The organism is Marinobacter sp. ATCH36 (assembly GCF_023555055.1).
In the GTDB taxonomy this organism is placed as follows: Bacteria; Pseudomonadota; Gammaproteobacteria; order Pseudomonadales; family Oleiphilaceae; genus Marinobacter.
Map to the genome: position 1 here is coordinate 115,343 of NZ_JAMJPL010000007.1, position 98,889 is coordinate 214,231.

Consider the following 98,889-nt stretch of genomic DNA (forward strand, 5'->3'; position numbering starts at 1 on the left):
TAGCCCTTCCGGTGCCCGCGGACCACCGAGTTTGGTGACCGACTCCGGCCCACCGGCGAGGATAATGCCCTTGGGATTGAAATTCTTCAGTTCCTGATCGGTAATATCAAAGGCCTTGACCTCACAATAGACACCGATTTCCCGAACGCGGCGTGCGATGAGCTGGGTGTACTGGGAGCCAAAATCGAGAATCAGAATGCGGTGGTCGTGGATATTGTGGGCCATGAAATCCTCGGATCAGAAAGAAAAAGCGCGGCTCATATCCTGAGCCGCGCCTGGAACGACAATAATCAGCCGATGCGGTAGTTGGGAGCTTCCTTGGTAATGGTCACGTCGTGGACGTGGCTCTCGCGCATTCCGGCGTTGGTAATGCGAACAAATTCTGGTTTGGTACGCATTTCTTCCATGGTGGCACTGCCGGTGTAACCCATGGAAGCCCGCAGCCCGCCCATCAACTGGTGGACAATATTACGCATCGGCCCCTTGCAGGCCACACGGCCTTCGATACCTTCTGGAACCAGTTTTTCAGTGCCCTTGCTGGCATCCTGGAAATAACGGTCACTGGAACCCTTGCCCATTGCGCCAATAGAGCCCATGCCCCGGTACGCCTTGTAGCTACGCCCCTGGAACAACTCAACCTCGCCCGGTGCCTCGTCAGTGCCTGCCAGCAGGCTGCCTATCATGACGCTGTGGGCACCGGCGGCGATGGCCTTGGAGATGTCGCCGGAGAAGCGGATGCCACCGTCAGCGATCACGGGAATCCCGCAATCTTTCATTGCTGCCGCCACATTGGATACCGCGGTAATCTGCGGCACGCCGATGCCGGCGACAATGCGGGTGGTACAGATGGAGCCGGGGCCAATACCCACCTTAACGGCATCTGCGCCGGCGTCCACCAGATCAATCGCCGCAGCCGAAGTGGCAATATTACCGCCGATTACCTGAACCTCAGGGAAGGTTTGCTTGATCCAGCGAACCCGGTCAAGCACACCCTTGGAATGACCGTGGGCGGTGTCGACCACAATGACATCAACGCCGGCTTCTACCAGTGCGGTCACGCGGGCTTCTGTATCCGCTCCGGTGCCTACCGCGGCACCCACTCTGAGGCGGCCCTGATCATCCTTGCACGCCAGCGGATAATCCTTGGCTTTCTGGATATCTTTTACCGTGATCAGACCACGTAACTGGAACTCGTCGTTGACCACCAACACTTTCTCGATGCGATGACGATGAAGCAACTCTTTGACGTCTTCGAGATCTGCCCCTTCCTTAACAGTCACCAGCTTTTCCTTGCCAGTCATGATTTCGGATACCGGGGTATCAAGGCGGCTTTCAAACCGGATATCGCGGCCGGTAACGATGCCAACCAGATCACGACCATCCACCACTGGCAGGCCAGAAATATTGTTGGCCATAGTGATATCGACCAGTTCGCGAACCGTGGTGTCCGGGGTAACGGTAATCGGATCTTTCACCACGCCACTTTCGAACTTCTTCACTTTACGGACCGCGGCTGCCTGCTGCTCAACCGACATGCTCTTGTGCATGATACCGATGCCACCTTCCTGTGCCATCGAGATGGCCAGCTCCGCTTCAGTCACGGTATCCATGGCCGAGGACAGCAGCGGAATATTCAGGGTGATACTTTTGGTCAGTTGCGTCTGCAGGCTGACCTGGTGAGGAAGGACCTCTGAGCGTCCGGGAACGAGCAGTACATCGTCAAATGTGAGGGCTTCTTCGGCAATTCGCAGCATTGGGATCCGCCTTTTGAACGTGCTAGATTGGAGGATCGCGATGCCACATCCTGAAGGGCATGGCAAAGCAAAATCCTTAATCGACCTATTATAAATGGGCCTTGGTTGACAGTAAACCGGCGTTGTTTAACCGCTGGCTTGCATCTTTTTGAATTTTCGTTATTTTTACCCCCATTTTCGGCTTATGCGTATACATCAACATGGAGCACCTCCTTTGGACAGCGGTTTTCAGGATTCCCGGCCCCGGGCACTGAGTGTCAGCGAGCTGAATCACCAGGCCCGCCACTTGCTTGAGGCCAGCTTCATGCAGGTCTGGGTGGAAGGCGAATTATCCGGGCTGTCCCGGCCTTCATCCGGCCACTGGTATTTTTCCCTCAAAGACCGCAAGTGTCAGATCCGCTGCGCGATGTTCCGGGGCTTCAATCAGCGTGTAAAAGAAGCCCCGAAAGAAGGCGAACAGGTTCGCATCCGCGGCAAAGTCACCCTCTATGAGAACCGCGGTGACTTTCAGATTATTGTCGAGCACATCGAACCGGCGGGCCTGGGGGTGCTGCAACAGGCTTTTGAAGAGCTGAAGCAGAAACTTCAGCTGGAAGGACTGTTTGACGCGGCTCGCAAAAAGCCACTACCCACGACGCCCCGGCATATAGGAGTAGTTACGTCGCCTACCGGCGCCGCGATTCACGATATTCTCACGGTGCTAGCGCGACGATGCCCGGCGATACCGATTACCCTTTACCCCTCGGCGGTTCAGGGCAAAGCCGCTACTGCTGACATCGTTCGAGCCATAGACCGGGCAGTTCGCCACGGCGTTGCCGATGTTCTGATTATAGGGCGCGGAGGAGGTTCTCTTGAGGATCTCTGGTGTTTCAATGAAGAGGCCGTAGCGCGGGCCATCGCGCAATGTCCCCTGCCAACGGTGAGCGCGGTAGGCCACGAAGTGGATGTCACTATTGCTGATTTCGTAGCAGACCTTCGCGCACCGACACCCTCCGCTGCCGCTGAAAAAATCTCACCAGATCAGTACGACTGGCTACGCCAGCTCAGGGAGAGGGAACTGCGACTGGCCGGGGCAGCCAGCCGTGCACTCAAACGTATGGAGACCCGGCTTGAGCATCTGTCTGCGAGGCTTAGGGACCCGCGCCGAGAACTCATGGAAAAAGCCCAGCGCATGGATGAACTGGACCTGCGACTGGGCACAGCCATGGCCCAACGGATTGAACGCAACAGGGTCAAGGCCAGCCATCTTGACCAGCGCCTGGCAATGCAGTCCCCGATCAAACAGCTCAGCGACCGGCAGGTCAGTGTCAGCCAGCTTGCCGAACGACTGTTCCGGATAACGAGAGAAACCATCACACGGCGGCGCGAGCAGTTGGAACATGTCGGCCAGACCCTCCACGTCGTCAGCCCCCTGGCCACACTTGGTCGCGGATATGCGATCGTTCAGCAGGAGAACGGCAGTATTGTTCGCAATGCTCACAGCGTCCAGCCCGGAGAGAAAATCACCGCCCGAGTTGCCAGCGGGCAGCTTGAAGCAAATGTGATTTCAGTCAATTCCGACGACCAATAACCGTCAAAAAGACAGAAACTTAGCCTATGGTCTAGTAGTCCTGCATCGCAAAGCGCTTACAGTTGTGAGACATGCCGTACACAACAACAACGCTACGAGGTGGATGTTATGGACTACCACTCCGAATTCAGGCAATCCATCGACAGGCCTGAGGAATTCTGGCGCGACAAGGCGTCTGCCATTGACTGGATTGAGCCACCCCGGACCATCTGGCGGCCGACTGAAAACGGCCATGGCCAGTGGTTCCCGGACGGAGTCCTGAACACCTCGGATGTCGCTCTTGATGCCAACATCCGCGCTGGCCGTGGCGAACAGAAAGCACTGATCTATGACTCCCCCGTTACCGGCGCCACCGCAACCTACACCTACAATGAACTGACGCGTGCAGTGGCAACCTTTGCCGGCGCGCTTCAGGACCGGGGAGTCGCCAAGGGTGACCGGGTGATCATCTACATGCCCATGGTACCGGAAGCCCTGATTGCCATGCTGGGCTGCGCCCGCATTGGCGCCATTCATTCCGTGGTGTTCGGTGGCTTTGCCTCTCATGAACTGGCGGTTCGCATTAATGATGCCACACCCAAAGCTGTCATTACTGCCTCATGTGGCATCGAAGTCAAAAAGGTTATCGAATACAAACCGTTGGTGGACAGGGCGATCGACCAGGCAGACCACAAGCCGGAATGCTGCATTGTGTTCCAGCGCCCTCAGGTGCGTGCCGAACTTAAAGAAGGAAGGGATTTCGACTGGAGCGAGCTCATGGCCCAGGCCAGCCCCGTCGACCCGGTACCGGTAAAGGCCACTGATCCGCTGTATATCCTCTACACCTCCGGCACTACTGGCAAGCCCAAGGGCGTTGTCCGTGATAACGGCGGCCACGCCGTGGCACTGCGGTACAGTATGAACCTGGTTTACGATGCCCGCCCGGGTGACGTTTACTGGGCGGCGTCGGACGTGGGCTGGGTTGTTGGCCACAGCTACATTGTTTATGCCCCACTCTTTGCCGGGTGCACCACCATCCTTTACGAAGGCAAACCGGTAAAAACACCGGACGCCGGAGCCTTCTGGCGCGTAGTTCGCGACCATGGCGTCAATCTTCTGTTTACAGCACCCACAGCATTCCGCGCCGTTCGCAAGGAAGATCCCGAGGCTGATCAACTGTCGCGTTATGACATCAGCTCCCTGAAACGTATTTTCCTGGCCGGGGAAAGACTGGACCCACCCACTTACGAATGGTTGAAAGAACACACCCGCCTGCCTGTTCTTGACCACTGGTGGCAAACCGAAACCGGCTGGGCAATCTGTTGCAATCCGGTCGGCATCGAAATGATGGAAACAAAACCGGGCTCTGCCACTGTACCTTCACCCGGCTACAACGTTCAGGTAGTGGATATGGAAGGTAGCCAGATCCCAGCCGGTGAGCAGGGCCAGATTGCCGTCAAGCTGCCGCTGCCCCCTGGGTGCATGACGACCGTGTGGGGCGATGATTCCCGCTTCCGCAAGACCTATCTGGATCCAATTGAGGGATTCTACAGCTCCGGTGACGGCGGCTATATCGACGATGAAGGTTACGTGTTCGTTATGGGCCGAACCGACGATGTGATCAATGTGGCCGGGCACCGGCTTTCAACTGGTGAAATGGAAGAAGTTGTTGCCTCGCATCCAGCCATTGCCGAATGCTGTGTTGTCGGTGCTCACGATGAGATGAAAGGGCAGATTCCGATCGGACTGGTGCTCATCAAGGACGGAGCAACCATCGATCACGATGAACTTGAAGACGAGCTGGTTGAAATGGTTCGCGAGAAAATCGGCGCCATTGCCTGCTTTAAAAGGGCCCTGGTTGTAGAGCGGCTACCGAAAACACGGTCAGGCAAGATTCTGCGCCGGGTTATCCGTCAGATTGCCAACGGTGAAGAGTATGCCGTGCCCAGTACTATTGACGATCCTGCGATATTGGAAGAAATCAGCCAGCAACTCAAACGCTGATCCACAACGCCTCATCACAACGGACGAGCTCCAAACCGGAGTTCCGCCACCCGGCGGAGCTCCGGTTTGGAGACAAGCTTATTACAACTTGTTGTTTTTGCGGCTTAAAAAACTTGAATAAAGTGCTAAAAAAAGCGTTGACGCACTCCCAGCTCGGTCTATACTGAAAATGCTGTGAAAATACAGCGGTATTTGGTGAATGCGCTCCAACGTCCTGCCGAAGTGCTCTTCGTTGCCCCTTCCTCAGTACTTTCTGGATTTTTGCAGCATCGGTAATCCCGCGGATGAATCCACAGGGGTACCGAAGGTCCCGTGAGGGCAAAAATCTCGGAAACACAGGAAAGATCAATGTCAGATGATACAAAAACAGGCCACGTAAAGTGGTTTAACGAGTCAAAGGGCTTTGGCTTCATCGCCCAGGACGGTGGCAGTGACGTGTTCGTTCACTACAGTGCAATCAACTCAAGCGGTTTCCGCACCCTGACCGAAGGCCAGCAAGTGCAGTTTACCGTTACACAGGGGCCGAAAGGTCCTCAGGCGGAAAACGTAACCCCGGTCTGAGGGTTATGCGACCCCGCCCTATGCCCCTCACGGGCACAGGGAATATGGAAAAGCCGGCAGCCGCCGGCTTTTTTCTTGGTCAAACACCCGCCTCAGCTGCCTCTGCATTGGCACGCCTGTGCTGGTGATCCTCGCCGACAACCTGGGAAACGGCTGAGAACAATGCCTGAAGTGTGGCCGAGGTGGTATCCTCCGCCAGCGCCGCCGCGCTGCAGTGCCTGCCGTTGACGGTCACACGGATACAAGCCAGTGCGTTGGCGTTGGTACCCTCACCAAGTGCAAATTCATCGTAGGCTTCCACCGCCAGCGACAAGTCATATTCTGCTTCAAGCGCCGCTGACACCGCCTCCACGGCACCAAGGCCATGCCCCTTGAGAGTCACGGGATTTTCCGCGGGACCAATGCTGACAGTAGCAGCAACACCTTCGTCATCGCGGTGCAGGTCGTAAGACCTGAGTTCCCAGGCACGAATCACCCTCAGATAACGGTCCTCGAACAGCCGGTGAATGGTCAGCGAGTCTATCTCGCCACCATTGGTTTCTGCTTCTCGTTGGACCAGCTTGCTGAACTCGATCTGCAGCCAACGTGGAAGACTGATGTTGTAATCACGCTCAAGCACGTAGGCAACACCACCCTTGCCTGATTGGCTATTTATACGAACCACCTCTTCATACCGGCGGCCAAGATCGCTGGGATCAATAGGCAGGTAAGCCACATGCCAGGTATCGCCGTCGTTGCGCTTCGACAGGCATTTGCGGATGGCGTCCTGGTGGCTGCCGGAAAATGCCGTGAATACAAGCTCACCGGCATATGGATGGCGCGGATGGGTGGATATTTCGGTGCAGGCTTCCACGACATCCGTAATCTCGGCCATACCTGACAGGTCTACGGTGGGATCCACGCCCTGGGAATAGAGGTTCATGGCCATCGTCACCAGGTCCATATTACCGGTACGCTCACCATTGCCCATCAGCGTGCCTTCCACCCGGTCAGCCCCGGCCATCACTGCCAATTCCGCTGCGGCTACGCCACAGCCACGGTCATTATGGGTGTGTACGCTGATGCATATATGCTCACGGTAACGGACATGATCGCAGATCCATTCAATCTGGTCGGCAAATACGTTCGGCGTGGCCATTTCGACCGTAGCTGGCAGGTTGATCACTACTGGCTGCCCCTGGTCCGGGCGCCAGACGTCGTTGACGGCGTCGATCACTTCTGCCGCGTAATCCAGCTCGGTGCCGGTAAAACTTTCCGGTGAATACTGGAAGGTCCACTCGGTGTCCGGGTATTTCTCCGCATTGGCTTTGACGATACGGGCACCGTTTACAGCAATGTCTTTGATTCCGGCCCGATCCATACCAAACACCTGCTCACGTTGGACCGTAGAGGTGGAGTTATATACATGAACAATGGCCTTGCGAGCGCCTTTCAGCGCCTCAAAGGTGCGTTCAATCAGTTCCTGCCGTGCCTGGGTCAATACCTGGATGTGCACATCTTCGGGAATCCGGTCTTCTTCAATCAGCTTGCGACAGAAATCGAAATCGGGCTGGCTTGCGGCCGGGAACCCGATCTCGATCTCCTTGAACCCCAGCTTGACCAGTAGCTCGAACATACGCTGCTTCTGTGCCACTGACATCGGCTTAACCAGGGCCTGGTTGCCATCCCGGAGGTCCACGGCACAAAGGCGCGGCGCGGTGGTAATGACCTGGTCGGGCCAGCGGCGATCGGTTTTTGCCACCGGCGTGAATGCAACGTATTTACGATGATCGAATGCCATTGGGGTGATTCCTTGCTGTTTTACTGGAGATTCGTTAACTCTAAATCAGGATAACGCGTCTGCTGGGGAAAATGATTGCTTTTTTCCCGCCGGCGGGAGGACAATAGCTATATAATTTCAACTTAGACAAAAGATATGGCATTTTATGTCAAATACGCCGAAAACCCTTGTCAAGATCGACAATATTGACCGCAAAATCCTGGAACAATTGCAGCAGGATGGCTCCCTGACCAACCAGGAACTGGCCGATAAAGTGGGCCTCTCCCCTTCCCCCTGCCTGCGACGGGTTCGCGCACTGGAAGAGGCCGGGGTCATTGTCCGGCAGGTAACCATACTCGACCACAAGAAACTGGGGCTTTCGTTAACGGCCATCATTCTGATCGGCATGGACCGCCATACCCCCGAGCGCTTCGCCGCCTTCGAGAAACAGGTCGGCGAGTATCCCGAAGTTCAGGAATGCTATCTGATCACAGGCCAGGATGCAGACTATATGCTCAAGGTTGTGGTGCCGGACATGGACCACTATCACCACTTCCTGCTGAACCGGATTACGCGCATTCAGGGGGTCAGCGGCGTGCATTCAAGTTTCGTGTTAAGGCGGGTGATCGACAGTACGGCACTGCCGCTGGGGTATCTTTCCTGACCGGCTAGCTGACCAACTCCGCAAGGTAGGCGCGCGCCATGCTCTTGAGTTCACTGATCATCAAACCAGCCTGATCATCCGGAAGGGTGGTCGCGAGCCTGAGAATAGTGCCGGCGGACCGTGGCAACATCAGGCTTGCCGTCCAGCGCCTGCCGTCCGGTATGTGGGGGCACTCCCGTCTCAGACGGGCATCCAGATCGCTGGCGTGACTGTATAGCTCGCGGATATCCAGTTCCCGCAACTCCGGTATGGATTCAACACCGCTCCAGATGGCTGAGTATGCCGGCTCTGTCCGGTAGAACTCGTAGAACTGATCGATCAGCACGTCCACCGCATCCATCAGGTCCAGAGTTTGAAGCCGGTCCCGCAACGCAGTTTCCATCTTCCTGACGTGCTCCTCGGCAATGGCCTTTACGATGGCAGTCTTGTTGGGAAAGTAACGATAGAGAGAGGCCAGTGACATATTCGACTGCCGGGCAATAGCAGACATGCTGGTAGCGTCGACACCAACCTCGTGAAAGATCGCCGCAGCGTGACTAAGGATGCTGTCAACACGCTCCCGGCTACGGGCCTGAACGGGCCGGCGGCGGGGTGTCACGTCGATACTTGCTTCGGTCATATTCCTTCTTCAGTCTTGGCTATATGGTAAAGCATAGCTGCCAGTGACGTGTGCGACCAGTTGCTGATCATCCCCTTCCCCCGACAGCAGCCTGACTTCGCAGAAGGCAATCCGCCGCCCCATACGCAGAACCGTGGCCTCACCGATCAAATCCGCCTGCGCCGGTTTCATCAGAAAGTTGATCGACAGGTTGCTGGTAACCGCCATTTCCACCTTGCCTATTGCAGCCATCACTGCCGCATACATGGATGCATCCGCCAGGGCCATCTGCACCGGCCCAGAAAGCGTGCCTCCAGGGCGAATCAGCCTTTCCGAAAACACCAGGCGGGTGCGGGCGTAACCCCGATTCCCGGCTTCGTCGACGGTAAAACCGATATCGTCTGCCATCGGTACGCCAGCGCGAATTACTGCTTCGACTTCAGCGGCTGTCAGGGTCATTCACGAGTCTCCGTATGTGTATCTGTACCTTGCGGTAATGGCTCCGTACAATAGCGTTCACCATGTGATAAATAAAGAATCCCATTTCAACTGTTTACGGATAACACAATGCGAGCAAGCCGTTACCTGATTGCCACCCAGAAAGAAACGCCTGCAGATGCCGAAATCATCAGCCACCAGATGATGCTCAGAGCCGGGATGATCCGCAAACTGGCCGCTGGACTTTACTCCTGGCTGCCAATGGGGCTCAGAGTGCTGCGCAAGGTGGAGCGTATCGTGCGGGAAGAAATGGACAAAAGCGGCGCGCAGGAAGTATTGATGCCTGCCGTGCAGCCCGCGGAGTTGTGGCAGGAATCCGGTCGCTGGGAACAATACGGTGGTGAACTGCTGCGAATGAATGACCGCCATGGCCGCGACTTCTGCTTCGGGCCGACTCACGAAGAGGTGATCACCGACCTCATCCGTAACGAGCTCAAGAGCTATAAGGAACTGCCGGCAAACTTTTACCAGATCCAGACCAAGTTCCGGGATGAGCGTCGCCCACGCTTCGGGGTGATGCGTGCCCGGGAATTCATCATGAAGGATGCCTATTCGTTCCATGTGACTGCCGAGTCCCTGAACGAAACCTATCAGGTCATGCACCGCACCTACTGTGCGATCTTCGATCGCCTGGGGCTGGATTATCGCCCGGTGGAGGCAGACTCCGGCGCCATTGGCGGCAGCGCTTCCCATGAGTTTCATGTGCTGGCTTCGTCCGGCGAAGACGCCATCGTATTCAGCACCGAAAGCGACTACGCCGCCAATATTGAAAAGGCTGAAGCCATCGCCCCTGCTGGTGAGCGGCCAGCACCCTCGCAGGACATGACCGAGGTGGCAACGCCGGATAAACGTACCATTGAAGCCGTTGCCGGTTTCCTCAATGTCGACGCCAGCGCTACCATCAAGACCCTGATGGTCAAGGCCGAAGAAGATGAAAACGGCGACAGCAGCCTGGTCGCGTTGATCCTGCGGGGCGACCATACCCTCAATGACATCAAGGCAGAACAGCTTGCAGGCGTAGCCGAGCCGCTGACCATGGCGACAGACGAAGAAATCGAGCAGGCCATCGGGTGCAAGGCCGGCTCCATAGGGCCGGTGAATCTTCCAGTCCCGGTGATTGTTGACCGCAGCGCCGCGCATCTTGCGGACTTTGTCTGCGGCGCCAATAAGGAAGGCTACCATCTGACCGGCGTAAACTGGGAACGGGATGTACCCATTGGGCGGGTGGAAGACCTGCGAAACGTGGTAGAAGGCGACCCCAGCCCGGACGGCAAGGGCACCCTGGAAATCCGTCGCGGTATCGAAGTTGGCCATATCTTTAAACTGGGCAACAAGTACAGCAAGGCCATGAACGCTACTGTGCTGGATGAGAACGGCAAGAGCGCGATTCTGGAAATGGGTTGCTACGGCATTGGTGTTTCCCGGATTGTCGCCTCTTCCATTGAGCAGAACCATGACGACAAGGGCATCGTTTGGCCTGAGGCCATTGCACCGTTTGAAGTGGCGATCGTGACGCTGAATGCCCACAAGTCACCAGCGGTAATGGAAGCCGGTGAAAAGCTCTACGAACAACTTCGTCAGGCCGGATTCGATGTTCTGCTGGACGACCGCAACGAACGGCCGGGTGTGAAATTTGCAGACATGGAACTGATCGGCATACCCCATCGTTTCGTGGTGTCTGAGCGGGGCCTGGCCGCGGGAACTCTGGAATACAAGGGCCGCCGCGACGAGGACAAGCAGGATGTTCCATTGACGGAAGCACTTCCATTCCTGATCAGCGCCTCGCCCCGCAACGGACTCTGAGGCTCTCACTGAAGGGAGTGAGCCGGCGGCCGGCTACGGGCTGCCGACCACTCCCGGCTCCATCTCCAGCGCGATACCAAAGCGGGCCTTGACGTCATCACGAATCCTGTCTGCCAGCGACAGCACATCGTAGCCATTGCCATTGGAATGGTTCACCAATACCAGCGCCTGCCGGTTGTGAACGCCAACCTTGCCATTGCGGTACCCCTTCCAGCCACACTGATCAATCAGCCATGCTGCGGCCACCTTGGCGCTGTCATCGCCAGGATGCCCGGCGATGTCCGGATAGGTTTGCTGCAGGGCCCACCACCTGTCGAGTGGTATGACAGGGTTCTTGAAAAAACTGCCGGCATTGGGAAGCTGGGCCGGGTCAGGTAATTTTCGCCGCCGCACCGCCATCACCCCGTTTGCCACATCGAGTGGCGTTAAACTGCGCGTATCCTGCCCGTCAAAGTATTCGGCAAGGTCGCGGTAATCCAGGGAGAACGGTCGGGAACGCGACAGTCGCAGGCGGACATGGGTAATCACATAGCGGCCGGGCTCCTGCTTGAACACACTGTCACGATAGCTGAAATGGCAGAGGCTGTTGGTGAGGGTGACCTCATTACCGGTGTGGCGATCCAGGGCACTGACTTCCAACAGGGTATCCCGCAATTCCGCACCATAAGCCCCGATGTTCTGGACCGGCGCCGCTCCCACCGTTCCCGGAATCAACGCCAGGTTTTCAATACCTCGGTAACCTGCGGAGGCCGCGTACATAACCACGTCATGCCAGTTTTCACCGGCGCCCAACACCAGCGTTGCTTCGCCCCCTTCAACATGCTCCCAGCACCGGCGCGAAATGGCCATGCGAATCACCAGCCCCGGATAATCACCGGCGAAGACCAGATTGCTGCCGCCGCCTAATATCAATGGCTCTATGGACTTTTCAGCTGCCCAGCTCAGAGCTTCCTGAAGTGCCTCAACGGACGTTACTGACACAAAATACTGCGCCCGGGCCCCAATACCCAGGGTATTCATGTCGCCCAGAAAGACGTTCTCCCGAATACTCATCGGGCTGATCAAGCCGACTGCTCCCGGATATGCCGCAGGAGCCCCTCGCTGGCTTCATTGATCAGGTCCAGTACGTGTTCAAAGCCCTGATCACCGCCGTAGTAGGGGTCGGGGACCTCGTCGTGGCCGGAACTGCCAAACTTCAGGAACAAGGCCGGCTCCGTGCCTCCATTCTGGCGCCAGATATCCCGCACATCCGCCAGATTCTGCCGGTCCATCACCAATACATAGTCAAACTGGTCCAGGTCTTCACCGCGGAACTGACGCGCCCGCAGATGGCTGATATCAATACCTCGCTTGCGTGCGGCAGCGACGGCACGGCTGTCGGGCGCCTTGCCCACATGCCAGTCGCCAGTACCACAGGAGTCAATTGCAATCCGGTCATCGAATCCAGCCTGCTCAATCACTTTGCGGAAAACACCCTCAGCACTGGGGGAGCGACAAATATTGCCGAGACAAACAAAAAGTACCTTCACCGGTGTGGTCATGGGTTAGGTGCCTCCTTTTGCTTTGCTGCCATGGTGTGTCGCAGACGCTCGAGATCCTGCTGCGTATCGACACCTGACGGCGGTACGCGGCAGGCTTCTTCTACATGAATGCGGGCTCCATTGAACAAAGCCCGCAGTTGCTCAAGGGATTCCGTCACTTCCGTTGGCGCCGGCGCCCAGGTGACAAAATCACGCAGAAGGCTCACACGGTAGCCATAGATACCAATGTGACGATAATAGCCAACGCCCTGGGGAAGCTGCTGACGGTCGTCTGTTGCCTGCCATGCATCCCGCGCCCAGGGTATCGGTGCACGACTGAAATAGTGAGCCATGCCGCGATGATCAAACACCACTTTCACCACGTTGGGGTTGAAAACGCTGGCCGCGTCCGAAATCTGTTCACAGAGTGTGGCAATGGCGGCATCGGGATGGGCTTCAAGATTGGCGGCCACCTGGTCAATCAGTTCCGGGGGTATCAGAGGTTCATCGCCCTGAACATTGACCACTCGTTCGTTCGGGGCAAAGTCCATCAACCGGGCCACCTCTTCAAGGCGGTCCGTGCCGCTGGCATGATCGGCAGACGTCATCACCACCTCAGCTCCGAACGCCCGGCAGGCTGTTTCAATGCGCGGGTCATCGGTGGCTATGATTACGCGGCTGGCGTGGCTCTCGCAGGCGCGATCATAGACATGCGCAATCATCGGCTTGCCGGCAATGTCCGCCAGTGGCTTTCCCGGCAGCCGGGTGGATGCATAGCGGGCTGGAATTACAACGGTATAGGACATAAAGGCTTCCTGTCAGCGTTTATCCAGGCGCTCATCGGTAGTCAGGGTACGAGCCTCGGTGGCGAGCATAACCGGTATCCCTTCGCGAATGGGAAAAGCCATCGCATCCTGGTAGCAGACCAGTTCGGTCTTTTCGTCGTTGAGCTTCAGGTCCCCTTTGCATACCGGGCATGCCAGCAGGGCCATCAGTTTCTTATCCATGGTGTGTTCTCACAGTTTCGTTGGAATCCAGTGACTGGCGACAATGTTCGACACTGGCCATAAATGCCTGACGGAAAGACTCCGGAAGCCCGGCTTTTACGGCCAGCACCCAGGTATTGTCCGGTGCAATCTTCTGGCATTTGACGGCATCCTTGGCTGTCATTATCAACCATTCACCTTGTTCTGAATGCAGATCGTCAGGGGTAAATCGGTGATGATCCGCCAAGGCACGGGGCCGGACCTGCGCCCCCAGTCCCCTCAGTGTATCGAAAAATCGCTCCGGATTGCCGATTCCCGCAACTGCCTTCACCGACTGCCCCCGAAGACGATCCGGAGAGACAACATCACCGGTAACGAGGTTGCGCAGCTCAGTTGGAGCCAGGGTCATGGTGAACTGATGTGGGTGATCGATATCGTCCAGCCGGCCACCATTGGTAATGACAAAATCGACCGAGGCCAATCGTTCGATGGGCTCGCGCAGCGGGCCGACGGGAATCAGTGCGCCATTGCCGATTCCCCGGCTGGCGTCGAAAACCGCCAGCTCTATATCTCTGGGCAACCGGTAGTGCTGGAGTCCGTCATCACATACGAGGATGTTACCCAGCTTCTGGTCCAGAGCCCAGAGGGCACCACGTTTGCGGTCCGGATCCACCACCACCGGGCATGCGGATTCCGCAGCCAGCATCACCGGCTCATCGCCAGCCAGATCGGGGCCCGTGTCCCGGGAAACCAGCAAAGGATAGTGGTCGGCCTTGCCACCGTAGCCCCGGCTCAATATGACCGGTTGCCAGCCATGCTCCTTCAACAGCCCGGTAAGCGCCGCGGTCAAAGGTGATTTACCGGTACCACCGACGGTTATGTTACCCACCACCACGACCGGAACCGGAATGCGTTCGTCGCGAGCCTGCCATGCCCGGCGCCTGCGGCTTTCTGCAATCGCCCGATAGAGCCATACCAGCGGATACAGGGGCCAAAGAGGACGCTTCCCGCCATACCACAGCCGGTTCACCAGCGTGGTCATGCCTGCTCGCTGAACTGCATCTGATGGAGCTGGGCATAGGCTCCACCCTGGGCAAGCAATTCATCGTGGCGGCCGGATTCGACAATCCTGCCGCCGTCCATCACCAGTATGCGATCCGCTTTCTCAATGGTGGAGAGACGGTGGGCAATGACCAGTGTTGTTCTGCCCCGCATGACAGTTTCGAGGGCATCCTGGATGTGACGTTCCGATTCGGTATCCAGTGCCGAGGTAGCCTCATCGAGAATCAGCACAGGTGCGTCCTTCAGCAGGGCCCGGGCAATTGCCAGGCGCTGGCGCTGACCGCCGGAGAGCATCACACCGTTATCACCGATTATGGTGTCCAGTCCTTCCGGCATGCGTTCAATGAACTCCATTGCATGAGCCTTCTCGGCCGCATCAATAATCTGTTCGCGGCTGCAATGGCGAAGTGCGCCATAGGCAATATTGGCAGCAATAGTGTCGTTGAACAGCACCACGTTCTGAGTCACCAGCGCTATCTGCGCCCGCAATGCTTCGAGGGAAAACTCCTTCAGCGAGTGCCCATCCAGGCGAATGTCACCACCGGTGTATTCGTAGAATCTCGGCAGCAGGCTGACCATCGTGGACTTGCCACTGCCGGATCGCCCCACCAGCGCCACACTCTGGCCGGCGGGAATACTCAACGAGATGCCTTGGAGCACATCCTCAAGCTGATCGCGGTAGCGAAAACACACATTGTCGAACTCGATGCTGCCGTCTACCCGATTTGGCGCATAGGTGCCCGGGTCGTCCTCCGGCTCCTCATCCATGGTGCCAAACACGTCGTGTGCCGCAGCGACACCTTTCTGGATCTTGGCATGCACCGAGGTAACCTGGCGAATGGGTTTGGCCATGGTGGTTGCAGCGGTAATAAAGGCGACCAGCTTACCGGTGCTCATGTTACCGCGCAGCTCGGGGGCGAGCATGAACCACACCAGTGCCGCAATGGCGATAGCCACCAGCAACTGGATCATCGGAATGCTGATAGCCTGGGTGGAGGCCATTTTCAGGCTCTGTTCCAGGTTTTTCTCGCTCACTTTGCGGAATCTGTCGCGCTCATAATGCTCGCCACCAAAGGTGCGCACCACCCGGTAACCGCTGATGGATTCGGAGGCCACATGGGTAATGTCTCCCATGGACCCCTGAATCCGCCGGCTGATCTTGCGGAACCGCTTGCTGGCATAGGTTACGACCAGAGCAATCAATGGCCCCACTGCCAGGAATACCAGCGTCAGCTTCCAGTTGGTGTAGATCATGAAGCCCAGCAGACCAAGAATCGTCAGCCCCTCACGGAGGGTAATCGTGACCGCATTGGTGGTTGCTTCGGCAACCTGCTCTACATTAAAGGTCAGCTTGGATACCAGTCGGCCCGAAGCGTTTTCATCGAAATAGCGGGAAGGCAGGTTCAGAAGACGGTCAAACACCTGCTTTCGCAGGGCATTGATAACCTGCCGGCCAACATAGCTGATGAAGTACTGGCTCATAAACGTGCCCACCCCTCGAAAGGCGAATACGCCCACGATCAGCAAGGTCAGCTGAATACGGTTTTCGTCGGTGGGGTTTTCCAGGGCAGTGATTACGTATTCCATGGCAGCAGCCATGCCGGTGGAGGCAGCGGCGTATATGACATTACCAACCACGGCAAGAGAGAAAGCCAGCCAGAAGGGTTTTACATACGCCAGCAAGCGCTTGTAGGTTGCCCAGCTTGAAGCTGACTGCGGATCCCGTGTTGAGGTGGATTCGCTCACTGCCCTTCAGCCTCTCGTTCTGTGGTGATACTGAGTTTGGCAAAACCGAGACGTCCGGCTACGTCCATGGCACGAACCACGAATTCATGCGGAGTGCGGGCATCTGCGGTAATGATGAACGGCAAAGACACGTCTTCGCCAGCGAGCTCGCTGACTGCTCGCTCAAGGGTTTCACGGCGATTATTGACAAGCGTCCGGTCATTGAGGATGTACTGCCCCTCCGCGTTGATCACCACATCAATCAGCCTGGCCTCGGATTCGGACCTTTCACCATTGGCTTCCGGCAATTCGATATTGAGATGGCTTTCACGGGTGAAGGTGGTGGAAACCATAAAGAATATCAGCAGCAGGAAGACCACATCGATCAGTGGCGTCAGGTCAACCCCGACTTCCTGACTTCTCTGGCGCTTGAACTTCACGGTGTTCAGGCTCCTTCCACGTCGATTTCGCGGTCGCCATGTACCACCTCGACCAGCTTGATGGCCTCCTGCTCCATACCCACCACCAGCTCATCAACACGGCGGATAAAATAGCGGTGACAGATGAGGGCCGGGATAGCCACGCTGAGGCCGGAGGCTGTGGTAATAAGGGCTTCTGAAATACCACCAGCAAGATTACCGGCATCACCAACGCCGGCGAGCTGAATCTCGGCAAACACCTTGATCATGCCGATAACCGTGCCGAGCAGACCCAGTAATGGGGTAATCGTCGCGACGGTACCAAGCGGGTTGAGAAAACGTTCCAGATCATGGATGACCTGGCTGGCCTCATGCTCAATGCTTTCTTTCATGATCTCACGACCATGCTTTGCATTCATCAGCCCGCCTGCCAGGATACGGCCCAGGGGAGAAGATGCCTGTAAGGCTTTGAGCTTGCGCCCGTTAAGCTCTTTTTTCTTGATCCAGCGCCACAACTCGTTAATGGTTTGCTGCGGCGCCACCCTGGACGGTCTGAGACTCCAGAAACGCTCAAGAATGATGGCTAGGGCTAGAATGGAACAGGCAAGAATCGGCACCATGAGGATGCCACCGGCTTTCAAAAGCTCGAACACGCTTGGTCTCCCTGATTGTTAGCAAGCCGCGCTACTTTAGCATAGCTACCCGCGTAGGCCACACCCGGAATGTCACGGTTTTTACAGGCCACTTCAGCGGCTTTCGGGTTTACGAATCCAGAACGGCGTTCGTGCTCTCGCCTCGGTTACCAATACGCTATCCCGCTGCCATGCCAGGTGCACTGCGCCTGATGTTGCGGTGTTCAGTGCACGACTGCCGGCAGAGAGATACCGGCCCACGACATCTGGATGAGGATGCCCAAAGCGATGCCGGTATCCCGCACTGAACAACACAAGATCCGGCGCCATCTCCCCTACCCATTGCTCTGACGACGACGTTTTGCTGCCATGATGGGGCGCCAGTGCGACCAGAAACCCGGCTTTCTCCTGCCGACGATCAGCGACAAAGCGGCTCTCTACCCGTCGGGTAATATCCCCGGGCAGAACCACCTCAACGTCAGATGCGACCGACCTGATTGTGACAACGCATGATGCATCGTTACCCTCCACCGTGCCTGGAGTGCGCCATAAGGACAGGTTCAGACTTCCCATAGTGAGGGCAGCGTTCTGAGTACAGGCTTGCGCCTGCACTCCCGAACTGCGTGGCAGCATGTCTGCTAACCGTTCTGGCTCTCCAGTGATCACCTCGCCCACATCGAAGCTTTCAAACAACAGCGGCAACCCGCCAGCATGGTCACTATCACCATGGCTGATAATCAGCGTATCAATACGGCGGACCCCCAATTCTCTGAGGTTGGGTATCAATACCGAATCAACTGCAGAATACACACCCTCGAGCGCCGGGCCAGTATCGTAAACAAGCACCCGGTCCTGATCCCGAACCATAACTGAAAGCCCCTGACCAACATCCCACACCCAGAGTTCCGGCTCGTCCACCGGCGTATTCTCAACGCCGGTACGCGGACCGCCGACCAGAACAAAGGCCATCCACAACACCACCAGGCCTGCCGCTGTCCTGCGAAATCCACGAAAAGGCACCAGCAACGCCGCCATTACTACAAAGGCCAGCACCAGCAGTGCTGGAACGCCCGGGGCCGGCATAGCGATTTCACCCTCAGCCAGCCATGCCAGCCCTTGCCAAAGCACGCCAAACACCATGTCAAAAACATGGATAACAAAAGCGTCCGCCAGCGGGGAAATCGCCATGATTAGCGCGCCGACCACCAAAGCGGGCATCACCACCAACGATACCAGAGGTATGGCAAACAGGTTGGCGACAAAGCCGGTCAGGACCTGGGACTGCCCAAGCACTTCCAGAATTGGCCACAGGGCAGCGAAAACAGCAATCTGAGCCAGTACCAGGCCCTGAAGCCACCCTGCCTGGCGCAAACGGAGGCTGAAGAGCAGCACGAGAACCGAAACCGCACCGAAGGAAAGCCAGAAACCCTGGTCCAGTGGCGAGAACGGGTCCGTCAACAACACCAGAAACAGCGCGCCCAGCAGACCTGTGAATGCTCCGGTTTTCCGTGCACCCAATAGAACCCAGCCCGCGATAACAACCATGATCAGCGCTCGCCGGGTGGGTACGGAAAATCCGGCTGCAAGCGCATAAGCGAGGCTGGCAAGGGACACACAGAAAAAGACTGTCCTTCGTAGCCTGCCAGGCGACACCCGTCCCTGTGGCAGCAAGAGCAGAAACCGCCGGCAGACAAAGCCTGCGCCAGCGGCAACCAACCCCAGGTGCAGCCCTGAAATAGCCACCAGGTGAATGGTTCCGGTCGCTTTTAGAACGTCCCAGTGTTTGGGCTCCATGTGGCCGCGGTAACCAATCATCAGCGAGGTAATCAGCGGGAAATACCGGGCAGTGGCCAATCTTTCCGAGGTCGCCCGGACCAGGCCATTGCGCCAGCGGAAGTAGCGACAATCCAAGCGGCATGCGAAGCCAGTGTCCGGGACCAGGTCACGGATGGTTCCGATGGCGCCGAAGCCTTTGCGGAACAGCCAGGATTCGTATCGAAAACCCACCGGGTTTACCGAACCATGGGGACGCTTGAGAACCACCTTCAGCCTCAGGCGTTGAGGAATGCTGGTTGTTGCCTCATCGCCATACCAGGCAAGACGCAGCTTCCGTGGCATCTCTGACGGATCCGGCGCCTTGGCAGCTTCCGGCGGATACCAACGTTCAACACAGAACGTAAAACGGACGCTGCTGAAACTGCCGGCGGAGGGCACACCACAGAGATAGCCAGACACTTCAAGAGCCTGTCCTTCCAGGCTGGCGGGAAGTGTGGATTGTTGACGTGCCTCGGCATTCCAAGCTGCCCAGAGCATACCGGCCAGACTGCCTGCAACCAAAACCGCCGTGGTTTTTGCCACTGTCGACGCTGCAGCCATCATCGCGACAAACAGGATTACCACTGCGACAATCAGCCACTGCAGAGGTGGCAAGACCGCAAGGCTATACAGTAAGATAACGCCGCAGGCGAAGCCTGCTAGGCCAACCCTGGCCATAAAACTTCCGGACAATCCTTGTCCTCCTGGTAGTGAGTTCTCTCCGGGACCGCGAATTCCCGGAACCATCATTCTGAGCAGGCAGAACTTCCCGATGCCAAAGAAGTTCATGAAACGGTATCTACCATCGCCGGAAAAGGTGCGCAAGATCGAATCATTGCGCTTCTTCGGCGATATCCTTCATGAACCCAACCTGTGGCACATTAACCGGCACAGCGTTGCCCGAGCGTTTCTCGTGGGCATTTTCATGGCCTTTATTCCCATGCCCTTCCAGATGCTCGCAGCGGCTTGTTTTGCCATCTGGTTCAACGCCAACCTGCCACTGTCAGTGGTACTGGTCTGGGTCAGCAATCCGCTGACCATGCCCCCCATGTTTTACTTCAACTACAAAATCGGAGCATGGATTCTCGACCGGCCGGTGCTGAATTTCGAGTTCCAGCTGTCCTGGTCCTGGCTCAGTGGGCGCCTCCTGGACATCGGCATTCCCCTGTACCTGGGCTCGCTGATGGTAGCTACCCTGTCGGCATGCTTGGCATACCTGATCATCCAGTTTCTTTGGCGTCGCAAAGTTCGTTCTGACTGGCAGGAGCGCGGGTCATCGGGCACTCGTATCCGACGGCGTAATAGAGATAGTCAAAGCTCCTGAGACAACTCTCCCTGCTCCAGCCGCAGAACCCGCCCGAGGCTTCTGGCCATTTTCATGTCATGGGTAACCAGCACAAATGCAATACCAATCTGATCCCGCAGTGACTCGATAAGGTCACGAACTCCTTCCCCGGTCTGTTCGTCCAGATTACCTGTCGGCTCGTCCATCAGCACACATTCAGGCTCATTCACCAATGCGCGGGCAATGGCAACACGCTGGCGCTCTCCGCCGGACAATTCACCGGGCTTGTGAGCCAGGCGGTGGCCCAGGCCAACACGCTCAAGTATCGCACTTGCCTTGGTCGCGGCCGGCTTCATGCCGACTCCGCCAAGGGCACAGGGCATCATGACGTTCTCCAACGCCGAAAACTCGGGAAGCAAGTGGTGAAACTGATACACAAACCCCAGGTGACGGTTACGGAAGCGAGCCCGCCCGGCCTCGCTCATGCGGTGGATATCCTGACCACAGATCTCAATATGACCGGAGGAGGGTTTATCCAGGCCACCCAGCAGGTTCAGCAGGGTTGTCTTCCCGGCGCCACTGCTACCAACAATGCCGACCGTTTCCCCGGCCGATATCTGCAAAGAAATATCCGAGAAAATGGTGAGCTTGCCGGGGCCTTCGTTGTAGGTGCGCGTGACCTTGTCACAAGCGATCACCAGCGGCTTGTCACTGTTCAGGGTTGTCGAATCACTCATAACGCAAAGCCTCCGCCGGATCGACGCGAGATGCACGCCACGCCGGATAAATCGTTGCCAGCAGGCTTAGCGCAAGGCCGGAACCGCTGATAATCCACACATCCTGCCACTGCAGCTGGGAGGGCAGATAACTGATGAAGTACACATCCGCGCTGAGGAACTGGTGCCCCATGAAAGCCTCCAGCCAGGCAATGAAACCACTGATGTTATAGGCGCCGAACACGCCAAGAGCCGTACCCACGATGGTGCCGGTAATACCGATAACAGCGCCCTGGACAATAAAAATGCGCATGATTCGGCCCGGGGTGGCGCCCATTGTGCGTAATATGGCGATGTCAGCCGTTTTGTCAGTCACCACCATTACCAGGGTCGAGACGATGTTGAACGCCGCCACCGCAACGATAAACATCAGCAGCAGGCCGATCATGGTTTTCTCCATGCGAATGGCCTGAAACAGATTGCCATGGGTACGCGTCCAGTCCGAAATGTAATGACGCCCACTGAGCTCCGTCGCAGCTTCTCTTGCCACCTGTGGAGCCTTGAACAGGTCATCCACCAGCAAACGAACGCCCTCGGCTTTGCCTCCGGTGCGCATCAGCTTGGAAGCATCGTCCATGTGAACAAGGGTGTAGTTGCCATCAAGCTCCGCACCAACACTGAACACACCTTTGACGGTAAATCGCTTCAGTCGCGGCAGCACGCCCGCAGGCGTCACGGACGCCTCCGGCAATACCACAGTTACCCGGTCGCCAATCTGTAGGCGGAGTGCAGAGGCCATCAGTTTGCCGATAATGATGCCGAATTCACCGGACTTAAGGTCATCCAGATTGCCTTCAATCATGTGGTTCTCAATGATTGAGACACTTCGTTCCTGCTCCGGCAGAATGCCGTTAAGCATAACGCCACGGACTTCACCGCCGCCGGTCACCATGCCCTGCCCCTGAATATAGGGCGCTGCAGCAATCACTGATGGGTGCTGCTCGACGGTGCGATCAACGTCTTCCCAGTCCTGAATCACGCCGTCCGCCTGAATGGTGGCATGAGGCACCATGCCCAGAATCCGTTGTTTGAGCTCTCGATCAAAGCCGTTCATCACCGACAGAACGATGATCAGCACCGCGACACCAAGCATCAGGCCGATCATGGAAGTCAGTGATATGAAGGAAATAAAGTGATTACGTCGTTTGGCTGCGGTATACCGCAAACCAACATACAGTGATAAGGGTCTGAACATTGGGAGGAGCCTGTCGCTACCTACTGGTCTGTCGAAATTCCTGCCCCGATACGGAGCGGCAGGAAGCTGCTAAACTTCTATCAGGAAACAATAATAACGCGCTCTGGAGTCCCGATGGCTGCAACGACACCCCACAACGACCCGACGGATATTCCTTCCGACCGCAGGGACTTTTTCCGTATCAGCGATCATATCGGCCTGGAAATCCGAAAGCTCGGTTCCGATGATGGCGAAAGGGAAAACCCTTTCAATGGCAGCCACCTGGAAGACCTACGTTCAGAATTCAGACGTCTCGATCAGGATGTCCGGGCACAACTTGCCACCCTGGCAGAGCGAGACCGCCTGCTGACCTCGCTGCTAAAGTCTCTCAACGGAAAGCTGGATACGCTGGCGCGCATTATGGCCTTTGAGCAAAATCCGTTGCAACCTGAAGACTGGCAAGACGTCACCCTCAGCGAGGGTGGCCTGTCGTTCCATACGGCAACCAACAGCTTCATGATTGACCAGGTCCTGGCTCTGAGAATGACCCTGCCCCCTGAGTTGTTTCAGCCGGTTGCGGTTGCCCGGATAATCAACATCGAGCCTGATGGAAGCGGAGGTGCAAGGGTTCACACGGAATTTACGGACATCCATGACAGCGACCGCCAGCAAATTGCCCGCCATGTGATGCGCTGGCAGATCCGACAACGGCAAAAAGAATAAACCGTCCACAAATCACCGAATCCGGGCTGACTTTTGTTAGTCTTTGTCAGATATTACGTTTTATCAATGCGATACCAGGGAGCAATCCAGTGATGAAAAAACGCACAATGAAAGCAGTCTGTGCAGCCACCGCCCTCATGGCGATGGGACCGTTCGCCACGGTTGTCGCCGAAGAAGTACGAGTGCCGGTGATGTCTCAGGCCGAACGCAGCGCCGAGGCAAACCTGCCCCGCACCGGGATGAGTCAGTCCAGCGTTCGCGATGGCTGGGGCAGTCCGCTGAACGCCATGGGGCCGGTGGGTGATCCGCCAATTTCCCAGTGGCACTACGATGATTTTGTTGTGTATTTCGAGAGTGACAGGGTCATTCATGCCGTGCTGAAGCCCCGACGTTGAAAAATCGTTCAAATATGTCCTGACGCAACCTCGCCTGTTCGTTAGAATGTCGGTTTTTGCAGAAAGGTGTTCGCAACTTGACTTCCAGACCTGTGATGCCCGCAGAGTGGGCACCCCAAAGTGCCGTAATGCTGACCTGGCCCCATCCGGGAACCGACTGGAGTGGCAGCCTCGCCGAGGTAGAGCCGGTCTTCCTCGACATTGCACAGGCCGTGCTCCGTTTCGAGCACGTTGTTCTCAGTTGTGAACACGTGGTTCGCTTACAGGAACTGGAACGGGATCTCAACGACTATGCACAGGAACAGGACCTGCCTGGCCGTGTCGTAGCGGTACCCGCTCCTGCCAACGATACCTGGGCGCGTGACCATGGTCCCATCGCCATTTCCGGCGGAGACGGCCCTGAATTGCTGGATTTTCGCTTCAACGCCTGGGGCAACAAGTTTCCCTGGGAAAAAGACGACGCCCTCAATCGCCATCTGGCGAATTTCAGTAGCTTTGGCGACACTCAGTTAGTGCCGGTACAGTTCGTACTTGAGGGTGGTTCCATCGAATCCGATGGTCAGGGCACACTGTTGACCACCAGCGAATGCCTGCTGACCCCATCCCGCAATCCCTCCATGGACCGTGCTGGCATCGAGCACCTGCTCGGGGAGACGCTGGGGGCCGATCGGATTCTGTGGCTTAACCACGGCTATCTGGCCGGGGACGACACCGACAGCCATATCGATACTCTCGCCCGTTTCTGCGCGGCGGATCATATCTGCTATGTGGCCTGCCCTGATGTCAGCGATGAGCATTACAGCGCCCTCGCGGCCATGGAAGAAGAACTGCAACAGTTCCACCAGGCCAATGGCCAGCCGTACAGGCTGACACCGTTACCCTGGCCCGATGCCATCTACGGCGATGACGGCGAGCGCCTGCCGGCGACCTATGCCAATTTCCTGATCATCAACGGCGCAGTTCTGGTACCGGTCTACGGAGTCCCCCAGGATGAAGACGCGCTGACAGTCCTGAGCGGCCTTTTCCCCGAGCGGGAAATTATTCCGGTGAACTGCCGCCCGCTGATCACGCAGCATGGCAGCCTTCATTGCGTCACCATGCAGATACCCGCAGGAGTTGTGCAGGCATGACCCGCCCTACCCCGGCCGGTGCTCTGGCCATTGCCGCCATTCAACAGCCATGCGACGCCAACAAGGAAAGCAGCCTGGCCACCAGTGATCGACTGGTCCGGCAAGCCGCCAGCGACGGCGCTCAGTTGGTGGTGCTGCAGGAATTGCACGCCACGCTGTATTTCTGCCAGACCGAAGACACCTCGGTGTTCGAACTGGCCGAACCCATCCCCGGGCCCACCAGCGACCGTCTGTCAGCCCTGGCAGCGGAACTGGGAATTGTGCTGGTAGGGTCGATCTTCGAACGTCGGATGAACGGGGTCTATCACAACACCGCTGTTGTTTTTGAACGGGATGGCACCATTGCCGGCCTTTACCGCAAGATGCATATCCCGGACGACCCCGGGTTTTACGAGAAGTTCTACTTCACCCCCGGCGATGCCACTTGTAACGATGGTGCCAGCGGGTTTACCCCGATCGATACCTCCGTTGGCCGCCTGGGTGTACTGGTATGCTGGGACCAGTGGTACCCCGAAGCCGCCCGCCTGATGGCCCTGGCAGGCGCTGAAGTGCTGATCTACCCCACTGCTATCGGCTGGGATATCACCGACGACCCGGACGAACAGGCTCGCCAGCTGGACGCCTGGGTAACGGTCCAGCGCGGCCATGCCGTGGCCAACAACCTGCCCGTTATCGCCCCCAACCGGGTAGGAACCGAACCGGACCCCTCGGGTCAGTCGGATGGTATCCGCTTCTGGGGCAACAGCTTCATCTGTGGCGCCCAGGGCGAATTCCTGGCGCGAGCCGATGATCACTCTGAAACCATTCTGTCCGCATTCATTAACCGCTCACGCAGTGAATCGATTCGACGCATCTGGCCGTATTTCAGGGACCGGCGCATCGACGCCTATGGCGACATTCTCAAGCGGGTTAGGGACTGAGCATTTCATGAAGAAACTGACAGACACGGTCATCCGTGAACTGAACAGCATACTCCTGGGCAAGGATCATCAGGTACGCCTCGCGCTTTGCGGGCTTTTGGCCAAAGGCCACCTCCTTATTGAAGATATCCCTGGCATGGGCAAGACCACCCTGTCCCACGCACTGGCCCGGGTCATGGGCCTGAGTTACCAGCGCATTCAGTTCACCAACGACCTGTTGCCGGCCGACGTTCTCGGCTTCTCCATGTACGACAAGGAAGCCGGAAGCCTGGTATTCCACCCGGGGCCCATCTTTGCCCAGGTTGTCCTGGCCGACGAGATCAACCGCGCCTCACCCCGCACCCAGAGTGCACTGCTGGAAGCCATGGAGGAACGGCAGGTTTCCATTGAAGGGGAAACCCGGCCACTTCCACACCCGTTCTTTGTGATCGCCACCCAGAACCCCATCGAGCAGGGTGGCACTTATCCGCTGCCGGAATCCCAGCTTGACCGGTTCCTGATGCGCATCCGGCTCGGCTACCCCGATCCCCGCGCTGAGCGGGAACTGCTGGAAGGCGAAGACCGGCGAACCATGACTGACCGCCTGCAGTCCATTCTGTCCGCGGAGAACCTGCAGACCCTGCAGGACGCCGTCAACCGGGTGACCACCAGTCCCGCATTGCTGGATTATGTCCAGCGCCTGCTGGAACAGAGCCGAAGCATGCCAGGGCTGCTCTATGGCCTGTCACCCCGCGCAGGCCTTGGCCTCGTTCGCGCTGCCAGAGCCTGGGCGCTGATGGACGGCCGCCATCACGTATTGCCGGATGATATCCAGGCCGTATTTCCCGCAGTTGCAGAACACCGCCTGGAACAGGGAGAATCCGGTAAGAGCGCTGAACGAATCAGGCAACTTCTGACCTCTGTATCTGTCATTGAATAAATCGTTAACGAGAGACCCCCAATGAGCGAAACCAAGCACTCCCGACTGATCATCCTCGGCTCCGGCCCGGCCGGCTACACCGCCGCAGTCTACGCGGCCCGCGCCAATCTCAAGCCGACACTGATCACCGGCATCGAAGTGGGTGGCCAACTGACCACCACCACCGACGTCGACAACTGGCCAGGTGATAACGACGGCGTGCAGGGCCCGGAACTGATGCAGCGCATGCTCAAGCACGCCGAGCGCTTCGAAACCAACGTGGTCTACGACACCATCAACGAAGCCGACCTGCGCAACCGCCCCTTCCGCCTCAAGGGCGACAACGGCGAATACACCTGCGACGCCCTGATCATCGCCACCGGCGCATCCGCCATGTACCTGGGCCTGGACTCGGAAGAGAAATTCAAAGGCCAGGGCGTCTCCGCCTGCGCCACCTGCGACGGCTTCTTCTACAAGAAACAGAAAGTCGCCGTCATCGGCGGCGGCAACACCGCCGTTGAAGAGGCCCTATACCTCTCCAACATCGCCGACGAAGTCACCCTGGTACACCGCCGCGACAGCCTGCGCGCCGAAAAAATCCTGCAGGACAAACTGTTCGAAAAAGCCGAAAACGGCAACGTCAACATCGTCTGGGACCACACCCTCGACGAAGTCCTCGGCGACGGCACCGGCGTCACCGGCATGCGCATCAAAAGCATGAAAGACGGCTCAACCCAGGAACGGGACCTGGCCGGCGTCTTCATCGCCATCGGCCACAAACCCAACACCGACCTGTTCACCGGCCAACTGGACATGGAAAACGGCTACATCAAAATCCGCTCCGGCCTCGAAGGCATGGCCACCCAGAGCAGCATCTCCGGCGTCTTCGCCGCCGGCGACGTAGCCGACCACGTTTACCGTCAGGCGGTTACCTCCGCAGGCTTCGGGTGCATGGCAGCACTGGATGCGGAAAAGTTCCTGGATCAGGACTAACTGAAATCAGGGAATTTATTCAGGGAACGCTAAAGCGCGGGCAACTCCAAGGCCTGAAAAGGCAGGTGGGACCGGGTGTCTGAAACTGTGCGGAGCCATGGATGGCGGAGCCCAAGCGCCACAGGGATGTGCTTGAGCGTGTTTCAGACACCCGGTTCCATCTGCCGACATCCCCGAGGTCGAAATTTAAAGGTAACCACAAAAGCCGGACCCGCATGACTTCACTACCCTGGCTAGAACAAAACCACCTCTGGTTCCCCCCCGCCGAACAAGCCCTCGACGACCCCGACGGACTGCTCGCCCTCGGCGGAGACCTCTCCACCAAACGGCTCATACTGGCTTACCGAAGCGGCATATTCCCCTGGTTCAGTGACGACCAGCCCATCCTCTGGTGGTCTCCCAATCCCCGATGTGTGCTCTTTCCGGAAGAAATCCACGTATCCAGAAGCCTCCGGCGCACGCTGAACAGCGGTTACTTCTCTATCACCGCCGACCAGACCTTCTCCAGGGTTATCCGCCTGTGCGCCAACACCCGCGCTGAAGGCACCTGGATCACCCAGGACATGATCGACAGCTACGGCCAACTACACAAACAGGGCGTCGCCCACTCCATCGAAGCCTGGAACCCACGGGGAGAACTGGTCGGCGGAATGTACGGCCTGGCCATTGGCCGCTGTTTTTTCGGCGAATCCATGTTTTCCCTGGAAACCAACGCCTCGAAGGTCCTGATGGTCCACCTCGCCAATCAGCTCAGAGAATGGGGCTACCGCATAATGGACTGCCAGGTAGAAAGCGGTCATCTGATCAGAATGGGCGCCCGATGTATTCCCCGCAGCGAGTTTTTATCTATACTCAGGACATGCGTCGACAGTACTCCGGAACACCAGCACTGGGACTTCCAGTGGCAGTGGCCCGGGCGGGAGGTGTGAATGAGCAATCTCAGAACCCTGGTATTTTTTGCTACACCGGCCCATGAATGCAGCTATCTGCCCGATCGCGAAGCTACCACCATGTTCGTTGACCCACGGGCTCACGTTGATAAGCGGCTCTATAGCCAGCTGACTGCGCTGGGGTTCCGCCGTAGTGGCTCCCATTACTACCGCCCCCACTGTGAACACTGCAATGCCTGTGTTCCGGTCAGACTGAAAGTGGATCAGTTTCAGCCCGACCGCAGCCAGCGCAGGGTGATGAAGAAAAATGCCGACCTTGACTGCAGGATGGTCCGGGCTACCTTCTCCGAGCGGTACTACAGCCTCTATGCCCACTACATTGAGCAGCGCCACGCTGACGGGGACATGTACCCGCCATCCCGGGAGCAGTTCATGTCCTTTCTGGTGGAAGGAGCCACGGACTCCTGGTTCGTTGAAATTCTGGACGGCGACAAGCTGGTCGGTCTGGCTGCCGTGGATATGCTGGATGAAGGCTTGTCGGCCATCTACACCGTGTTTGATCCGGCTTACGAGCGCCGTAGCCTGGGAACCTTTGCGGTGCTCTGGCAGATAGAAGAGGCCAGACGGATGGGACTTCCCCACCTGTATCTGGGCTACTGGATCGAAGAATGCCGGAAGATGAACTACAAAACCTGTTTTCGCCCCATCGAAGCGCTACAGGACGGCCAGTGGCACACGATGGACGTTAACTGATTTTGCCAAATGACGATAAATCAGGCAGAATTGCGCAATTTAAAATCAAAGCAAGCCAATTTACGAGGTTTTTACTGAATGGCAAAGTCTGATGCTATTGAAATGGAAGGCGTTATTGTTGATACGCTTCCCAACACCATGTTCCGTGTTGAACTTGAAAATGGCCATGTTGTTACCGCTCATATCTCCGGCAAGATGCGCAAAAACTACATCCGCATCCTGACAGGCGACAAGGTCAAGGTAGAGCTGACCCCTTACGATCTGAGCAAGGGGCGTATTGTTTACCGCGCCCGTTAATAAATAGCTTTACGAAAGCAAAAAGCCCCGGTGCTAAACACCGGGGCTTTTTTCGTCACGTAACCAAATCCGTTTCAGTCCTCTGATCAGACCGCCTCGGCTGGCTCGTCTTCGTACTCGAAGTGCAATTCATCGTCCTTGAGATGAATATACACATCACCACCACGTTCCGACAGGCGCCCAAACAGGATCTGCTCGGCAAGAGGCCGCTTGATCTTGTCCTGGATCAGACGCGCCATCGGGCGCGCGCCCATGGTGACATCGTAGCCCTTTTCTGCCAGCCACTCCTTCGCCGCGTCATCCACATGAAGCACGACATGCTTCTCATCCAGCTGAGCCTGGAGTTCCGTGAGGAACTTGTCCACCACATGAGTAATGGTCGCCGGCTTCAGATCGCCAAACTGGATGATGCCATCCAGCCGGTTGCGGAATTCCGGCGTGAAGGTCTTGGAAATAATTTCCATACCGTCACTGCTGTGGTCCTGCTCGCTGAAGCCAATGGAACGGCGGGCCATACTCTCGGCACCGGCGTTGGTGGTCATCACCAGAATCACGTGGCGGAAGTCGGCCTTGCGTCCATTGTTGTCGGTCAGGGTGCCGTGGTCCATCACCTGCAACAGCAGATTGAAGACTTCCGGATGGGCCTTTTCGATTTCATCCAGCAACAGCACACAGTGCGGGTGCTTGCTCACGGATTCTGTCAGCAGGCCACCCTGGTCGTATCCGACATAGCCCGGAGGGGCGCCAATCAGCCTGGATACAGTATGCCGCTCCATGTATTCCGACATGTCGAAGCGCACCAGCTCGATACCCAGTACCTTGGCAAGCTGCTTGGTAACCTCGGTCTTGCCCACACCGGTGGGGCCGGCAAACAGGAAGGCACCTTCCGGTTTTTCCGGCGCCTTCAGGCCGGCACGTGCCAGCTTGATCGCCGTGGACAGGGACTCGATGGCCGGATCTTGGCCAAAGACCACCATTTTCAGGTCCCGTTCAAGATTGCGGAGCAGGTCCTTGTCGCTGGTGGACACATTCTTTGGCGGAATGCGGGCGATGTTGGCCACCACATCCTCGATTTCCGACACATCCAGGGTTTTTTTGCGCTTGCCGATGGGCAGCAGGCGCTGATGTGCGCCGGCTTCATCGATCACATCGATGGCCTTGTCCGGCAGATGACGGTCAGTGATGTAACGCTCCGACAGTTCCGCGGCCACCCGTAACGCCTGGTCGGTATACTTCAGATCGTGGTGCTTCTCAAAGTGGGACTTCAGTCCCTTTAGAATCTGATAGGTATCCTCGACGCTGGGCTCGTTGACGTCGATCTTCTGGAAGCGACGAGCGAGTGCACTGTCTTTTTCGAAAATACCCCGGAATTCCTGGAACGTGGTAGAGCCGATACAGCGGATCTCCCCCGAGCTCAGCATCGGCTTGAGCAGGTTGGAGGCATCCATGACACCACCTGAAGCGGACCCGGCACCAATGATGGTGTGGATCTCGTCAATAAACAGAATCGCATGCTTCTCTTTCTTCAGTTCAGCAAGCAGACCCTTCAGTCGTTTCTCGAAGTCACCGCGGTATTTGGTTCCGGCGAGCAGCGCTCCCAGATCCAGTGAGTAGACCACAGCGTCCGAGATAATGTCCGGTACCTGACCATCCACAATACGCTTGGCCAGGCCTTCAGCAATCGCGGTCTTACCCACGCCGGCTTCGCCCACCAACAGCGGATTGTTCTTGCGACGGCGAACCAGTATCTGCACCACTCGCTCAACCTCGTGCTCACGGCCAATCAGCGGGTCAATGCGACCCTGGCGCGCCTGCTCATTAAGATTGGTTGCGTAGCTTTCAAGCGGGCGTGACGCACCGCCCTCTTCGCCGGCTTCCTCATGAGAAGCCTGTTCATGACCTTCCTGATCCTCGGCACCCTGGACGCGGGAGATGCCATGGGAAACGAAATTTACCACGTCAATACGGGCGATGCTCTGCTTCTTGAGCACGTAGACCGCCTGGCTTTCCTGTTCACTGAAGATGGCCACCAGTACATTGGCACCGGTTACCTCTTTTTTGCCAGAGGATTGCACGTGAAAGACAGCACGCTGAAGTACGCGCTGGAATCCGAGCGTGGGTTGTGTTTCCCGCTCGCTGTCGTTGCTGGGGATCAGTGGTGTGGTTGAATCCACAAACTCTACGAGTTCTTCCTGAAGACGGGGCAGGTCTGCTCCGCAAGCTTTCAGGACGCCCACTGCCGAATCGTTATCGAGCAAAGCCAACAAAAGATGCTCGACGGTCATGAATTCATGACGCTTGTCGCGGGCACTTTTGAAAGCCGCATTCAGTGTAATTTCAAGATCTTTGCTCAGCATGGGCCACCCCAAGGTCTATCAGTCCGCACGTTCAATCTCGCAAAGGAGCGGATGCTCGCATTCCGAAGAATACTGGTTCACCTGTGCCGCCTTTGTTTCCGCGATGTCCCGGGTATAAACCCCGCATACCGCCTTTCCCTGCGTATGGACGAGCAGCATCACCTGCGTCGCCTTTTCTTCGTTCATTCCGAAGAAGGTCATCAACACATCCACGACGAAATCCATGGGTGTGTAATCGTCGTTCAGAAGCAGCACTCTGAAGCGTGCGGGACGCTTGAGAGCAGGCTTCTCGGGAGCAACACCGACGTCGTCCTGACGCCCGGGTTGTTCATCCTCTCCCTGATTTAATACTAGTAGAGAATTCTGGATAGTCCGCATGATTCTTTACCGGAAATCGGTGCCTCTTCCTAAAGATGGTTGTCTGCCGCCCGGTTTTCAAGGTGCTTGAGAGAACCTGACGTGCGCTGGTTATCATTCACGCCATGATACAGGCTCAGGCACCGGTTCAACCATACATTCCCGCTATAACTGCTATTGACTCCGAGCGAATATTGGTCAACAGTAAGATAGCAATGTAAAATATTGTAAATTGGCGTAAGGGTTTTGTAATAGAGCCCATCAAGAGCCCAATATCCGTGCAAGGCAAAACGCCCGGTCATAATAGCAATAACAAAGACACTGACAGTGAAAGAACAGGGGAGTTCATCATGCCAAGAGGCAAAGTAAAGTGGTTCAACAATGCCAAGGGTTATGGCTTCATAATCGAAGAGGGCTGCAGTGACGATCTGTTTGCTCACTTCTCTTCAGTGCAAATGGAAGGTTACAAAACTTTAAAGGCCGGCCAGCCCGTGACCTTTGAGAAAAAACCCAGTGACAAAGGGATCCACGCGGTCAACATTGTCCCTGAAGAGCAGCCGCAAAAGCAGGGTTCTTCGGAGAGCACCTCCGAAAAGAAAAAGGACCAGGGCAGTGACTATCAGGACCAGCCTCGCGCCGCTAACGCCTGACCGGTAATCCGTGAGCCGGAAAATACCGGCGCACTGCCCGATAGCCCCACTAGCCCGCAACTGCGCAAGCAGGTTGCGGCACATTGTTGTGTACCACGAAATCAGCCATTGCCTGCCTGAACTGTGCTTCGAAGCAGCGATGTTTCTGGCATACTACCCGTTTTCTCCAAACCTGAAGGTCTCACCCGGCGATGGCTACGCTGATCCTGTTTAACAAGCCTTTTCGTGTCATGTGCCAGTTTACCGACGAGAAAGGCGGCACAGACGGTAGCCGCCGCGCCACTCTGGCGGACTGGATCACCACTTCTTGTGTTTACCCTGCCGGCCGCCTGGACTTTGAATCCGAAGGGCTTTTATTACTGACCGACAACGGCCCGTTGCAGCACCGCATTGCATCTCCACGGAACAAAATGCCGAAAACCTACTGGGTTCAGGTGGAGGGGGAAATCTCAGACAAGGCATTGCAGCAACTGCGTAAGGGCGTGGAGCTGAAAGACGGCAAAACGCGCCCCGCAGAGGTCGCTGCCATGGAACCACCAGACCTCTGGCCGCGGAATCCGCCGGTCCGGCACCGGGAATCCATCCCCACCAGTTGGGTACGAATCACCATTACCGAGGGCAAGAACCGCCAGGTCCGACGCATGACGGCAGCTGTAGGCTTCCCTACCCTGCGACTGGTTCGTTATGGTATCGGGGATTGGACACTGGATGGGCTTGCGCCCGGCGAATCCCGAACAATCACAGTTCACGTTCCAAACACACGCAGGAGCTCTCGCCCATGACCTGGACGCCCCACGCCACCGTCGCTGTTGTTGTCGAAGACGATCAGGGCCGATTTCTGCTGGTGGAGGAGGTCAGTCATGGCCAGGTTGTTTTCAATCAGCCCGCAGGACACGTGGAGGAAGGCGAGAAAATAATCGATGCCGCGCTCCGGGAAACCCTGGAGGAGACCGGCTGGGAAGTGGAGCCCCAACATTTCCTCGGCGTGTACACCTACACGGCTCCGGCAAACGGCGTTACCTACCATCGCTTCTGCTTTTCAGCCAGGGCCCTTTCAAGAGTCAGCCACGAATTGGATGATGGAATCATTGCCGCCCATTGGCTGACACCGGATGAAATCAGAAAGCAGTCCGACAGGCTCCGTAGTCCGCTGGTGATGCAATGCATAGAAGATTACCGAAACGGTCGCCGCTTTCCACTGGATGTCATTGTCGAACCGCAGACGTAACCTGGCTTAAATGCTAGAATCCGCCCCTTTGAATCCGACAGACCCAGACATGACTAAAGCACCTGAAAATACCCGAGTGATTGTCGGCATGTCCGGCGGCGTGGACTCCTCCGTGGCAGCCTGGCTCCTGAAAGACCAGGGCTACCAGGTAGAAGGCCTGTTCATGAAGAACTGGGACGAGGACGACGGCACCGAATACTGCACCGCCATGACCGATCTCGCCGATGCCCAGGCAGTGGCCGACGCCATCGGTATCACCCTGCACACCGCAAGCTTTGCCGCAGAGTACTGGGACCGCGTATTCGAGCATTTTCTGTCTGAATACAAAGCCGGACGGACACCCAATCCGGATATCCTCTGCAACAAGGAAGTGAAATTCCGCGCTTTCCTCGACTACGCCATTACTCTCGGAGCTGATTTCATCGCCACCGGCCACTACACCCGCCAGCGACCACTCAACGATGGCAGCGGCAAGGCCCAACTGCTCAAGGGACTGGACCCCAACAAGGACCAGAGCTATTTTCTGCACGCGGTATCCGGCGAGCGCATTGCCCGCACCCTGTTTCCGGTGGGCGAACTGGAAAAACCGGAAGTGCGTCGCATCGCCGCCGAACAGGGTTTCATTACTCATGACAAGAAAGACTCCACCGGTATCTGTTTTATCGGCGAGCGCAAATTCCGGGACTTTCTGAAACAGTATATCCCCGCGCAGCCCGGCAACATCGAAACACCGGACGGCCGGGTCATCGGCCGCCATCAGGGGCTGATGTATCACACCATCGGCCAGCGCCAGGGCCTGGGCATCGGCGGCCTCAGCGAGTTCGGCGACGAACCGTGGTACGTGGCAGAGAAAGACCTCTCCCGCAACGTACTGGTTGCCGTTCAGGGCAAACACCATCCCCTGCTGTTTTCCCGTGGCCTGCACAGTGGCCCCGTGGACTGGATTGCTGGTGAACCACCTGCGGCAGAATTCCGCTGCAAAGCCAAAACCCGTTACCGCCAGCCTGACCAGGACTGCCTGGTAACCGCTACAGACGGCGGATTCCGGGTTATCTTCGATGACGCCCAGCGGGCCGTCACGCCCGGCCAGTCGGTGGTGTTCTACGATGGCGATGTCTGCCTGGGCGGTGGCGTTATCGAGCAGACCTGGCGGGATGGCGAAACAGAACCGGCAGTGACCACCAACAAGGCAGAGGGGGCCGGCGCATGAGCCGATCGATACATGACCAGACGCTTGCCCTGGCAGGGGTTTTCCAGGCATCAGCGCTGGTGCAGCAAGTGGCTCACTCCGGGCAATGTGCGGAATCCAGCTTTGAGACCTGCACCCGCTCCCTGTTCGCGACGCAACCGGAGACCACGCTGGACGTTTTCGGCGGTGAGCTCAAAGATCTGCGGGAGGGCCTGTCTACCCTGGCCAGCGTTCTCAGCCAGCAGAGCAAGCAACAGGATATTGAGGTGCTGCGCTACGCCCTGAACCTTATCAATATGGCGTCCAAACTCCGACGCAACAACGATATGCTGGACGTCATTGGCAGCCGCATTGACCAGGCCCGGCACACGGCCAGCCATTTCGGTTATAGCCACGGCAACCTTATCGCCAATCTGGCGTCGATTTACGCGGATACCATCAGCACCTTCCGCCAGCGCATCCAGGTTACCGGCGAGCCCACAATTCTCCAGCGTGAGGAAAACGCCGCCAAGGTGCGTGCTTTACTGCTGGCTGGCATACGCTCCGCCATACTGTGGCACCAGACTGGCGGGCGCCGCTGGCAGCTCATTTTCAACCGTCGCAAGGTCATCATGACCGCCCGGGAACTGGCCGAGAAGGCAAACCGCGCGGTTTACGACTGAATCCCAACCGCCGCTGGTGTATCATATGCGCCCCCTGTTTTTCTTTTCCGATTCTTTGATGACTTGAGAGGTTTTCGATGGAACTCAACGCCCTGACCGCCATTTCCCCGGTTGATGGACGCTATGGCAACAAAGTCAGCGTTTTCCGCGACATTTTCAGTGAGTATGGCCTGATCAGGAACCGCGTGACCGTCGAACTCCGCTGGCTTCAGAAACTGGCTGCCCACCCCGGGATCACCGAAGTACCCGCCTTCTCGGAGGAAGCCAACGAGTGTCTGGATAACATGATTTCCGGCTTCAGCCTTGCGGACGCGAAACGGATCAAGGCCATTGAGCGCACCACCAACCACGATGTGAAGGCGGTGGAATACTTCATCAAGGAAAAAATCGCCGGGGTTCCGGAACTGCACACCGTGACGGAATTCGTGCACTTTGCCTGCACCTCCGAGGATATCAATAACCTGTCCCACGCCCTGATGCTGCGCGAAGGCCTGGATCACGGCCTGCTGCCTGCCATGGACCGTGTAGTGGAACGAATGGCAGAACTGGCCCATGAGCATGCCGGTCAGCCCATGCTGTCCCGCACCCATGGCCAGACCGCATCGCCGTCGACGGTTGGCAAGGAACTGGCCAACGTGGTTTACCGCCTTCGCCGCCAGGTGAAACAGGTTCGTGCAGTGGAACTGATGGGCAAGATTAACGGTGCCGTGGGTAATTACAACGCTCACCTTTCGGCTTATCCGTCCATCGACTGGGCTGCTAATGCCAAAGAGTTTATTGAAAACCTGGGGCTTGACTGGAACCCCTACACTACCCAGATTGAGCCCCACGATTACATTGCCGAGCTCTACGACGCTATTGCCCGCTTCAACACCATCCTGATCGACCTCGACCGGGACATCTGGGGCTATATCTCCCTGGGCTATTTCAAGCAGAAAACCGTGGAAGGCGAGGTCGGCTCGTCGACCATGCCCCATAAGGTCAACCCCATCGACTTCGAGAACTCCGAAGGCAACCTGGGCATCGCCAACGCCCTGTTCAGCCATCTGTCGGCCAAGCTACCGATTTCTCGCTGGCAGCGCGACCTCACGGACTCCACCGTGCTGCGTAACCTCGGCGTGGGTTTTGCCCACAGCCTGATTGCCTATGAAGCCACCCTGAAAGGCCTGAGCAAGCTGGAAATCAATCCGTCACGACTGGACGACGACCTGAACCATGCCTGGGAAGTTCTGGCTGAACCCATCCAGACCGTGATGCGCCGCTACAACATCGAGAAACCCTACGAAAAACTCAAGGACCTGACTCGCGGCAAAGCCATGACACCGGATGTCATCAAGGCCTTTGTAAACTCGCTGGACATTCCCGATGCCGCCAAGGCGGAGCTGATGGAACTGACTCCCGGCACCTACGTCGGCAATGCCACCCAACAGGCGCGGGATATCTGAACCATGAAACTGCCCGGCGGAATGCCCGCGGAGGAATTCCTGCAGGATTACTGGCAGAAAAAGCCACTGGTGATTCGCCAGGCCTTTCCGGGCTTCGAGTGCCCGGTGTCAGCGGATGAACTGGCCGGACTGGCTTGTGAGGAAGCGGTCGAGTCCCGTATTGTGATCGAGAACGACAACGGCAAACCCTGGCAGCTGCACAATGGCCCCTTTGAACCCGAGCGCTTCAGCAAACTGCCGGCAACTCACTGGACGCTGCTGGTACAGGGCCTTGATCACTGGGTTCCGGATTTCGCGGACCTGCTGGACGAGTTCCGCTTTGTGCCCAACTGGCGGCTGGATGACATCATGGCAAGCTACGCGCCGGAAGGCGGCAGCGTGGGGCCCCACTATGACCAATACGATGTATTCCTGCTACAGGCACAGGGCCACCGCCGATGGACATTCGGCGGCCGTTGCGATCACACCTCACCCCGGGTAGACGGCACACCGTTGCGGATTCTCAGTAGCTGGGATGGCGAGGAAACCGTAACCCTGGCTCCCGGAGACATGCTCTACCTGCCACCAGGTATCGGCCACCACGGCATTGCCGAGGATGACTGCATTACCTTGTCTGTTGGTTTTCGTGCGCCGACCATTGACGATGTGCTGACAGGATTCACGGACTTTCTTTGCAGCCAGTCTGATGCCTCCGAACACCTCAATGACCCGGACCTGCAGGTTCAGGACAATCCTGGCACCATTGCCCCCGACGTTATTGACCGCCTCGATGGTGTTATCCGCGACAAGCTTACTGACAAGCGCCAGCTCGCCCTCTGGTTCGGTCAGTACGCCACGGTCCCCAAAAGTCTCGATATTGTGGTGCCAGCAGAAGAACCGGTAACACCGGGGTTGCTCGGTGAACTGATTGCAGAGGGAAACCCGTTACGCTGGAATGAAGGTTCCCGTTTCGCCTACCATGAGTTTGAGGGAGACACAGCGCTGTTCGTGGATGGCGAGCAGTTCCTGCTGCGGGGCGATGCCCAGCCTCTGGCTCCCCTGCTCTGCGCTGGTGCCAGGCTGGACATGGCAGCATTGGCCGACTATGCCGGCGACGAGGCCATCTGCGGGCTGCTGGCCAACCTCATTAATCAGGGTTCGCTGTACTTCGAGTGAGAGCGTGAGTGGAAGCGGAATGAACGTGCGGATTCGTAAATACAGCTGGCAGCTGGCACCGGCCGATATCCGGAACATACGGCAGACCGTGTTTGTGAAAGAACAGCAGGTTCCGCCAGAGCTGGAATGGGACGACACTGATGAGATTGCCGACCATTACCTGGTAGTACTGCCCGACAACACACCTGTCGGGGTTGGCCGTATGTTCTCAACCCTCGAGGAAACCGCCCACATCGGACGCATGGCGATTCTTCCCGCCCATCGTGGCAAAGGTATCGGAGAGCGCTTGTTGCGGCACCTGGTGTCTGAGGCAGCAGACCAGTTCAGTGAACTCCGGCTTTCCGCACAAGAGCACGCCATCCCCTTCTACCAGCGCTCAGGCTTCCATGTCTGCTCAGACCTCTACGATGATGCCGGCATTCCCCATGTGGACATGCGCTGCCTGGCCCCGAAACTGGCCAATAAAGCATACGATACTCGTCAGCCACCCATCCTGACCCCAATGCTGTTAGGCAAAGATCGTGATGCCTGGTTGTTTGACAGCGAACGCACGATGACCGAACTGATGGACTCCGTCGCCGGCCAGGCTCGCCAGAGGATCTGGCTGTACGACCGCCTGCTGGACCACGATCTCTATGATCGCCTGCGCTTTCGGGAGTTGATCTCCACCCTGGCGCGCCGGCACCGGCTCAGCGAAGTGCGCCTGCTCATACACGATGACAAACCCCTGGTGAAACACCGGCATCAGATTGTGGAACTGATGCGTCGTCTGCCCAGCCGCATTGAACTGAGGCTGATCAACGAGGACTACCCGGTGGAGGACCGGCCGTTCCTGCTGGCCGACCGGGAAGGCCTGGTTTACCGACATGATTTTTACAAGCCGGAAGGTTTTGCGAATTTTGCCGACAGTGGCCGGGTGAAGCTGTTTGCGGAATCTTTCCAGCGCATGTGGGACGCCGGCAAGAACTCATTGGAGTTGCGCGAACTACCGCTCTGAGTGGTGAACGCCGGGAACATCGGCTGATTCGAACTGTGCCCCGAACGGAGCGAATTCCGCATCCACTTCTTCCGCCACTTCCGCGACCAGCTTCCTCAGCCACTGGTGATCGGTGTTGTGCTGCAACAAAGGACTCCAGGCCATTTTGAGCTCGAACGGCGGGATCTCGAAGGGTGGTACCTTAACCACCAGATTGGGATTATCCTTCTGCAGCCAGGCAGCCCTCGAAGGTAATGTGGCAATCAGGTCGTGCTGTTCCGCCAGCAGCATCGCCACCTGATAATGCCGGGTAAACACTGAAATCTGCCGTTTGCGCCCCATCAACGAAAGTGCCTCGTCAACCCAGCCCAAACGCTGGACATCCTTCGGGTTTACCCCTACCCCAACGCCGAAACCGGTCTTGCTGACCCAGATATGGCTGGCATCAAGATAGGTGTCCAGCGTGAACGGCTCCTTCAGGATGGGATTGCGGGCGTTCATCAGGCAGGCGAAATACTCCGTCCACAGGGTTTTCTGGTGGAAGGATTGCGGGATCTTGTCAAAGCGGTTGATGGCCATATCCAACCTACCCTGCTCCACATCCAGGAAACTGACGTCGCTGGGAGTCAGTACGTCCAGGGTAACGTGGGGCGCTTCCTGACGAATCCGCCGCAACACCCTTGGCATCAGGCAGGATTCCGCATAGTCACTGGCCATTATGCGGAATACCCGCTGACTTTCCATGGCAGCAAAGGCGGTCTTCTCATGAACGGCCTGCTCGATATCAGAGAGGATACCCCGCACTAACGGCTGAAGTTCTGTCGCACGTTCCGTCGCAGTCATACCCTCACTGGTTCTGACCAGCAATGGATCACCAAACAGGTCCCTCAGGCGCCGAAGACCATTACTCATGGCTGGCTGGGTTATCCCCAGATGGGTGGCGGCTTTGGTGACGTTCCGCTCCCGCAACAGCACATCAAGATAGACAAGCAGATTCAGATCGACCCGGGAAATATCCATACACACGATCACAGCAGTAGTTTATTCACAGAAATAATGGGCCTAAGGATATCAATTCACCAAAATGATAGAAAGCCCATATTGTTCACATTTCAAAACGGAATCATGCCCGGTTTTCTGCTAGTCTTTCGAGTACTTGCTGGAATTCTTCGGTTTGTTCGCACCACCGGAGGCCCCAGTGCACGTCCATACGCCGGAGCTTTTGCAATAGAATGGATACCACAATGATTGTGCTGCTATTGGCAGCTATCGTTTTCATTTCGATCGTCATTATTGTGGCCAGTCAGATGCGGGAACGGGCCCGTATTGAGCGCGCGCGTAAAATCACCGCTCTTGAGGACAGTTATAATCGGGCCAACCGTCTGCTTTCCGAGATTCCCGGCCAATACCTCACCTCGGATCTCAAGTTACTGTTGATCAAGCGTATGGAGGAAACCTGCAAGGATCTCAAGGCGCTGAAATCCGACCAGCCCGTCGGTGAGTGGCTCAGTGCTGCCCAACAGCTGAAAAAGAAGGTGATGGACAATGAAGACCGGCGTCCTCCCATCAAGATTGATTCGCCCGAAAAGTCCAGCTATGTCAAAGAGCTGCTGCAAAATCTTTTCAAAATGATTGAAGCAATGCACAAGGCCGGCAAGATCGACAGCGCCACCGCCAAGAAAAACCTCAGATTCGTATTGTTCCTGGTGCACAAGACCCACGCTGACCTGCATGTGTTCCAGGCCCGCGATTATGTGAAGCAGAACCAGATTCGCAAGGCGATTCACGCCTATCATTTGGCCAGCACCGAAATGGGTAAATCCAGGGACAACCCCATGGCCATGAAAGCAGTCAAGAGTTTCCGCACCCGCATCAAGGAGCTGGAAGCCATGAAGGATGACACGTCACAGGGCAGCAGCACCGAGAGCCAGTCGCGCCTGGACCGGGAATGGGACACCTTCCTCCACGATGACGAATGGCGCAAAAAGGCCGATTACGACGATTGATAGCAGCCTGGTAGCTCATCACCATCATGCGAACCGCTGACAAACAGGGATTGTGGATATACTGTGACAACTCCATTCAAAAAGCGGCTCTCCTACCGCCTGACCCGGGACACCGTTTTAATTGCAATGGTGCTGGGGCTGATACTCAACATCGTTCAGGTCACCCTTGATTATTTCAGCGCCCGGGATTCCATGGAGCAGGAAATTCGCGCGCTGATCGAAATAAGCCACAGCCCCGCCTCACAGATTGCCTATAACATCGATATACGTCTGGCGGAGGAATTGCTGGACGGGCTGCTCCGCCATCCTGCCACCATTGATGCCCGCATAATCGATAACAACGACCAGACTATGGCCGCCGCCAGCCAGAGCAGCCCTGATTCGCGCTACCGCTGGATCAGTGACCTGCTATTCGGCGACAGCCGTGCTTTCAGCCAGGAACTGATGGTGCCGCAGTTGAGTGATCTTTCTCTTGGCCACCTGACGGTCACCATCGACACTTACCATTACGGCCTGCTGTTTCTGCAAAGGGCCGGATACACTGTGGTAAGCGGACTACTCAAAAGCCTGGTTCTGACAGCGGCTCTGCTCGCCATTTTCTATTTCGTACTGACCCGCCCCATGCTCAATGTCATCGGTGCGCTGAGCCGGGTTCGGGCGGAATCCCCGGAAAAAGTCCGGCTACCTGTGCCCGCCAATCATCGTGAAGATGAAATCGGCCAGATGGTGGGGATCATCAACCTGCATCTGGAAACCATGGACGCCAGTCTCGAGCAATTGCGGCAGGCAGAGAGCGCCATAAAAAATTACTCAACCCAGCTGGAACAGGAGGTTGACGACCGCACGCGGGAGATCTCGGAGAAGAACGAAGCCCTCCAGCGGGGTAATCGCGCACTGGTTCGAGCGAAGGAAGATGCCGTCCGCAGGGCCCGGTCCCGGGCCAACTTTCTGGCCAGTATGAGCCACGAAATTCGCACTCCGCTGAATGGAGTGCTTGGCATGCTTGGTCTCGCTCTGGAAGGTGACCTGGAACCGGCACAGCGCAACCGCCTGGAAATCGCGCTTAACGCAGGGCAAAGCCTGCTCGGACTGCTGAACGATATCCTCGACATTTCCAAGGTGGAAGCTGGCAAGCTCAGCCTTGAGAACATTCCTTTCAGCGTCCGCAATCTGATAGAGGAATGCGCGACGCTGCACTCCCAACAGGCTCGCCGCAAGAACATAGACGTGGTGACCGATATTGAATGCGATCTTCCCGAATCGTTTCTCGGTGATCCCACGCGCACCCGTCAGGTTCTTAATAACCTGTTAAGTAATGCCATCAAGTTTACCGAGAAGGGCAGCGTCCGCATTCGTGCAACCCGTTTCAACGGTAACCTTCGCATTGATGTAATTGATACCGGCATTGGCATGTCCAAGGAAGGGTTGCATCGGATTTTTTCACCGTTTTCCCAGGCCGATGCCGAAACCACCCGGCTGTATGGCGGAACCGGACTCGGCCTGGCCCTCTGCCGCCAGCTGGTGGAGCGCATGCATGGCCAGATTCTGGTGGATTCTGAAGAGGGTCGGGGCACGCACTTTACCGTGAACCTGCCGCTACCGGTGCATGATCAAAATGACTCCGGGATTACACCAGCAGATATCCCGGCCATTGTCAGAACGTCAGGCGTGGATATGAGCATACCCCAGAGCCATCCCCACCGCCTGCCCATCGAGAGCCAGCTCAGAGCCTGGAGTATTCCTGTGCGCGATGCCGCTCGCAACGGTGGAGGTATCCTGATGGGGGCAGCCGACAGGGAAGACAGTTCCGGCCCACAGATAGCGGCCCAGTGGTCAGGAATCGGCGTTATTCTGGTCGATCGCAACGGCACCGCGGTGGCAGCTGGCGATCAACAGATTCTGTCAATGCCACTGAGGCGGGACCAGTTGTTCCGCACGCTTTGCGCGGCCGCAGGCCTGAAGCAGATAAAGAAGGGCCATGATACGAATGCGGGAAAAGCATCAGCCGTTACCAGGTCACTGAACCTTTTGCTGGTGGAAGACAACCAGGTCAACCAGGTGGTTGCCAGCAGCATGCTCCGGAAGCTGGGCCACAAGGTCACCCTGGCGGAAAACGGAAAGCGGGCACTGGAGGCTCTGACCTCAGGAGAATTCGATGTTGTGCTGATGGATTGCCAGATGCCGGTGATGGACGGTTATGAGGCCACACGTTCAATCAGGGAAAACCCCGCCTGGCGGGATTTACCGGTTATCGCCGTTACCGCCAACGTCATGCAGGGTGATCGGGACGATTGCCTGGAATCCGGGATGAACGATTACATTACCAAACCCTACAACCGTGCCGATCTCAAATCGGTTATCGACCGCTGGGCTCCCCCAGAGCCTCGAGAAGGCTGAGCACAGAACGTAACTCCTCACGGAGCGCCACAATGCGCTCCTGATCAATACCCGTCCCACACAACAACCTCTCCGGGATCTCCATGGCCTTGCTGCGCATGGCATTTCCCTGCCCGGTAGGGGCTACTGTTACCACCCTCTCATCGGACGTATCCCGCTGACGGGTAACCAGACCCCGTTCAGCCAGCCGTTTCAGCAACGGCGTCAGAGTGCCGGAATCCAGGCGCAACCGCTTACCCAGATCAGACACCCGTACGGTGCGTCCCTCCTGATCAGCCTCCCACAACACCAACATGACTAGATACTGGGGATAGGTCAGGTTGAGCTCAGCCAATAGTGGACGATACCTGGCAGTGACGGCCCGGTTGACGGCATAGAGTGCAAAACACAGCTGGTTGTCTAGTGCCAGCCTCTCGTCTTCGGATGTCATGGCCTAAAGCAGCTTCTCGATGTCAGCGCGAATGGCAGACGGTTTGGTCGTTGGCGGATAACGATTGACAACCTCACCATCGCGGTTCACCAGAAATTTGGTGAAGTTCCATTTCACCGCTTCTGATCCCAACAGACCCTTGGCATTGTGCTTGAGATACTCAAACAACGGATGAGCGTTTGGCCCGTTGACCTCAATCTTGGCAAACATCGGGAAATCCACGCCGTAGTTCAGGCTACAAAACTCGCTGATGGCCTTATCGTCTGCCGGGTCCTGATTCCGAAACTGGTTGCAGGGAAAGCCCAGTACTTCAAGGCCTTTCTCTTTCAGATCTGCATAAAGCGATTGCAGCCCTTCGAACTGAGGGGTAAACCCGCACTTGCTGGCCGTATTGACGACGAGCATTACCTTACCCCGGAACTCGTCAAGGGACCTTTCTTTCCCACGAATGTCGGTTGCGGTAAAGTCATACACGCTTTGGTTGCTCATGATCCTGCTCCTTTGTATTTCATCCTATTATATTGTGCACAATTTGTTTTACAACTTAATCAGGCTGTATGTCGCATGCAGTTCATGGAATTTGTGAGCATTGAGCGTTAAATCTGCGCTTCTGTGCCACAATTCATCACAATTGGCCTGTTGCCGCCGGCCTTTGCTCCGCTAGAATACAGGCTTGTATCTTTTTTACTGAGGAATAACCGGGCTTATGCAGAACTATCTCAAATCCGCCAAGCTGGATAACGTGTGTTACGAGATACGTGGTGTGGTTCTGCGCGAGGCCCGTCGCCTGGAGGAAGAGGGCCATCGGGTTCTCAAGCTGAATATCGGCAACCCTGCTGCTTTCGAGCTCGATGTACCCGAGGAAATCCAGCAGGACGTTATCTACAACATGCACATGGCCCAGGGTTACGTGGAATCCAAAGGGCTCTTCTCTGCCCGCAAGGCGGTAATGCACTACTGCCAGCAACGGGGCATCGACAAAGTGGATATCGACGATATCTTCCTCGGCAATGGTGTCAGCGAGATGATCGTGATGTCCATGCAAGCGATGCTGAATACCGGCGATGAGGTACTGATTCCGGCGCCCGACTACCCGCTTTGGACGGCCGCCGTAACTCTCTCCAGTGGCAAGCCGGTGCACTACCATTGCGACGAGCAGCAGGACTGGTTCCCGGACATCGACGATATCCGCAAGAAGATCACCCGTCGCACCCGGGCCATTGTTCTGATCAACCCCAACAACCCGACAGGCGCCGTCTACTCCCGCGAATTATTGGAGCAGGTGGTGGAACTGGCGCGACAGCACAACCTGATCGTGCTGTCGGACGAGATCTACGACAAGATCCTCTACGATGGTACCGAGCATATCCCCACCGCATCACTGGCTGATGACGTGCTGTTTTTTACCTATAACGGACTGTCCAAGAACTACCGCGCTGCCGGCTACCGTTCAGGCTGGATGATCATCAGCGGTGCCAAGCACCGGGCCCGGGACCTGATCGAGGGCATCGAGATGCTCTCCAATATGCGCCTGTGCGCCAATGTACCGGCCCAGCTAGCAATCCAGACAGCCCTGGGCGGCTACCAGTCCATCGACGACCTGGTGGCACCGGGGGGCCGCCTGTTCGAGCAGCGGGAGACTGCCTGGAACCTGCTCAATGATATTCCCGGGGTCAGTTGCGTGAAGCCCAAGGGCGCGCTGTACCTGTTCCCGAAGTTGGATCCAAAACGCTTCCCAATCGTCAATGACGAAAAGCTGGTGCTGGATCTGCTCTTGCAGGAACGCATACTGCTGGTTCAGGGTTCGGCCTTCAATATTGACGACAAACAGCACCTGCGCGTGGTGTTCCTGCCCCGGGAAGATACCCTGGAAGACGCCATGAAGCGCCTGGCACACTTTCTGTCGTCCTATCAGGTGTAACAGAGGGTTTATGGCGGATATTCATATTGAAGAGTTCTACAAGGACGCAGCCATCGCCCTGGTACAGCTCTACAATGCCTTCCCTCGAAGGATCAACCTGTTCGTGGAGGATATCGCCGGTTCCGACGAGCCGGATGAATTCGGCCTGCACAGCAAACGCCACATGGCGTGTTTCGGTACTCTGCTGTGGCTGTCTGAAGAAGGCCTGTTGCGTTTCGTTGACACCATTCGCCAGGAAGCGCTGGATCAGGCAGTGCTTACCCAGCAGGCTTTTGTGCGTATGAGTTCGCCGGCAAGCCCACACCTGCAACACGAAGCTGCGGCAGAGGAAAGCCAGGACCTGCCGCCGGCCATCAGGGAAGATTTCTCCACTCACATCCATTTGCTCCGTACCGCCCTTCGAAGCGGAAGCTCCGCAAAAATCAGCCGGGTCATGCAGGCGACATTTTTCCGCGATATAGCGAATCATTAAATTGGTGTAAACCAGTTGAACATGGCCACCCTGGACACATATAAATTGCAGCTATAAACCGCCGTCACCGGCTGATGATTCAACAAGGAATCCAAGATGCGTATTCTGCTGTTTCTTGCTACCAACCTGGCTGTCATTCTTGTTGCCAGCTTCACCCTCAAGCTCCTGGGTGTCGACAGCTACCTCGCCCAGAATGGAATCCAGTATGGTTCGTTGCTGGCTTTTGCGGCCGTTTTCGGTTTTGCGGGTGCGATAGTCTCGCTGCTGATTTCCAAGCCGATGGCAAAATGGAGCACCAGGGCGAAGATCATTGAGTCCCCCAGAACACCCGCTGAGCGCTGGCTGGTGGATACGGTGCGGGACCTGGCCAAGAATGCCGGCATAGGTATGCCTGAGGTGGCCATCTTTCCCGCCTCCCAGTCCAACGCCTTTGCCACTGGCTGGAACAAGAACAATGCTCTGGTGGCGGTCAGCGAAGGCCTGCTGCATCGCTTCAACAAAGATGAGATCCGCGCGGTTCTGGGTCATGAAATCGGCCACGTTGCCAATGGCGACATGATCACACTGGCGCTGATTCAGGGCGTGGTGAATACCTTCGTCATATTTGCCTCCCGCGTGATCGGCTCCTTTGTAGACCGCGTGGTCTTCAAGAATGACAGCGGGCATGGAATTGGTTTTTTCGTGGTGAGTATTGCAGCGGAGATCGTACTGGGTATTCTTGCCAGTACCATCGTGTTCTGGTTCTCCCGTCGCCGCGAGTACCGGGCTGATATCGCGGGTGCCCAACTGGCAGGCCGGGGTGCCATGATCAGCGCCCTAGCCCGGCTCAAGCAGGAAAGTGAAGTACCGGATCAGATGCCGGAAAGCCTGCAGGCGTTCGGCATCAACCGGGGGGCACGGGGCGGACTCAGCGCCCTGTTCATGACGCATCCGCCTCTGGACAGCCGGATCGAGGCACTACACAAAGCTCAGCTTTAGCCAGACGGAGTTCTAGAGTTTCAGTTTGAAGCCAAGGGCCCGAAAAGTGTCCTGCATGGACTTGCTGGTGCCCTTGAGCTGAATCTTGACACTTGAAAACTCCCGCCGGACCGGATAATCCCGACGCAGCCGGTCAAACGCAGGGCCTCGCTCCTCCGCCGAAAGCGCCATTGCCAGCCGCATCCGGGCATCATCCTGGCGGGGGTCGTAACAGGATCGAATAGCAATATTTGCCGAATCCATTTCCTCAGCCGCGCTGGTGAACGACAGCTTGGCCAGTGCCGGCTCCGGTAAGAATTGCCCGGCCTTTTTGCGGGCGGGCAGGCCCATGTAACGACTGAGCCCCTGGTAAACCATTTCGCTACCCTGCACCTTGCCTTCGAGGCTGTAACCCGCAATATGGGGCGTAGCCAGCCAGACCTTTTCCAGCAGTTCGGCGTGAATGCGCGGTTCCTGCTCCCATACATCCAGCACGACGGTAGGCGAATTGGGTTCTTCCAGGCGCGCCAGCAAGGCAGAGGTATCAATAACCTCACCCCGGCTGGTATTGATCAGCAGCTGGTGCTCTTTCAGCATGGACAATCGCTGCTGCCCGAACATATGCAGTGTGGCGTGGTCTCCCTGTCGGATCAGAGGTGTGTGCAGGGTTACCACATCACAGGCCATGGCCTCGTCGAGACTGACAAAATCCTGATTGTCCTCACCTTCCTGTTCGGCGCGCGGCGGATCACAACACAGGACGTCAAAACCCAGCCGGTCCAGTTTGTGGGCGAGCTCGCCACCGACATTACCGGCACCAACGATACCAACACTGAGCTTCGACCAGTCAGACACGCCGCGCCTCTCGGCGTGCAACGAGATTACCGACAGCACGTACTCAACCACACTGTTGGCATTACAACCGGGGGCCGCCGAGAACGAGATACCATTGGACGCCAGCCACTGCTGATCCACGTGATCGGTACCAATGGTGCAGGTGCCAACGAATCGCACACTACTGCCTTCCAGCAACGCCTGATTAACCCGGGTAACCGAACGCACCAACAGGATATCCGCATTCTGCACATCGGCGGCCGACATCGTACGGCCAGACACACGCTGAATCTCGCCGATGTCACCGAAGAAGGAATCCAGCAAGGGTATGTTTTCGTCCGCTACTATCCGCATGATGCTGCTTCCCGACCCGTTAGTTCCTGCGTTGACGCTGGTGACCACCACGGCCGCCCTGGCTTCGGTTGCCCTGAGGCCGACGGCCACCTCGCTTGCGGGTAATCGGCGGTTTCGCGAGTGTGGTCATCAGCTCTTCATCAGGCACAGCTGTGGCGAGCTTCTGACTGATGTAGGATTCAATGGCCGGCAGCGAAAAGGCATCATCCTCACTGGCGAAACTCACAGAAACGCCGTGCTTGCCTGCACGCCCTGTGCGTCCAATCCGGTGTACGTAATCCTCGGCGTTATCCGGGAGATTATAGTTGAATACGTGGGTCACACCGTCAACGTGGATGCCACGCCCTGCCACATCGGTGGCCACCAGCACCTGGATACTGCCGTTCTTGAACTGCTCCAGGGTTTTGAGCCGTTTGTTCTGGGCAATTTCACCGGACATGAGCGCCACCTTGACGCCCTGGTTTCGCAAGTCTTCATCCAGATCACGACACTGGTCACGCCGGTTGGCAAATACCAGGGCCTTTTCAACTTCCGGGCGTTGGAGATAGTTCACCAGCACCGGCAGCTTCTCGTCTTCACCCACCAGGTAAACGGTCTGCTTCACCCGTTCCGCCGTTTTCTGTTCCGGCTCGATTTCCACAAACTCGGCATTGCGGGTCCACATGGAGGCAAGGTTGAGCACATCCTGATTGAAGGTAGCACTGAACAGCAGTGTCTGGCGCTCTTCCTTCGGGGTACATTTGCGGATAATCCGCTTAACGTCTGGAATGAAACCCATGTCGAGCATCCGGTCCGCCTCATCCAGAATCAGGATGTCCAGCTGGTCCAGAAAAACATCCTGGGAGCCCAGGAAATCAATCAGGCGCCCGGGTGTGGCAACCAGGATATCGACAATCTCGTTCTGCAACTGGTCACGCTGCTTGTCGTAATTCATACCGCCGACCACAGTGACCACATTGTGCCCGGTATAGCCACACAGCTGCTCCGCATCCTTGGCTATCTGCATCGCGAGCTCCCGGGTGGGCGCCAGCGCCAGCACCCTCGGCTCGGACGCGTACCGGTCATTTTCCGGAACGGGTGTTTCCAGCATGCTCTGGATGGCGGTAATCAGGAAGGCGGCGGTTTTACCGGTACCGGTCTGCGCCTGACCAATCAGGTCCTGGCACGCCAGTGTGAACGGGAGGGTTTCTGCCTGGATCGGTGTACAATGCTCAAAACCGATATCGGTGATGGCATCGAGCACTCGCTGGTCCAGGTTCAGATCTTTGAAAAGCGTCTTGCCGGCTTCAGGTGCATCGGATGTCATAGTGTTTCAGGTTACCTCGGTGTCTGTAGCGGAACATTCGGGCATCAGGCGCCTGGTCTCTTTCTTCCAGACTTCATTGAAGTCAGCCGCGGTTCCATAAAAATTTCTGAGCGTTTGCAATAACAGGCCGGCTCGGTATGGCAAACCAAGCTTCAGATAATCGTTGGCCTGAGCCGTAACATTCCTGCGAAAGGCGTCTTCGTCCCATGCTCCATTGCCGGACAAGTTGTCGACACTGACGTGAAACCGGGTGCCAGCTGCAACGGAAAACAGCCATTCCAGAGCCTGGGGTTTTACTTCCGCTTTTTCAAAGGCCTGCTGTTGCTCCACGCTGCGGCCATCCGGGCAATACCAATAGCCGAAATCGCAGAGTGTGCGCCGGTACTCACCGGCGATACACCAATGGCTGATTTCATGCAGTGCGCTGGCATAATAGCCGCGAGCAAAAATAATCTGCGCAAAGCTGTCAGGCTCTGCTGCCGGCAGATATTCGGGTTCATCGCCGCCTCTGACCAGAACAGTCCGGTACTTTTCCCGGAACAGGCCATTAAACAGCATGATAAGATCGTCTGGATCATGTCTCATGGGACGGGTATTGTGCGACTTTAGAACGCTCAATACCAGTGGGAACTTTTGCCAGGCAACTGTGTCCACAGCAACCTGAAACGACGCGGCCTGAGCCTTCCAGGATTTCGCGCTGGACAAACCCGGATCCACCAACGGTACTCTATCGACTATGACCGGCAGCAAAACCACCTCACGCAGTATTGCCCCGATCAGGGTTCTGAGCGGCTTATTTCTGTTTCTGGCATTGTCCGTTTTCTCCGCAGTTACCTCCGGTGCCGGCAACTCCCTGTTCGGTGGCGGCAACGATTTCCTCCCCGTTGATGAAGCGCTGCCCTTCAATTTTACCGCAGATAGCGACGCCGTTTTACTGTCCTGGGACATCGCACCCGAGCATTACCTTTATCAGGGGCGTATCAACGTCACCAGTAATGATGAAGATGTGGAGCTGGGTGAACCGGAATTCTCCTACACCGGTATCGACACGGAAGATGAATTCTTTGGCAAAGTCACTGTGTTCTATGATCCGGTCGAGGCCAGGGTGCCGGTAAAGCTTCCCGAGGGCGCCCGGGAAGCCGAGTTACAGGTGACCTACCAGGGCTGTGCAAAGGCGGGGCTCTGTTATCCACCCCAGACACGGGACGTGCTCTATTACGCCAGTGCGGACGATGGCCCGGAGTCACCAGCAGACACCACCACCGCAACGGGCCTGGCGGGTTTTCTCGCGAATCAGTCTACCCTGGTCATAGCCGGCCTTTTCCTGCTGCTTGGCCTGGGGCTGACGTTCACTCCTTGCGTACTCCCAATGGTGCCGATCATCTCGTCCCTGGTTTCATCGCGCAACACCAGTACAACCGGGCATGCCCTCTTGCTTTCAGGCAGTTATGTACTCGGGATGGCCCTGACCTATGCTGCAGCCGGTGTCATAACCGGTATGCTCGGAGCCAGTTTCAACCTGCAGGCCCACCTACAGTCGCCCTGGGTACTGGGCGTTTTCGCGGCGCTCTTCGTGCTGTTTGCGCTGTCTATGTTCAATCTGTTTGAAATCCAGTTGCCGAGGTTTATTCGCGAGCCCCTTAACAACGCCAGCCATCGCCTTACCGGCACCCGTGTCGCCAGTGTGTTTGGCATTGGAGCGCTCTCGGCCCTTATTGTTTCTCCCTGCGTTTCTGCACCGCTGGCCGGCAGCCTGCTGTACATAAGTACGACCCAGGACGCAGTCATCGGTGGTGTTGCCCTGTTTGCCCTCGGACTGGGCATGGGCATCCCCTTGATGCTGGTGGCCGTAGGTGGTCGCAAACTACTGCCGTCGACCGGCCCCTGGATGAATGTTGTCAAGGCCTTCTACGGTGTCATGCTGTTGGCGGTTGCTATCTGGCTGGTGGAAAGAATGGTACCGGGGTGGCTGGCACTGACCCTGTGGGGGCTGCTGGTAGCCATTACAGGCGTGCAACTGGGGGCGTTTGATGCCGCGAAGGCTGGCTGGGAACGTACGCGCAAGGGCATGGGGCTGGTTATGTTTGCCTATGGTATTGCGCTGCTCGCCGGGGCCGTTTCCGGCGCCAATGACCCCCTCAAGCCCCTGGCCGCCTTCACAGCTTCCAGTCAGCCTGCATCTGGAGGCTCATCAGCCGGGGCGGCAACCACCCATGCCGATTTTGTCCGGCTGGAATCTCCCGCAGACATTCGCGACGAGCTGAGACAGGCAAGCCTTGACGGCACACCGGTCATGCTCGACTTTTACGCCGACTGGTGCATTTCCTGCAAGGTTATGGAGCGCAATGTCTTCAGCGACACCGCGGTTATCCAGGCGCTGGTGCCCTACAAACTCCTGCAACTGGACATGACTGATAACACGCCGGAACAGCAGGCCCTGCTGGATGAGCTTGGCCTGTTCGGACCACCGGCGATCCTCTTTTACAGCGGCACTGGCGAAGAGATGGGAACAGCCCGCATCCTGGGCGAGATGGACCGCGATCAGTTTCTTGGCCATCTCGACACGCTGGGTAGTTCTGGCGAATCCTGACGTGTCTGATCAGAGCCCACGGCGTATAAAGAACACGAATTCCGTCCCTTCTTCCCCGGTGTATATCAGTTCATGATCGAGAAATTGACAGAACCGCGGAATGTCGCGGGTTGTGGAGGGGTCCGTTGCAACCACTTTCAATACCGCTCCGGGGCTGATCTCAACAATCCGGTTGTGCAACATCATGACCGGTTCAGGGCAAAACAGCCCCCGGGCATCCAGCTCTGCATCAAAATCTGGCGCTCCCAACGTCTGTCCTCCTGAAATTCCAGCTGAAATTTGAAAAATACGTGCTAAATTATTGTTTATAGTTGCCAAAACAATACGAGGTAAACAATGATCCGGGTGCTGATTGAACGCCATATTGCCGAATCACTTGAATCCGCTTACGAGGAGAGATCCCGCAAAGTTCTTCAGAATGCCGTGAGCGCTCCTGGCTTTGTATCCGGTGAAACCCTCGTGGATGCTCACGACGCAAACCATCGGTTCACCCTTGCCAACTGGCGCTCGGAAGCGGACTGGCAGCGCTGGTTACAGTCCGAAGAGCGCCGCGAACTGATGGCGGAGCTGATACCGATGATGGACCGCGAGGAAGTTATCACGGTACTTAAGCATAGCAACAACTAGCTCAGTCGAGACGCTCGATAAAGCAGGTAATCTCCTCCCGGTCATGATAGAGGTGGCGGGCCCTGATACGGAAGTTCATTTCACTCTGGCCCAGCCCCTGCTCCAGGATATCCCGGCAAATCAACCACTCGTCGTACCGTTTTTTCATCGGAAGTTTAAGATTGAACACCGTGTAACGACACAGCTTTTGACTCAGCCAGTCCACTGCCAGTGCTGCGGTGCGTCGGGGGTGGTCAACGATATCGCATACCATCCAGTCCACGCTCCGCCTGGGCCGCCACTGGTATCCATCGGCCTCAGTGTGTTCAACATGTCCCGACGCCATCAGTTCGGCATTCATCGGCCCGTTATCAACTGCGGTTACCATCATGCCCTGCCGGACCAGTTGCCATGTCCAGCCACCCGGGGCCGCACCGAGATCCACGGCCTGCTTCCCGCCACCCAGGTAGTCAAGCTCTCGTTCCGGAGGCAGAAATACCTTCCAGGCCTCTTCCAGCTTCAGAGCCGAGCGACTGGGAGCCGAGGCCGGCAGGCGCAAACGTGGAATCCCGCTGACAAAGCGGGCCCGGTTGCCAGCCATACTGACGCCAGCAATAACCCGGTCAAATCCGAGAAGCAGCAACTCCAGACGGGCCGGCGATTCTGACTTGTGATCAGGCTGCAGTAGCCCTGCCCCTCTCAGGCCTTTGGATAGCGGCGACACCCATTTGCGCGCAAAATTGCCGAGGTCCGGGTCGCTGTTGTTTTCCGGTAAACGAATTTCCACCCTCGCACAGGGCGGAGATTCCGCATCCAACGATTTCAGCCCATCAATAACCGCGCCCACGCGGTCCGCTGGTGGCAGGGCCACCTCCGCCAGAACGACAAACCAGTCCCTGATAAACACCAGTGTGTGGATGGAGATTCGGGCCAGCAAGGTATCCGCCAAGGCGGGACCGGGGAGGTTGAAGATCACGAAGCCCCGGGCATTCCCGGGCTCGAAGAAGCCGTATACACCCTGTGCCGCGGCGGTATCAGTAAGCTCCCTGCCTGCTTCCGTTTCGAAGCCTGGCCGGCAAAAGGCTATCAGTTGTTCCATTCGTCACCTGAATCGAGTTCGCAATTGATTACACTCATACTCTCTCTGTTGGCAGGAATACCATTAATGCCGCTGAATCTGTTACCTGAATTGTGCGCAGAGTCCCGGAGGAGCAGTCCGCACCGGAGTTATCCTGAGCTATTCCCACTGGTGAATGAAGGCCGCTGCCACGCTTGCGGCCTGACTGATCATCTCGTCATGGGTTTCGGGTTGCCGGGCAAGCGGCCGGTAATCATGGTCACCACCGTCAAGCCATGAGACACATACATTGTCGGCTGAGCCCAGGCGTTGCGCCTCTACTTCCTGCTTTTTTCCGAAAGGGTCGCGGGTACCCTGAATAATCTTGACTGGGCGCTGAAGGTCCTGGAAATGAGATGTGCGCCAACGCTCCGGTTTACCCGGGGGATGAAAAGGGTATCCGAAACAGACGGCACCGCAAATCGCGGACTGAGTACCCATCTGCGCGACCACATGGCTGGCCATTCTGCCGCCCATGGATTTACCACCAATAAAGAAGCGGCCACCTTCAACGGTTTCAGCCAAACAGGCGGAAATTGCCTCGCGAAAATGGTCCAACAACACTGGCTGCCGGTCCGGGGGCCTTTTACGCCCATCCTGTCGACGCTTTTTCATGTAAGCAAATTCGAACCGCACTGTTGCAACCCCCTCTTCAGAGAGCGCCGAAGCCAGTTTCTCCATAAAGGCAGAATCTGCTGGCGCTCCGGCCCCATGTGCCAGCATCAACCTGGGTGCGTGGGGAGCGTTCACCGGTTCAGACTTAAAAAATGTAACAGGATTCACTACTTCTCCAGATCGTGACTATGATTAGCGACAGAGGCGATGATATATCCATAGGTTTCCGGGCTGCTAAGTTGCATTCTGGAATACTTTAATATATTCGCCATGTTACTGATTTAGACGAATTTGACAGGGCTGTCGAGTTGATCTGTGTCATTGCAAACAGCTAATGCTTTCTCCATACTTGCGCCCGCATCTTTCCCACTCTAAACCCATTGGTAAGGCTATGAGCACAGTAAATCCAAACCTGACATACAACTACAAGGTGGTAAGGCAGTTTGCCATCATGACAGTGGTATGGGGGATTGTCGGTATGGCCCTGGGCGTGCTGATTGCAGCACAACTGGTCTGGCCCGCCCTCAACCTTGACCTGCCCTGGACACATTTCGGCCGTTTACGGCCGCTGCATACCAACGCCGTCATCTTCGGCTTTGGCGGAAGCGCCTTATTCGCAACAGCCTACTACGTGGTGCAGCGCACCTGTCAGGCCCGGCTGTTTTCAGACGCACTTGCGGCATTCACCTTCTGGGGCTGGCAGGCCGTCATCGTGGCAGCCGCTATTACCCTGCCAATGGGGTTAACTACGTCCAAGGAATACGCCGAACTCGAGTGGCCCATCGACATAGCCATCACCCTGGTGTGGGTTGCCTATGCGCTGGTGTTCTTCGGCACGATCATGAAGCGCAGCACCCCTCACATTTATGTGGCCAACTGGTTTTATGGGGCGTTCATTATTACCGTTGCCGTACTCCACATCGGTAACAGTATGGCGCTGCCGGCAACGGCGTTCAAATCCTACTCGGCATACGCCGGTGTGACTGATGCCATGATTCAATGGTGGTACGGTCACAACGCCGTTGGCTTCTTCCTGACCGCGGGCTTCCTGGGCATGATGTACTATTTTGTGCCTAAACAGGCCAACCGTCCGGTTTATTCCTACCGCCTGTCAATCGTGCACTTCTGGGCACTGATTGCCACCTATGTATGGGCCGGTGGCCACCACCTGCACTATTCCGCACTGCCGGACTGGGCCCAGACTGCGGGCATGGTCATGTCCCTGATTCTGCTTGCACCTTCCTGGGGCGGCATGATCAACGGCATGATGACTCTGTCGGGAGCTTGGCACAAACTGCGTACTGACCCGATTCTGCGCTTCCTGGTCGTATCCCTGTCGTTCTACGGCATGTCTACCTTCGAAGGGCCGATGATGTCCATCAAGACAGTGAACGCACTGTCACACAATACTGACTGGACCATTGGTCATGTTCACTCCGGTGCCCTTGGCTGGGTTGCCATGATCAGTATCGGTGCGGTCTATCACCTGATTCCCAAGCTTTGGGGCCTGCAGGCCATGTACAGCACCGCCATGATCAATGTGCACTTTTGGCTGGCAACGGTTGGTACCGTCCTTTATATCGTCGCAATGTGGGTGAACGGCATCATGCAGGGCCTGATGTGGCGCGCTGTCAACGAGGACGGCACCCTGACCTACAGCTTTGTTGAATCACTCGAAGCGTCCTACCCAGGCTATTTTGTGCGGTTCCTTGGCGGCGTGATTTTCCTGACCGGTATGCTGATCATGGCATACAACGTTTACATGACCGTGCGTCAGAAAGAAGCCGTTGCTCAAGACAACACAGCAGCGCAAGCGGCGTAACGGGAGACATTACTGATGAAACACGAAATTATTGAAAAGAACATCGGGATCATGATCGTACTGATCATCCTGACCATCAGTGGCGGCTTTCTTGCTGAGGTGGTACCGCTGTTCTTCCAGAAAAGCGTCAATGAACCGATAGAGGGTCTCGAGCCGCTTTCCGCCCTTGAGCTGGAAGGCCGGGATATATACGTGCGTGAGGGATGCCATGTCTGCCATACCCAGCAGATCCGTCCATTCCGCGCCGAGACCGAGCGCTACGGCCACTACTCCGTTGCAGGCGAGTTTGTTTACGACCGACCATTCCTTTGGGGCTCCAAGCGCACCGGTCCTGATCTTGCCCGCGTTGGTGGTCGCTATTCCGACGCCTGGCAGCGACAGCACCTCTACGATCCGCGCAGCGTGGTACCGGAATCCAACATGCCAGCCTTCCCCTGGCTGTTTACGGACCGTATCGACCACACGGACACCGAAGCCAAAATGAAGACACTGCAGACGCTAGGCGTTCCCTATACCGATGAGCAGATTGCAGAGGCTTCCGGCGAGGTGCGGGACAAATTTGAAATCGAAGCTCTGGTCGCGTACCTGCAACAGCTTGGTACCGTGATTTCAGAGAAACGGTGATCCTCATGGATTTAAACGACTTACGCGGCGTTCAAACACTGATCATCATGGCCATGTTCTTCGGCATCATCTGGTGGGCCTACAGTTCCCACCGCAAGAAAGCCAACGAAGAAGCAGCCCACCTGCCCTTCGACGATGATGAAGTGGAAAAGCGTACTCTTGAACAGGAAAAAACGGAGAAAAAACGATGAGTACCTTCTGGAGCATCTGGATCAGCGTGATCGTGCTCGGTACTGTGTTTGGATGTTGGTGGCTGCTATACGCCACCCGCAAGAACCAGACGTCTGATACTGAAACCGACAGGACCATGGGCCATTCCTTTGATGGCATTGAGGAATACGACAACCCACTGCCAAAGTGGTGGTTCTACCTGTTTCTTGCTACCTGTATTTTTGCCCTCGGCTATCTTGCGCTCTACCCCGGACTTGGCAACTTCAAGGGCCTTCTGGGTTGGTCTTCCACCGGCCAATGGGAAACCGAGATGCAACAAGCAGATGCAAAATACGGTGAGCTCTACGCCAAGTTCGGCGACACACCGGTACCCGAGCTGGCAGGCATTGATGACGCCATGAAGATGGGGCAGCGGCTTTTTGCCAACAACTGCGCTACTTGTCATGGCTCGGCTGGCCGGGGCTCCCTGGGCTTTCCCAACCTGACCGACGATGACTGGCTTTACGGGGGAGACCCTGACTCGATCCTGACCACCCTCCACGAGGGACGTAATGGCAACATGCCGGCCATGGGCACCATGCCGAACATGACCAACACGCAGGTCGACCAGGTTGTCAACTTCGTGCTTAGCTACAGTGGTCGGGAGCGAGACGCAGAAGCCGCAAAAAAAGGGGAAGAGGTATATGCACAGGCCTGCGTGGCCTGCCACGGCCCTGATGGCACCGGCAATCAGGCTCTTGGTGCTCCGAACCTGACTGACAACACCTGGCTTTACGGTTCCACCTATGACTGGATCAGGGAAACCGTTGTTAACGGCCGCCAGAACAACATGCCCGCCCAGGGCGGCAGGCTTTCTGACGACCAGATCCAGATTCTGGCCGGTTACGTCTACAGCCTGTCCAACTGAGTATCCGTCCGGGGCCGTTGTCCCGGTCTGGTCTGCTCAACCCTGTGTCTGCCCCGCGGGCACAGGCTTGAGAAGATCCTCCGCCCCGCACGACCCTCGTGAGAGGCGCCACATCATCGGGAGGTTAACGATGAGCAGTGAGATACCGGTCAAACAGGTTGACCCATCCTCTGACGCCTCCGATAACAAAAACAAAAATACCGGAACTGTCGAGCTTTACGCCAGCCGCAAGAAAATCTATGTAAAAGAGGTCAAGGGCTTCTTTCAGCGCATTCGTAACGTCAGCCTGACGGCGCTGATGGGCATGTATTTTCTGATTGTCTGGATTACCGTGGATGGCGAACCACTCATTCACTTCGACCTCCCAGCGCGTGAATTCCACCTGTTCGGCACCACCTTCTTCCCCCAGGATTTCATCCTGTTGTCGGGCATGCTCATTATCTGCGCCTTCGGCCTGTTCTTTATAACAACACTGTTTGGCCGTGTCTGGTGTGGGTACACCTGCCCACAAACAGTCTGGACCTTCATCTTCATGTGGGTAGAGGAACGCATCGAAGGCGGCCGCAACAAGCGCATCAAGCTCGACAAAGCGCCCCGTTCGGCAGAGAAAATCGCCAAGAAATCGGCGAAACACTCGGCGTGGTTGCTTATTGCCCTTGCCACTGGCCTCACGTTTGTCGGCTATTTCTACCCCATTCGCGAGTTGATCACTGACCTGTTTACCCTACAGGCCAATGGCTGGGCCTACTTCTGGGTAGCCTTTTTCACCGTGGCAACCTATCTGAATGCAGGCTGGATGCGGGAGCAGGTATGCCTTTACATGTGCCCCTATGCACGTTTCCAGTCCGTGATGTTTGACCCTAACACCCGGGTGGTCTCCTATGACCCCAATCGGGGAGAGCCCCGGGGCAGCCGAAAAAAAGGTGTGGATCCGGCAGAGATTGGCCTGGGAGACTGCATTGATTGTGGACAGTGTGTCCATGTCTGCCCCACGGGCATCGACATCCGTGATGGCCTGCAATATGAGTGTATTGGCTGCGCCCTGTGCATCGATGCCTGTGACGAGGTCATGGACAAGATGAACTATCCGCGAGGCCTGATTCGTTACACCACGGAAAACGAGCTCGAGGGGAGAACTTCCAAACTTCTTCGTCCGCGCACCTTCGGCTATGGGTTTGTATTACTGCTCATGATGGCCGCGATTACGTTTACGATTGCCACCAGGATACCGGCACAGCTGGATGTTCTCAGGGATCGCGGTGCCCTCTTCAGCTTCAACGGTGAGGGTCGGGTCGAGAACACCTATACACTGAAGATTGCCAACATGTCGGAAGTTCCACAAACGTTTGGCATTTCGGTCTCCGGCATGGAAGGTATCCGGATACTGACCCAGGACACGGTCACAGTGGCAAGCAGCGAGAACCTTTCTTTGCCAACGGTGGTAGATGTAGCACCGGAGGTCATCTCGGAAAGCAACAATGACATTATGTTCAGGCTTGAATCACAATCCGGTGAAAGCCTGATTCTTGAAACTGAGAGCCGGTTTGTCGGTCCTAATCGCTGACCCCGGAGCCGACATCCGGGAATAGCACTGAGAGATATACTTATGACTGAGAATACATCCGCAGGCCCCTGGTACCGCCAGCCCTGGCTCCTGTTTTTGCTGATTTTCCCCGGCGCTGCCATTGTCTGGTGCACCATTGCTATTACGGTGGCACTCAACACAGACAATTCCATGGTTACTGATGATTATTCCAAAGAAGGCCGGGGCATCAATATGGAGATTGCGCGGGACCAGACCGCAAAAGAACTGGGTCTCACAGCAAAAATGGCCTTTGAGGAACGGACTATAAACCTGTCTGTTGATACTACTGAGGGACAGGCTGACTACCCTTACCTGATTCTCAACCTGTTCCACCCAACACTCTCCGACCGTGACCGCACTATCCAGTTCCGGGCTGTGGGCGAGGGCCAGTATATGGCGAATCTGAACCAGCCTATCGAGGGGCGCTGGTATTTTGATCTTCGCGGGCCTGATAACGATTGGCGGCTGAAAGGCGAGTCCAGCCTGCCATCGGATCGCCCACTGACCCTTGGTGCGGGTGCTGAAGACCGCGGGTGACTCCCTTGGATTGCTACCACTGCGGAGAGCCTGCACCTGGCAAGCCCACTATCACGCTTGAGCTGGAAGGCGAATTACGCCATTTTTGCTGCCGTGGCTGCAAAGCTGTTTGCGAGACCATCAGGGCGGAAGGTCTCGACGGCTTTTATCAGTTCCGCACGGAACCGGCTGTTACCCCGAAAGAGCTGACTGGTTCTGAGCTAAACCGGATACGGGAGCTGGACCACCCACTGGTGCAGAAGTCTTTCGTATCTCCGGTTAAAGCCGGCCAAGAAGGCACTCTGCTGATCAGAGACATCACCTGCGCCGCCTGCATATGGTTGCTGGAAAACCATATGGCCAAACAGCCAGGGGTGATTTCCTTCTCTGTCAATCACAGCACCCAGCGGGCTCGCCTGGTGTGGAACCCGGAAGAGGCCAGACTGAGTGAGCTGCTGATTGCTATTCACGAATTGGGTTACCGCGCCCGGCCCTACCAGGCCGATGAGGCTGAACAGGCACTGAAAGCCGAACACCGGTCTGCGTTGATTCGCCTGGCGGTTGCCGGCATCGGTTCGTTCCAGACGATGATGCTGGCATTTCCCTTGTACTTTGAACTGGTCAGCGAGCTATCTCCGGAATTTGTCAGTTTTTTCCGCTGGTTCAGTCTTCTTGTTGCTACCCCGGTGGTGTTTTACAGCGCCCGCCCCTTCTTCACCAATGCATTACGAGACATCCGCAGCAGACACCTGACCATGGATGTACCGGTAGCGACCGCTATCGGTCTGGCTTATGTCGCCAGCATCTGGGTTACCGTGTTCGGCGGCGAGGAAGTATATTTCGAGTCTGTGTGCATGTTCACCTTCTTCCTGCAGCTTGGACGCTACATCGAGATGCAGGCGCGTTACCGGGCCGGACTGACCGGTAACGCCCTTGCCGGGTTCCAGCCCATGGTGGCCAGCCGCATCAGAGATAATGACAGCGAGATCGTGGCAAGTCATGAGCTGACCATGGGTGACGTCATCAGGGTCAGGCCCGGTGAAACCCTGCCCGCCGACGGAGTGATTATAAGCGGACATTCCACCCTCAACGAAGCCGCCCTGACCGGAGAATACCTACCGGAAACCCGAAATCCTGGCGATGAAGTGCATGCGGGTAGTATCAATGGCGAAAACCCATTGGAAGTAAAAGTTTCCCGCGCCGGAGCGCAGACACGGCTTTCGGGAATTCTTCGTATCCTCGATCGGGTTCAGGCAGAGAAACCGCCGGTGGCGTTAATGGCTGACCGTATCGCCGGTGTCTTCGTCAGCCGCGTTCTGGTTCTGACACCCATCATCTGGATTGGCTGGTGGCTGGCAGGCGCAGACAATGCCTTCGACATCACGTTGTCAGTACTGGTGGTAACCTGCCCCTGTGCCCTTTCCCTGGCTACTCCCACCGCCATTACCTCGGCAACCATGCGGCTGCGAAAGCTGGGGCTACTGCCCACCCGCGGGCATACACTTGAGTCACTTAACTCAATCGATACCGTGGTTTTCGACAAGACAGGCACGCTGACTCGGGGAGAACTCAGCCTGGTGAACACCCGTGTGTTCGGGACCGCCGGTCCTGAGCAATGCCTTGAAATGGCGGCAAGCCTGGAAAAACATTCGGAACACCCGATTGCCAGAGTATTCCACGATCTCCGGGGCAGCCCGGCTCATAACGTACAGAACAATCTTGGTGGCGGACTGTCAGGCGAATTCGAAGGACGCACTCTTTATATCGGACACAGGGACTTCGTCCAGGCTAATGTTGGCCATGCACCTCCAGCGAGTGATGTTCAGCAGGGCATGGAAGTCTGGCTGGCTGACAAAACCCAATGGCTGGCCTGTTTCATCCTCGATGATGAGCCCAGACCCGAGGCAAAAGAGGCAGTGCAAACTTTGCAACGGGCAGGTCTGCGAACCGTTCTGCTTAGCGGTGACCGCTCCGGCCACGTGGAAAAAATTGCCCAACTGCTGGGCATCGATGAGGCCATTGGCCAGGCATCACCTGAAGATAAGCTTCAGGTCCTGGAAACATTAAGGGAACAGGGCCGTCATATTATGATGGTTGGCGACGGCCTTAATGATTTACCCTCGATGGCAGGTGCCGGTGTTTCAGTGGCCATGGGGAGCGCCGCCGACCTGACACAGCTGAAGGCTGATGCTGTGCTGCTTGGCGGTCAACTGACCCAGTTAGCCGAGGCTCTCAGAACCGCCCGGCAAACCCGTCGCATCATACGCCAGAATATGGCGTGGGCGCTTGGCTACAATCTGTGTGCGCTGCCTTTGGCCGCTGCCGGCCTGGTGCCACCCTGGCTGGCTGCGATCGGCATGTCCATCAGTTCGCTGGTTGTCGTACTCAATGCCATGAGGCTTGGGCGGGAACCGCGGACACCGGAGCCACTCCCGACGATGGTTGGCGCCGAGGCAACGCCCTGATACCGTGAATTTTGATTGACCTATTCGACTTGAGGTAGCGCCGTGAAAATTGTAATGATTCTTGTTCCGGTCATGCTGGTCCTCGTAGCGCTGGGTATTGTGCTGTTTTCCTGGGCTGTGAAGAACGGCCAGTACGACGACCTGGATGGGCCAGCTCACCGCATTCTCTATGACGATGACAAGGACAGAATTCCGGACGATGCAAAGCAGCCCGATCAACACGCTGCCACTGGCAATACCCCGGCCTCGGCAGACGAAGGAAACGATGACGGCCTGAGCGAAGAACAGAAATCCTGATGGGCGAAGAACTTTACCTGAGTTACTCCAGCGCCTTTCTGATCGGATTGCTGGGCAGCACCCACTGCCTCAGTATGTGCGGCGGTATCAGTGCTTCCCTGTCCATGGCTTTGCCCGTTGGCCGCGGCTTCCGTTTCAGACAGACAGCCATGCTGTTCGCCTTCAATGGCGGCCGCATTGGCAGCTATACCCTCATTGCCGCGGTGATCGCCTTGCTCAGTACCAGTGCAGCGGGTTACTGGACCCAACTGGGCCCTGTACTGCGAACACTGGCGGGAGTACTGCTGATTCTGATGGGGCTTTCCATGGCGCAGTGGTGGCAGGGAATTCGCCATGTGGAGCGTATCGGCGCCCCAATCTGGAAACGCCTCTCACCACTCACAAAACACTTGCTACCGGTACACCATGTCGGGCAGGCACTGGCGTTAGGTGCGCTATGGGGCTGGTTACCCTGTGGTCTGGTTTACAGCACGCTGGGGTGGGCAGCCTTGCAGCCAACCGTGGGCAGCGCTGCCGCAACCATGTTGTTCTTTGGCCTGGGCACACTGCCTTCCATGCTGGCAACCGGTTACGCCGCTACCTGGATTCGCAAACTTCGGGAGCAAAAACATTTCCGGCAACTCGCCGGGCTGTTGCTGATCGGCTTTGGAGTCTGGACCCTGCCTGTTACTGCGATGATGCATTCAGGCCACGGCTAGTGTCTCCGGGTCGCCTCAGATATTAAGAATGTCCAGCCGCCCGAATTCCGCGGCTTCCGGCTCGGCGGTCGCAATGGCTTGCCCACTGCCTGAGCGCCGGGAACCCTCACGAAAATCAAAAAGATCGGTATCGGCAAGGTGGGATGGTTCTACATTGCACAGTGCGCGGAACATGGTTTCCAGCCGCCCCGGATGTTGTTGGTCCCAGGCCTGAAACATGTCCTTGATCACCTGGCGCTGCAGATTTTCCTGGGAGCCACACAGGTTACACGGAATGATCGGGAACTCCCGCATTCGGGCATAGCGAGCAATGTCTTTCTCGCGGCTGTAGGCCAATGGCCGGATAACCGTATTACGACCATCGTCACTGTGCAGCACTGGCGGCATGGACTTGAGTTTTCCACCGTAGAACATATTCAGGAACAATGTCTCCAACAGATCGTCACGGTGATGCCCCAGGGCAATCTTGGTTACGCCATGCTCTTCAGCAAAATTATAGAGAATTCCGCGACGTAGCCGAGAACAAAGTCCGCAGGTGGTCTTCCCTTCCGGCACTTTTTCCTTAACAATACTGTAGGTGTCTTTCTCGATGATGTGATACTCGATATCGAGTGCCGCCAGATACTCCGGCAGTACTTCTTCCGGGAACCCTGGTTGTTTCTGGTCCAGGTTCACAGCAATCAGCTCAAAGCGCACGGGAGCGCTTTTCTGAAGAGTGAGCAGGATATCGAGCATGGCATATGAGTCCTTGCCGCCAGACAGGCAGCACATGACTTTATCGCCGGCTTCAATCATCGAGAAATCAGCAATCGCCTGCCCCATTTCCCGGCGCAGGCGTTTCTGGAGTTTGTTGAACTCCAGTTTCTGTCTGTGTTCTGCGTCAGAATTAAGGGCAGCTTCAGAACTGGCAGTTATTGCTTCGGACATAGATAAACGTCGTTCATAAGGTCAGTGAGCGTCGGATTATACGCGGGCAAATGATCCAGGAACAGGATACAGACATGGATATGTCAGAGACAAAAAAGGAAGCCCCCGGCAAGCGGGAACTCAACCGTATTCGTAACCGCAAAGCCATACTGGACGCTGCCCGGGAGTGTTTCCGGGAACTTGGCTACGACAACACCACCATTCGCGATATTGTACGCCGCACCGGCCTGGCCGCTGGCACCTTCTATAATTACTTTTCCAGCAAACAGGACATATTCGCGGCCTTGCTGACGGATTTTCTTGGCCAGCTCAATCATAACCTTACCGAAAGCAGGCAGGCTGCCAGTTCGGCAGAGGACTTCATTTACTCTGCCTATCTGGCGCTGTTCAAAGCCACTGCCAGTGATCCCCTGGTGTATGAACTGGCTCATCGCAACGACCATGCTATCCGGGAACTGTTTGGCTCGGACATTCTCGGGCTCACCATAATGTCTCTTGAAGAAGACGTGAAAGACGCGGTTGAACATGGGCTGCTGCCCGACCTGGACCAGGAGTACCTGTGTGCGGCCTTTTTCGGCGTCGGTTACGAACTCAGCCTGCGCCTTGCCCATCGCGCCCACAGGAACCCCGACAATGCCGGTACCGAGGCCAGGAATGCCACCCGGTTCGCAACCAATCTGTTTCTTAACGGGCTGCGCCTGGACCCCCTCTTCCGTAACGACGCCCCGTCACCTACCATAGCGGAATGAACCAGACTGATACGGCAGCGAATACCATTCAATCGTCCGGGGCCGAGCCAAAAGATGACACACTGAATTTCCAGATTCAGCACCTGCTGGTCGCCACCGAACACATACTCCGGCAGAACCCTGCCGGAATCAACGAACTCGGCCTCATCAAGACGCTGCAGAGGAAACCCTGGGAGTTGATCGGCACCGTAAATTTCGCGGAGCCGGACAAGCTCTATCCGGTGCATTTCCTGCTGTTCCACGTGCTCTACCGCCTCCGTGATCAGCTTGCCACCGGCGGGGAGTCAGTAACCATTTCGCCCCTGATCATTCGGCTCCGGCGTAGCGACGTTGTGGGCGGCACGGGCCTACCGGACCAGGCGGACGAATTGCGGCGCTTTTACCTGGACCTGTCCAAGTATCAGATGCCCGAGGAATCCATAAACCGGATGATGGACGACTTCTGGGCCGGGCGCAGCGGTTATCGGCCGGAACGTGCTGAAACCCGCGAAGCCGCAGCGATCCTCGGTTTCGAGAGTATTCCAGCAGAATTTGATGAGGTGAAACAACGGTTCCGCAAAGCAGTCATGCACGCTCACCCGGACCGTGGCGGTGAAACCGAAGCCATTCAACACCTGAACCATGCCTTCTCCGTACTGAAAGCGCATTTCAGAACCTGACGGTTTCGGACATTGGGAACATTGAGGACAACATAATGGCAAAACGAATGACGACCCGAGCACTTCTGATGGTATCGCTTGCCGGCTTTGCCCTGGCCGCGAAAGCCGATCTGGTGGTACTCCAGTATCATCATGTCAGTGATTCCACGCCTCCATCCACCAGCACTTCGGTTTCTCTTTTCGAGGGGCAGCTGGAGATGATCGGCGACCTGGGAATCGACGTTGTACCATTGGAGTCCGGAACACGCGACGCCCTGGACGGTAAACTGGATAACCGCAAGCAAGTCGCCATCACCTTTGATGATGCCTACGATTCCGTCTATTCCAGCGCCGCACCGGAGCTCGAAAAGCGCGGTTACCCTTACACAATCTTCGTAAACACCGATGCCATTGGCAGCCATGGCTACATGACCTGGAGCCAACTTGAGGAGGTGCGCGATAGAAGCGGAGTGACCATCGCCAACCACAGCGAAGACCACGGGCACCTGGCGAAACGCCCGGACGAAAGTCGAGGGGGCTGGGTGCAACGCGTGGAAAGCAGCCTGGATACAGCCCAGCAAACTCTCGCAGACAAGCTGGGTATTGACGTTCCGATGTTCGCGTATCCCTACGGTGAATTTGATGAGGCACTGGAGGCCAAGCTTACTGAGCGTGGCTGGCTGGGCTACGGCCAGCAGTCCGGTGCCATTGGAGCCACCTCGGAAGCCACTCGCTTGCCTCGTTTCCCCATGGCAAATGCCTACGGGCAACTCAACAGTCTGAAGGACAAACTACGCAGCAAGGCGCTACCAGTTGACGCCAGTGAACTGCCTGACGGCGTGATCGAGGAAAATCCGCCGACGTTGTCATTCACTGTTCCTGATTCAATAAACGTCGACAGATTGACCTGCTTTGCTTCGGGACAGGGACGTGTCGATTTCGAGGTTTCCGGCGACAAGGTCATACTCAAAGCCCCCAAGAGCTTCAACAGCCGCCGCTTCCGTTACAACTGCACCCACCCCGCCCCGGATGGCAGTTTTTATTGGTTGTCCCAGCAATGGCTGGATCTGAGTAAGCCCGAAGACTAATGTCCCGTCTGGCTACTCGCCTTCCCTGGAGAGACCCAGCTCGCCAGTACGGGCATGAGGAATTGCATCCGGCCCGTACTTGCCCTCGACAACGGTTTGACCGGCCAGATCTTCGTCGCGTGTAAAGATCACCGCCCAGCGTTCGCCCCGGCCGGGAAATACCGGAATATAGGCGTGCAAGTAGCCATGGCTGTGCCAGGACTCCGGGTCGTATTGCGCAACCAGGTCGGTCACGATTCTCAATGGTACGAAAGACGCATCCAGAAAGGCGACGGACGGGACAAAAACGCCATCTTTGGCAAACGACCTGAGGTGCAGAATAAAATCATTGTGCGTTTCCGCTGAAGGCAACCTTACCAGGCGATACGGACTGACGCCGGTGCTGAAGGAGTGAACCGGGGCTGTTCGATCCATATCAACAGCAAATTCCCTGCCCCGTTGCCACTTCTCGGTCTCGGTCCTGTCGAGGTCCTGGCAACACTGGCCGGACCATTTCTCGAAAAAGGATTCTTCATCCGGTTGCATACCCAGAACCGCCATGGCATCCGGGTCGGCACCCTCTGGCAGGACGGTTGTCCCGGACATTTCTCCTGCCTGGTGTATGCTGGCCTCAGTCAGCTGAACTGGCGGTTTAATGCGTCCTTTTTCGACGGCGGACCTGGTATCCGGCTGATAGTAGCTGACACGGAAATTACCCTCGGCATCCCGCCAGGTAAAATAAGGCTGAGGCTCACCGGGGCGGATATAACCGTCTTTTTCCAGCTGGTTACCATCCGGGTAGTTCTCCAGGTTGAACTCGTCGTCGTAAGTCTCGGACGATGCTCCCTCAGAGACAGCAGAGACAGCAGGGTGTTCATCAGCGTCTTCGCCGGAGCTTTTCGGAATCGGGGTATGCCTGACCTGTCCCTGCTCATCAACCCAGGTGAAATACCCTTCGCCGCCACCTGATGAGCCAGAGCGTGACGACTGACACCCCGACATGGCAACGGCCAGGCAAGTAACAACCAGTAAATGGCGTATATACATCGGGGCTGATCACCCTGTTTGCAGGCGCTTTCGCGTCAGAATTTGGTGCGGAAACTCAGGCCTGCCATCGCTACCCGCAGCGACGTTTTTACATCCAGGCCCGCGTATGGGTTATAGATGATGTTGGTAATATTGTCACAGTTCAGGTTACAACTACCATTGGCCGGGATGGTTTCGATGGAATGCAGGTAACTCAGATTCATGTCAATTTCAGTATCTTTGTCCCACTGATAACCCATCCCGATGCTATAGAGATTCGCACCACCGAATGGCGCCATGATACTGCGCTGGTCATCGGGAATAACCGAATCCCGAATCTCCACACCAGCGCGGAGATCCAGCCGGGAAGAGGCGTGGAACTCCAGACCAAAACCCCAGTTCCACTGGTCGGTAAAACCCAGCGGTAACCGCAAGGTACTGGGTGTCGCATTGTCCGGCGACAGAATCCTGGCGGCATTGAGGAATTCCAGGTTGCGATCAAAGCGGAACACAAACGCGTCCCACTGCTTGTAGTCGGTCCAGCCCACATCAACATTAACCGTCAGCTTGGGATGCACGTCCACACTGATACCGGTCTGAAAATGCTGCGGATAAGTCAGATCCATGGAGACGTTACCCGCCTCCCTGGGCGCGCCCGACGGCAGGCTCAGTATGGCCGAGGTGATGGCGCCCAGAACCGAACCGTTCACACTCTGCCAGAAGCCGGACCAGTCGTCGGTATACTCGATCTCGAAGGTACCCTTGAGGTTCATGTCCGCTTCAGAGGTATAGCTTGCGCCCCAGGTAAACCAGTCGTTCGGCTCCCACATCACCCCGAGTGCGTAGGTTGGTGACAGGGTTTCCTGCACGTTGATACTGAGCGCCCCTATATCGTCCCAGGGCCCGACATTGCCGCCGCAAAGTGCCAGCCAGGGCTGCAGAGGTTCATCACCACTCTCACAGTTAAAGGCGTCCTGAAGTACCTCTGCAACGCCCAGCAGCATGTTCGGTGCGCGCATGTACTGATCAGCGGCAATCCCCATGTGGGACAGGTGGATACCGGCACCAATCGCCCATTCGTCGTTGATCTTGTACCCGACCGTGGGAGACAGATAGGTAGTACGTTGCAGGGCCGTTGCCTGGGGCAAGTAGCGGCCCGGATCGTCTTTATCGCGATAGAAACCAGCGGCCAGGGGGAGGTAAAAGGCATTACCGAAAGTGAGCTTTGATCCCGGTGGATTAATACTGATGCCGGCCGAGGGCGCCACTGCCGGCCCGGGAGGCGCCCGCAGTATGCCAAACCCCGGCACATAGAGCGCAACGTTGTTGGTGTGGCTGTGCTTGTTGGCGACGGGATCACGCTGTTTTCCGGTCAGTGGATCTGTCTCAAGGCCGTCAATGCCGAAGATCTCGTAACCCTCCGGGGCATGGAAATCCGCATCAATGTCGAGATAGATGCTCATCAGGTTCACTTCAAGCTGGCGGCCGTCGAGTTTGGTCAGGCCCGCCGGATTGTAGTGAATGGCCATGATACCGGGCGGATCTGCCGTAACCGCGTTGCCCAGCGCCAGAGCTTTGGGGTGAATTGTCAGATTCTGTGCCAGCTGCGCCTCGACACCACAGGTTACCGAGGCTGCCACGATGGCACCGGCAATCCGTTGTTTGTGGCTGGTTATACCCATGAAATCTTCCCTTCCCGTAAAACCTCAGAGGCTGAAGTCACTCTTTGAGACCTGAAAATCTGATGGGCAGAGACACGCCCAGCGAGAAGTCCGGTGCGTCTTCGGTCAGGCCGATACCAAGGCTGGTATTAACAATGGTGGTATCGCTTACACGGGTACCCAGCGACATGCTGAGAAAACCACTCATCTGGTCCTGGGCAACAGCCTGGGTTCCGTCGCTGAAGGAAAGTATGGTTTCGTCGCTGTAGCTCAGCTGTGCCGAAATACTGAGAGAAATGTCGTAGGACAACGAATAGGCAAAACCACCGGACGCAGACAACCCGAAGCCTGGCTCTATCTCTTCCAGTACTCGCGCGCCGCGGACCTGCTGAAGTCCAGTTTCAGGAATATTGTAGGTGGCGCTGGTGGAACCGAATACCACCACCGGGTCCAGTACTTTGGAGATACTTACGCCCCCGGCCAGGGAGTAATATCCGCTTCCAGTCGAGAGTTGCTCGTCAATATCGATTTCGTAGGGGCTTACCCCTGTCTTGGAGGTAAAGGTGCCAAATAACGTAGTGGACATTTTCCCCGGAACGTAGGAAAACGGCTGCCACCGCGCGGTAGCGGATATGTCTCCAAAGTCGTAAACACTGAGCTCGTCCTGGGTGTCGTGCTTGACCACCAATGGAATGCGGGTACCCACCGTCAGGTTGTCCAGCAGACCATAATCATAGGAAAACGCGTTGGTGAAGCTGTGTGTTGCAGAGGGCACTACGTCCAGATTACGAACGGAGCCATCGGTGATCGCCAGGTCCAGGCGCTGATCGCCGGTGTAGGAATAATCAAAGGAGTAATTGAGAGCGTGAGTACCTTTTTTCTGCAACGAGTAGCTGGTCTCCGCCGACTGGAAAACCTCTTCCAGCTGCTTTGAGGAGTCTTCATCACCCTCCTGCTTTGCAAGCGCTTCCCTGGCCTGATCTACGTTTCCTTCCTGCGACAGTGCCATGCTCGGGTAAAGGCCAGTCACGGAAACAAGGATAAAACCTCGCACTAACCAACGATTCATCCTGACTCCCTTATTTTACTTGTAATGGTTCCTGTGCCGGGGCTTTGCGCCCCGCACGTTAATTACGACGGTAGAACAGCTGCTTTCTGGTATTCTCGACGCTGCCATCCGGGTTGTTTTTCTGGCGTTCCAGCATGTTCCGGATCCGGCGTTCGGTAGACTCGTGGAACTCCGGAATTTTCTGAAGCGCCAGTAATGTCATGGTTTCGTCATCCACAAACCGCAGGTCCTCCTCTTTGAGCTCGAGGTAATCCAGCGGTTTATCGCTGCCCGGGAAGACAATAAAAAGAACGTTGTCGTCCCACTTCTCCTCGAACTGGGCGAGCGTAAAGGAAATATTGCCAATTGCCGGATCAGCGAGGTACACGCGTCCCTCGCGGATGGTTCTGAGCACCACGAAATGTTTAAAGCCGGCATGCTGAATGGGAACGATGGCCGGGTGGTCAAGATCCATCAGGTCCTCAATGGTGGCGCGGAAGCCCCCGGATGGATAACCCAGTGCGGTGACCAGGCGTTTCATATCAAGCATGGAGAAAGCCCGGCGCTGAACAATGCGCTCACTTTCGCCGTAATGAAGCAGGCCTTCCATTACCTGTCGCTCGCCGAGATTCCTGCCCAGATAGAAGTTGAGCACCGTGGTCAATGCCGCACTGCCGCAGCTGTAGTCGTAAGCCTGTCGCACGATGTTACGGAACTGTTGCTCTACCAGCGGCTCTACACGGGTGCCGGTTCGCAACTCAATGGGGCTGGTATCAAAATCCTGCTCAATCACGATGGTGCCCTGCTGGTAAGGCTCAACAACGATTGCCTCCTGGGCCATGGTGAATGTGAGGATGGATCCGGCGAGTACCAGCAGCATGGTCAGACGAAGTCCCTGTTATTATTAGACATGACGTTTCCCGAGTTACATCTTGTTACGGTAAGATACCGAAATCGCTAACCCCTTAAAGATAACTGTGCCTCAAATCTGCCGCTGCGGAAGGGGCTGGCTTTGCCGGTTTTGAGAACTGGTTCATGCCATCCAGCCCCGTGCAGGCCGGAATTGGTGGATGGGAAGAAAGGGGGAAAGATTAGAGCAGGTTAGGGCCGGAGAGCCCCTCCCGTCAGATCGTGAACACGAAACCTAGCAGCAGATAACTCAACGCTGTAACCACAACAATGCCGAGAAGATTCAGCGCAAAGCCTGCCCTGATCATATCCTGGATCTTCATGTGGCCGCTGGAGAACACGATGGCATTCGGCGGGGTCGCCACCGGCATCATAAAGGCGCAACTCGCTGCAATAGCGGCCGGCACGGTCAGCAACAGGACTGATAACTCCTGGGACATCGCCAGTGCCCCCAGTAACGGCAGGAACGCCGCCGCCGTTGCGGTATTGCTGGTGACCTCGGTGAGGAAAATAATGACTCCCACCACCAGGGCAACCATCACCAGTGCCGGCAGGTTGCCAGCTACTGACAGGCTTTCGGCAATCCATTCCGCCAGTCCCGAACTACTGATCACGCCAGCCATGGCAAGGCCGCCGCCAAACAGCAGCAAAACGCCCCAGGGGATTCCCTGGGCGGTCTCCCAGTCGAGCACGAATTGTCGCTCGCTCAGGTTTACCGGAATCAGGAACATGGCGATAGCGGCGGCGATGGCAATGCCGGTATCACTCAGCCAGGGCATAAGACCATCAGACAACAACGGCCTGAAAATCCAGGCAGCAGCGGTTACCACGAACACCAGCGCCACCAGCTTTTCCCCTTTCTGCAGGGGGCCGAGGGCTTTAAACTCGCTTCGTATCATGTCGCCACTGCCAGCCTGACTGCCCAGCTCGAAATCCCGGCGCGTAAGCCACCACCAGGTCAACAACAGCATGACCAGCGACACCGGCACTCCAAGCAGCATCCACTGGGCGAAGCCTACGGAAATATTCTGGTTTTCACTCAAGTAAGCGGCCAGCAATGCATTGGGAGGGGTGCCAATCAGCGTGGCAATCCCACCAATGCTGGCAGAATAGGCGATCGCCAGAAGCAACGCGGTGGCGTAGCGTCGCACGCCCTCAGGGTTGGAAGAGTCCATCATTGCGATGACTGACAAGCCAATCGGCAGCATCATGATCGATGTCGCCGTGTTGCTGACCCACATGCTCAAAAAGGCTGTGGCAATCATGAACCCGGCAATCTGGCGCCGTGGCTTATCCCCCACGCCAAGCAGTGTCAGCAAGGCAATACGACGGTGCAGATTCCAGCGTTGCATCGCCAACCCCAGGGTAAAGCCACCGAGAAACAAAAAGATGATGGGATTGGCGTAAGGAGTGGTCGCCTCTCTGATGCCGCCCAATCCGAGTGCCGGAATCAGCACAATCGGAATCAGTGCCGTGGCCGGTATGGGAATCGCTTCGGTGGACCACCAGGTGGCCATCAGCAGCATCAGACCAAGCGCCGCCCAGGCTTCTGAGCCCATTCCCTCAGGCGCTGGCATCAACAGCGTAATAAGCAGGAACACTGGTCCCAGGATCAGACCAATAACACGACTCTTGGGCAATCCCTTATCTTGCAGGCCGGAACTGTCCATATCAGTCATCAGCACACTTCACACAAACTGTGGTGTAGGGCAATACCTGTAAGCGTCGTGGGTCTATGCTTTCCCCACAGCCTTCACATTCGTCCCCCAGCCCGTTGGCCAGCCGTTCCAGGGCACGCTCTATCTGCGCCAGCTCAATGCGGGTCTCAGTTTCCAGCGAGTCCACCACTTCGTCATTCTGGGTCTGAACTGCCTGTTCTTCAGAGTCCTTTTCCAGGGCTCCATCCTGCCGGTGCTGATGGGCCTCGTACTTTGCCAGCCGTGCCGTCAAATCAGCTCGCAGGGTTTCAAGTTCCGACTTGCGATTACTCATAGGTTCCTCCTGTGCCGGGATTTTCCCGGATAATACCGCCTACAGTAAAGCATAAGCCTGACAGTCATTTGATGCTTGTCAAAATTGACTCAATGCGGATCTGTGTCACTATTCGAGGCTTCACGATCGGCGGAGATTACCACCATGTTTTACACCACCGTGGCTGCCCTGGCAGCGGCCCTGACCCTGTTTACCTGGCTGGGAATGCGGGCTCGTCTCGCCGATGGCGGCCTGGACGATTATGTGACTGCGCGCAACAGTCAGGGCGCCCGGGCGTTGGGTCTATCGTTCCTGGCGTCCGGCATGGGTGGCTGGATACTGTTTGCGCCCCCCGAAGTGGGAGCATTGGTGGGGCCCGTGGCGCTGGCCGGGTATGCCCTGGGCGCGGCGCTCCCGTTTATCGTGTTTGCCTTCTGTGGCCCGGCCATCCGCCGTTACCTGCCCCAGGGCCGAAGTATCGGGGAATTTGCCCAGGCCTGTTATGGCAATGCGGTTCGCCGCTACGTATCGCTGATTTCCGTGCTTTACATGCTATGTTTCGTGACGGCGGAGCTCACAGCCATTGGCGCCATTACTTCCCTGCTTTCCGGGGTAAACGGCAATCTCGCCGTGCTCGGCGTGGCAATAGCCACCCTGATCTACACCGCCTGGGGTGGCCTGCGTGCCAGCATTGTCACCGACCAGTGGCAAGCGTTTCTGCTCATCGGCTTGCTGGCAATCGTTGGATTTGTCGCCATGGAGCGACTACCGGAGCTGCAGACCTCCAATGCACCATCCGCGCCGGTTGGTAGCGCACTGGGCATTGCCCTGACCCTGGTCATCGCGGTGACTGCTGCCAACCTGTTTCATCAGGGTTACTGGCAAAGGTTGTGGTCCGCGCGGGACACCGCATCACTTCGCAGCGGTGCACTTTTGGGTGGTGTGATTACCATTGCGGTAGTTGCCATTGTCGGTTCATTGGGCATTGCCGCCGCCATGAGCGGTGCCGATCTCGGGTCCCCGCCAATTCCCTTCTTTGCGCTGCTATCCGGGGCACCGGCATGGCTGACGATTCCTGCTCTGGTGCTGGCGCTGACGCTTGTGGCCTCGTCGGTGGATACCCTGCAAAACGCCCTGGCTTCCCTGGCGGTTACCGAGAAACAGGGGCTTACCATTACATCGGCACGATGGATTACCGTCATCCTGATGATTCCGGTGGTGATCGTGTCGCTTCAGGGCGTATCGGTGCTGAGACTGTTCCTGATTGCCGACCTGCTCTGTGCCACGGCGGTGATACCGGTACTGATGGGACTCTGGAAACGAATGACAACGACGGCGGCGGTACTGGGTGGTCTGGCCGGTCTGGCGGGGGCGATCATTCCGGGCTGGGTTACCGGTGGCAGCTTGCTGGCAGGGCTGGAAGTCGCCAGCTTCCCCGGGGGTATTCCGACCCTGCTTCCGTTTGCGGGCGCTTTGGTAGGATCAAGCCTTGTCAGCATCACGCTGGCGTTGGTCGCCGGGCGCAGGACCCCGGCAAACCAATAGACAGCAGTTCGATGGGATAGCGAAAGCACCAAGCCCTGTGTGTTTACAAGAACTCATAATGACTACCGCGTCGTCATCGCCTTCGGCAAGGAGTAACCATGGAGAACGTTCGAACAGCCGGATTCACACCGGAAACACCCCTGATTCTGGGAATGATGCGGTTGCATGATCACCCCGAGCTCACCAGACCGGATAATCTGGCCAACTGGATTGCTGCCCGGCTGGACGAGGGGTTAAACCTGTTCGATCATGCCGATATCTATGGTGGTGGCGAGTGCGAACGGCTATTTGGCAATGCGCTGAAAACCCATCCCTTACTGCGCGAAAAGGTACGCGTAATAACCAAGGCAGGTATCGTACCAGCCAACCAGGACCGATCACCATGGCAGGTGAAGCATTACCAGGCAGAAGCCGGTTACCTGGAGAGTGCCATCGACAGAGCCCTGGTCTCGCTGTCTATAGAGCAGATTGATACTTTCCTGATACACCGGCCAGACCCACTGATGCAGGCTGACGATGTTGCCCGGGCGCTGGAAAAGGCCGTGTCAGCCGGTAAGGTACGCCAGATAGGCGTGTCCAATTTCCTGCCGGAGCAGTGGCGATGGCTGGCCGGGAATACCGGGCTGCCACTGGTATGCAACCAGAGCCAGTTGTCCCTCGCTCATACCGCCCCACTTTTCGACGGCACACTGGAGGCTCACCTTACTGACGGGTTGCGTTGGCTGGCGTGGTCTCCCCTGGGTGGTGGGAACCTGGCCGCCCGGATCCCCACCGACATCCTCGACAGAGCACTGGCGGAAACCGGGCTGGATGAGACCGGACTCGCTGTCGCCTGGCTGCGTCAGCTTCCGGGAACACCGGTTCCGGTACTCGGGTCGATGAGTCCGGACAGGATCCGTTCCGCACTTCATGGTGCCCAAAGCCTGCTGCCCCGTCCGCTCTGGTATCGGCTGCTGGAATCCGTTCGCAATCAGGCTGTCGCCTGATCAACAAAGGCTTCGTGACAGCCTTCAACAGCTGACAAATCGTTACACAACCTTCCACTTTAGTACGATTGTTGCCTCTTCAGTCTCCCGCGACACTGTGCACGCTTTATAAAAACAATATCAGGGGCCCGTGTTTTGCGGCCCGGCGTGACCACGGAGGCCTTCGCCAATGCTCTGCAAAAAGCCTTTTGCTTTCCTGTTGCTGACCCTGCTTGTGACTACGACAGTAGCAGCAGAAACCCTGAAAATAGGGCTGAACTACCCACAGACTGGACGCTACAAGGACCAGGGCCTGCAACAACGGCTCGGAGCATTCCTTGCGGTTGATGAAATCAATAAGGCCGGCGGCATCATGGGCCGCGACCTGGAGCTGGTGATACGAAACACCTCGGGAGAGCCGGACAAGGGCGCCAAGAACACCGCGGAGCTGATCGACCGTCAAGGGGTACAGATGTTGTTCGGTGGGGTCTCCAGCGCTGTTGCCATATCGTCCGGAAGAGCTGCAAGGGACAGGGACAGAATCTACTTCGGAACACTGACCTATTCCAATGCCACCACCGGTGCCGCTGGCCACAGCCACATGTTCCGGGAACCCTACAACGCCTGGATGACCGCTAAGGCCCTTAGTCAGTACCTCACCACCCAACATGCCGATGACGAATACTTTTACATCACCGCGGATTACACCTGGGGCTGGTCTGTGGAAGAGTCTGTGAGAAGGTTCACCAATACCGATGATACCGAGGCGCATGCAGGTGTAAAAACACCCTTCCCCCGCGCTCTGATTACCGATTTCCGCGAGGCTCTGGAGCAGGCTGAACAAAGTGATGCCAAGGTGCTGATGATGGTGCTATTCGGTGACGATATGGTGCGTGCACTGAACGTGGCCTACGAAATGGGCCTGACAGAAAAGATGCAGGTCGTGGTCCCCAACCTGACACTGGGCATGGCCCGTCAGGTTGGCCCTACCATAATGGAGGGAGTAGTCGGCGGGGCTCCCTGGGTATGGAGCGTGCCCTACCAGTACGATTACCCGCGGGGCAAGGAGTTTGTCGAGGCCTTCTCCAGCCGCTATGAAATGCGACCATCGACTGCGGCAGCCTCCGCCTATAGCATAGTCTATCAATACAAAGACGCTGTAGAACGTGCCGGCACTACCAACACCAGTGATGTCATCCGCGCACTGGAAGGACACAGGTACCGCTTCCTCAAGGACGAGCAGCACTGGCGGGCATTTGACCACCAGAATATACAGACCGTCTACGTGGTGCGGGTAAAGCCCCGGAACGAAATCATGGCTGATGAGTATTCCAGCGACTATTTCGACATCATCGACTCCATGCCGGGAGACGAGGCCGCCCAGACCCGGGAAGAATGGGAGGCCCGCCGCAAGGAAGCAGGCCAGCCACTCACTCTCTGATCAGTCCAACATGCCGCACAGGCTACCGGCTTCTGCAACGGTGTCGGCCAGTGCGGCAGTGATCAGTGCAAATTCATCGGCCTGCAACGAGGCACCGCCAATCAGGCCGCCGTCTACCTCCGGCGACTGGAATAGTTCAGCCGCATTACCCGACTTCACACTGCCACCATAAACGACGCTGACGGATTGACCGGTCCCCGCTTGACGAGTATCCAGGAATTCGCGAATAGCTCGATGGATTTCATAGACCTGTTCCGGCGTTGCGGTTTTGCCGGTACCGATGGCCCACACCGGTTCATAAGCGATAATGCTGCTGCTCAGCCCCTCCAGTCCGGATGCGTCAATCACTGCCTGCAATTGGCGCTCAATCACCGTCATGGTCTGGCCCTGCTCCCGCTCTTCCAGGGTCTCACCGACGCACAGAACAGGGGTCATATCGGTCGCCAGCACCTGCTTGTGCCTGGCAGCCACATTGGCATTGGACTCCTGGTAAAGGGACCGGCGTTCTGAATGCCCTACCAGTACATAACGGCAGCCCATTTCCTGCAGCATGGTGGCACTGACTTCCCCGGTGTGAGCACCGGACACTGCAGAGCTGGCATTCTGGGACCCGAGCGATAGCCCGGTGTACCCGAGCAGGTCTCGAACCTGAAACAGGTAGGGGAACGGCGGGCAGATGACCATATCAATGGTTTTCCGGAAAGGCCTGAGCTTGGCTAGCATGCGCACCAACAACGCCTGGTTGGCATGCAGACTTCCGTTCATTTTCCAGTTCGCAATCAGAATGGGCTTTCTCATGGTCTGCCTCCTGTTGTTATGTAATCCGGGTTATATTTAGCAGCTGACCAAATTGTAATATTCGTTTGCGAACGCTCACAAGCGAAAATAAACAAATACCGATATGATTTTGTTATATCGAAAATAACGATGTGGCTTTTTGGTTTGGAAACACCTGTATAAAAAGGGCCGGCAGGGTTTACCCGCAAAGCGCGGAGAAACACCTGAAATGCTGTTTAGGGGGATGTACAAGCAACCGGCCAAGACCCACCGACTTTTCGATGTCAGGGACAACGAACAATATAATATTCGAAAACGAACACTGTCAATCCATGATAGAAATTTCGGCGGCAAATTAAGCAAGGCGTGAAGATCGCGGTGTCTTTTGGCAGGACAGAGATTGCCAGCCCGCGTATTCGCGGGCTGGCAAGGTCAGATTCAGATTAGAGCAGCCTATTCGGCCATCCACTCCTCCATCATCTGATCGTACGGCTTGGTCTTACCCTGGGGCTTTTCATTCTCCAGGGCTGGCTTCGGTGCGCCAGGCTGATCCAGCCAGTACTGTTCATCACGCTCCTCGTTGAGGATCGGCGCGTACTGGTCAAAGACATCCGCCCGTGCCAGACGCGACATGGTGCGATCCATGGCCGCGGCCAGATCGTCCAGTGCTTTCTTCGGTGTAACCTCACCGTTCACAGCCGGTGCCAGGTTCTGCCACCACAGTGGGGCCAGACGAGGGTAATCCGGCACGTTAGTGCCTGTTGGAGTCCACATGCTCTCGTTTTCACTGCGGTAGAACTCTACCAGACCGCCCAGTTTTGGCGCCAACTCGGTCATCTCATCCGAGAAGATATCTGAACGACGAATCGGCGTCAGGCCGGCGATGGTCTTTTCAAGAGACACGGTCTTGGAAACAGTGAACTGCGCGAACAGCCATGCAGCCGTGCGACGATCTTCGGGTGTGGAGTCAAAGAAAGTCCAGGAGCCCACGTCCTGATAACCAACTTTCATACCTTCCTCCCAGTAGGGGCCGGCCGGAGACGGCGCCATACGCCACTTCGGATTGCCCTCGTCATCAGTGACCGGCAAGCTTGGATCCGTCATATCCGCGGTGAAAGCGGTATACCAGAAGATCTGCTGGGCAATCTGGCCCTGTGCAGGTACCGGGCCGGCTTCACCAAAGGTCATGCCTCGCGCACTTTCCGGTGCATAGTCGCGCAGCCATTCAACCATTTTGGTCACGGCGTATACGGAAGCCGGAGAGTTGGTCGCACCGCCGCGGCTAACGCTGGCACCAACCGGGTTACCGTCTTCGTTGACACGGATACCCCAGTCATCCACCGGGTTGCCGAAAGGCACGCCTTTGCTGCCCATACCGGCCATGGAAAGCCAGGAGTCGTGGAAACGCCAGCCCAGCGAAGGATCACGACGACCGTAGTCCATATGCCCGTATACGCGCTCACCATCGATTTCCTTGACGTGAACGCTGAAGAACTCGGCGATGTCTTCATAGGCGGACCAGTTCAGAGGTACACCCAGGTCATACCCGTAGCGCTCTTTAAACTGCTCCTGAAGATCTTCGCGGTCAAACCAGTCAGCACGGAACCAGTAAAGGTTGGCGAACTGCTGGGTCGGCAATTGATAAATTTTACCGTCAGGGCCGGTGGTGTACTGCAGACCGATAAAATCATCCAGATCAAGATCAGGGTTAGTGAAATCCTTCCACTCGTTCTCCATCGCATCAGAGATGGCAACGGTTTTGCCATAGCGCAGATGGGTCCCGATGGCGTCAGAGTCATTCACAAAAGCGTCGTAGATATTCCGATCGGACTGCATCTGGGTCTGCATGGTGTCAACCACATCACCTTCACCGATGATGTTGTGCTCTACTTCAATACCAGTGATGTCCGTGAAGACCTCGGCCAACACTTCAGCTTCGTAGGTGTGGGTCGTCAGACCCTCCGCTACGGTTTTGATTTCCATGCCGCGGAAAGGCTCCGCTGCCTTGATAAACCACTCCAGCTCGGCAAGCTGCTCTTCCCTGGACAGGGTTGAGCGCTGGAAGTGCTCATCCAGAGCCTTTTCAGCCGCCGCCCTGTAGTCCTGCGCGTATACCTGTGATGAAGTCAGGAGAGCCCCTGAAATCATCAGCGAAAGGTATTTCAACTTGTTGTTTTTCATACATACCTCTTCTAGCTTTTTTGCGTCCCTGCAAGAAGGTAAGTCCTTTTTCGTGGATTAACCCCAGCGCATCAGAATAATCATCCAGACAACAGACACTGCGGTTGCTACCAAAACATGGAGTTCAGTCATCCCTATAAAAGCGAGATGAATAAACGCACTGGTCAGAAGACCAATGAACAGCCGGTCACCACGGGTGGTGGCAATCGGCAGGAAGCCTTTCCGCTCTACTGAGGGCGAAAAGTACTGCCATACGGTCATGCCCGTCAGAATCAGGGCAATCGAGATAAAAAATCCTGCCGTCGGGCCGGTCCAATGCATCCAGCTCATAACAAGCCTCCTCAGGTACGGCCCAGGGCAAAGCCCTTGGCGATGTGATTGCGAACAAAGTAGACCACCGCAATACCCGGCACGATGGTAAGAACACCGGCAGCGGCCAGCGTACCCCAGTCAATCCCGGAGGCGCCCTGTGTTCGGGTCATGATGGCCTGGATCGGCTGGGCTCCTGTTGATGTCAGTGTTCTCGCCAGCAACAGCTCTATCCAGGAGAACATAAACAGGAAGAACGCGGTGACACCAATACCGGAGCGGATCAGCGGGATGTAAATCTTCACGAAGAACTTCGGAAAGCTGTAACCGTCGATGTAGGCGGTTTCATCAATTTCCTTCGGCACGCCACTCATGAAGCCTTCCAGGATCCACACCGCCAGGGCTACGTTGAACAGGGTGTGAGCCAATGCCACGGCAATGTGGGTATCGAACAGTCCCACCGATGAGTACAGCTGGAAGAATGGCAGAGCAAAGACCGCCGGCGGTGCCATCTTGTTGGTCAACAGCCAGAAAAACAGGTGTTTGTCACCCACAAACTTGTAGCGGCTGAACGCATAGGCGGCCGGCAGGGCAACAGTCAGGCTGATGGCCATGTTCATGAACACATAGGTCATGGAGTTCACATAACCCATATACCAACTGTCATCTGTCAGGATATTGAGGTAGTTGTCGAAGGTCAGATTCTTTGGCCAGAAGCTGAGCTCGCCAAGAATCTCCGAGTTGGTCTGGAGTGACATATTGATCAGCCAGTAAATCGGCAGAATCATGATCACCAGATAAACAATGAATGCGATTCGTGATTTCACGTCTGTCCCCTTGCTTTTATTGTTGGGCTGACTTGTCTTTCTGCAGCGTCATGATGGCGGTGTAGAACACCCAACTGACGGCCAGAATGATCAGGAAATAAATAATTGAGAACGCTGCCGCCGGCCCCAGGTCAAACTGCCCGACAGCCATGGTGGTCAGCGCCTGGCTCAGGAACGTGGTGGAACTGCCGGGCCCGCCACCGGTGAGCACGAACGGCTCGGCGTAAATCATAAAGGAGTCCATGAACCGCAGTAGTACACCGATCACCAGAACATTGGTCAGCTTGGGCAACTGGATGTAGCGGAACACTGCCCAGCGTGAAGCACGGTCGATGCGGGCGGCCTGGTAATAGGCATCGGGGATGGCACGCAGGCCACTGTAACTGAGCAGCGCAATCAGCGGGGTCCAGTGCCACACATCCATCAGAATGATGGTAAACCAGGCATCGGCCGCGTTAGCGTTAATGTTGTAGTCCATTCCCAGACTGCTCAGGGACCAGCCCAGCAGGCCGATATCGGAGCGGGCAAGAATCTGCCAGATGGTTCCAACCACGTTCAGCGGGATGAGCAGTGGCATGGCCACCAGAACCAAAGCAGCCGAGGCGGCCCAGCCCTTCTTCGGCATCAGCAGGGCAATGCCAATGCCCAGGGGCACCTCAATGGCAAGGATGGCGAAGGAAAAAGCGAATTGCCGCAGCAGAGCTGCCTGTAGATCCGGGTTCCGGAGCATTTCCCGGTACCACTCAGTACCTGTCCAGAAAGCGGAATTAGCGCCGAAAATGTCCTGTACTGAATAGTTAACCACGGTCATCAGCGGGATTACGGCCGAGAAGGCCACAACCACGAAGACCGGAATGACGAAAAACCATGCCTTGTTATTTTCTATCTTATTCATGATCGGCCTCCACTAGCCGCTCGTCGACATACACTTTCAGCCAGGGATCCGGAAACCCGATACTGGCAGCGTCATTGGGAACTGGCTGATCTTCCGGAATGCGGACTTTTACAGTGACAGGACCAAACTCAACGTCGACCATCTGGTAGGTACCCAGATCCTCAACACCGGTGACTGTCACCTCATAACGCTGCTCTCCGGTGTCCGTCCCCAACGTCACGAACTCCGGACGAATACCCAGCCTGATATTGTCGGAGCCACTGCGGCGGACCTTGTCGAGAATCTGTTCGTTGACCGGTATGGCTTTGCCATTAAACATCAGCCCCTCATCGGTCAACCTGGGTTCGAAGAAGTTCATCCCCGGACTGCCGATGAAGTATCCGACAAAGGTGTGGGCCGGCCGCTCGAACAATTCCTGAGGTGTACCGAACTGAACAATCTGCCCTTCGTACATCAGTGCGATCTTATCGGCGAATGTTGAGGCTTCCAGCTGGTCATGGGTCACGTAGACCATGGTGATATCAAAGCGCTCATGGATCTGTTTGAGCTTGCGCCGCAGGCGCCACTTCAACTGAGGATCAATAACGGTCAGCGGCTCATCAAACAGGATTGCGGTTACATCCTCACGGACCAGCCCCCGACCCATCGAAACCTTCTGCTTCTGGTCCGCACTGAGGTTCTTGGCCTTGCGTTTCAGCTCGCCGGACAACTCCAGAACGTCAGCCACCTCATGGACTTTTTCACGGATCCAGTCTTCCGAGAAACCACCCTGATTGCGAAGCGGGAAAGCGAGGTTGTCGTACACCGTCATGGTGTCGTAGATCACCGGAAACTGGAAAACCTGCGCAATGTTGCGCTTTTCAGGCGGCAGTTCGTTCATCCGTTTGCCGTCGAATAGCACATCACCTTCTGAAGGCGTTACCAGCCCGGAAATAATGTTCAGCAGCGTGGACTTACCACAACCGGATGGTCCCAGCAGCGCATAGGCTCCTCCCTGCGCCCAGACGTGTTCCATCTTGCGAATCGCATAGTCTTCCGGGCCCGCTGGTTTTTTGCTGTAAGAGTGAGCCAATGTTTTTAACGTTATTTCTGCCATGTCAGAGCCCCTCCGCCCGGCCGGGCACAAGAATAGTTCTGCCATCGGGCGCAAATGCATAGAGTTTGTGGGTAGGGAAAAACACCGTGATCTGCTCGTCTGGCCGGTACTGATAGATACCCTGTAAATGCAGAACCAGCTCGTAGGATTCACTATGCACGTGGAGAAAAGTCTCCGAGCCACTGATTTCGGCGAGATCGACAGTCACCATTATTTCCAGATCATCATCGGCATGGGGCGCCAGACCGATGTGCGAGGGACGAACACCGAATTTGTAATTGCCAGGTTCGAGAGAGGCCAGGTCCGAATTAAGCCGGAAGTGCACCTGCTCATCAAAGGTCACTTCATTCTCTGTGACTCGACCCGGCACGATGTTGATAGGCGGTTCGGAAAATATTTCCGCAGTCTCGATATCCTGCGGCCGATGATAGACGGTGGGAGTAGGCCCCTTCTGAAGCAGCCTGCCTTCGTGCAACACCGCAGTTTCGCCCCCCAGCGCCAGCGCTTCCTGAGCCTCGGTGGTGGCGTAAACCGCGATGCAGTTGCGAGCCTCAAACAGATCTTTCAGTTCGCTGCGCAGGGCTTCTCTCAGCTTGTAATCCAGGTTGACAAGGGGCTCGTCAAAAAGCACCACGTCTGCATCCTTTACCAGTGCCCTGGCCATGGAGACCCGCTGCTGCTGGCCGCCGGATAGCTCGAGAGGCAGGCGATCCAGAAGATTATCAATCTTCAACAGCTCGGCGGTTTCCCGAACACGCCTGTCGATCTCTTTCTGACTCTTCTTTGCCAGCTTGAGGGGCGAGGCAATGTTTTCGAACACGCTCATGGTGGGGTAATTGATGAACTGCTGGTAAACCATGGAGATGTTTCGCTTCTGGACAGCAACACCAGTCACGTCAACATCGTTCATCAGAATATTACCGCTAGACGGCCGGTCCAGGCCCGCCATTATGCGCATCAGAGACGTCTTGCCGGCAAGCGTCCGGCCCAGGAGGACATTAAAGGAACCTGGCTCCAGCGTCATGGTGACGTCCGATATCCAGGTTTCTCCGTCCACAACGCGCGATACATTCTGCAGCGTTAGAGACATGCTTTTTCCCTTTCGGTTGTTGTTTTGGCTTCAAGTAAGTCTACAAGAGCTATGCTAAAACGAAAAGATTCGAAAATATTTTTTTCATATTCCTGTCATCAAAGGCTCTGACAAAGGATTTTCGTTTCAATCACTAGAAGCTAAGGTATTCATACTGATCAAAAATACTCTTGGTGTTCGAAAACAAATTTTTTCACTGGACAGGTCACGATCCTCTCCATAACGAACAGACACAAAAGCGCTAATCACGTGGGGTTTTCGGGACTGCTCTGCAGTTTCGCCACGGCGGAATACCAGCCAGCATAAAGCTTGTCCCGCTTTTCTTTGCTCATCTCCGGCTCAAAACGCCGATCACACTGCCACGCGTTCTGAAGCGCCTCCAGAGATTTATAGACCCCGGCTTGAAGTCCGGCCAGGTAAGCCGCACCCAAAGCTGTCGTTTCCACCATTCTGGGTCGATCTACCGTGGCTCCAAGAATGTCAGCCAGAAACTGCAGCACCCAGTTATTAGCTACCATGCCGCCATCAACCCGCAGCGCAATCGGGCGCAAACCATCCTTCTGCATTGCCTTCTGAAGGTCCTTGGTCTGGTAACACACTGATTGCAGACCCGCAGTGACAATCTCTTTTATGCCGGTATCCCGGGTTAATCCGAAAATGGCGCCACGGGCGTTGGGATCCCAGTAAGGCGCGCCCAGCCCGGTAAAGGCTGGCACCAGATATACCCCGTGATCGACCGGCGTACCTTCTGCAAGGGGCTCGGTTTCACAGGCGCTCCTGATAAGCTGCAGACCATCTCTCAACCATTGAACGGCTGCACCAGCGATAAAGATACTGCCCTCCAACGCATACACCGGCTTGCCATTGAGACGGTAAGCGATTGTGGTCAGCAGCCGGTGCTCCGAAGTCAAAGCCTGATCGCCGGTATTCAGCATCAGGAAGCAACCGGTTCCATAGGTGCTTTTTGCCATACCGGTTTCAAAACATGTCTGCCCGAACAGTGCCGCCTGCTGGTCGCCAGCCATACCCATTACGAACGCACCATCAAGGCGTCCGTTGCCGACGATCTGACCAAAGTCCGCTGCGGAATCCATAACCTCCGGCAACAGGGAGTCCGGAATGCCGAAAAGGTCCAGCAGTTCCTGATCCCACTGCTGCTCATGAATATTGAACAGCATGGTGCGGCTGGCGTTCGTAGCATCGGTACGATGAATTCTGCCGCCTGTCAGACGCCAGAGCAGGAAGCTGTCAATGGTACCGAACGCAAGCTCACCTTTCTGAGCCCGCTGCCTGGCACCCGGCACATGATCCAGCACCCAACGAATTTTCGTGGCTGAAAAATAGGGGTCTATCAGCAGTCCCGTCTTGCTGTTCACAGACGGTTCCAGGCTCTGTTTTTTGAGCACTTCACACCACTCAGCGGTTCGCCGGTCCTGCCAGACGATGGCGGGATAGACGGCCTCCCCGGTGGCCCTGTCCCAGAGCACGGTGGTTTCCCTCTGGTTGGTTATACCAACCGCAACAACCTCGTCGTTTTTGCCGCACCCCTTTTCCATCACGTTGTCACAGGTTTCACGCACCGTGCGCCAGATATCCTCGGGGTTATGCTCAACCCAACCACTGGCGGGAAAATGCTGGGTAAATTCCTGTTGGCTTGACGCATGTATGTTGCCATCCAGGTTGAACAGAATGGCTCGGGAGCTGGTGGTTCCCTGGTCGATCGACAAAATGTATTGAGTCATGGTTGTTTTGCCTCAGGTGTTCTTATTTTTTCGTATTTTTACCTTTTTGAAAACAAAAGCCAACCCTTTTCGGCCTTCAGAAAAAGGCCGAACGCTACAACTCCCTAAAAAGGCTGCACAAAGATATAAAACACTCTAAAATGAACGCGGATACAGAAGGCGATTTCGTTCGATACTGAAAAACGCGGCTCCGGAGGCGATTGAATGGCACAGCGACGCAGGCAGGACCTGATTATGGAACTGATCCAGCAAAACGGCTTTGTGACCACAGAACAACTGGTGGACCAGTTCAAAGTCACACCGCAGACCATTCGCCGGGACCTTAACGAACTCGCCAGCCAGAAAAAACTCCGTCGCCATCACGGTGGCGCGGGCATTGACTCCAGCACCGTCAATACCGCCTACCAGGCCCGCAAGATCATGGATCTGGAAGCGAAAGAGCGTATTGCCGAAGCCCTGGTGAAGATGATCCCCGACAACTCCTCCATGTTCATCAACATCGGCACCACCACAGAAACCATTGCCAAGGCATTGCTCGAGAAGAACAACCTTCAGGTGGTGACCAACAATCTTCACGTCGCTTCCATCCTCTCCGCCAAGGAGGATTTCCATATCATTATTGCCGGCGGTGAAGTCCGGAATCGCGATGGCGGCATTGTAGGCGAAGCCACCCGGGATTTTATCAATCAGTTCAAGATGGACTTCGGCATCATCGGCATCAGTGGCATTCACACCGATGGTTCATTGCTCGACTTCGATTACCGGGAAGTCCGTGTCGCCCAGGCCATTATCGAAAATTCCGGGCAGGTTCTGCTCGCCGCCGACCACTCCAAATTTGGCCGCAACGCCATGGTACGTCTTGGCAGCATTGCCCAGGCCGACCACGTATTCACCGACGAGACACCTCCCGTGGAAATACGCCAACTGCTGCGTGAGCACAACGTAGAGCTGCACCTGGTCTGACCCTCCCCGTCTGAAGATCCCGCCTGCTTGCCAAAAGTGATCTGGCAGGCCAGCTGATTACTCGCGCACACTTTTTCGTTTTTTTTCTGTATTTTCCTTTACGAATATATTTTGCTTTCGCATAATACGGGAATACATTTCAGTAAAACCGGAAAGAACGCCCGGAAGCGTCCTTTCACAGGCGTCAGGAGATGACACAAGATGGCCGAGGAGAACACTAAATTTGACGTTGTCGTCGTCGGCGGCGGCGTCAACGGAACGGGTATCGCCATGGATGCTGCGGGCCGGGGTCTTAAAGTGTTGCTGTGCGAAATGAACGACCTTGCGTCAGCGACTTCCTCGAATAGCAGCAAACTGATCCATGGTGGACTGCGATACCTCGAGCACTATGAGTTCAGGCTGGTTCGTGAAGCCTTGGCAGAAAGGGAATCATTATTGCGGAACTCGCCCCACATCATGTGGCCTATGCGTTTCCGGCTGCCTCATCGCCCTCACCTGCGCCCGGCCTGGATGATCAGAATGGGACTGTTCCTCTATGACCACCTTGCCAAGCGGGAAGTCTTACCCGGGTCGCGGTCCATCAAATTTGATGAAAAGGATCCGCTCAAGTCCGACATTACCAGAGGGTTTGAATATTCCGACGGCTGGGTAGATGACGCCCGCCTGGTAGTACTGACGGCCAAGAAAGCCCAGGAATGCGGCGCCACCATTCTCACCAGAACCAAGTGCATCAACGCTGAACGGGGTGAAAACTCCTGGGATATATCGCTCCAGGACATGAATGACGACAGCATCCACCATGTGTCAGCGAAAGTCATTATTAACGCTTCAGGCCCCTGGGTAAGCCGTCTGTTCAGTGAAAGCCTTGCCATGAAGGCGCCAAAAAACATTCGCATGGTCAAGGGCAGCCACATCGTTGTTCCCCGCCTGAACCGGGAGACAGAAGCCTACATTCTACAGAACGAAGATGAGCGCATTGTTTTCGTTATCCCCTATGAGGATGAGTTCTCACTGGTCGGCACCACCGATGTGGATTATGAGGGTGACCCGAAGAACGCAAAGATTTCACCGGAAGAAACCGAGTATCTGCTGGATATCGTCAACTCCCACTTCAAACGACAACTCACAGCAAGTGATGTGGTCTGGTCCTACTCCGGTGTTCGTCCGCTGATGGATGACGAAGAAGGCGATGCCAAGAAAGCCTCCCGGGACTACTCATTTGAAGTCAGCAAGGAGAAAGGCAAAGCCCCGGTTATTTCGGTATTCGGCGGCAAGATCACGACCTACCGCAAGCTGGCGGAAGCCGCCACCGACAAACTGTGCCAGTTTTTCCCACACGCTCAGGGGCCGTGGACCAAAAAAGGCATCCTGCCTGGCGGTGACTTCGAGAATCACGACACGCTCGAAGCCAGACTTTCAGCGGATTATCCCTGGCTTCCCGAGGCCGTCAGCAGCCGTTATGTCCGTACCTACGGAACCAACGCCTACTATATTCTGAACGACGCCGAATCGGTTCAAGACCTGGGATACCGGTTTGCCGGAACACTCTATGAGCGGGAAGTCGAATACCTGATCCAATACGAATGGGCGATGACGTCAGAGGACATTCTCTGGCGCCGAACAAAGCAGGGGCTATACGCCACTGAAGACGATGTTCGCGAGCTCGACAAATACCTGTCGGCTCACGAAACGCCGCAACCACAGACTGTTGCTCTCCACCACAGCGCCTGAACCACTCTCTCAGGCATTTGCTCCGGCCGGTTTTACCGCCCGGAGCTTAAATACCTCTTAGAAAGTAAGCTGTGAGCCTACAATGAAGGCATCGTATTCGCCCTGGCCACCCTCTGTGCCCAGAGTGGTGTATTCGGCCATCAGTGTCAGAGCATCCGTCGCTGCATAGCGGGCAAAGATCATGGTCAGATCTGTGTCGTTATCGCTTGAGTTGATGTCATCCTCACCTTCACCATAACTGGCCCCCAGGGTGGTGCGATTGATCTGGTAGGTTGTCTCAACGTACCACTGGCTGGCATCTTCCTCATTCGGGTCGAGCCGCGCTGCAAATACGCCGTTACCGGTACCGGACGTCACGGAATAGTTACCCCGCACATTCAGATCACCAAGGGCCACAGAACCGCCAAAATCGATGCCAGACATTGTGTAGTCGTCAAATGCCCCTGCCTTGGAGTCTACGTCCTGCGTGAAAGCGCTGGACCAAAGCGAGAACATATCAGTAGTGTAGACCACGTTACCCTCAATACGGGGCATGGAATACTCGGCATCGTCATCCAGGCTCGTAGTGTCATCATCAACTTTCGACGGACTGAAAAGACCCACCTTAAACTGCAATCCGCCGAGGTTGTTGGATGTGTACATTACGCGCGGCGTGAAGTTGGCGTAGAAGTAGCCGTTACCGATACGGCCCGCCGTTGCTGCAACCTGGTCGGGACCACCGATAAGGCCAACGCCCAGGGCACTGCCATTGTCACCGATAGCCGGAACACCGAAGATTCCGAACCCCTTACCGATGTTGACCTGGCCAAAGTCCCCGGCAACTGCAATCTCCGAAACCCGGCTGCGGAAGTTTGCATTCGCATCACCCGGAGCGATATCCGCGTTCATCTGGAAATGACCAGAAACCTCTAGCCCATTCTGCATCGGAGCATAAATATTGGTTTGAAGGGTAGCGGGGTTGAAACCCGTAGTAATGGTGAAGGAATCCTCATCAGTCGGATCATCATAATTACCGAGTACGGCAAAGATCGGAATATGACCGTTGAAGCCGGCCTTCCAGCCACTGTCGGACTCGAATGTCGCGTCAGCGGAAACCGGCGCGGTGACGGCCCCGGCGATCATCGCAACACTGGCGGCCAGCGCAGACAGCTTGAAGGATTTAGCATTCGAACATTTTTTGTTTTCGATCATGATAGCTTCCTATTATTGTTTGAAATTTTCCGGCCCATCGTTTCTGCCTCTCGTTGGCAGCTAGATTAATCCTTATTTCAATAGCTTAAGGCGCTTATGCTTTTTGATGGACACTGTCATCCCGAACACTTATTGCGGTCAGCGACCGTTTTCTGTTTTCGAGACACGACAAATTTAGCGCGGGAGAGAAAGAATGGAAAGTTTTAGAACATATTTTTTTCGAATTCGTTACAAAATTATTGCCCAAATTTCGCAGAAAATCTCATATGATATTGTTTTATATCTATTTAACCTTTCACAGAATTTGTGGCATATTTTCGTTGACGAACACATTCGCGAACATTAGGCTCGTTTATGTAGGTAACCAAACAACAAAAAAAGGTGTCACATGAAGAATTGGCCCGGTTCTCCCAGGCGGGCTTGTGGAGCTCTATTACTGCCCGAGGATACCCGCGACTCGCTTGCGTAACTCGGGAATCACCTCTTCCTCAAACCAGGGATTGCGCCGCAACCACAGATTATTCCGCGGGCTGGGGTGCGGCAGGGGCAACATCTCAGGCCAGATTTCCCGCCAGCGCCTCACCCGCTCGGTCACCGGTGCTTTCCCACCAGGCAAATGCCAGGCGTGGGCGTACTGTCCGATGACCAGCGTCAGCTCAAGGTGTTCCAAACGCTCAAGTAACAGGTCGCGCCAGGCCGGTGCGCATTCCGGTCTTGGCGGCAGGTCACCGGACTTCCCGGTACCGGGGTAACAGAACCCCATGGGCAGGATAGCCAGCTGCCGCTCGTCATAGAATGTCTCCCTGCTTATACCCATCCAGTCCCGCAGCCGGTCGCCGCTGGGATCGTTGAATGGCAGGCCGGTCTGATGCACCCGTCGCCCGGGCGCCTGCCCCACCACCAGAATGCGGGCGTAGCGGGAAATCTGGATAACCGGGCGCGGCCCCAGCGGGAGCTGCGGCTCGCAAATTCTGCATTGGCGGACCTGCGCAACAAGCTCGTCGAAAGGCAATCGGGAATCGGTACTGGTCATTTGTGCCAACCACTCCTGAAGAAAAGGCCATTGCATAAACAGCCGGCTAACGTAACCTTAAAGCCTGTTTCCACTACCCACAAATATGTCATTCCAACCCTGGCGAGAGGGACTGCCCGTTATGAATGCCAAGTCAGACATTGAGCCGAACCCTGCCCTTGATGAATTCCGCAAAGTGGTGCGAAGCCGTCGTTCAGTGAGGCGGTTTACGGATGAGCCGGTACCGGACCACGTGCTGGACGATTGCCTGGACCTGGCCATGCTGGCACCCAACTCCAGTAACCTGCAGCCCTGGGAGTTTTTCGTGGTCAGAACACCAGCCCTGAAAGCTCAGCTTGCCGAAGCGTGTCTGGGGCAGAACGCAGCGAAAACCGCGTCAGTACTGATCGTCGTGGTTGCCAGAACAGATACCTGGCGCCAGCACTCACGCATGGCGCTGGAGCAATGGCCGGAGGAAAACCTGCCGGGCATTGTGAAGAAGTATTATTCGAAGATTGCGCCAATCCATTACAACCAGGGGCCTCTCGGATTATTCGGTGCGGCCAAGAAAACCGCGGGATTGTTTGTCGGCCTGACGCGCCCGGTGCCCAGGGGGCCCTATTCCCCGAATGAGATGAAAATCTGGGCCACCAAATCAACAGCACTGGCCGCAGAGAACCTGATGCTGGCACTCAGGGCACACGGATACGACTCCTGCCCCATGGAAGGCTTCGATGAATGCCGGGTACGGCGGCTGCTGAAACTACCCAGAAAAGGTCTGGTGACCATGGTGTTGGCGGCGGGAAAGCGCTCTGAAAAAGGGATCTACAATCGCCAGTACCGCTTTGACAAGGAAGGATTGGTCCATTACCTGTAGCTGTCGCCGATCATATATCGGACCGCGACAGCGCTCGCCAACCCCTACACTTCCGGGTTATTCAGCGCCTCAGCCGCGCCTAGCAGTCCGGTATAGCCTTCCATCACAACGAAAACCGGTGTTGATTCCAGCAGGGGCCGCATCCGGCCCTTGTCCTCGAAGCCTTTCTGGAACGGACTTTCCAGAAAGAAATCGATGAATCGCGGAAGGATCCCTCCACAAAGGTAAACGCCGCCAGTGCCGCCAAGGGTCAAGACGCCGTTACCGGCCACACGTCCCAGGATTTCACAGAAGTGACGCAGGGTCAGCCTTGCAAGCGCGTCGGAATGATCCAGCGCCGCGGCGGTTATTTTTTCCGGGGCATCCAGCGGTGCTGCAACATCCTGTATCTCGGCATGGGCCTGGTAAAGGTTCAGCAACCCCTGGCCGCAGAGAATCCTTTCCACAGACACGCGCCCAAACCGGGCCTTGAGAATCCGCAATACCGCCATTTCAGTATCATCCGTGGGCGCAAAATCCACATGGCCACCCTCGGTCATCAATGGAACCCAACCATTCTGAAGCGGTACCAGGCCGGAAACACCCAGCCCTGTTCCCGGCCCGATTACCAGCCGGGGACGGCATGCAGACCCGGGGCCACCACAAACATGAATCAACTTTTCAGCGGCCACATGGGGAACGCCAAGAGCCATCGCGGTAAAATCATTGATGACCTTGAAGGCGCTCCAGCCAAACTGGCTGCGAACCTCTTCACTGTCAAAACGCCAATGATTGTTGGTCATTCGTACTTGAGTGCCACGCACCGGTGATGCCACTGCCAGGCAGACGTCCTGAACCTCTTCCACACCAGTACGATGCAGGTAATCGACGATGGCGGAATCCAGATTGTCGTAGTCGCTGCAGGCCAGCACCTCAACAGCTTCTGGAGTTATAGCGCCCGATCGCACAAGGGCGAACCGGGCGTTGGTCCCGCCGATATCACCAACCAGCGAGTAATTGGTTTTGGTCATGCCTCATGATTCCAGAAAAAGCTGGCGCCCTCCTCGGGATTGCTGGCAGAGCGACGCATCCAGCCAAACAGCTCCCGACCATACCCCGTATGGTACGACTGAAGATCAGCGTTTGCAGCCTCACGCTTCTGGAATTCTTCATCGGATACCTGAACACTCAGGGTGCCGGCCTCCGCATCCAGCCGGATGGTATCTCCATCCTTTACCCTGGCGAGCGGGCCGCCATCGAGAGCCTCCGGGTAGACGTGTATAGCGGCAGGCACCTTTCCCGAAGCACCAGACATACGGCCATCGGTCACCAATGCAACCTTGTAGCCCCGATCCTGAAGCACGCCCAGATACGGGGTCAGTTTGTGGAGCTCCGGCATGCCGTTGGCTTTCGGACCCTGAAACCGGACCACCACCACACAATCCCGGTCCAGATCTCCGGCTTCAAAGGCAGCTTTCAGATCGTTCTGCTCGTTCAGTACCACCGCGGGCGCCTCAACAACATGGTGCTCCTTCGCCACCGCAGATACCTTGATCACACCACGGCCCAGGTTTCCGTCCAATAGCTTGAGACCACCGTCCGGCGCGAATGGCTTGTCGACCGTGGTCAGTACATCCGGCAGGCGGCTCTTCTCCGGTGCCGGATTCCAGACCAGTTTGTCGTTGTCCAGTTCCGGCATTCGGGTGTACTGCTCAAGCCCATGGCCCACTACAGTTTCTACGTCATTGTGAAGGAACCCGGCGCCGAGCAGTTCACGGATCAGGAAGGGCGTGCCACCGGCCTCGTGGAACGCGTTCACATCTTCCTGACCATTCGGGTAAATCCTGGTCATTGAGGGAACTGCCGCAGCAAGGTCTGCAAAATCCTGCCAGTCAACAACAATACCGGCTGCTCTGGCAACCGCAATCCAGTGGATGGTGTGGTTGGTGGAACCGCCAGTCACCAGCAGCGCCACCAGCGCGTTGACGATGGACTTTTCGTCCACCATCTCGGCGAGACCAATGCTACCGCCATGGGGTTTTGACAGTTTGATCGCCTGTTCCGTGGCAGTGCGGGTCAGTGCATCGCGCAACGGTGTGCCGGGATTGACGAACGCGGCACCAGGCAAATGCAGCCCCATGAACTCCACCAGCATCTGGTTGCTGTTCGCCGTTCCGTAGAAAGTGCAGGTGCCCGGGCTGTGGTAGGACTTGCTTTCGGCTTCCAGCAGTTCGTCCTTGCCAATCTTGCCCTCGGCATACAACTGACGGATTCGCTGCTTCTCTTTATTGGCTAGCCCCGACGGCATGGGCCCACCCGGTATCAGCACGGTTGGCAGATACCCGAAACTGAGAGAGCCAATCAACAGGCCCGGAACAATCTTGTCGCAAATGCCAAGCAACACGGTGGCATCAAACATGTTATGGCTGAGAGCCACCGCCGTACTCATGGCGATCACATCCCTTGAGAAGAGGCTCAGCTCCATACCCGGCTGACCCTGGGTAACACCGTCACACATTGCCGGGGTGCCGCCAGCAAATTGCGCCACCGAGCCAAGCCCGTGGGCCGCCTCCCGTATAACATCGGGAAACTCCTTGTATGGCTGATGGGCAGACAACATGTCGTTGTAGGCGGAGACAATCGCGACGTTGGCCTTGTTCATGAACTTCAGCGTGTCTTTGTCATCCTGGCCACAGGCCGCGAAACCATGCGCAAGATTTCCGCAGGACAAAGTGCTGCGATGGGGAGATTTATCGCGCAGTTCTGCCATTCGGGCCAGGTAATCCTCACGGGAGGGGCGGCTGCGCTCGATGATTCTTTTGGTCACCGCGTCTACGATCGGATGCATGGTGGGTCTCCTGAAACGTCGTTATCTGATTGCTTTTCTAATTCCCGTAAGTTTACTTTCTTTTTTTACTGCTTTCACCCATGAAACATTCATTTTTCCAATTTATGTTGTTATATTTACTACATCACTAGCGAAGATGAACAATAAACAACCAAATTTGGAGCCAGAATATGACTATTCGTATCGCTATCAACGGTTTCGGGCGCATTGGCCGCAATATTCTCCGCGCACTTTACGAAAATAACTACCGTAACCAGATGCAGGTTGTCGCCATCAATGACCTGGGTGATGCAGAGACTAACGCCCACCTTTTGAAATATGACAGTGTTCATGGCCGCTTCAGTGGCACTGTAAACCACGATTCCGAGTCTCTCTCCGTCAATGGCGACCGTATCGCCATTACCGCCATCCGCAACCCGGAAGAACTGCCCTGGAAAGACCATCATGTAGATGTGGTGCTCGAATGCACCGGCCTGTTCACCAAGCGCGACAAAGCCGAAGGCCATCTCAAAGCAGGCGCGCGAAAGGTCATTATTTCCGCACCCTCTCCGGATTCCGACGCCATGGTGGTCTATGGTGTCAACGAAGATGTGCTGACCGCCGATCATCACATAATTTCCGCCGCCTCCTGCACCACCAATTGCCTGGCACCCGTGGTTGAGGCGCTGCACAACAAGATCGGTATCGAGAGTGGGCTGATGACCACCATCCACTCCTATACCAACGACCAGAAGCTGAGCGACGTCTATCACTCCGACCTTTACCGTGCGCGCTCCGCCACCCAGTCGATGATTCCCACCAAGACCGGCGCTGCCGCAGCCATTGGCAAGGTCATTCCGGAAATGGCCGGAAAACTTGACGGCCTGGCGGTACGGGTTCCTACTATTAACGTCTCTCTGGTGGACTTCGGCTTTATTGCCAGCCGCGACACCACGGTAGAAGAGATTAACGAAACCGTCAGGGCTGCGGCGGAAAACAGTCCTGTGCTGGGCTTCAACGCAGAAAAGCTGGTCAGTGTGGACTTCAATCATAACGCACTGTCCAGCATTTTCGACGCCAACCACACGCGGGCCATAGGCCGTCATGTAAAAGTCATGGCCTGGTACGACAATGAATGGGGTTTCTCCAACCGGATGCTCGATAATGCGGCAGCACTGATGAAAAAGGCGAGCCAGTAATCCTGGCCGCCTGCCAGATTTAAATCGGCAAACAACGAACAGCTCTACTGGAAACAAAAAGGAAACAGCAACCATGCTAAGGCGTACCAAGATCGTCGCCACACTCGGCCCCGCCACCGACTCGCCGGAATCGCTCTCGGCCATTATTGCCGCAGGCGTAGACGTTACCCGGCTGAATTTCTCCCACGGCAGCGCGGAAGATCACATGGAACGCGCCCGCCGGGTTCGGGAATGCGCAGCCGCCAACGGCCGCTTCGTCGCCCTTTTGGCCGACCTGCAAGGGCCGAAACTGCGCATTGCACGCTTTTCCGACAACAAGGTCACGCTGAAAGCGGGCCAGCAGTTCATTCTGGACGCTGCCATGGACAAGGAAGCCGGCAACGAGGAACGGGTTGGTATTGATTACGAACAACTGATCGAAGATGTCAAGCCAGGCGACATCCTGGTACTCGACGATGGCCGCATTGAGATGGAAGTGGAAACCGTCGGCGGCACCAGTATCTCATCTCGCGTTCTTATCGGCGGTCCTCTGTCCAACAACAAGGGGCTGAACAAGCGCGGCGGCGGCCTGTCCGCCGAAGCGCTCACCGAGAAAGACAAACAGGATATCAAAACCGCCGCGCGCCTGGGCGCCGACTATGTAGCCGTGTCTTTCGTGCGTACCGCAGAAGACATGCACGTTGCCCGCCGCCTGCTGAAAGAAGCCGGTTCGGAAGCCCGTCTGGTCGCCAAAATCGAGCGTGCGGAATTGGCCCACGACAACGCAGCGCTGGATTCAGTCATAGATGCTTCCGATGCCGTCATGGTCGCTCGCGGTGACCTGGCTGTGGAAATCGGCGATGCCGAACTGGTAGGCGTTCAGAAGCACATCATCAACCGCGCGCGCACCCTGAATACAGTGGTCATTACCGCCACCCAGATGATGGAATCCATGATCGAGAACCCGATGCCCACACGGGCGGAGGTTTCCGACGTGGCCAATGCAGTGATGGACTACACCGATGCAGTCATGCTGTCGGCGGAAACCGCTGTGGGCGACTATCCTACCGAAGCTGTGGAGGCCATGGTGCGTATCTGCATCGGTGCCGAAAAGCAGCCCTCGATGCATCAGTCAAAACACCGGATTCACGAGAGCATGGAGTTCGTCGACGAGGCCATTGCCCTGTCGGCGATGTATGCCGCGAATCACCTGCAAGGCGTAACGGCGATTATCTGCATGTCGGAGACCGGCGCTACTCCCCTGCTGATGTCCCGCATCAAATCCAGTCTGCCGATCTTTACCTTCTCACGCCACCATTCCACGCAGCATCGCGTGACGCTGTTCCGCGGTGTTCAGACGGTTCCGTTCGATTCGGCGGCGATGCCCCCTGAGCAGACCAATTCAAAGGCGGTCGGGGAGCTGGTTCGGATGGGTGTGGTCAAGGAGGGTGATCTGGTTGTCATCACCAAGGGTGATTATGTGAACGCCCAGGGCGGTACCAATACCATGAAGATTGTTCGGGTTGGTGCGGATATTCGCTGAGTTTCGGACTTGGGAGGCTTCCTCTTAAGTAGCCTGACGGTTTGGTGCCGGGAGGCTGCGGGGCGGGGCTTCCCAAAAACGCTTCGAGCACGTCCATGTGCGCTTGAAATTGGCCATCCTTGGCCAATTACATTTTGGGAAGCCCCGCCCCGCAGCCTATGCTTTAACCTTTCTGATATCGCCCGCTTGCTGCATTTACCTTATCTACATTTTGCCAAATCACCCAAAGCGTTATCGTTGAAGCCAGAACAAGCAGTTGGTGGGAGGGTCTTTCGGGAATGTAATTGGCCATGGATGGCCAATTTCAAGCGCACATGGATGATGGGATGAACACCTCTTGTTGAGATCGGCGTCAAGGCGCCACTATTGGATTAGCGAAATCAATAGGCCAACAACAAGAGGTGTTCAGATGAAAGTTACCCTAATCGGAAT

General features: G+C 56.4%; 95 protein-coding genes and 1 pseudogene (1 of these 96 running past the window's edge). 50 read left to right on the plus strand and 46 right to left on the minus strand.

All coding sequences use genetic code 11. From position 1 onward, the window contains the following. Positions 1-225: the 5' portion of a glutamine-hydrolyzing GMP synthase gene (gene guaA, locus M8010_RS17500; RefSeq protein ID WP_250094002.1), read on the minus strand. The gene continues 1,353 nt to the left of window position 1, outside the view; only the first 225 of its 1,578 coding nucleotides appear in the window; its start codon is at positions 223-225; its stop codon lies beyond the left edge, outside the window. A gap of 65 nt (positions 226-290) precedes the next feature. Continuing rightward, entirely contained in the window at positions 291-1,754 is a 1,464-nt protein-coding gene (guaB, locus tag M8010_RS17505) for an IMP dehydrogenase (RefSeq protein WP_250094003.1), read from the minus strand. A 214-nt stretch (positions 1,755-1,968) separates the two neighbouring features. Here guaB and xseA point away from each other — a divergent pair, with 214 nt between their 5' ends. The 3 genes and pseudogenes from xseA (at position 1,969) to M8010_RS17520 (ending at position 5,868) form a co-directional block, all read left to right on the plus strand. Beyond that, positions 1,969-3,324 carry an exodeoxyribonuclease VII large subunit gene (gene xseA, locus M8010_RS17510; RefSeq protein ID WP_250094004.1) on the plus strand — a complete coding sequence of 452 codons (1,356 nt, stop codon included), beginning with the start codon at positions 1,969-1,971 and terminating at the stop codon, positions 3,322-3,324. 84 nt (positions 3,325-3,408) lie between these two features. Further along, positions 3,409-5,307: pseudogene (locus M8010_RS17515) on the plus strand (propionyl-CoA synthetase); the annotation flags it as partial. Positions 5,308-5,655: 348 nt separating this feature from the next. Beyond that, complete coding sequence (locus M8010_RS17520; RefSeq protein WP_137434736.1) at positions 5,656-5,868, plus strand: cold-shock protein; 213 nt, start codon at positions 5,656-5,658, stop codon at positions 5,866-5,868. A 79-nt stretch (positions 5,869-5,947) separates the two neighbouring features. Here the strand turns inward: M8010_RS17520 and leuA are convergent, their stop codons facing one another. Then, positions 5,948-7,648, minus strand: a complete 1,701-nt coding sequence (gene leuA / locus M8010_RS17525; RefSeq protein WP_250094006.1) for a 2-isopropylmalate synthase — start codon at positions 7,646-7,648, stop codon at positions 5,948-5,950. 145 nt (positions 7,649-7,793) lie between these two features. Here leuA and M8010_RS17530 point away from each other — a divergent pair, with 145 nt between their 5' ends. Continuing rightward, the gene (locus tag M8010_RS17530; RefSeq protein WP_250094007.1) at positions 7,794-8,291 is read left to right on the plus strand and encodes an Lrp/AsnC family transcriptional regulator; all 498 of its coding nucleotides are present in this window, start codon (positions 7,794-7,796) and stop codon (positions 8,289-8,291) included. A 4-nt stretch (positions 8,292-8,295) separates the two neighbouring features. Here M8010_RS17530 and M8010_RS17535 read toward each other — a convergent pair whose 3' ends face one another. Together M8010_RS17535 and M8010_RS17540 are read right to left on the minus strand one after the other, a co-directional pair. Continuing rightward, positions 8,296-8,910, minus strand: a complete 615-nt coding sequence (locus tag M8010_RS17535; RefSeq protein ID WP_250094008.1) for a TetR/AcrR family transcriptional regulator — start codon at positions 8,908-8,910, stop codon at positions 8,296-8,298. Positions 8,911-8,919: 9 nt separating this feature from the next. Beyond that, entirely contained in the window at positions 8,920-9,348 is a 429-nt protein-coding gene (locus M8010_RS17540; RefSeq protein ID WP_250094009.1) for a PaaI family thioesterase, read from the minus strand. Between the two features lie 108 nt (positions 9,349-9,456). Here M8010_RS17540 and M8010_RS17545 point away from each other — a divergent pair, with 108 nt between their 5' ends. Beyond that, entirely contained in the window at positions 9,457-11,190 is a 1,734-nt protein-coding gene (locus tag M8010_RS17545) for a proline--tRNA ligase (RefSeq protein ID WP_250094010.1), read from the plus strand. 33 nt (positions 11,191-11,223) lie between these two features. On the opposite strand, the gene murB is transcribed toward M8010_RS17545, so the two are convergent. The 9 genes from murB to M8010_RS17590 form a co-directional block, all read right to left on the minus strand. Next, complete coding sequence (gene murB / locus M8010_RS17550) at positions 11,224-12,255, minus strand: UDP-N-acetylmuramate dehydrogenase (RefSeq protein ID WP_502846234.1); 1,032 nt, start codon at positions 12,253-12,255, stop codon at positions 11,224-11,226. Further along, positions 12,252-12,731: a low molecular weight protein-tyrosine-phosphatase gene (locus M8010_RS17555; protein ID WP_250094011.1), complete on the minus strand. Its 480-nt coding sequence runs from the start codon at positions 12,729-12,731 to the stop codon at positions 12,252-12,254. Before M8010_RS17555 ends, murB begins: the two co-directional genes overlap by 4 nt. Next, positions 12,728-13,516, minus strand: coding sequence for a 3-deoxy-manno-octulosonate cytidylyltransferase (kdsB, locus tag M8010_RS17560; RefSeq protein ID WP_250094012.1), 789 nt, complete (start codon positions 13,514-13,516; stop codon positions 12,728-12,730). The genes M8010_RS17555 and kdsB overlap by 4 nt, the downstream gene beginning before the upstream one ends. Positions 13,517-13,528: 12 nt before the next feature. Then, a complete protein-coding gene (locus M8010_RS17565) occupies positions 13,529-13,717 on the minus strand; it encodes a Trm112 family protein (RefSeq protein ID WP_250094013.1) in 189 nt (62 codons plus the stop codon). After that, entirely contained in the window at positions 13,710-14,738 is a 1,029-nt protein-coding gene (gene lpxK / locus M8010_RS17570; RefSeq protein ID WP_250094014.1) for a tetraacyldisaccharide 4'-kinase, read from the minus strand. Before lpxK ends, M8010_RS17565 begins: the two co-directional genes overlap by 8 nt. Next, the gene (gene msbA / locus M8010_RS17575) at positions 14,735-16,504 is read right to left on the minus strand and encodes a lipid A export permease/ATP-binding protein MsbA (RefSeq protein WP_250094015.1); all 1,770 of its coding nucleotides are present in this window, start codon (positions 16,502-16,504) and stop codon (positions 14,735-14,737) included. Before msbA ends, lpxK begins: the two co-directional genes overlap by 4 nt. Then, the gene (locus tag M8010_RS17580; protein ID WP_250094016.1) at positions 16,501-16,923 is read right to left on the minus strand and encodes an ExbD/TolR family protein; all 423 of its coding nucleotides are present in this window, start codon (positions 16,921-16,923) and stop codon (positions 16,501-16,503) included. The genes msbA and M8010_RS17580 overlap by 4 nt, the downstream gene beginning before the upstream one ends. A 5-nt stretch (positions 16,924-16,928) precedes the next feature. Continuing rightward, on the minus strand, positions 16,929-17,555 hold the full coding sequence (gene pocA, locus M8010_RS17585; protein ID WP_250094017.1) for a flagellar polar localization protein PocA: 627 nt from the start codon (positions 17,553-17,555) through the stop codon (positions 16,929-16,931). Between the two features lie 93 nt (positions 17,556-17,648). Then, the gene (locus M8010_RS17590) at positions 17,649-20,042 is read right to left on the minus strand and encodes a DNA internalization-related competence protein ComEC/Rec2 (RefSeq protein ID WP_250094018.1); all 2,394 of its coding nucleotides are present in this window, start codon (positions 20,040-20,042) and stop codon (positions 17,649-17,651) included. Between the two features lie 79 nt (positions 20,043-20,121). Between M8010_RS17590 and M8010_RS17595 the strand changes: the two genes are divergently transcribed. Next, positions 20,122-20,673 carry a DUF2062 domain-containing protein gene (locus tag M8010_RS17595; RefSeq protein WP_250094019.1) on the plus strand — a complete coding sequence of 184 codons (552 nt, stop codon included), beginning with the start codon at positions 20,122-20,124 and terminating at the stop codon, positions 20,671-20,673. Here the strand turns inward: M8010_RS17595 and M8010_RS17600 are convergent. Both M8010_RS17600 and M8010_RS17605 read right to left on the minus strand, forming a co-directional pair. After that, a complete protein-coding gene (locus M8010_RS17600; RefSeq protein WP_250094020.1) occupies positions 20,661-21,371 on the minus strand; it encodes an ABC transporter ATP-binding protein in 711 nt (236 codons plus the stop codon). The two genes, M8010_RS17595 and M8010_RS17600, sit on opposite strands and share 13 nt — an antisense overlap. Next, entirely contained in the window at positions 21,364-22,605 is a 1,242-nt protein-coding gene (locus M8010_RS17605) for a lipoprotein-releasing ABC transporter permease subunit (RefSeq protein ID WP_250094021.1), read from the minus strand. Before M8010_RS17605 ends, M8010_RS17600 begins: the two co-directional genes overlap by 8 nt. A 114-nt stretch (positions 22,606-22,719) precedes the next feature. Here M8010_RS17605 and M8010_RS17610 point away from each other — a divergent pair, with 114 nt between their 5' ends. The 9 genes from M8010_RS17610 (at position 22,720) to infA (ending at position 29,583) form a co-directional block, all read left to right on the plus strand. Next, on the plus strand, positions 22,720-23,307 hold the full coding sequence (locus M8010_RS17610; protein WP_250094022.1) for a PilZ domain-containing protein: 588 nt from the start codon (positions 22,720-22,722) through the stop codon (positions 23,305-23,307). Positions 23,308-23,399: 92 nt separating this feature from the next. After that, positions 23,400-23,702, plus strand: coding sequence for a hypothetical protein (locus M8010_RS17615; RefSeq protein ID WP_250094023.1), 303 nt, complete (start codon positions 23,400-23,402; stop codon positions 23,700-23,702). Positions 23,703-23,797: 95 nt separating this feature from the next. Then, complete coding sequence (locus M8010_RS17620) at positions 23,798-24,832, plus strand: agmatine deiminase family protein (RefSeq protein WP_284048197.1); 1,035 nt, start codon at positions 23,798-23,800, stop codon at positions 24,830-24,832. Next, on the plus strand, positions 24,829-25,752 hold the full coding sequence (locus M8010_RS17625; protein ID WP_284048184.1) for a carbon-nitrogen hydrolase: 924 nt from the start codon (positions 24,829-24,831) through the stop codon (positions 25,750-25,752). Before M8010_RS17620 ends, M8010_RS17625 begins: the two co-directional genes overlap by 4 nt. A gap of 7 nt (positions 25,753-25,759) precedes the next feature. Then, a complete protein-coding gene (locus M8010_RS17630) occupies positions 25,760-26,671 on the plus strand; it encodes an AAA family ATPase (protein ID WP_250094024.1) in 912 nt (303 codons plus the stop codon). Between the two features lie 21 nt (positions 26,672-26,692). Further along, positions 26,693-27,643 carry a thioredoxin-disulfide reductase gene (gene trxB, locus M8010_RS17635; RefSeq protein ID WP_250094025.1) on the plus strand — a complete coding sequence of 317 codons (951 nt, stop codon included), beginning with the start codon at positions 26,693-26,695 and terminating at the stop codon, positions 27,641-27,643. A gap of 215 nt (positions 27,644-27,858) precedes the next feature. After that, positions 27,859-28,572, plus strand: a complete 714-nt coding sequence (gene aat, locus M8010_RS17640; RefSeq protein WP_250094098.1) for a leucyl/phenylalanyl-tRNA--protein transferase — start codon at positions 27,859-27,861, stop codon at positions 28,570-28,572. After that, positions 28,573-29,286 carry an arginyltransferase gene (locus tag M8010_RS17645; protein WP_250094026.1) on the plus strand — a complete coding sequence of 238 codons (714 nt, stop codon included), beginning with the start codon at positions 28,573-28,575 and terminating at the stop codon, positions 29,284-29,286. It abuts the gene before it with no gap. 78 nt (positions 29,287-29,364) lie between these two features. After that, a complete protein-coding gene (gene infA / locus M8010_RS17650) occupies positions 29,365-29,583 on the plus strand; it encodes a translation initiation factor IF-1 (RefSeq protein ID WP_114613076.1) in 219 nt (72 codons plus the stop codon). An 86-nt stretch (positions 29,584-29,669) separates the two neighbouring features. Here the strand turns inward: infA and clpA are convergent, their stop codons facing one another. After that, complete coding sequence (gene clpA / locus M8010_RS17655; RefSeq protein ID WP_250094027.1) at positions 29,670-31,940, minus strand: ATP-dependent Clp protease ATP-binding subunit ClpA; 2,271 nt, start codon at positions 31,938-31,940, stop codon at positions 29,670-29,672. Positions 31,941-31,958: 18 nt separating this feature from the next. Then, entirely contained in the window at positions 31,959-32,318 is a 360-nt protein-coding gene (clpS, locus tag M8010_RS17660) for an ATP-dependent Clp protease adapter ClpS (protein WP_250094028.1), read from the minus strand. 329 nt (positions 32,319-32,647) lie between these two features. Here clpS and M8010_RS19985 point away from each other — a divergent pair, with 329 nt between their 5' ends. The 8 genes from M8010_RS19985 (at position 32,648) to M8010_RS17700 (ending at position 39,623) form a co-directional block, all read left to right on the plus strand. Then, positions 32,648-32,947, plus strand: a complete 300-nt coding sequence (locus M8010_RS19985; protein ID WP_284048198.1) for a cold shock domain-containing protein — start codon at positions 32,648-32,650, stop codon at positions 32,945-32,947. 191 nt (positions 32,948-33,138) lie between these two features. Next, the gene (locus M8010_RS17670) at positions 33,139-33,729 is read left to right on the plus strand and encodes a pseudouridine synthase (protein ID WP_250094029.1); all 591 of its coding nucleotides are present in this window, start codon (positions 33,139-33,141) and stop codon (positions 33,727-33,729) included. Then, complete coding sequence (locus M8010_RS17675; protein WP_250094030.1) at positions 33,726-34,175, plus strand: NUDIX hydrolase; 450 nt, start codon at positions 33,726-33,728, stop codon at positions 34,173-34,175. The genes M8010_RS17670 and M8010_RS17675 overlap by 4 nt, the downstream gene beginning before the upstream one ends. Before the next feature lie 49 nt (positions 34,176-34,224). Further along, complete coding sequence (gene mnmA, locus M8010_RS17680) at positions 34,225-35,385, plus strand: tRNA 2-thiouridine(34) synthase MnmA (protein ID WP_250094031.1); 1,161 nt, start codon at positions 34,225-34,227, stop codon at positions 35,383-35,385. Beyond that, the gene (hflD, locus tag M8010_RS17685; RefSeq protein ID WP_250094032.1) at positions 35,382-36,026 is read left to right on the plus strand and encodes a high frequency lysogenization protein HflD; all 645 of its coding nucleotides are present in this window, start codon (positions 35,382-35,384) and stop codon (positions 36,024-36,026) included. The genes mnmA and hflD overlap by 4 nt, the downstream gene beginning before the upstream one ends. Before the next feature lie 77 nt (positions 36,027-36,103). Continuing rightward, positions 36,104-37,471 (plus strand): adenylosuccinate lyase, encoded by a 1,368-nt coding sequence (gene purB, locus M8010_RS17690; protein ID WP_250094033.1) that lies wholly within the window; start codon positions 36,104-36,106, stop codon positions 37,469-37,471. A gap of 3 nt (positions 37,472-37,474) precedes the next feature. Next, on the plus strand, positions 37,475-38,626 hold the full coding sequence (locus M8010_RS17695; protein WP_250094034.1) for a cupin domain-containing protein: 1,152 nt from the start codon (positions 37,475-37,477) through the stop codon (positions 38,624-38,626). A 19-nt stretch (positions 38,627-38,645) separates the two neighbouring features. Then, complete coding sequence (locus M8010_RS17700) at positions 38,646-39,623, plus strand: GNAT family N-acetyltransferase (protein WP_250094035.1); 978 nt, start codon at positions 38,646-38,648, stop codon at positions 39,621-39,623. Here the strand turns inward: M8010_RS17700 and M8010_RS17705 are convergent. Then, a complete protein-coding gene (locus tag M8010_RS17705) occupies positions 39,612-40,622 on the minus strand; it encodes a LysR family transcriptional regulator (RefSeq protein ID WP_250094036.1) in 1,011 nt (336 codons plus the stop codon). The genes M8010_RS17700 and M8010_RS17705 overlap by 12 nt on opposite strands. A 212-nt stretch (positions 40,623-40,834) precedes the next feature. Between M8010_RS17705 and M8010_RS17710 the strand changes: the two genes are divergently transcribed. Further along, positions 40,835-41,608: a hypothetical protein gene (locus tag M8010_RS17710; RefSeq protein WP_250094037.1), complete on the plus strand. Its 774-nt coding sequence runs from the start codon at positions 40,835-40,837 to the stop codon at positions 41,606-41,608. Positions 41,609-41,734: 126 nt separating this feature from the next. After that, the gene (locus tag M8010_RS17715; RefSeq protein ID WP_284048199.1) at positions 41,735-44,005 is read left to right on the plus strand and encodes an ATP-binding protein; all 2,271 of its coding nucleotides are present in this window, start codon (positions 41,735-41,737) and stop codon (positions 44,003-44,005) included. Here the strand turns inward: M8010_RS17715 and M8010_RS17720 are convergent. Together M8010_RS17720 and M8010_RS17725 are read right to left on the minus strand one after the other, a co-directional pair. Beyond that, entirely contained in the window at positions 43,965-44,435 is a 471-nt protein-coding gene (locus tag M8010_RS17720) for a MarR family winged helix-turn-helix transcriptional regulator (protein WP_250094039.1), read from the minus strand. The two genes, M8010_RS17715 and M8010_RS17720, sit on opposite strands and share 41 nt — an antisense overlap. A gap of 3 nt (positions 44,436-44,438) precedes the next feature. Beyond that, the gene (locus M8010_RS17725) at positions 44,439-44,924 is read right to left on the minus strand and encodes a glutathione peroxidase (RefSeq protein ID WP_250094040.1); all 486 of its coding nucleotides are present in this window, start codon (positions 44,922-44,924) and stop codon (positions 44,439-44,441) included. Positions 44,925-45,141: 217 nt separating this feature from the next. Between M8010_RS17725 and M8010_RS17730 the strand changes: the two genes are divergently transcribed. The 3 genes from M8010_RS17730 (at position 45,142) to htpX (ending at position 47,806) form a co-directional block, all read left to right on the plus strand. Further along, entirely contained in the window at positions 45,142-46,356 is a 1,215-nt protein-coding gene (locus M8010_RS17730) for a pyridoxal phosphate-dependent aminotransferase (RefSeq protein ID WP_250094041.1), read from the plus strand. 10 nt (positions 46,357-46,366) lie between these two features. Beyond that, positions 46,367-46,828, plus strand: a complete 462-nt coding sequence (locus M8010_RS17735) for a hypothetical protein (RefSeq protein ID WP_250094042.1) — start codon at positions 46,367-46,369, stop codon at positions 46,826-46,828. A 96-nt stretch (positions 46,829-46,924) separates the two neighbouring features. Then, on the plus strand, positions 46,925-47,806 hold the full coding sequence (gene htpX / locus M8010_RS17740; protein ID WP_250094043.1) for a protease HtpX: 882 nt from the start codon (positions 46,925-46,927) through the stop codon (positions 47,804-47,806). 12 nt (positions 47,807-47,818) lie between these two features. Here the strand turns inward: htpX and pdxB are convergent, their stop codons facing one another. From pdxB to M8010_RS17755, 3 genes are read right to left on the minus strand one after another with little or no spacing between them, the layout of a single operon-like run. Beyond that, a complete protein-coding gene (gene pdxB, locus M8010_RS17745) occupies positions 47,819-48,973 on the minus strand; it encodes a 4-phosphoerythronate dehydrogenase PdxB (protein WP_250094044.1) in 1,155 nt (384 codons plus the stop codon). Positions 48,974-48,992: 19 nt separating this feature from the next. Beyond that, on the minus strand, positions 48,993-50,279 hold the full coding sequence (locus M8010_RS17750) for a DEAD/DEAH box helicase (RefSeq protein ID WP_250094045.1): 1,287 nt from the start codon (positions 50,277-50,279) through the stop codon (positions 48,993-48,995). 6 nt (positions 50,280-50,285) lie between these two features. Further along, on the minus strand, positions 50,286-50,864 hold the full coding sequence (locus M8010_RS17755; protein WP_250094046.1) for an elongation factor P hydroxylase: 579 nt from the start codon (positions 50,862-50,864) through the stop codon (positions 50,286-50,288). A gap of 151 nt (positions 50,865-51,015) precedes the next feature. Here M8010_RS17755 and dsbD point away from each other — a divergent pair, with 151 nt between their 5' ends. After that, positions 51,016-52,869 carry a protein-disulfide reductase DsbD gene (dsbD, locus tag M8010_RS17760; protein ID WP_250094047.1) on the plus strand — a complete coding sequence of 618 codons (1,854 nt, stop codon included), beginning with the start codon at positions 51,016-51,018 and terminating at the stop codon, positions 52,867-52,869. Positions 52,870-52,878: 9 nt separating this feature from the next. Here dsbD and tusA read toward each other — a convergent pair whose 3' ends face one another. Further along, entirely contained in the window at positions 52,879-53,118 is a 240-nt protein-coding gene (gene tusA, locus M8010_RS17765) for a sulfurtransferase TusA (protein ID WP_250094048.1), read from the minus strand. Between the two features lie 87 nt (positions 53,119-53,205). Here tusA and M8010_RS17770 point away from each other — a divergent pair, with 87 nt between their 5' ends. Next, positions 53,206-53,496, plus strand: a complete 291-nt coding sequence (locus M8010_RS17770) for an antibiotic biosynthesis monooxygenase family protein (protein ID WP_250094049.1) — start codon at positions 53,206-53,208, stop codon at positions 53,494-53,496. A gap of 1 nt (position 53,497) precedes the next feature. Here M8010_RS17770 and rlmM read toward each other — a convergent pair whose 3' ends face one another. Together rlmM and M8010_RS17780 are read right to left on the minus strand one after the other, a co-directional pair. Next, a complete protein-coding gene (gene rlmM / locus M8010_RS17775) occupies positions 53,498-54,574 on the minus strand; it encodes a 23S rRNA (cytidine(2498)-2'-O)-methyltransferase RlmM (protein WP_250094050.1) in 1,077 nt (358 codons plus the stop codon). A gap of 138 nt (positions 54,575-54,712) precedes the next feature. Next, positions 54,713-55,315, minus strand: a complete 603-nt coding sequence (locus tag M8010_RS17780) for an alpha/beta family hydrolase (protein WP_349666121.1) — start codon at positions 55,313-55,315, stop codon at positions 54,713-54,715. Between the two features lie 283 nt (positions 55,316-55,598). Here M8010_RS17780 and ccoN point away from each other — a divergent pair, with 283 nt between their 5' ends. The 9 genes from ccoN (at position 55,599) to M8010_RS17825 (ending at position 64,292) form a co-directional block, all read left to right on the plus strand. Beyond that, positions 55,599-57,029 carry a cytochrome-c oxidase, cbb3-type subunit I gene (gene ccoN, locus M8010_RS17785; RefSeq protein ID WP_250094052.1) on the plus strand — a complete coding sequence of 477 codons (1,431 nt, stop codon included), beginning with the start codon at positions 55,599-55,601 and terminating at the stop codon, positions 57,027-57,029. A gap of 15 nt (positions 57,030-57,044) precedes the next feature. Further along, on the plus strand, positions 57,045-57,653 hold the full coding sequence (gene ccoO / locus M8010_RS17790; protein ID WP_250094053.1) for a cytochrome-c oxidase, cbb3-type subunit II: 609 nt from the start codon (positions 57,045-57,047) through the stop codon (positions 57,651-57,653). Between the two features lie 5 nt (positions 57,654-57,658). Further along, positions 57,659-57,844, plus strand: coding sequence for a cbb3-type cytochrome oxidase subunit 3 (locus M8010_RS17795; RefSeq protein WP_250094054.1), 186 nt, complete (start codon positions 57,659-57,661; stop codon positions 57,842-57,844). After that, positions 57,841-58,731: a cytochrome-c oxidase, cbb3-type subunit III gene (gene ccoP, locus M8010_RS17800; protein WP_250094055.1), complete on the plus strand. Its 891-nt coding sequence runs from the start codon at positions 57,841-57,843 to the stop codon at positions 58,729-58,731. The genes M8010_RS17795 and ccoP overlap by 4 nt, the downstream gene beginning before the upstream one ends. A gap of 130 nt (positions 58,732-58,861) precedes the next feature. After that, positions 58,862-60,295, plus strand: a complete 1,434-nt coding sequence (gene ccoG, locus M8010_RS17805) for a cytochrome c oxidase accessory protein CcoG (RefSeq protein ID WP_250094056.1) — start codon at positions 58,862-58,864, stop codon at positions 60,293-60,295. Positions 60,296-60,337: 42 nt separating this feature from the next. Further along, complete coding sequence (locus M8010_RS17810) at positions 60,338-60,853, plus strand: FixH family protein (protein WP_250094057.1); 516 nt, start codon at positions 60,338-60,340, stop codon at positions 60,851-60,853. Next, complete coding sequence (locus M8010_RS17815; protein WP_250094058.1) at positions 60,850-63,297, plus strand: heavy metal translocating P-type ATPase; 2,448 nt, start codon at positions 60,850-60,852, stop codon at positions 63,295-63,297. The genes M8010_RS17810 and M8010_RS17815 overlap by 4 nt, the downstream gene beginning before the upstream one ends. 42 nt (positions 63,298-63,339) lie before the next feature. Then, entirely contained in the window at positions 63,340-63,594 is a 255-nt protein-coding gene (gene ccoS / locus M8010_RS17820; protein WP_250094059.1) for a cbb3-type cytochrome oxidase assembly protein CcoS, read from the plus strand. Beyond that, positions 63,594-64,292 carry a sulfite exporter TauE/SafE family protein gene (locus M8010_RS17825; RefSeq protein WP_250094060.1) on the plus strand — a complete coding sequence of 233 codons (699 nt, stop codon included), beginning with the start codon at positions 63,594-63,596 and terminating at the stop codon, positions 64,290-64,292. The genes ccoS and M8010_RS17825 overlap by 1 nt, the downstream gene beginning before the upstream one ends. A gap of 15 nt (positions 64,293-64,307) precedes the next feature. Here the strand turns inward: M8010_RS17825 and ttcA are convergent, their stop codons facing one another. After that, positions 64,308-65,219 (minus strand): tRNA 2-thiocytidine(32) synthetase TtcA, encoded by a 912-nt coding sequence (ttcA, locus tag M8010_RS17830; RefSeq protein WP_250094061.1) that lies wholly within the window; start codon positions 65,217-65,219, stop codon positions 64,308-64,310. Positions 65,220-65,299: 80 nt separating this feature from the next. On the opposite strand from ttcA, the gene M8010_RS17835 reads away from it, so the two are divergent. Genes M8010_RS17835 through M8010_RS17845 form a run of 3 tightly spaced genes read left to right on the plus strand, consistent with a single transcriptional unit; the run spans position 65,300 to position 67,694 of the window. Beyond that, positions 65,300-65,968 carry a TetR/AcrR family transcriptional regulator gene (locus M8010_RS17835; protein ID WP_250094062.1) on the plus strand — a complete coding sequence of 223 codons (669 nt, stop codon included), beginning with the start codon at positions 65,300-65,302 and terminating at the stop codon, positions 65,966-65,968. After that, positions 65,965-66,627 (plus strand): DNA-J related domain-containing protein, encoded by a 663-nt coding sequence (locus M8010_RS17840; protein ID WP_250094063.1) that lies wholly within the window; start codon positions 65,965-65,967, stop codon positions 66,625-66,627. Before M8010_RS17835 ends, M8010_RS17840 begins: the two co-directional genes overlap by 4 nt. Before the next feature lie 35 nt (positions 66,628-66,662). Further along, positions 66,663-67,694, plus strand: coding sequence for a polysaccharide deacetylase family protein (locus tag M8010_RS17845; RefSeq protein ID WP_250094064.1), 1,032 nt, complete (start codon positions 66,663-66,665; stop codon positions 67,692-67,694). Between the two features lie 12 nt (positions 67,695-67,706). On the opposite strand, the gene M8010_RS17850 is transcribed toward M8010_RS17845, so the two are convergent. From M8010_RS17850 to M8010_RS17875, 6 genes are all read right to left on the minus strand, one after another. After that, positions 67,707-68,720, minus strand: coding sequence for a MalM family protein (locus M8010_RS17850; RefSeq protein WP_250094065.1), 1,014 nt, complete (start codon positions 68,718-68,720; stop codon positions 67,707-67,709). A gap of 35 nt (positions 68,721-68,755) precedes the next feature. Next, positions 68,756-70,381, minus strand: a complete 1,626-nt coding sequence (locus tag M8010_RS17855) for an OmpP1/FadL family transporter (protein ID WP_250094066.1) — start codon at positions 70,379-70,381, stop codon at positions 68,756-68,758. Between the two features lie 37 nt (positions 70,382-70,418). After that, on the minus strand, positions 70,419-71,429 hold the full coding sequence (locus M8010_RS17860) for a transporter (protein WP_250094067.1): 1,011 nt from the start codon (positions 71,427-71,429) through the stop codon (positions 70,419-70,421). A 58-nt stretch (positions 71,430-71,487) separates the two neighbouring features. Then, on the minus strand, positions 71,488-72,288 hold the full coding sequence (locus M8010_RS17865) for a C39 family peptidase (RefSeq protein WP_250094068.1): 801 nt from the start codon (positions 72,286-72,288) through the stop codon (positions 71,488-71,490). A gap of 244 nt (positions 72,289-72,532) precedes the next feature. Continuing rightward, positions 72,533-73,996 (minus strand): SLC13 family permease, encoded by a 1,464-nt coding sequence (locus M8010_RS17870; RefSeq protein WP_250094069.1) that lies wholly within the window; start codon positions 73,994-73,996, stop codon positions 72,533-72,535. Further along, positions 73,989-74,309, minus strand: coding sequence for a TraR/DksA family transcriptional regulator (locus tag M8010_RS17875; RefSeq protein WP_250094070.1), 321 nt, complete (start codon positions 74,307-74,309; stop codon positions 73,989-73,991). Before M8010_RS17875 ends, M8010_RS17870 begins: the two co-directional genes overlap by 8 nt. A 144-nt stretch (positions 74,310-74,453) precedes the next feature. Here M8010_RS17875 and M8010_RS17880 point away from each other — a divergent pair, with 144 nt between their 5' ends. From M8010_RS17880 to M8010_RS17890, 3 genes are all read left to right on the plus strand, one after another. After that, a complete protein-coding gene (locus M8010_RS17880) occupies positions 74,454-75,833 on the plus strand; it encodes a sodium:solute symporter family transporter (protein ID WP_250094071.1) in 1,380 nt (459 codons plus the stop codon). Positions 75,834-75,931: 98 nt separating this feature from the next. Next, entirely contained in the window at positions 75,932-76,819 is an 888-nt protein-coding gene (locus M8010_RS17885) for an aldo/keto reductase (RefSeq protein ID WP_250094072.1), read from the plus strand. A 169-nt stretch (positions 76,820-76,988) separates the two neighbouring features. Further along, entirely contained in the window at positions 76,989-78,239 is a 1,251-nt protein-coding gene (locus M8010_RS17890) for a substrate-binding protein (protein WP_250094073.1), read from the plus strand. Here M8010_RS17890 and tpiA read toward each other — a convergent pair whose 3' ends face one another. The 8 genes from tpiA to glpK all read right to left on the minus strand — a co-directional run bounded on the left by tpiA (position 78,240) and on the right by glpK (position 87,156). After that, the gene (gene tpiA, locus M8010_RS17895) at positions 78,240-79,037 is read right to left on the minus strand and encodes a triose-phosphate isomerase (protein WP_250094074.1); all 798 of its coding nucleotides are present in this window, start codon (positions 79,035-79,037) and stop codon (positions 78,240-78,242) included. It lies immediately after the preceding gene. 432 nt (positions 79,038-79,469) lie between these two features. Then, positions 79,470-81,197 carry an ABC transporter substrate-binding protein gene (locus M8010_RS17900; protein ID WP_502846235.1) on the minus strand — a complete coding sequence of 576 codons (1,728 nt, stop codon included), beginning with the start codon at positions 81,195-81,197 and terminating at the stop codon, positions 79,470-79,472. 57 nt (positions 81,198-81,254) lie between these two features. Further along, complete coding sequence (locus M8010_RS17905; protein ID WP_250094075.1) at positions 81,255-81,527, minus strand: DUF2160 domain-containing protein; 273 nt, start codon at positions 81,525-81,527, stop codon at positions 81,255-81,257. An 11-nt stretch (positions 81,528-81,538) separates the two neighbouring features. Continuing rightward, complete coding sequence (locus M8010_RS17910) at positions 81,539-82,294, minus strand: carbohydrate ABC transporter permease (protein ID WP_250094100.1); 756 nt, start codon at positions 82,292-82,294, stop codon at positions 81,539-81,541. A gap of 55 nt (positions 82,295-82,349) precedes the next feature. Continuing rightward, the gene (locus tag M8010_RS17915; RefSeq protein WP_250094076.1) at positions 82,350-83,228 is read right to left on the minus strand and encodes a carbohydrate ABC transporter permease; all 879 of its coding nucleotides are present in this window, start codon (positions 83,226-83,228) and stop codon (positions 82,350-82,352) included. Then, positions 83,221-84,324: an ABC transporter ATP-binding protein gene (locus tag M8010_RS17920; protein ID WP_250094077.1), complete on the minus strand. Its 1,104-nt coding sequence runs from the start codon at positions 84,322-84,324 to the stop codon at positions 83,221-83,223. The genes M8010_RS17915 and M8010_RS17920 overlap by 8 nt, the downstream gene beginning before the upstream one ends. Before the next feature lies 1 nt (position 84,325). After that, on the minus strand, positions 84,326-85,414 hold the full coding sequence (locus M8010_RS17925) for an ABC transporter ATP-binding protein (RefSeq protein ID WP_250094078.1): 1,089 nt from the start codon (positions 85,412-85,414) through the stop codon (positions 84,326-84,328). Between the two features lie 245 nt (positions 85,415-85,659). Beyond that, positions 85,660-87,156 carry a glycerol kinase GlpK gene (gene glpK, locus M8010_RS17930; RefSeq protein ID WP_250094079.1) on the minus strand — a complete coding sequence of 499 codons (1,497 nt, stop codon included), beginning with the start codon at positions 87,154-87,156 and terminating at the stop codon, positions 85,660-85,662. A gap of 204 nt (positions 87,157-87,360) precedes the next feature. On the opposite strand from glpK, the gene M8010_RS17935 reads away from it, so the two are divergent. Together M8010_RS17935 and glpD are read left to right on the plus strand one after the other, a co-directional pair. After that, on the plus strand, positions 87,361-88,119 hold the full coding sequence (locus tag M8010_RS17935; RefSeq protein WP_250094080.1) for a DeoR/GlpR family transcriptional regulator: 759 nt from the start codon (positions 87,361-87,363) through the stop codon (positions 88,117-88,119). A gap of 201 nt (positions 88,120-88,320) precedes the next feature. Then, complete coding sequence (gene glpD, locus M8010_RS17940; RefSeq protein WP_250094081.1) at positions 88,321-89,850, plus strand: glycerol-3-phosphate dehydrogenase; 1,530 nt, start codon at positions 88,321-88,323, stop codon at positions 89,848-89,850. Positions 89,851-89,907: 57 nt separating this feature from the next. On the opposite strand, the gene M8010_RS17945 is transcribed toward glpD, so the two are convergent. After that, positions 89,908-91,041, minus strand: a complete 1,134-nt coding sequence (locus tag M8010_RS17945) for a porin (RefSeq protein ID WP_250094082.1) — start codon at positions 91,039-91,041, stop codon at positions 89,908-89,910. Between the two features lie 433 nt (positions 91,042-91,474). After that, positions 91,475-92,074: a uracil-DNA glycosylase family protein gene (locus tag M8010_RS17950; RefSeq protein WP_250094083.1), complete on the minus strand. Its 600-nt coding sequence runs from the start codon at positions 92,072-92,074 to the stop codon at positions 91,475-91,477. A 121-nt stretch (positions 92,075-92,195) separates the two neighbouring features. Between M8010_RS17950 and M8010_RS17955 the strand changes: the two genes are divergently transcribed. Next, positions 92,196-92,930, plus strand: coding sequence for a nitroreductase family protein (locus M8010_RS17955; protein ID WP_250094084.1), 735 nt, complete (start codon positions 92,196-92,198; stop codon positions 92,928-92,930). Between the two features lie 44 nt (positions 92,931-92,974). On the opposite strand, the gene M8010_RS17960 is transcribed toward M8010_RS17955, so the two are convergent. Together M8010_RS17960 and edd are read right to left on the minus strand one after the other, a co-directional pair. Further along, complete coding sequence (locus M8010_RS17960; RefSeq protein WP_250094085.1) at positions 92,975-93,940, minus strand: glucokinase; 966 nt, start codon at positions 93,938-93,940, stop codon at positions 92,975-92,977. Then, positions 93,937-95,757, minus strand: a complete 1,821-nt coding sequence (gene edd, locus M8010_RS17965) for a phosphogluconate dehydratase (protein ID WP_250094086.1) — start codon at positions 95,755-95,757, stop codon at positions 93,937-93,939. Before edd ends, M8010_RS17960 begins: the two co-directional genes overlap by 4 nt. Positions 95,758-95,927: 170 nt before the next feature. Between edd and gap the strand changes: the two genes are divergently transcribed. Both gap and pyk read left to right on the plus strand, forming a co-directional pair. Further along, positions 95,928-96,935, plus strand: a complete 1,008-nt coding sequence (gap, locus tag M8010_RS17970; RefSeq protein ID WP_250094087.1) for a type I glyceraldehyde-3-phosphate dehydrogenase — start codon at positions 95,928-95,930, stop codon at positions 96,933-96,935. 73 nt (positions 96,936-97,008) lie between these two features. Next, complete coding sequence (pyk, locus tag M8010_RS17975) at positions 97,009-98,457, plus strand: pyruvate kinase (RefSeq protein ID WP_250094088.1); 1,449 nt, start codon at positions 97,009-97,011, stop codon at positions 98,455-98,457. Positions 98,458-98,889 lie beyond the last annotated feature (432 nt).

Coding starts and splice junctions, on each gene's coding strand:
- guaB (WP_250094003.1), bottom strand. CDS start 1,754: ATGCTGCGAATTGCCGAAGAAGCCCTCACATTTGACGATGTACTGCTC.
- M8010_RS17520 (WP_137434736.1), top strand. CDS start 5,656: ATGTCAGATGATACAAAAACAGGCCACGTAAAGTGGTTTAACGAGTCA.
- leuA (WP_250094006.1), bottom strand. CDS start 7,648: ATGGCATTCGATCATCGTAAATACGTTGCATTCACGCCGGTGGCAAAA.
- M8010_RS17530 (WP_250094007.1), top strand. CDS start 7,794: ATGTCAAATACGCCGAAAACCCTTGTCAAGATCGACAATATTGACCGC.
- M8010_RS17535 (WP_250094008.1), bottom strand. CDS start 8,910: ATGACCGAAGCAAGTATCGACGTGACACCCCGCCGCCGGCCCGTTCAG.
- M8010_RS17540 (WP_250094009.1), bottom strand. CDS start 9,348: ATGACCCTGACAGCCGCTGAAGTCGAAGCAGTAATTCGCGCTGGCGTA.
- M8010_RS17545 (WP_250094010.1), top strand. CDS start 9,457: ATGCGAGCAAGCCGTTACCTGATTGCCACCCAGAAAGAAACGCCTGCA.
- M8010_RS17555 (WP_250094011.1), bottom strand. CDS start 12,731: ATGACCACACCGGTGAAGGTACTTTTTGTTTGTCTCGGCAATATTTGT.
- kdsB (WP_250094012.1), bottom strand. CDS start 13,516: ATGTCCTATACCGTTGTAATTCCAGCCCGCTATGCATCCACCCGGCTG.
- M8010_RS17565 (WP_250094013.1), bottom strand. CDS start 13,717: ATGGATAAGAAACTGATGGCCCTGCTGGCATGCCCGGTATGCAAAGGG.
- lpxK (WP_250094014.1), bottom strand. CDS start 14,738: ATGACCACGCTGGTGAACCGGCTGTGGTATGGCGGGAAGCGTCCTCTT.
- M8010_RS17595 (WP_250094019.1), top strand. CDS start 20,122: ATGCCAAAGAAGTTCATGAAACGGTATCTACCATCGCCGGAAAAGGTG.
- M8010_RS17600 (WP_250094020.1), bottom strand. CDS start 21,371: ATGAGTGATTCGACAACCCTGAACAGTGACAAGCCGCTGGTGATCGCT.
- M8010_RS17605 (WP_250094021.1), bottom strand. CDS start 22,605: ATGTTCAGACCCTTATCACTGTATGTTGGTTTGCGGTATACCGCAGCC.
- M8010_RS17610 (WP_250094022.1), top strand. CDS start 22,720: ATGGCTGCAACGACACCCCACAACGACCCGACGGATATTCCTTCCGAC.
- M8010_RS17615 (WP_250094023.1), top strand. CDS start 23,400: ATGAAAAAACGCACAATGAAAGCAGTCTGTGCAGCCACCGCCCTCATG.
- M8010_RS17620 (WP_284048197.1), top strand. CDS start 23,798: ATGCCCGCAGAGTGGGCACCCCAAAGTGCCGTAATGCTGACCTGGCCC.
- M8010_RS17625 (WP_284048184.1), top strand. CDS start 24,829: ATGACCCGCCCTACCCCGGCCGGTGCTCTGGCCATTGCCGCCATTCAA.
- M8010_RS17630 (WP_250094024.1), top strand. CDS start 25,760: ATGAAGAAACTGACAGACACGGTCATCCGTGAACTGAACAGCATACTC.
- trxB (WP_250094025.1), top strand. CDS start 26,693: ATGAGCGAAACCAAGCACTCCCGACTGATCATCCTCGGCTCCGGCCCG.
- aat (WP_250094098.1), top strand. CDS start 27,859: ATGACTTCACTACCCTGGCTAGAACAAAACCACCTCTGGTTCCCCCCC.
- M8010_RS17645 (WP_250094026.1), top strand. CDS start 28,573: ATGAGCAATCTCAGAACCCTGGTATTTTTTGCTACACCGGCCCATGAA.
- infA (WP_114613076.1), top strand. CDS start 29,365: ATGGCAAAGTCTGATGCTATTGAAATGGAAGGCGTTATTGTTGATACG.
- clpA (WP_250094027.1), bottom strand. CDS start 31,940: ATGCTGAGCAAAGATCTTGAAATTACACTGAATGCGGCTTTCAAAAGT.
- clpS (WP_250094028.1), bottom strand. CDS start 32,318: ATGCGGACTATCCAGAATTCTCTACTAGTATTAAATCAGGGAGAGGAT.
- M8010_RS19985 (WP_284048198.1), top strand. CDS start 32,648: ATGCCAAGAGGCAAAGTAAAGTGGTTCAACAATGCCAAGGGTTATGGC.
- M8010_RS17670 (WP_250094029.1), top strand. CDS start 33,139: ATGGCTACGCTGATCCTGTTTAACAAGCCTTTTCGTGTCATGTGCCAG.
- M8010_RS17675 (WP_250094030.1), top strand. CDS start 33,726: ATGACCTGGACGCCCCACGCCACCGTCGCTGTTGTTGTCGAAGACGAT.
- mnmA (WP_250094031.1), top strand. CDS start 34,225: ATGACTAAAGCACCTGAAAATACCCGAGTGATTGTCGGCATGTCCGGC.
- hflD (WP_250094032.1), top strand. CDS start 35,382: ATGAGCCGATCGATACATGACCAGACGCTTGCCCTGGCAGGGGTTTTC.
- purB (WP_250094033.1), top strand. CDS start 36,104: ATGGAACTCAACGCCCTGACCGCCATTTCCCCGGTTGATGGACGCTAT.
- M8010_RS17695 (WP_250094034.1), top strand. CDS start 37,475: ATGAAACTGCCCGGCGGAATGCCCGCGGAGGAATTCCTGCAGGATTAC.
- M8010_RS17700 (WP_250094035.1), top strand. CDS start 38,646: ATGAACGTGCGGATTCGTAAATACAGCTGGCAGCTGGCACCGGCCGAT.
- M8010_RS17705 (WP_250094036.1), bottom strand. CDS start 40,622: ATGGATATTTCCCGGGTCGATCTGAATCTGCTTGTCTATCTTGATGTG.
- M8010_RS17710 (WP_250094037.1), top strand. CDS start 40,835: ATGGATACCACAATGATTGTGCTGCTATTGGCAGCTATCGTTTTCATT.
- M8010_RS17715 (WP_284048199.1), top strand. CDS start 41,735: ATGGTGCTGGGGCTGATACTCAACATCGTTCAGGTCACCCTTGATTAT.
- M8010_RS17720 (WP_250094039.1), bottom strand. CDS start 44,435: ATGACATCCGAAGACGAGAGGCTGGCACTAGACAACCAGCTGTGTTTT.
- M8010_RS17725 (WP_250094040.1), bottom strand. CDS start 44,924: ATGAGCAACCAAAGCGTGTATGACTTTACCGCAACCGACATTCGTGGG.
- M8010_RS17730 (WP_250094041.1), top strand. CDS start 45,142: ATGCAGAACTATCTCAAATCCGCCAAGCTGGATAACGTGTGTTACGAG.
- M8010_RS17735 (WP_250094042.1), top strand. CDS start 46,367: ATGGCGGATATTCATATTGAAGAGTTCTACAAGGACGCAGCCATCGCC.
- htpX (WP_250094043.1), top strand. CDS start 46,925: ATGCGTATTCTGCTGTTTCTTGCTACCAACCTGGCTGTCATTCTTGTT.
- pdxB (WP_250094044.1), bottom strand. CDS start 48,973: ATGCGGATAGTAGCGGACGAAAACATACCCTTGCTGGATTCCTTCTTC.
- M8010_RS17750 (WP_250094045.1), bottom strand. CDS start 50,279: ATGACATCCGATGCACCTGAAGCCGGCAAGACGCTTTTCAAAGATCTG.
- M8010_RS17755 (WP_250094046.1), bottom strand. CDS start 50,864: ATGAGACATGATCCAGACGATCTTATCATGCTGTTTAATGGCCTGTTC.
- dsbD (WP_250094047.1), top strand. CDS start 51,016: ATGACCGGCAGCAAAACCACCTCACGCAGTATTGCCCCGATCAGGGTT.
- M8010_RS17770 (WP_250094049.1), top strand. CDS start 53,206: ATGATCCGGGTGCTGATTGAACGCCATATTGCCGAATCACTTGAATCC.
- rlmM (WP_250094050.1), bottom strand. CDS start 54,574: ATGGAACAACTGATAGCCTTTTGCCGGCCAGGCTTCGAAACGGAAGCA.
- M8010_RS17780 (WP_349666121.1), bottom strand. CDS start 55,315: ATGCTGGCACATGGGGCCGGAGCGCCAGCAGATTCTGCCTTTATGGAG.
- ccoN (WP_250094052.1), top strand. CDS start 55,599: ATGAGCACAGTAAATCCAAACCTGACATACAACTACAAGGTGGTAAGG.
- ccoO (WP_250094053.1), top strand. CDS start 57,045: ATGAAACACGAAATTATTGAAAAGAACATCGGGATCATGATCGTACTG.
- M8010_RS17795 (WP_250094054.1), top strand. CDS start 57,659: ATGGATTTAAACGACTTACGCGGCGTTCAAACACTGATCATCATGGCC.
- ccoP (WP_250094055.1), top strand. CDS start 57,841: ATGAGTACCTTCTGGAGCATCTGGATCAGCGTGATCGTGCTCGGTACT.
- ccoG (WP_250094056.1), top strand. CDS start 58,862: ATGAGCAGTGAGATACCGGTCAAACAGGTTGACCCATCCTCTGACGCC.
- M8010_RS17810 (WP_250094057.1), top strand. CDS start 60,338: ATGACTGAGAATACATCCGCAGGCCCCTGGTACCGCCAGCCCTGGCTC.
- M8010_RS17825 (WP_250094060.1), top strand. CDS start 63,594: ATGGGCGAAGAACTTTACCTGAGTTACTCCAGCGCCTTTCTGATCGGA.
- ttcA (WP_250094061.1), bottom strand. CDS start 65,219: ATGTCCGAAGCAATAACTGCCAGTTCTGAAGCTGCCCTTAATTCTGAC.
- M8010_RS17835 (WP_250094062.1), top strand. CDS start 65,300: ATGTCAGAGACAAAAAAGGAAGCCCCCGGCAAGCGGGAACTCAACCGT.
- M8010_RS17840 (WP_250094063.1), top strand. CDS start 65,965: ATGAACCAGACTGATACGGCAGCGAATACCATTCAATCGTCCGGGGCC.
- M8010_RS17845 (WP_250094064.1), top strand. CDS start 66,663: ATGGCAAAACGAATGACGACCCGAGCACTTCTGATGGTATCGCTTGCC.
- M8010_RS17850 (WP_250094065.1), bottom strand. CDS start 68,720: ATGTATATACGCCATTTACTGGTTGTTACTTGCCTGGCCGTTGCCATG.
- M8010_RS17855 (WP_250094066.1), bottom strand. CDS start 70,381: ATGGGTATAACCAGCCACAAACAACGGATTGCCGGTGCCATCGTGGCA.
- M8010_RS17860 (WP_250094067.1), bottom strand. CDS start 71,429: ATGAATCGTTGGTTAGTGCGAGGTTTTATCCTTGTTTCCGTGACTGGC.
- M8010_RS17865 (WP_250094068.1), bottom strand. CDS start 72,288: ATGCTGCTGGTACTCGCCGGATCCATCCTCACATTCACCATGGCCCAG.
- M8010_RS17870 (WP_250094069.1), bottom strand. CDS start 73,996: ATGACTGATATGGACAGTTCCGGCCTGCAAGATAAGGGATTGCCCAAG.
- M8010_RS17875 (WP_250094070.1), bottom strand. CDS start 74,309: ATGAGTAATCGCAAGTCGGAACTTGAAACCCTGCGAGCTGATTTGACG.
- M8010_RS17880 (WP_250094071.1), top strand. CDS start 74,454: ATGTTTTACACCACCGTGGCTGCCCTGGCAGCGGCCCTGACCCTGTTT.
- M8010_RS17885 (WP_250094072.1), top strand. CDS start 75,932: ATGGAGAACGTTCGAACAGCCGGATTCACACCGGAAACACCCCTGATT.
- M8010_RS17890 (WP_250094073.1), top strand. CDS start 76,989: ATGCTCTGCAAAAAGCCTTTTGCTTTCCTGTTGCTGACCCTGCTTGTG.
- tpiA (WP_250094074.1), bottom strand. CDS start 79,037: ATGAGAAAGCCCATTCTGATTGCGAACTGGAAAATGAACGGAAGTCTG.
- M8010_RS17900 (WP_502846235.1), bottom strand. CDS start 81,197: ATGAAAAACAACAAGTTGAAATACCTTTCGCTGATGATTTCAGGGGCT.
- M8010_RS17905 (WP_250094075.1), bottom strand. CDS start 81,527: ATGAGCTGGATGCATTGGACCGGCCCGACGGCAGGATTTTTTATCTCG.
- M8010_RS17910 (WP_250094100.1), bottom strand. CDS start 82,294: ATGATTCTGCCGATTTACTGGCTGATCAATATGTCACTCCAGACCAAC.
- M8010_RS17915 (WP_250094076.1), bottom strand. CDS start 83,228: ATGAATAAGATAGAAAATAACAAGGCATGGTTTTTCGTCATTCCGGTC.
- M8010_RS17920 (WP_250094077.1), bottom strand. CDS start 84,324: ATGGCAGAAATAACGTTAAAAACATTGGCTCACTCTTACAGCAAAAAA.
- M8010_RS17925 (WP_250094078.1), bottom strand. CDS start 85,414: ATGTCTCTAACGCTGCAGAATGTATCGCGCGTTGTGGACGGAGAAACC.
- glpK (WP_250094079.1), bottom strand. CDS start 87,156: ATGACTCAATACATTTTGTCGATCGACCAGGGAACCACCAGCTCCCGA.
- M8010_RS17935 (WP_250094080.1), top strand. CDS start 87,361: ATGGCACAGCGACGCAGGCAGGACCTGATTATGGAACTGATCCAGCAA.
- glpD (WP_250094081.1), top strand. CDS start 88,321: ATGGCCGAGGAGAACACTAAATTTGACGTTGTCGTCGTCGGCGGCGGC.
- M8010_RS17945 (WP_250094082.1), bottom strand. CDS start 91,041: ATGATCGAAAACAAAAAATGTTCGAATGCTAAATCCTTCAAGCTGTCT.
- M8010_RS17950 (WP_250094083.1), bottom strand. CDS start 92,074: ATGACCAGTACCGATTCCCGATTGCCTTTCGACGAGCTTGTTGCGCAG.
- M8010_RS17955 (WP_250094084.1), top strand. CDS start 92,196: ATGAATGCCAAGTCAGACATTGAGCCGAACCCTGCCCTTGATGAATTC.
- M8010_RS17960 (WP_250094085.1), bottom strand. CDS start 93,940: ATGACCAAAACCAATTACTCGCTGGTTGGTGATATCGGCGGGACCAAC.
- edd (WP_250094086.1), bottom strand. CDS start 95,757: ATGCATCCGATCGTAGACGCGGTGACCAAAAGAATCATCGAGCGCAGC.
- gap (WP_250094087.1), top strand. CDS start 95,928: ATGACTATTCGTATCGCTATCAACGGTTTCGGGCGCATTGGCCGCAAT.
- pyk (WP_250094088.1), top strand. CDS start 97,009: ATGCTAAGGCGTACCAAGATCGTCGCCACACTCGGCCCCGCCACCGAC.